This window comes from Bradyrhizobium sp. 17 (assembly GCF_023073515.1).
GTDB lineage: Bacteria > Pseudomonadota > Alphaproteobacteria > Rhizobiales > Xanthobacteraceae > Bradyrhizobium > Bradyrhizobium canariense_D.
Genome location: NZ_JADPJQ010000065.1, coordinates 1 through 113,888, shown reverse-complemented (window position 1 = coordinate 113,888; position 113,888 = coordinate 1). Strand labels below are relative to the sequence as shown.

Annotated in this window: 103 protein-coding genes and 1 pseudogene (1 of these 104 running past the window's edge); 63 read left to right on the top strand and 41 right to left on the bottom strand. The window is 64.2% G+C overall.

Annotated elements, in window-relative coordinates:
• On the top strand, positions 1–1,011 hold the 3' portion of the coding sequence (locus IVB13_RS10310; RefSeq protein WP_247488778.1) for an FAD-dependent oxidoreductase. Its footprint begins 210 nt before the window's first position; only the last 1,011 of its 1,221 coding nucleotides appear in the window; its start codon lies off the left edge, out of view; the stop codon is at positions 1,009–1,011.
• On the opposite strand, the gene IVB13_RS10305 is transcribed toward IVB13_RS10310, so the two are convergent.
• Positions 1,012–1,929, bottom strand: a complete 918-nt coding sequence (locus IVB13_RS10305) for a ribokinase (protein ID WP_247488776.1) — start codon at positions 1,927–1,929, stop codon at positions 1,012–1,014.
• A gap of 18 nt (positions 1,930–1,947) precedes the next feature.
• Positions 1,948–2,841: a sugar kinase gene (locus tag IVB13_RS10300; protein WP_007593904.1), complete on the bottom strand. Its 894-nt coding sequence runs from the start codon at positions 2,839–2,841 to the stop codon at positions 1,948–1,950.
• Between the two features lie 210 nt (positions 2,842–3,051).
• Between IVB13_RS10300 and IVB13_RS10295 the strand changes: the two genes are divergently transcribed.
• From IVB13_RS10295 to IVB13_RS10255, 9 genes are all read left to right on the top strand, one after another.
• Entirely contained in the window at positions 3,052–3,900 is an 849-nt protein-coding gene (locus tag IVB13_RS10295; RefSeq protein WP_247488774.1) for a VOC family protein, read from the top strand.
• Between the two features lie 221 nt (positions 3,901–4,121).
• On the top strand, positions 4,122–4,781 hold the full coding sequence (locus IVB13_RS10290; RefSeq protein ID WP_018457063.1) for a TetR/AcrR family transcriptional regulator: 660 nt from the start codon (positions 4,122–4,124) through the stop codon (positions 4,779–4,781).
• A gap of 290 nt (positions 4,782–5,071) precedes the next feature.
• Entirely contained in the window at positions 5,072–5,881 is an 810-nt protein-coding gene (locus tag IVB13_RS10285; protein WP_007593901.1) for an ABC transporter permease, read from the top strand.
• Between the two features lie 62 nt (positions 5,882–5,943).
• A complete protein-coding gene (locus tag IVB13_RS10280; RefSeq protein WP_204510597.1) occupies positions 5,944–6,936 on the top strand; it encodes an ABC transporter substrate-binding protein in 993 nt (330 codons plus the stop codon).
• Entirely contained in the window at positions 6,933–7,781 is an 849-nt protein-coding gene (locus IVB13_RS10275) for an ABC transporter ATP-binding protein (RefSeq protein ID WP_204510598.1), read from the top strand. The genes IVB13_RS10280 and IVB13_RS10275 overlap by 4 nt, the downstream gene beginning before the upstream one ends.
• A gap of 4 nt (positions 7,782–7,785) precedes the next feature.
• On the top strand, positions 7,786–9,183 hold the full coding sequence (locus IVB13_RS10270) for a hypothetical protein (protein WP_247300248.1): 1,398 nt from the start codon (positions 7,786–7,788) through the stop codon (positions 9,181–9,183).
• On the top strand, positions 9,180–10,331 hold the full coding sequence (locus tag IVB13_RS10265) for a Gfo/Idh/MocA family oxidoreductase (protein WP_204510600.1): 1,152 nt from the start codon (positions 9,180–9,182) through the stop codon (positions 10,329–10,331). The genes IVB13_RS10270 and IVB13_RS10265 overlap by 4 nt, the downstream gene beginning before the upstream one ends.
• Positions 10,332–10,341: 10 nt before the next feature.
• Entirely contained in the window at positions 10,342–11,547 is a 1,206-nt protein-coding gene (locus IVB13_RS10260) for a dihydrodipicolinate synthase family protein (protein WP_018457057.1), read from the top strand.
• Positions 11,547–12,410, top strand: coding sequence for a sugar phosphate isomerase/epimerase family protein (locus IVB13_RS10255; RefSeq protein WP_247488772.1), 864 nt, complete (start codon positions 11,547–11,549; stop codon positions 12,408–12,410). Before IVB13_RS10260 ends, IVB13_RS10255 begins: the two co-directional genes overlap by 1 nt.
• A gap of 136 nt (positions 12,411–12,546) precedes the next feature.
• Here IVB13_RS10255 and IVB13_RS10250 read toward each other — a convergent pair whose 3' ends face one another.
• Positions 12,547–13,767, bottom strand: coding sequence for a cytochrome P450 (locus tag IVB13_RS10250; protein ID WP_247488770.1), 1,221 nt, complete (start codon positions 13,765–13,767; stop codon positions 12,547–12,549).
• Positions 13,768–13,874: 107 nt separating this feature from the next.
• On the opposite strand from IVB13_RS10250, the gene IVB13_RS10245 reads away from it, so the two are divergent.
• The 9 genes from IVB13_RS10245 to IVB13_RS10205 all read left to right on the top strand — a co-directional run bounded on the left by IVB13_RS10245 (position 13,875) and on the right by IVB13_RS10205 (position 25,302).
• Complete coding sequence (locus IVB13_RS10245; RefSeq protein ID WP_204510602.1) at positions 13,875–14,429, top strand: phosphonopyruvate decarboxylase; 555 nt, start codon at positions 13,875–13,877, stop codon at positions 14,427–14,429.
• A complete protein-coding gene (locus IVB13_RS10240; protein WP_247488768.1) occupies positions 14,426–15,016 on the top strand; it encodes a thiamine pyrophosphate-dependent enzyme in 591 nt (196 codons plus the stop codon). The genes IVB13_RS10245 and IVB13_RS10240 overlap by 4 nt, the downstream gene beginning before the upstream one ends.
• An 89-nt stretch (positions 15,017–15,105) precedes the next feature.
• A complete protein-coding gene (locus IVB13_RS10235) occupies positions 15,106–15,807 on the top strand; it encodes a TetR/AcrR family transcriptional regulator (RefSeq protein ID WP_083926457.1) in 702 nt (233 codons plus the stop codon).
• A gap of 1 nt (position 15,808) precedes the next feature.
• Entirely contained in the window at positions 15,809–17,002 is a 1,194-nt protein-coding gene (locus IVB13_RS10230) for an efflux RND transporter periplasmic adaptor subunit (protein WP_247488767.1), read from the top strand.
• 76 nt (positions 17,003–17,078) lie between these two features.
• On the top strand, positions 17,079–20,174 hold the full coding sequence (locus IVB13_RS10225; RefSeq protein WP_247488764.1) for a MexW/MexI family multidrug efflux RND transporter permease subunit: 3,096 nt from the start codon (positions 17,079–17,081) through the stop codon (positions 20,172–20,174).
• Between the two features lie 141 nt (positions 20,175–20,315).
• The gene (locus IVB13_RS10220) at positions 20,316–22,913 is read left to right on the top strand and encodes an ATP-binding protein (RefSeq protein WP_026233288.1); all 2,598 of its coding nucleotides are present in this window, start codon (positions 20,316–20,318) and stop codon (positions 22,911–22,913) included.
• On the top strand, positions 22,910–23,299 hold the full coding sequence (locus IVB13_RS10215; RefSeq protein WP_018457048.1) for a response regulator: 390 nt from the start codon (positions 22,910–22,912) through the stop codon (positions 23,297–23,299). Before IVB13_RS10220 ends, IVB13_RS10215 begins: the two co-directional genes overlap by 4 nt.
• Complete coding sequence (locus tag IVB13_RS10210) at positions 23,296–24,546, top strand: adenylate/guanylate cyclase domain-containing protein (protein ID WP_247488762.1); 1,251 nt, start codon at positions 23,296–23,298, stop codon at positions 24,544–24,546. Before IVB13_RS10215 ends, IVB13_RS10210 begins: the two co-directional genes overlap by 4 nt.
• Positions 24,547–24,555: 9 nt before the next feature.
• On the top strand, positions 24,556–25,302 hold the full coding sequence (locus tag IVB13_RS10205; protein WP_247488760.1) for a hypothetical protein: 747 nt from the start codon (positions 24,556–24,558) through the stop codon (positions 25,300–25,302).
• On the opposite strand, the gene IVB13_RS10200 is transcribed toward IVB13_RS10205, so the two are convergent.
• The 12 genes from IVB13_RS10200 to IVB13_RS10145 all read right to left on the bottom strand — a co-directional run bounded on the left by IVB13_RS10200 (position 25,299) and on the right by IVB13_RS10145 (position 39,120).
• Positions 25,299–26,186 (bottom strand): ABC transporter permease, encoded by an 888-nt coding sequence (locus IVB13_RS10200; RefSeq protein WP_247488758.1) that lies wholly within the window; start codon positions 26,184–26,186, stop codon positions 25,299–25,301. The two genes, IVB13_RS10205 and IVB13_RS10200, sit on opposite strands and share 4 nt — an antisense overlap.
• Positions 26,187–26,190: 4 nt before the next feature.
• Positions 26,191–27,132: an ABC transporter permease gene (locus tag IVB13_RS10195; RefSeq protein WP_018457044.1), complete on the bottom strand. Its 942-nt coding sequence runs from the start codon at positions 27,130–27,132 to the stop codon at positions 26,191–26,193.
• Positions 27,133–27,163: 31 nt separating this feature from the next.
• On the bottom strand, positions 27,164–28,675 hold the full coding sequence (locus tag IVB13_RS10190) for an ABC transporter substrate-binding protein (protein ID WP_026233287.1): 1,512 nt from the start codon (positions 28,673–28,675) through the stop codon (positions 27,164–27,166).
• Positions 28,676–28,698: 23 nt separating this feature from the next.
• Positions 28,699–29,790, bottom strand: coding sequence for a dipeptide ABC transporter ATP-binding protein (locus IVB13_RS10185; RefSeq protein WP_247488756.1), 1,092 nt, complete (start codon positions 29,788–29,790; stop codon positions 28,699–28,701).
• Positions 29,790–30,779 carry an ABC transporter ATP-binding protein gene (locus tag IVB13_RS10180; RefSeq protein ID WP_247488755.1) on the bottom strand — a complete coding sequence of 330 codons (990 nt, stop codon included), beginning with the start codon at positions 30,777–30,779 and terminating at the stop codon, positions 29,790–29,792. Before IVB13_RS10180 ends, IVB13_RS10185 begins: the two co-directional genes overlap by 1 nt.
• Positions 30,776–31,486: a DUF1028 domain-containing protein gene (locus IVB13_RS10175; protein WP_247488753.1), complete on the bottom strand. Its 711-nt coding sequence runs from the start codon at positions 31,484–31,486 to the stop codon at positions 30,776–30,778. The genes IVB13_RS10180 and IVB13_RS10175 overlap by 4 nt, the downstream gene beginning before the upstream one ends.
• 8 nt (positions 31,487–31,494) lie before the next feature.
• On the bottom strand, positions 31,495–33,300 hold the full coding sequence (locus tag IVB13_RS10170; RefSeq protein ID WP_247488750.1) for a gamma-glutamyltransferase family protein: 1,806 nt from the start codon (positions 33,298–33,300) through the stop codon (positions 31,495–31,497).
• Positions 33,301–33,381: 81 nt separating this feature from the next.
• On the bottom strand, positions 33,382–34,371 hold the full coding sequence (locus IVB13_RS10165; protein ID WP_247363485.1) for an oligopeptide/dipeptide ABC transporter ATP-binding protein: 990 nt from the start codon (positions 34,369–34,371) through the stop codon (positions 33,382–33,384).
• Positions 34,368–35,354 carry an ABC transporter ATP-binding protein gene (locus IVB13_RS10160; RefSeq protein ID WP_247363484.1) on the bottom strand — a complete coding sequence of 329 codons (987 nt, stop codon included), beginning with the start codon at positions 35,352–35,354 and terminating at the stop codon, positions 34,368–34,370. The genes IVB13_RS10165 and IVB13_RS10160 overlap by 4 nt, the downstream gene beginning before the upstream one ends.
• Before the next feature lie 103 nt (positions 35,355–35,457).
• Positions 35,458–36,429: an ABC transporter permease gene (locus tag IVB13_RS10155; protein ID WP_018457036.1), complete on the bottom strand. Its 972-nt coding sequence runs from the start codon at positions 36,427–36,429 to the stop codon at positions 35,458–35,460.
• 10 nt (positions 36,430–36,439) lie between these two features.
• Complete coding sequence (locus IVB13_RS10150; protein ID WP_007607877.1) at positions 36,440–37,420, bottom strand: ABC transporter permease; 981 nt, start codon at positions 37,418–37,420, stop codon at positions 36,440–36,442.
• Between the two features lie 104 nt (positions 37,421–37,524).
• Positions 37,525–39,120: an ABC transporter substrate-binding protein gene (locus tag IVB13_RS10145; RefSeq protein ID WP_247488748.1), complete on the bottom strand. Its 1,596-nt coding sequence runs from the start codon at positions 39,118–39,120 to the stop codon at positions 37,525–37,527.
• A gap of 304 nt (positions 39,121–39,424) precedes the next feature.
• Between IVB13_RS10145 and IVB13_RS10140 the strand changes: the two genes are divergently transcribed.
• The 6 genes from IVB13_RS10140 to IVB13_RS10115 are packed head-to-tail and all read left to right on the top strand — an operon-like array spanning position 39,425 to position 47,069.
• Positions 39,425–39,682: a DUF6489 family protein gene (locus IVB13_RS10140; protein ID WP_007593837.1), complete on the top strand. Its 258-nt coding sequence runs from the start codon at positions 39,425–39,427 to the stop codon at positions 39,680–39,682.
• Positions 39,682–40,482, top strand: a complete 801-nt coding sequence (locus IVB13_RS10135; protein WP_018457034.1) for an alpha/beta hydrolase — start codon at positions 39,682–39,684, stop codon at positions 40,480–40,482. The genes IVB13_RS10140 and IVB13_RS10135 overlap by 1 nt, the downstream gene beginning before the upstream one ends.
• A gap of 46 nt (positions 40,483–40,528) precedes the next feature.
• Positions 40,529–42,079 carry a wax ester/triacylglycerol synthase family O-acyltransferase gene (locus tag IVB13_RS10130; RefSeq protein WP_247394401.1) on the top strand — a complete coding sequence of 517 codons (1,551 nt, stop codon included), beginning with the start codon at positions 40,529–40,531 and terminating at the stop codon, positions 42,077–42,079.
• 10 nt (positions 42,080–42,089) lie between these two features.
• On the top strand, positions 42,090–43,085 hold the full coding sequence (locus IVB13_RS10125) for an alpha/beta hydrolase (RefSeq protein WP_085385882.1): 996 nt from the start codon (positions 42,090–42,092) through the stop codon (positions 43,083–43,085).
• Between the two features lie 45 nt (positions 43,086–43,130).
• Positions 43,131–46,364, top strand: coding sequence for a cytochrome P450 (locus IVB13_RS10120; RefSeq protein WP_247488745.1), 3,234 nt, complete (start codon positions 43,131–43,133; stop codon positions 46,362–46,364).
• 30 nt (positions 46,365–46,394) lie between these two features.
• Positions 46,395–47,069 (top strand): spermidine synthase, encoded by a 675-nt coding sequence (locus tag IVB13_RS10115; protein ID WP_247488743.1) that lies wholly within the window; start codon positions 46,395–46,397, stop codon positions 47,067–47,069.
• 29 nt (positions 47,070–47,098) lie between these two features.
• Here the strand turns inward: IVB13_RS10115 and IVB13_RS10110 are convergent, their stop codons facing one another.
• Positions 47,099–47,563, bottom strand: a complete 465-nt coding sequence (locus IVB13_RS10110) for a nuclear transport factor 2 family protein (RefSeq protein WP_018457029.1) — start codon at positions 47,561–47,563, stop codon at positions 47,099–47,101.
• Positions 47,564–47,712: 149 nt separating this feature from the next.
• Positions 47,713–48,627, bottom strand: coding sequence for an alpha/beta hydrolase (locus IVB13_RS10105; RefSeq protein ID WP_247488741.1), 915 nt, complete (start codon positions 48,625–48,627; stop codon positions 47,713–47,715).
• Positions 48,628–48,797: 170 nt separating this feature from the next.
• On the opposite strand from IVB13_RS10105, the gene IVB13_RS10100 reads away from it, so the two are divergent.
• The 16 genes from IVB13_RS10100 (at position 48,798) to IVB13_RS10025 (ending at position 62,608) form a co-directional block, all read left to right on the top strand.
• Positions 48,798–49,181 (top strand): hypothetical protein, encoded by a 384-nt coding sequence (locus IVB13_RS10100; RefSeq protein WP_018457027.1) that lies wholly within the window; start codon positions 48,798–48,800, stop codon positions 49,179–49,181.
• Positions 49,178–50,260 (top strand): alpha/beta fold hydrolase, encoded by a 1,083-nt coding sequence (locus IVB13_RS10095; protein ID WP_247488739.1) that lies wholly within the window; start codon positions 49,178–49,180, stop codon positions 50,258–50,260. Before IVB13_RS10100 ends, IVB13_RS10095 begins: the two co-directional genes overlap by 4 nt.
• Positions 50,257–50,850 (top strand): GNAT family N-acetyltransferase, encoded by a 594-nt coding sequence (locus IVB13_RS10090; RefSeq protein WP_247488737.1) that lies wholly within the window; start codon positions 50,257–50,259, stop codon positions 50,848–50,850. The genes IVB13_RS10095 and IVB13_RS10090 overlap by 4 nt, the downstream gene beginning before the upstream one ends.
• Before the next feature lie 195 nt (positions 50,851–51,045).
• Positions 51,046–51,501, top strand: a complete 456-nt coding sequence (locus tag IVB13_RS10085; RefSeq protein WP_247488735.1) for a phasin — start codon at positions 51,046–51,048, stop codon at positions 51,499–51,501.
• Positions 51,502–51,666: 165 nt separating this feature from the next.
• Positions 51,667–52,953 carry a DUF445 domain-containing protein gene (locus IVB13_RS10080; protein WP_247488733.1) on the top strand — a complete coding sequence of 429 codons (1,287 nt, stop codon included), beginning with the start codon at positions 51,667–51,669 and terminating at the stop codon, positions 52,951–52,953.
• 201 nt (positions 52,954–53,154) lie between these two features.
• Positions 53,155–53,925 carry an alpha/beta hydrolase gene (locus tag IVB13_RS10075; RefSeq protein WP_018457022.1) on the top strand — a complete coding sequence of 257 codons (771 nt, stop codon included), beginning with the start codon at positions 53,155–53,157 and terminating at the stop codon, positions 53,923–53,925.
• An 87-nt stretch (positions 53,926–54,012) separates the two neighbouring features.
• Entirely contained in the window at positions 54,013–54,879 is an 867-nt protein-coding gene (gene paaX, locus IVB13_RS10070; protein ID WP_247488731.1) for a phenylacetic acid degradation operon negative regulatory protein PaaX, read from the top strand.
• 76 nt (positions 54,880–54,955) lie between these two features.
• Positions 54,956–55,948, top strand: a complete 993-nt coding sequence (gene paaA / locus IVB13_RS10065; RefSeq protein WP_085385947.1) for a 1,2-phenylacetyl-CoA epoxidase subunit PaaA — start codon at positions 54,956–54,958, stop codon at positions 55,946–55,948.
• Positions 55,949–55,958: 10 nt separating this feature from the next.
• The gene (gene paaB, locus IVB13_RS10060) at positions 55,959–56,246 is read left to right on the top strand and encodes a 1,2-phenylacetyl-CoA epoxidase subunit PaaB (protein WP_008136594.1); all 288 of its coding nucleotides are present in this window, start codon (positions 55,959–55,961) and stop codon (positions 56,244–56,246) included.
• Positions 56,246–57,016, top strand: coding sequence for a 1,2-phenylacetyl-CoA epoxidase subunit PaaC (paaC, locus tag IVB13_RS10055; RefSeq protein ID WP_247488729.1), 771 nt, complete (start codon positions 56,246–56,248; stop codon positions 57,014–57,016). The genes paaB and paaC overlap by 1 nt, the downstream gene beginning before the upstream one ends.
• Positions 57,010–57,513 carry a 1,2-phenylacetyl-CoA epoxidase subunit PaaD gene (gene paaD, locus IVB13_RS10050; RefSeq protein ID WP_018457018.1) on the top strand — a complete coding sequence of 168 codons (504 nt, stop codon included), beginning with the start codon at positions 57,010–57,012 and terminating at the stop codon, positions 57,511–57,513. Before paaC ends, paaD begins: the two co-directional genes overlap by 7 nt.
• 2 nt (positions 57,514–57,515) lie before the next feature.
• Positions 57,516–58,598, top strand: a complete 1,083-nt coding sequence (paaE, locus tag IVB13_RS10045; RefSeq protein ID WP_085352162.1) for a 1,2-phenylacetyl-CoA epoxidase subunit PaaE — start codon at positions 57,516–57,518, stop codon at positions 58,596–58,598.
• Positions 58,599–58,653: 55 nt separating this feature from the next.
• On the top strand, positions 58,654–59,103 hold the full coding sequence (gene paaI, locus IVB13_RS10040) for a hydroxyphenylacetyl-CoA thioesterase PaaI (protein ID WP_247488727.1): 450 nt from the start codon (positions 58,654–58,656) through the stop codon (positions 59,101–59,103).
• 28 nt (positions 59,104–59,131) lie between these two features.
• Positions 59,132–60,463 carry a phenylacetate--CoA ligase PaaK gene (gene paaK, locus IVB13_RS10035; protein ID WP_085352164.1) on the top strand — a complete coding sequence of 444 codons (1,332 nt, stop codon included), beginning with the start codon at positions 59,132–59,134 and terminating at the stop codon, positions 60,461–60,463.
• A 79-nt stretch (positions 60,464–60,542) separates the two neighbouring features.
• Positions 60,543–61,547, top strand: coding sequence for a zinc-binding alcohol dehydrogenase family protein (locus tag IVB13_RS10030; protein ID WP_247394622.1), 1,005 nt, complete (start codon positions 60,543–60,545; stop codon positions 61,545–61,547).
• A gap of 2 nt (positions 61,548–61,549) precedes the next feature.
• Entirely contained in the window at positions 61,550–62,608 is a 1,059-nt protein-coding gene (locus IVB13_RS10025) for a YeeE/YedE family protein (RefSeq protein WP_247394272.1), read from the top strand.
• Here IVB13_RS10025 and IVB13_RS10020 read toward each other — a convergent pair.
• Positions 62,587–63,501, bottom strand: coding sequence for a DMT family transporter (locus IVB13_RS10020; RefSeq protein WP_247488725.1), 915 nt, complete (start codon positions 63,499–63,501; stop codon positions 62,587–62,589). The genes IVB13_RS10025 and IVB13_RS10020 overlap by 22 nt on opposite strands.
• Before the next feature lie 101 nt (positions 63,502–63,602).
• Between IVB13_RS10020 and IVB13_RS10015 the strand changes: the two genes are divergently transcribed.
• Positions 63,603–65,033: a PLP-dependent aminotransferase family protein gene (locus IVB13_RS10015; protein ID WP_247488913.1), complete on the top strand. Its 1,431-nt coding sequence runs from the start codon at positions 63,603–63,605 to the stop codon at positions 65,031–65,033.
• Positions 65,034–65,043: 10 nt separating this feature from the next.
• Here the strand turns inward: IVB13_RS10015 and IVB13_RS10010 are convergent, their stop codons facing one another.
• The 5 genes and pseudogenes from IVB13_RS10010 to IVB13_RS09990 all read right to left on the bottom strand — a co-directional run bounded on the left by IVB13_RS10010 (position 65,044) and on the right by IVB13_RS09990 (position 68,766).
• Complete coding sequence (locus IVB13_RS10010) at positions 65,044–66,267, bottom strand: bifunctional alpha/beta hydrolase/OsmC family protein (protein ID WP_247488723.1); 1,224 nt, start codon at positions 66,265–66,267, stop codon at positions 65,044–65,046.
• Between the two features lie 25 nt (positions 66,268–66,292).
• Positions 66,293–66,955 carry a sulfite oxidase-like oxidoreductase gene (locus IVB13_RS10005; protein WP_247488721.1) on the bottom strand — a complete coding sequence of 221 codons (663 nt, stop codon included), beginning with the start codon at positions 66,953–66,955 and terminating at the stop codon, positions 66,293–66,295.
• 3 nt (positions 66,956–66,958) lie between these two features.
• Positions 66,959–67,190 (bottom strand): annotated as a pseudogene (locus tag IVB13_RS10000) (alpha-ketoglutarate permease); the annotation flags it as partial.
• Positions 67,191–67,279: 89 nt separating this feature from the next.
• A complete protein-coding gene (locus IVB13_RS09995; protein WP_247488719.1) occupies positions 67,280–68,500 on the bottom strand; it encodes a cytochrome P450 in 1,221 nt (406 codons plus the stop codon).
• Between the two features lie 56 nt (positions 68,501–68,556).
• Positions 68,557–68,766, bottom strand: a complete 210-nt coding sequence (locus tag IVB13_RS09990; RefSeq protein WP_007607931.1) for a ferredoxin — start codon at positions 68,764–68,766, stop codon at positions 68,557–68,559.
• A 135-nt stretch (positions 68,767–68,901) separates the two neighbouring features.
• Here IVB13_RS09990 and IVB13_RS09985 point away from each other — a divergent pair, with 135 nt between their 5' ends.
• A complete protein-coding gene (locus IVB13_RS09985) occupies positions 68,902–69,549 on the top strand; it encodes a TetR/AcrR family transcriptional regulator (protein ID WP_018457006.1) in 648 nt (215 codons plus the stop codon).
• Here the strand turns inward: IVB13_RS09985 and IVB13_RS09980 are convergent.
• From IVB13_RS09980 to IVB13_RS09965, 4 genes are all read right to left on the bottom strand, one after another.
• A complete protein-coding gene (locus IVB13_RS09980; protein ID WP_247488717.1) occupies positions 69,546–70,196 on the bottom strand; it encodes an aspartate/glutamate racemase family protein in 651 nt (216 codons plus the stop codon). The two genes, IVB13_RS09985 and IVB13_RS09980, sit on opposite strands and share 4 nt — an antisense overlap.
• Positions 70,197–70,259: 63 nt before the next feature.
• On the bottom strand, positions 70,260–71,273 hold the full coding sequence (locus IVB13_RS09975; protein WP_085352170.1) for an amino acid ABC transporter substrate-binding protein: 1,014 nt from the start codon (positions 71,271–71,273) through the stop codon (positions 70,260–70,262).
• A 12-nt stretch (positions 71,274–71,285) separates the two neighbouring features.
• Positions 71,286–72,635 (bottom strand): aspartate aminotransferase family protein, encoded by a 1,350-nt coding sequence (locus tag IVB13_RS09970; protein WP_247488715.1) that lies wholly within the window; start codon positions 72,633–72,635, stop codon positions 71,286–71,288.
• A gap of 3 nt (positions 72,636–72,638) precedes the next feature.
• Positions 72,639–73,511, bottom strand: coding sequence for an SIS domain-containing protein (locus IVB13_RS09965; RefSeq protein WP_247488713.1), 873 nt, complete (start codon positions 73,509–73,511; stop codon positions 72,639–72,641).
• 86 nt (positions 73,512–73,597) lie between these two features.
• Here IVB13_RS09965 and IVB13_RS09960 point away from each other — a divergent pair, with 86 nt between their 5' ends.
• A complete protein-coding gene (locus tag IVB13_RS09960; protein WP_018457001.1) occupies positions 73,598–74,785 on the top strand; it encodes an ABC transporter permease subunit in 1,188 nt (395 codons plus the stop codon).
• Between the two features lie 2 nt (positions 74,786–74,787).
• Positions 74,788–75,894: an amino acid ABC transporter permease gene (locus IVB13_RS09955; protein WP_018457000.1), complete on the top strand. Its 1,107-nt coding sequence runs from the start codon at positions 74,788–74,790 to the stop codon at positions 75,892–75,894.
• A 155-nt stretch (positions 75,895–76,049) separates the two neighbouring features.
• On the opposite strand, the gene IVB13_RS09950 is transcribed toward IVB13_RS09955, so the two are convergent.
• Positions 76,050–77,468: an amidase family protein gene (locus IVB13_RS09950; RefSeq protein WP_247488711.1), complete on the bottom strand. Its 1,419-nt coding sequence runs from the start codon at positions 77,466–77,468 to the stop codon at positions 76,050–76,052.
• 153 nt (positions 77,469–77,621) lie between these two features.
• Positions 77,622–78,398, bottom strand: a complete 777-nt coding sequence (locus IVB13_RS09945) for an SDR family oxidoreductase (protein WP_247488709.1) — start codon at positions 78,396–78,398, stop codon at positions 77,622–77,624.
• Positions 78,399–78,555: 157 nt separating this feature from the next.
• Here IVB13_RS09945 and IVB13_RS09940 point away from each other — a divergent pair, with 157 nt between their 5' ends.
• Positions 78,556–79,629 (top strand): tartrate dehydrogenase, encoded by a 1,074-nt coding sequence (locus tag IVB13_RS09940; RefSeq protein WP_085362309.1) that lies wholly within the window; start codon positions 78,556–78,558, stop codon positions 79,627–79,629.
• Positions 79,630–79,822: 193 nt separating this feature from the next.
• On the opposite strand, the gene IVB13_RS09935 is transcribed toward IVB13_RS09940, so the two are convergent.
• From IVB13_RS09935 to IVB13_RS09920, 4 genes are read right to left on the bottom strand one after another with little or no spacing between them, the layout of a single operon-like run.
• Positions 79,823–80,896, bottom strand: a complete 1,074-nt coding sequence (locus IVB13_RS09935) for a malate/lactate/ureidoglycolate dehydrogenase (protein ID WP_018456996.1) — start codon at positions 80,894–80,896, stop codon at positions 79,823–79,825.
• An 11-nt stretch (positions 80,897–80,907) separates the two neighbouring features.
• On the bottom strand, positions 80,908–81,819 hold the full coding sequence (locus IVB13_RS09930) for an NAD(P)-dependent oxidoreductase (RefSeq protein WP_247488707.1): 912 nt from the start codon (positions 81,817–81,819) through the stop codon (positions 80,908–80,910).
• 12 nt (positions 81,820–81,831) lie between these two features.
• The gene (locus IVB13_RS09925) at positions 81,832–83,082 is read right to left on the bottom strand and encodes a Zn-dependent hydrolase (protein WP_247488705.1); all 1,251 of its coding nucleotides are present in this window, start codon (positions 83,080–83,082) and stop codon (positions 81,832–81,834) included.
• Between the two features lie 32 nt (positions 83,083–83,114).
• Complete coding sequence (locus IVB13_RS09920) at positions 83,115–84,032, bottom strand: LysR family transcriptional regulator (protein ID WP_247488703.1); 918 nt, start codon at positions 84,030–84,032, stop codon at positions 83,115–83,117.
• Positions 84,033–84,152: 120 nt separating this feature from the next.
• Between IVB13_RS09920 and IVB13_RS09915 the strand changes: the two genes are divergently transcribed.
• From IVB13_RS09915 to IVB13_RS09890, 6 genes are all read left to right on the top strand, one after another.
• Positions 84,153–84,968, top strand: a complete 816-nt coding sequence (locus IVB13_RS09915; RefSeq protein ID WP_247488701.1) for a putative hydro-lyase — start codon at positions 84,153–84,155, stop codon at positions 84,966–84,968.
• Positions 84,969–85,057: 89 nt separating this feature from the next.
• Entirely contained in the window at positions 85,058–86,302 is a 1,245-nt protein-coding gene (locus IVB13_RS09910; protein ID WP_247488699.1) for an ABC transporter substrate-binding protein, read from the top strand.
• A 147-nt stretch (positions 86,303–86,449) separates the two neighbouring features.
• Positions 86,450–87,328, top strand: a complete 879-nt coding sequence (locus tag IVB13_RS09905; RefSeq protein ID WP_026233279.1) for a branched-chain amino acid ABC transporter permease — start codon at positions 86,450–86,452, stop codon at positions 87,326–87,328.
• On the top strand, positions 87,328–88,311 hold the full coding sequence (locus IVB13_RS09900) for a branched-chain amino acid ABC transporter permease (protein WP_247488697.1): 984 nt from the start codon (positions 87,328–87,330) through the stop codon (positions 88,309–88,311). Before IVB13_RS09905 ends, IVB13_RS09900 begins: the two co-directional genes overlap by 1 nt.
• Positions 88,308–89,039 (top strand): ABC transporter ATP-binding protein, encoded by a 732-nt coding sequence (locus IVB13_RS09895; RefSeq protein WP_018456988.1) that lies wholly within the window; start codon positions 88,308–88,310, stop codon positions 89,037–89,039. Before IVB13_RS09900 ends, IVB13_RS09895 begins: the two co-directional genes overlap by 4 nt.
• Entirely contained in the window at positions 89,023–89,727 is a 705-nt protein-coding gene (locus IVB13_RS09890; RefSeq protein ID WP_018456987.1) for an ABC transporter ATP-binding protein, read from the top strand. Before IVB13_RS09895 ends, IVB13_RS09890 begins: the two co-directional genes overlap by 17 nt.
• A gap of 182 nt (positions 89,728–89,909) precedes the next feature.
• Here IVB13_RS09890 and IVB13_RS09885 read toward each other — a convergent pair whose 3' ends face one another.
• The gene (locus IVB13_RS09885; RefSeq protein WP_247488695.1) at positions 89,910–90,584 is read right to left on the bottom strand and encodes an aldolase; all 675 of its coding nucleotides are present in this window, start codon (positions 90,582–90,584) and stop codon (positions 89,910–89,912) included.
• A gap of 103 nt (positions 90,585–90,687) precedes the next feature.
• Here IVB13_RS09885 and ltnD point away from each other — a divergent pair, with 103 nt between their 5' ends.
• The 6 genes from ltnD to IVB13_RS09855 all read left to right on the top strand — a co-directional run bounded on the left by ltnD (position 90,688) and on the right by IVB13_RS09855 (position 100,165).
• Positions 90,688–91,605: an L-threonate dehydrogenase gene (gene ltnD, locus IVB13_RS09880; protein WP_247488693.1), complete on the top strand. Its 918-nt coding sequence runs from the start codon at positions 90,688–90,690 to the stop codon at positions 91,603–91,605.
• Positions 91,606–91,622: 17 nt separating this feature from the next.
• The gene (gene otnI, locus IVB13_RS09875; RefSeq protein WP_247488691.1) at positions 91,623–92,405 is read left to right on the top strand and encodes a 2-oxo-tetronate isomerase; all 783 of its coding nucleotides are present in this window, start codon (positions 91,623–91,625) and stop codon (positions 92,403–92,405) included.
• On the top strand, positions 92,402–93,691 hold the full coding sequence (gene otnK, locus IVB13_RS09870; RefSeq protein ID WP_247488690.1) for a 3-oxo-tetronate kinase: 1,290 nt from the start codon (positions 92,402–92,404) through the stop codon (positions 93,689–93,691). The genes otnI and otnK overlap by 4 nt, the downstream gene beginning before the upstream one ends.
• 166 nt (positions 93,692–93,857) lie before the next feature.
• Entirely contained in the window at positions 93,858–95,549 is a 1,692-nt protein-coding gene (locus IVB13_RS09865) for a methyl-accepting chemotaxis protein (RefSeq protein WP_085362315.1), read from the top strand.
• A 247-nt stretch (positions 95,550–95,796) separates the two neighbouring features.
• Positions 95,797–98,976, top strand: coding sequence for an efflux RND transporter permease subunit (locus IVB13_RS09860; RefSeq protein WP_204510633.1), 3,180 nt, complete (start codon positions 95,797–95,799; stop codon positions 98,974–98,976).
• Positions 98,963–100,165 carry an efflux RND transporter periplasmic adaptor subunit gene (locus IVB13_RS09855; protein ID WP_247363463.1) on the top strand — a complete coding sequence of 401 codons (1,203 nt, stop codon included), beginning with the start codon at positions 98,963–98,965 and terminating at the stop codon, positions 100,163–100,165. Before IVB13_RS09860 ends, IVB13_RS09855 begins: the two co-directional genes overlap by 14 nt.
• Positions 100,166–100,273: 108 nt before the next feature.
• On the opposite strand, the gene IVB13_RS09850 is transcribed toward IVB13_RS09855, so the two are convergent.
• On the bottom strand, positions 100,274–101,791 hold the full coding sequence (locus tag IVB13_RS09850) for an acetyl-CoA acetyltransferase (RefSeq protein WP_247488688.1): 1,518 nt from the start codon (positions 101,789–101,791) through the stop codon (positions 100,274–100,276).
• 116 nt (positions 101,792–101,907) lie between these two features.
• The gene (locus IVB13_RS09845; protein ID WP_018456978.1) at positions 101,908–103,041 is read right to left on the bottom strand and encodes a nitronate monooxygenase; all 1,134 of its coding nucleotides are present in this window, start codon (positions 103,039–103,041) and stop codon (positions 101,908–101,910) included.
• A gap of 303 nt (positions 103,042–103,344) precedes the next feature.
• On the opposite strand from IVB13_RS09845, the gene yghU reads away from it, so the two are divergent.
• Positions 103,345–104,226, top strand: coding sequence for a glutathione-dependent disulfide-bond oxidoreductase (gene yghU / locus IVB13_RS09840; protein ID WP_085362319.1), 882 nt, complete (start codon positions 103,345–103,347; stop codon positions 104,224–104,226).
• Positions 104,227–104,275: 49 nt separating this feature from the next.
• On the opposite strand, the gene IVB13_RS09835 is transcribed toward yghU, so the two are convergent.
• The 3 genes from IVB13_RS09835 to IVB13_RS09825 form a co-directional block, all read right to left on the bottom strand.
• Complete coding sequence (locus IVB13_RS09835) at positions 104,276–105,553, bottom strand: acyl-CoA dehydrogenase family protein (RefSeq protein ID WP_027516797.1); 1,278 nt, start codon at positions 105,551–105,553, stop codon at positions 104,276–104,278.
• Positions 105,554–105,827: 274 nt separating this feature from the next.
• Entirely contained in the window at positions 105,828–106,208 is a 381-nt protein-coding gene (locus tag IVB13_RS09830; RefSeq protein WP_247488686.1) for a VOC family protein, read from the bottom strand.
• Positions 106,209–106,320: 112 nt separating this feature from the next.
• Positions 106,321–107,100 carry an SDR family oxidoreductase gene (locus IVB13_RS09825; RefSeq protein ID WP_204510639.1) on the bottom strand — a complete coding sequence of 260 codons (780 nt, stop codon included), beginning with the start codon at positions 107,098–107,100 and terminating at the stop codon, positions 106,321–106,323.
• A 165-nt stretch (positions 107,101–107,265) separates the two neighbouring features.
• On the opposite strand from IVB13_RS09825, the gene IVB13_RS09820 reads away from it, so the two are divergent.
• The 3 genes from IVB13_RS09820 to IVB13_RS09810 are packed head-to-tail and all read left to right on the top strand — an operon-like array spanning position 107,266 to position 109,417.
• The gene (locus IVB13_RS09820; RefSeq protein ID WP_247488684.1) at positions 107,266–108,054 is read left to right on the top strand and encodes an enoyl-CoA hydratase/isomerase; all 789 of its coding nucleotides are present in this window, start codon (positions 107,266–107,268) and stop codon (positions 108,052–108,054) included.
• Entirely contained in the window at positions 108,051–109,037 is a 987-nt protein-coding gene (locus IVB13_RS09815; protein ID WP_247488682.1) for a phosphotransferase family protein, read from the top strand. Before IVB13_RS09820 ends, IVB13_RS09815 begins: the two co-directional genes overlap by 4 nt.
• A gap of 2 nt (positions 109,038–109,039) precedes the next feature.
• Positions 109,040–109,417 (top strand): DUF6285 domain-containing protein, encoded by a 378-nt coding sequence (locus tag IVB13_RS09810; protein ID WP_026233275.1) that lies wholly within the window; start codon positions 109,040–109,042, stop codon positions 109,415–109,417.
• Positions 109,418–109,563: 146 nt separating this feature from the next.
• Here IVB13_RS09810 and IVB13_RS09805 read toward each other — a convergent pair whose 3' ends face one another.
• On the bottom strand, positions 109,564–110,343 hold the full coding sequence (locus IVB13_RS09805; RefSeq protein ID WP_247488681.1) for an enoyl-CoA hydratase-related protein: 780 nt from the start codon (positions 110,341–110,343) through the stop codon (positions 109,564–109,566).
• Between the two features lie 210 nt (positions 110,344–110,553).
• Here IVB13_RS09805 and IVB13_RS09800 point away from each other — a divergent pair, with 210 nt between their 5' ends.
• The gene (locus tag IVB13_RS09800) at positions 110,554–111,828 is read left to right on the top strand and encodes an acyl-CoA dehydrogenase family protein (protein WP_247488679.1); all 1,275 of its coding nucleotides are present in this window, start codon (positions 110,554–110,556) and stop codon (positions 111,826–111,828) included.
• A 168-nt stretch (positions 111,829–111,996) separates the two neighbouring features.
• On the opposite strand, the gene IVB13_RS09795 is transcribed toward IVB13_RS09800, so the two are convergent.
• Positions 111,997–113,577: a fatty acid--CoA ligase gene (locus IVB13_RS09795; protein WP_026233274.1), complete on the bottom strand. Its 1,581-nt coding sequence runs from the start codon at positions 113,575–113,577 to the stop codon at positions 111,997–111,999.
• Between the last annotated feature and the right edge of the window lie 311 nt (positions 113,578–113,888).

Below are 113,888 nucleotides of genomic sequence, written 5' to 3'. Positions count from 1 at the left end.
GACCAGAGCATCGAGCTGGTCGCGGGCCGCGCCGTGTCGATCGACCGCGCGGGGCGCAAGGTGCTGCTCGCCTCGGGCAGGCCGCTGCCCTACGGCCACCTCGTGCTGGCGACCGGCGCCCGCAACCGCCTGCTCGATCTGCCCAATGCGAACCTTCCCGACGTGAAATATCTGCGCATCCTCGACGACAGCGAGGCGCTGCGGCAGATCATGCCGTCAAAGACGCGGGTCGTGGTGATCGGCGCCGGCTTCATCGGCCTCGAATTCGCGGCCACCGCGCGCATCAAGGGGCTAGAGGTCGACGTGCTCGAACTCGCCCCGCGCGTGATGGCGCGCGCGGTGACGGCTGAGGTGTCGGAGTATTTTCAGGCGCGGCATCGCGAGGCCGGCATCCGCATCCACCTCGGCGTGCAAGCAACCGCGATCGAGGCGGAGGACGGCAAGGTCACCGGCGTCTCCTTGAGCGACGGAAGGCATTTGCCGGCGGATCTTGTCGTGGTCGGCGTCGGCGTGCTGCCGAACATCGAGCTTGCGGCGGAGGCGGGGCTGCCGGTCGCGGCCGGGATCATCGTCGACGAATATCTCTCGACGGCCGATCCTGATATCTCGGCGATCGGCGATTGCGCGCTGTTCAACAGCCCGCGCTTCGGCGGATCGCAGCGGCTGGAATCGGTGCAGAATGCCACCGATCACGCGCGCTGCCTCGCGGCGCGGCTGACTGGCGACCGCAAGGCCTATGACAGCCATCCCTGGTTCTGGAGCGACCAGGGCGAGGACAAGCTCCAGATCGCGGGCCTCACCACCGGCTACGACCGCGTCGTCCTGCGCGGCGATCCCACCAGGAAGGCATTCTCGGCGTTCTGCTACAAGGGCGACAATCTGCTCGGCATCGAATCGATCAACCGTGCCGGCGACCACATGTTCGGCCGCCGCCTGTTCGGCCTGGATCGCTCGATCACGCCGGAGCAGGCCGCCGACGAAAGTTTCGACCTGAAGGGCGCGCTGGCGTGATCAGTTCGCATTGAGGACGGCGGCGACTTCCGCGGCCGTCGGCATCGACGGCCCCGCGCCCATGCGCCGCACGGAGATCGAGGCGGCCGCATTGGCGAAGGCGAGTGCTGCGCGCAAGTCGAGGCCGTCGGCGAGTTGCGCCGCGAGTGCTCCCACAAAACAATCGCCTGCGCCCGTGGTGTCGACCGCCTTCACCACGCGGCCTTGCACCGAAATCTCCTCGCGTCCCGCGAGCGCCAGCACGCCGCGCTTGCCGAGGGTCACGCAGATGGTCTGGTCCTCGCGCGCCTGAAGTTTTCGTGCGACGTCGAGGATCCGCGCGGCCTCGTCACTGTCGGACAACTCCACGCCGGCGAGGAGGCCGAGCTCGGTCTCGTTCAGCACGAGGATGTCGATCAGCGCGAGCAATTCGCTCGACATGGTTTGTGCCGGAGCCGGATTGAGCAGCGTCGTGGCGCCAATGTCGCGAGCCCGCCGGAAGAACGCGGCGATCGTCGGCAGCGGGATCTCGAATTGGCTGACCGCGACGTCGCCCTTGGCCAGCGGGACGGCCGCGACGTCATCGACGCCGACAAGCGCATTGCTGCCGGGAATGACGACGATGGTGTTGTCGGCCTCCGCCACCGTGATGATGGCCGTGCCTGTGTGCGCCTCGGCCGTCTCTCGGATCGCGCCGAGATCGATGCCTTGCGCGCCGAGGAACGTCCTCAGCTCACCGCCGAACGAATCCTTGCCCAGCCGGCCGATCAGCGTGGTCCGCGCGCCAAGCCGCGACGCCGCCACCGCCTGGTTGGCGCCCTTGCCGCCCGGAAAATACAGCACCTGCTTGCCGGCGACGGTCTCGCCGACCCTGGGATGGCGATCGGCTGTCGCCACCACATCCATGTTGATGCTGCCGGCGACGAAGACGCGCCCCATGAGAGACCCCTGCGAGCGCTAGACCCTAACCTCGAACTCGTGCCTGACCTTGGCGATGTCGACAAGAGTCGGCAGGCCAGCTTCGTTGCCAAGACGCTGGATCTTGAAGGTCGAGGCTGCCCGGGCAAAATCGAAATGCTCGCGCCAGCTTTTGCCGGGATGGGCGAGATAGGAATAGACATAGGCGCCATGGAAGACGTCGCCGGCGCCGTTGGTGTCGATCACGCGCTCGCGCGGAATCGGCATCGCCGGCATCACCTGCACCGTTCCGGTCTCGTCGTACCAGAGCAGGCCCTTCTCGCCCATGGTGATGCCGCCGATCTTGCAGCCGCGGCTCTTGAGATAGTCCAGCATCTTTTCCGGCGTGAGATCCATCTGCTCGCACAGGCGCTCGGCGACGATCGCGACGTCGATGAATTCCAATAGCTCATGCGTGTTGGTGCGCAGGCCGCCACCGTCGAGCGAGGTCAAGATGCCGGCCTCGCGGCAGACTTTTGCGTAGTGGATCGCGGCATCGGGCTGATGGCCGTCGACATGCAGCGCGCGGCAGCCGCCGAGATTGAGCATCGGGAAGGGATGGATGTGGTCGTCGTCGCGGCAGCGGACGATGGCGCGCTTGCCGTCCTTGGGCATGATGAAGGACAGCGAGGACTGATTGACCTTCCGCCCATGGAGCGAAATCGCATATTTCGCGCACATGTCCATGAACATGCGGCCGAGCCAGTCATTGGCCGCGGTGGCGATCAGATCGGGCACGATGCCGAGCTTGGCGCAGCAGAACGCCGCGGTCACCGCATTGCCGCCGAAGGAAACCGCGTAGTCGGAGGCCACGTGCTTCTCGTCGCCGGTCGGCATGTGGTCGGTGATGAAGACGACGTCGATATAGGTCTGTCCGATGAAGAGAGCCTGCATTGCTTGTCCGTGATGCGCTTTGTGGTCCCGGCCGGCGTGCTTACTGTAACACCGGTTCCGTCGCGGGACCGCTGAAATTATTCGCAAAACCGCCGCTGGGAGTGCTTGAGGTCGGCATGCGGCCGGAATACGACCATCACCGGGCAATGCCAAGCCCGGACAAACGCCGTCTCTCGGTCCACGGTTCCGGGCCGCTCAACAGGGGGAAGCATGATCACCGGCCTCGATCACGTCGTCGCACTGGTCAGGGATATCGGTGCGGCCAAGGCGGCCTATCAGACGCTGCTCGGGCGCGCGCCGGCCTGGCAGAACTCGGGCGAGGGCGCTGACCGGGTGCTGTTCACTCTCGCGAACATGACGATCGAATTGATGGCGCCGAACGGCTTCAGCCTGACCGCCGACCGCATGCGCGCGCTGCTTGGCGACCAGGAAGGCGTGCTCGCCAGCCTGTGCTTTCGTGTCGCGGACATGAGCAAAACGCACCGGCGGCTGGAGCGGGTGGCGCTCAAGCCGGATCCGGTTGCCGAGGTCGAAAGCAGCGACGCGGAGAGCGGCGCGGTCCTGCACTGGAAGCGGACGCGCGCCGCCACGGAGCTCACGCGCGGCGTGCGCACGTTCTTCCTCGAACTGGCTGATGAGCGTCCGCTTTCACCGGCGACCGGTATCGCGCCGATCGATGCGCTCGACCACGTCGTGATCACCACCGAGGACTCCGATCGCGCCGCCGCGCTCTATGGCGCGCGGCTCGGGCTCGATCTGGCGCTCGACCGCTCGCACCAGGATTGGGGCCAGCTGATGTTCTTCCGCTGCGGCGATCTCGTCGTCGAGGTGGTGCGCCGCCCCGTTGCGGGCGGCGATTCCCTGCATGACCGCCTCTGGGGCCTGAGCTGGCGGGTGGCCGATATCGACGCCACGCGCGCCCGCCTGATTGCCGCCGGCCTCGACGTCAGCGACGTGCGCAACGGCCGCAAGCCGGGCACGCGGGTGATGACGGTGCGGACCGGCACCTGCGGCACCCAGACGGTCCTGCTGGAGCGCTCGTCGAAGCCGGTGGATTGAGGTTCAGTCCTCCCCTCGTCATTGCGAGGAGCTCTTGCGACGAAGCAACCCAGACTGCCTCCGTGGTGGCAGTCTGGATTGGGTCGCTACGCTCGCAATGACGAAACTATGCGGCGGGCCGAGCGCGTGTTACACGGCATCCTGATAGCACCCAGCGAGCAACCGGTTTGGCGAAAGCAGCGGCAAAGCGAACTCTGAAATGGCAGCGCGATCCCGAGGGGATGCGGCTGCGCATTCTCGAAGCCGCCAAGCAGGAATTCTCGGCGCACGGGCTTGCCGGTGCGCGCGTCGACCGCATCGCGGCCAACGCCGGCGCCAACAAGCGGATGCTGTATTATCACGTCGGCAACAAGGACGAGCTCTATCTCGCGGTGCTCGAAGGCGCCTATGACAAGATCCGCAGCGAGGAGCGCGGGCTCGATCTCGAACATCTCGATCCGCCCGAGGCCATCCGCCGCCTGATTGAGTTCACCTGGAATTATTTCCTGCGCAATCCCGAATTCCTGTCGCTGCTCCAGACCGAGAATCTCGCGCGCGCAAAGCATCTCAAGAAATCGACCAAGGTGAAGTCGATGCACTCGCCCTTCGTCGAGATGATCGGCACCGTGGTGCGGCGCGGTGTGTCCGGCGGCGACTTCAAGGTCGCGGTCGATCCTGTCCAGCTCTACATCTCGATCGCGGGACTCTGCTTCTTCTATCTGTCGAACTCGGCGACGCTTAGCGTGATCTTCGGTCGCGATTTGCTGGCCAAGGACGCCAAGGACGAGCGGCTGGACCACATGGTCGGCCTCGTGCTGGCAGCGCTGACGGGGCAGTCGGCCGCACTGTTAGCTATGACGAAGGCGCCGAAGTCGCGCGCCGCGGTGGCGCAGACGGTTTAGCGGTGTAACTCGCTACAGCTCGATGGATTATCGGCGCTTCTCCGAACTCAGCCGTCATCGTCCGGCTTGACCGGACGATCCAGTACTCCGAGACGGTTTTGGTTGAGCCGACGGGTCGCGGCGTACTGGATTCCCCGCCTTCGCGGGGAATGACACCGAAGACGTGGCGCTGCCGACGCGTCCCTCAAGCCACCCGGAACCCGCCCAAAACGTCGCAGGAAAACCGCTGGACAGTATTTACCCAACGGGTTAATTTCTCGCCCAACGAACAAGACTGCCGGGAGTGAGACGTGGCTGAGCTGAAGCCGCAGAGTGCGGTGTCCAAGATGCTGAATGCGGCCTGGATTCGGCCGTTTTTGTTCCTGGTGTTCATCGTCGTGGCCTGGGATCTCGCCATCCGGCTGTTCAAGATTCCCGCCTACCAGATCCCGTCGCCGGGCGATGTCATTGCGGTGCTGCGCACCGATTGGCCGGAACTGTTGCGCCAGTCCTGGCCGACGACTTATGCCACCGTCTGCGGTTTCGCGCTCTCGGCGTTGTTTGGCATCCCCATCGCGATGCTGATCGCGGGCTCCAAGACGGTGGAGAGCTACGTCTATCCGCTGCTGGTGTTCTCGCAATCCGTGCCGAAGATCGCGATCGCGCCGCTGTTCGTAGTCTGGTTTGGCTTCGGCATCATTCCGAAAGTGATTTCGGCGTTCCTGCTCGGCTTCTTTCCGGTGGTGGTCTCCGCCGTGCAGGGCTTCAAATCGGTCGATCCAGATATGGTCGATCTCGCCCGCGCCATGCAGGGCAGCCGCTTCCAGGTGTTTTGCGCGGTGAACCTGCCGCATGCGCTGCCCGCGATCTTCTCCGGCCTCAAAGTGTCAGTGACGCTCGCCGTGGTCGGCGCCGTCGTCGGCGAGTTCGTCGGCTCCAATTCCGGCATCGGCTATGTGATGCAGCGCTCGATCGGCACCTTCGACCTGCCCACGATGTTCGCAGCGCTCGTGATCCTCGCGCTGCTCGGCGTCATCCTGTTCTGGATCGTGGACCGGATCGAGAAGCTGGTCATTCCCTGGCATGTCAGCCAGCGCGAGGACGTGATTTTCGCCTCTTAAGAGCAACCAAAGCAACGAACGGCCGCCAAAGGCCGGCGCAACAACGATAAGGGAGAGTGACGATGAAGCGGTGGATAGGAGCTGTCTCGGCGGCGCTGATGGTGTTCGCAGCCATGCCGGCGCAAGCGGCCGACAAGGTCGTGCTGATGCTCAACTGGTACGTCTATGGCGAGCACGCGCCGTTTTATTACGGCAAGGCCAAGGGCATCTACGCCGCCGAAGGCATCGACCTCGAGATCCAGGAAGGCCGCGGCTCGGCTGCGACCACGCAGGCGGTGGCCGCCAAGACCGCCGATTTCGGCTATGTCGACGTGCCCACCATGATGCGCGCCGCGATCAAGGGCGCCCCGGTGGTCGCGACCGGCGTGCTGCTCCAGACCAGCCCGATGTCCGCGATGGGTTTCGTCGACAAGAACATCAGGAAGCCCGAGGACATCAAGGGCAAGACGGTGGCGATCACGCCGGCCGATTCCATGACGCAGATCTGGCCGCTGTTCCTGAAGAAGACCGGCCTGAAGGAAAGCGACTTCCAGACGGTGGCGGGCGATGGCCAGACCAAGCTCAACGCGGTCATCAACGGCCAGGCTGACCTCTTGCTCGGCTACGTCATGGACCAGTCGATGAAGATCAAGGACGCCACTGGCAAGGACGTCTATCCGATCAAGTTCGCCGACTACGGCATCAACATGGTCTCCTCGGGGATCATCGCCAACACTGACTATGTGAAAGCCAATGCCGACCTCGTCCGCCGCTTCATGTCGGCGACGACGAAAGCGGTCGAAGCCGCCGAGAAGGAGCCGAAGGCCGCGGCACAGTCGATCCTCGATGCCAACCCCAAGGGCGGCAAGATCGACACGCTGACGCAGGGTTTTGAGCTAACCATTCCGCTCTACCGGACTGCTGAGACCAAGAGCAAGCGGCCGTTCCAGGTCACCGACCAGAACATGACCGACAGCGTCAATCTGATGGTCGAATATGGCGGGCTCGATGCCAAGGCCAAGGAGAACCCGAAGGCGTTCTATACCAACGACTATCTGCCGAAGAGCGGTTCGTGAAACCCGCGACAGCCCTGAGTGAAACCCTGCAACCGGCCGCGCATCTGAGACTGGTGAGCGACCGGGCTGCGGGCGATGCGTCGGGCATCAAACTGTCCGGCGTGTCGAAGACCTATAGGACGCGCGACGGCGATGTGCCGTCGTTGCGGCCGCTCGACTTTCACATCAACGACGGCGAGTTCTTCGTCGTGGTCGGCCCATCCGGCTGCGGCAAGTCCACGCTGCTCAAGCTGATCTCGGGACTGCTGCCGCCGACGACGGGCGAGATCCTGGTCGAGGGTGAGAAGGTGACGACGCCGCACGGCAATGTCGGCATCGTGTTCCAGAACGCGCTGCTGCTGCCATGGCGCAACATCCTGTCCAACGTGATGCTGCCGATCGACATGAAGCGGCTGCCGCGGCAGACATATCTCGACCGCGCCAAGGCGCTGTTGAAGCTGGTCGGGCTCGAAGGCTTCGAGAAGAAGCTGCCGTGGCAGCTCTCCGGGGGCATGCAGCAGCGCGCCTCGATCTGCCGCGCGCTGGTGCATGATCCCAGGATCATGCTGATGGACGAGCCGTTCGGCGCCCTCGACGCGTTGACGCGCGAGCGCATGAATGTCGAGCTGATGCGGATCCAGCGCGAGACCAGAAAGACGGTGCTGCTGATCACGCATTCGATCCCCGAGGCCGTGTTCCTCGCCGATCGCGTGCTGGTCATGACCGAGCGGCCCGGCGCGGTCGCCGCGATCTACGACGTCCCGCTGCCGCGCCCGCGCTCGCTCGACGTGATGGCCGACCCTGTGTTCACCGAACTCGTACAGCGCATACGCAAGCATTTCTTCTCGCAAGGTTCGCTGGACTAAAGCCATGGCGCCGCGTCTGAAGCTGCGAGATATCGCGTTCTTCGAACGTCCCGTGCAGTTCGCGCGGCCGTTCCGCTTTGGCGCGATCACGATCAACGCGACGCCGCAGCTGTTCGTGCGGGTCGAGATCGAGGTGGAGGGCCGGGGAAGCGCGGTCGGTGCCAGCGCCGAGCTGCTGGTGCCGAAATGGTTCGACAAGCGGCCGGAACTGTCGCCGGCGCAGACTGTCGATGATTTGCGCCGCGCGCTGGAGATCGCGCGGGGGCTTTATCTCGCGCGAACCGGGTTTTTGACGGCATTCGATCTGCATGCCTCGTGCATCGGTGCCCAGGTCGCGACATGTGCGAAAAAGAACATTCCGGCGCTTGCGGCGGCTTACGGCCCCGCCGAAATCGACAAAGCGATCCTCGATGCGCTGCTCCGCGCTGCCGAGACCAATTTTTTCGACGGCATGGCCGGCAACATCGCCGGCATCGACGCGCGGCTTTCGCCCGACCTGAAGGAGACGGATCTCACGACGTTTCTATCCGGCCGGAAGCCGCTGCCGCGTGTTGCCATCAGGCATACCGTCGGCCTCGACGACACCGTTGAAGGCGAGGGCGGGGTGGCCGATGCCCGCGAGAACTCCGGGGCAAGATACTTCAAGCTGAAGCTATCGGGGGACCCCGTCGCCGATGCAGCGCGGCTGGCGCGCATCGGCAAGGAGCTCGATGCGCTGGACCGTGACTACAACCTGACGCTCGATGCCAACGAGCAATATGCCGATCTCGCAGCCTTGCATGAACTCATCGGCCGGCTCGACCATGACACTGCGCTGCGATCGATTTCATCCAGGCTGCTCTATATCGAGCAGCCAATGCCGCGCGATGTTACGAGGCTGTCGCCGCTCGGCTCTCTCGCTGCGCGCGGTTTCATCATCGACGAAGCCGACGATTCCTACGATACGTTTCCTGCGGCACGGGCGCTTGGCTATCACGGCATCTCGTCGAAATCGTGCAAAGGGCTTTACAAGTCCATCGTCAACGCGACGCGCGCGGCGAAATGGAGCGTGGCCGGCGAAAGATTCTTCGTGACGGGCGAGGACCTGACCTGCCAGGCGGGCGTCGCCGTGCAGCAGGACCTTGCGCTCGGTGCCTTCATCGGCATCACCCATGCCGAACGTAACGGCCACCATTACGTCGATGGCTTCGGTGATACGCCCGCCGCGGAGGCCCAGGTTTGCGCCGTCGCGCATCCCGATCTCTACGCGGATGCCGGGCAGGGCATCCGCCTCTCTATTCACAACGGCGATCTCCTCACGGGATCGCTCAATGCAACGGGATTTGCGACGTCGGTCCATCCGGACTGGTCGGCGCTACGCCCGCTCGAACAGCCCAAATCACTGCAGGAGCAATCGGCATGACCACCCAACGCCTCGGCCTCATCATGAACGGCGTTACCGGCCGCATGGGCCTCAACCAGCATCTGATCCGCTCGATCGTCGCGATCCGCGAGCAGGGCGGCGTCCGCTTGAAGAACGGCGACCGCGTGATGCCGGACCCGATCCTGGTCGGCCGCAGCGCCGAGAAGGTCGAGGCCCTTGCCAAGCGCTACAACGTCACGCGCTGGACCACCGATCTCGATGCCGCCCTCGCCGACAAGAACGACACCATGTTCTTCGATGCCGCGACCACACAGGCACGGCCGGGCCTTCTGACCCAGGCCATCAATGCCGGCAAGCACGTTTATTGCGAGAAGCCGATCGCGACGAACTTCGAGGCGGCGCTCGAGGTCGTCAAGCTCGCCAATTCCAAGGGCATCAAGCACGGCACGGTGCAGGACAAGCTGTTCCTGCCCGGCCTGAAGAAGATCGCCTTCCTGCGCGACTCCGGCTTCTTCGGCCGTATTCTCTCGGTGCGCGGCGAGTTCGGCTATTGGGTGTTCGAAGGCGGCTGGCAGGAGGCGCAGCGGCCGTCATGGAATTACCGCGACGAGGATGGCGGCGGCATCATCCTCGACATGGTTTGCCACTGGCGCTACGTGCTCGACAATCTCTTTGGCGAGGTCGAGAGCGTGAGCTGCATCGGCAACACCGACATCCCCGAGCGTTTCGACGAGCAGGGCAAGAAGTACAAGGCGACCGCCGACGACTCCGCCTATGCCACGTTCCAGCTCAAGGGCGGCGCCATCGCCCACATCAACATGTCCTGGGTGACGCGCGTCTATCGCGACGATCTCGTCACCTTCCAGGTCGACGGCACGCTGGGCTCGGCCGTCGCCGGCCTTTCCGACTGCATGATCCAGGCGCGGCAGGCGACGCCCCGGCCGGTATGGAATCCCGACGAGAAGCGGCTGCACGATTTCTACGGCGACTGGCAGAAGCTGCCTGACAACGTCACCTACGACAACGGCTTCAAGGAGCAGTGGGAGATGTTCATCCGCCACGTCTACGAGGATGCGCCCTACAAGTTCACGCTGCTCGAAGGCGTCAAGGGCGTGCAGCTCGCCGAATGCGCGCTGAAGAGCTGGAAGGAGCGGCGCTGGATCGACGTCGCGCCGATTAAGGTCTGAGGAGGGAATAATGAACAAGCCCGTCCAGCCCAAGCCCGTTCCGTCAACGTCGTCCCTGTCGCTCAAGCTGCCGAAAGCCGATCGCTCGATCGAGACCTACCGGCTCGCGGCCTCGCGAACGTTTCCGGCAAAGCTCGAGGGGCCGCTGAGCCGCATCGCGTTCTCGGCCGTCCATACCGTGACCGATCCCTTTGCCGACAACGACCCGTGGCTCTCCGCCGCTGTCGACTGGGACAAGACTATCGCCTTCCGCGAGCACGTCTGGGACCTCGGGCTTGGCGTTGCGGAAGCCATGGACACCGCGCAACGCGGCATGGGGCTGGACTGGCCGACCTCGCTGGAGCTGATCACGCGCTCGGTGTCTGCCGCCAAGCGTCGCAACGCGCTGGTGTTTTCCGGAGCGGGCACCGACCATCTCGCGGTGGAGGACGCCAGAAATATGGACGACGTGATCCGCGCCTATGAGGAGCAGACATCGGCGGTCGAGAAGGTCGGCGGCCGCATCATCTTGATGGCGTCGCGCGCGCTGGCGAAGCTTGGCCGTAATGCCGACGATTACGCAAAGGTCTATGATCGCGTGCTGTCGCAGGTTCGCGAGCCCGTGATCATCCACTGGCTCGGCGACATGTTCGATCCGGCGCTGACGGGATATTGGGGCACCAACGATCTCGACAAGGCGATGGATATTGCGGTCGCCATCATCAACGGCAACGCCGCCAAGGTCGACGGTGTCAAGGTATCGCTGCTCGACAAGCAGCGCGAGATCGACATGCGCCGTCGTCTCGACAAGCGCATCAAGATGTATACGGGCGACGATTTCAATTATGCGGAGCTGATCGCCGGCGACGTCGAAGGCTTTTCGCACGCGCTGCTCGGCATTTTTGACGCGATCGCGCCGGCGGCGTCCTACGCCTTGTCGCGCCTGGCAGCGGGTGACGAAGCCGGCTTCCACGACGTGCTGGGGCCGACGGTGCCGCTGTCGCGGCACATCTTCAAGGCGCCGACGCGGTTCTACAAGACCGGCGTGGTTTTCATGGCCTATCTCAACGGCCACCAGGACCACTTCACCATGGTCGGCGGGCAGGAGAGCACGCGCTCGACGCTGCATCTGGCCGAACTGTTCCGGCTGGCCGACAAGGCCGGACTGCTCGCCGATCCGGAGCTGGCGACGCGGCGGATGCAGGCGGTGCTCTCAACGCACGGAATCGAATCCTGATGCGTGATTTCTCGTCCGACCATCGTTGGCTGTCGCTCAACACGGCGACAATCCGGAAACAGGGTGATCTCGTCGAGATCATCGACGCCTGTGCCAGGCACGGTATCCGCGCCATCGACCCCTGGCGCGACCAGGTCGCAACCGTCGGCCTCGATCGTGCCGCGCGTGCGGTGCGCGATGCCGGTCTCGACCTATCGGGCTATTGCCGTGGCGGCATGTTCACCTCCGACGCAGCGCGCCGCGGCGAGGTGCGAGACGACAACCGGCGCTGCGTCGATGAAGCCAAGGCACTGGGCGCCCCCTGCGTCGTGCTCGTCGTCGGCGGCCTGCCGCAATATTCGCGGCCGGGCAGCGAGGCGTCGAAGGACATCGCCGGCGCGCGGACGCAGGTCGAGGAAGCGCTCGCCGATATGCTCGATTACGCCAGACAGGCGCAGCTGCCGCTGGCGATCGAGCCGCTGCATCCGGCTTATGCGGCCGACCGCGCCTGCGTCAACACGACGAAGCAGGCGCTCGACATCTGCGACCGGCTCGACCCTGATCGCAGCGGCATGCTCGGCGTCGCGCTCGACGTCTATCACATCTGGTGGGATCCGGAGCTGATGGGGCAGATCGCCCGCGCCGGCCAAGATCGCCTGCTCGCCTTCCATGTCTGCGACTGGCTGGTGCCGACCAGGGACATTCTCAACGACCGCGGCATGATGGGCGACGGCGTGATCGACATCAAATCGGTGCGCGAAGCGGTCGAAGCGCAGGGCTTTGCCGGCTATTCGGAGATCGAAATCTTCTCCAACGACTGGTGGGGTAAACCGTTGGACGAGGTGCTGCAAACCTGCATCGCGCGGCACAAGACGGTGGTTTAGGCCTTCCGGCAATTGTTGCGCGCGGCGGCGCTGATGGCCTGAGATGTCAAATGGTTGCGCGGAATCGCTGGCCCATCCCGCGCCGGTAACCTTCTACTGTGCATGGGGTTGTTTTCGCGTTTTTTCGTTTGAGGCCTCAGCCGATCGCGCAGGGCACGCTCAAAAAGCCGCGGAACCGCACCCGTCCACCCCTGACCGGCCGTCCGCTCACGGCATAGTTCGGGAAGCGCGCCAAGAAGCGTGAGACCGCGATGGCGCCTTCCAATCGTGCCAGCGCCATGCCGGCGCATTGATGCGCGCCGGTGGCGAAGGCGAGATGCCGGTTCGGCGTGCGCGCGATGTCGAATCTCTCGGGGTCCGGAAACTGCGCCGGATCGCGGTTGGCAGCGCCGATGCACAGCGTGATCGACGTGCCCGCTTCGAGCATGACGCCGCCGAGCTCGACCCGCTCCGTGGTCATGCGGTTGCCGAGCTGGTTCGAGGTCTCGTAGCGCAGCATCTCTTCGACCGCAGTCTTGATCAGCTCGGGATGGTCGATCAGCCGCCGCTTCTGATCCGGGTTCCGGTCGAGCGCCACGAGGCCGTTGCCGATCAGGTTGGTGGTGGTCTCGTGGCCGGCATTGAGCAGGAAGATGCAGTTGTGCAGCAGCTCCTTCTCGGTCAGCCGCTCGCCGTTGTCTTCACCCTGTATCAGGCGCGTCAGCACGTCGCGCTCGGAGTTGCCGGGCCTTTCGCGCCGGCGCGCGACCAGCGTTCGGAGGTAGGCGAGGAAGTCCGTCACCGCCTTGTTGCCGCGGGCAGCCACTTCAGGCGACACCACCGGTTCGAGGGCGCCCAGGATCGCCAGCGACCAGTCGCGCAGCGGCGCGCGCTCGTCATGGGGCACGTCAAGCAGATTGCCGATCACCTCGATCGGGATCGAGGCGGCGAAGTCCTCGATCAGTTCGCAATCACCTTTGGCGGCAATGGCGTCAAGCAAGCTGTCGACCAGCTTGATGATGTCAGGCTCCATCCCCGCGATCGCGCGCGGCGACAGCGCGCCCATGATCAGACGCCGCACGCGGGTATGCGCCGGCGGATCGTTGAAGACGAGGCTCGTGGTGTGGTGCTCGTAGAGCGGGGTGTCGCCGTATTTCGGCGCGAACTCGCGCTTCTTGTCCGAGCTGAACGATTTTGTGTTCTTGTAGGTCGTAACGAGGTCGTCATAGCGGGTCAGGAACACGGTGCCGTTGCGCAGGCGCTTGACCGGCTCGTTCTCCCGCAGTGCACGATAGGTCGGGTAGGGATTGTCGTAGAATTCCGCCGTCAGCTGTTCCAGATCGAAACTGGCCGCCAGTTCATTCGCACTTGCGTTCATGCCGCCATACTCGCCGGTTGAGTCCGATATGCTGTATTCGCTCTTTTGAGCGGCTCGGTTCACCGTCTACAGTCGAGCCGCGATTTGCAAGCCGACCGGACAGGAAAATGCACGCCCGCGCTGACGCTGCCGACACGGCCGCCGAGTCCAGCACTCATTGGCCCGACGATATTTTCGCGACCTTGCAACGCTTCGACGTTCGGCAGGTGCCCTACGTGCCCGACGCCGGCCATTCAAAGCTGATCCAGCGCGTGCTGGCATCGTCCACGATGCGCGGCATTCCGCTCACGACGGAGGAGGAGGGCGTGGCGCTTCTCGCCGGCGCATGGACGGGGGGCCAGCGCGGCGTGCTGTTGATGCAGTCGAGCGGGGTCGGCAATTGCATTAACATGCTCTCGCTGATCCCGATCCTGCGCTTTCCCTTCCTCACGCTGGTGACGATGCGTGGCGAGTGGGGCGAGTTCAATCCATGGCAGGTGCCGATGGGATCGACCACGCAGGGCGTGTTCGAACTCTCGGGTGTCAAGGTGCTGCGGGCTTCGACCGCAGCAGAGGTGCCGGCCGTGCTCGAGGCGGCGGCCGCGCAGGCCTACAACGCGCTCACACCCACCGCCGTCCTGCTGTCGCAGCGCCTGATCGGCGCCAAGGTTTTCACCAAATGAGCAAGGCCAATCTCCTCGACCGCCGTCAGGTGGTGTCCACGCTTCTCGCGGACCGCAAGGACGTGGTTGCGATCGGCGGCCTCGGCGCCTCCACCAACGACATGTGCGCAGCCGGCGACCATGCGCGCAATTTCTACCTCTGGGGCGGCATGGGCGGGGCGGCGATGATCGGGTTGGGCCTCGCTCTGGCGCAGCCAAAATTGCCGGTGCTGGTCATCACCGGCGACGGCGAGATGCTGATGGGCATGGGCAGCCTTGCCACTATCGGTCTGCAAAAGCCGTCCAATCTCTCGATCGCGGTGCTCGACAACGAGGCCTATGGTGAGACCGGCGGTCAGACCAGCCACACGGCCGCGGCCGCCGACCTGGTCGGCGTCGCCCGGGCCTGCGGCATCGGGGATAGCCGGTCTGTGACGACCATGGCCGAGGTCGAGGCCTTCGCCAAAGCCGTCCACGACGTCACGGCCGGGCCGCGCTTTGCCAATGTGAAGATCGACAGCGCCAATCTGAAGCGGATTTTGCCCAGCCGGGATGGGACTTACATTCTCAACCGGATCCGCGGCGACCTCGGCTTCCGCCCGATTTAGAACTTGGGATACCTCTAAGAGACGATTCTTGTAGGTTGCATCGCACCATTCGGCTTGACTTTTGCGTGGGTGAGTGCTTACTCACTAGCATGAGCTCATTGCGTATGACGAGCGACCTGAGGCGTCAATTGATCCTCGGCGCCGCAAAGCGTTGCTTTGCCCGACACGGCTATACCGGCACCACGACCAAGAGCGTGGCGGCCGCCGCTGCCATTTCCGAAGCGCTGCTGTTCAAGCATTTCCCGTCCAAGGCCGCGCTTTACGCCGAAATTCTCAGCGATGAATGCGAGGCGGACCCGGCGCTCATGGAGCTGCTCGAACGTGAGCCGTCGACCGCTACGTTGGTCGAAGTGATCCGCGGCATGGTCGGGCATTTCATGCACATCGCCGATGGCCCTGACCAGGAAGAGGCCCAGCGCCTGCGACTGATGACCACGAGTCATTTGGAGGATGGCGAATTTGCCCGGTTGCTATATGCCAAGATCGAGGCGCTGATCGGGGCGGCCTTCGTCGCCTCGCTCGAGCGTGCGGTTGCCGCGGGGGACGCGCGGCCATACAACGGCGAACCGCTCAACCTGTTCTGGTTTGCGCATCACACCGTGATGACGGCTGCGCTGACCAGGCTGCCGGCCACGCCGTGTCTCGCTTACGGCAAGGCGAACGACCTCGAGCGGCAGCTCTGTGAGTTTCTCCTGAGGGGTATCGGACTTAACGACGCCGCAATTGTTTCGCATTTGGGCCGCGATCAGGCCGGTTGTGCGGGCAAGACGGCGATTGCAGAAAGTGCATGACATGAACATCGTGACCGAACACAAGATTTCGGGCGAACCGATCGACAACAAGGCTCCCAAGCGTCCGGTCCGGCCGGTGCTCTGGTTCATCGTCGTCGGCACGCTTCTGGCCGTGCTCGTCGGTGGCCTCGTCTGGTTCAATTATTTCCGCGGCCAGATGATCAAGCAGTTCTTCGCCAACAACAAGCCGCCGCCGGTCGCGGTCAGCGCCGCCGAGGCGAAGTCCGAGGTGGTGCCGAACCTGTTGACCGCCGTCGGTGGTCTCGCCGCCGTGCACCAGGTCGACGTCAGCGCCGACGTCAACGGCCGTGTCACCGAGATCAAGTTCGAGCCGGGCACGCATGTCGAGGCCGGCACACCGCTCGTGCAGATGTTCGACGCGCCGGAGCAGGGCGACCTCGCCAATTACAAGGCGCAGGCCACCGTCGCACAGCTGTCGCTCGATCGCGCCAAGCAACTGGCGTCGCGCCAGTTCGGGCCGCAGGCAACCGTCGACACCGCGCAGGCCGCGTACGATCAGGCGCAGGCGGGTATCGCCAAGACCGAAGCGTTGATCTCGCAGAAGCTGGTCCGCGCGCCGTTCTCCGGCGATCTCGGCGTCCGCAAGGTCGAGGTCGGCCAGTATCTGACCGCCGGCACGGCCATCGTTTCGCTGACGGATCTGTCGGAGCTGTGGGCCAACTTCACGGTGACGGAAAAGGACTCGGGCAGCCTCAAGGTCGGTCAACCGGTCCGGTTGAAGGTCGACGCCTATCCGGGCCGCACCTTCGACGCCAAGATCACCACGATCGAGCCGCAGATCTCGGCCGACACCCGCAACATCCGCGTGCAGGCGACCATCTCCAATCCGGAGAAGATCCTGAAGCCCGGTATGTTCGTGACCACCACGGTGGTGCTGCCGGACAAGCCGGCCGTGGTCACCGTGCCGGAGACGGCGGTCGACTACACTCTGTACGGCGACTCGGTGTTCGTGATCACCGAGAAGAAGGAAGCCGACGGCAAGACCAGCCTGAGCGCGGTGCGCACTTTCGTGCAGACCGGCAACCGGGTCGAAGGCCGCGTCGAAATCGTCAAGGGCGTGAAGCCGGGCGACAAGGTCGTCGCCGTCGGCCAGCTCAAGCTGCAATCGGGCGCGGCGGTGTCGATTTCGACCGACCCGGCTCCGCAGATCCCGGCGCAGCCGCCGCGCTACTGACATCGTACACGTTGCAGCATGATCCGGCACGGCCGGGTCATGCGCTTTGCAAGTCAAAGAAATCGAGATCGCCGCGATGCGCTTTACTGATATTTTCATCAAACGCCCGGTCCTGTCGGTCGTCGTCAGCCTGCTGATCCTGCTGATCGGCCTGCGGGCGGCGACGACGCTGCCGATCCGGCAATATCCGAAGCTGTCGAACACGGTCATCAACATCACGACCGTCTATCCGGGCGCGTCCGCGGACCTGATCCAGGGCTTCATCACCACGCCGATCGAGCAGGCGGTCGCCTCCGCCGAAGGTGTCGACTACATCACCTCGTCCTCGGTGCTCGGCACCTCGACGATCCAGGTCTACATCAAGCTGAACTTCGATCCGAACCAGGCGCTGACCGAGGTTCTGGCCAAGACGAACTCGGTCAAATACCTGATTCCGAAAGAATCCAACGACCCGATCGTCACCAAGACCACGGGCCAGACCACGGCCGTGATGTATCTCGGATTCTCGTCCGAAGAGCTGTCGGGCTCGGCGATCTCGGACTACCTGACGCGCGTTGTGCAACCGGTGCTGTCGACCGTCGACGGCGTCGCCTCCGCCGACATTCTCGGCGGCCAGACCTTTGCGATGCGGCTGTGGCTTGATCCCCTGAAGATGGCCGGCCGCAACGTGTCGCCTGCGGATGTCGCGACCGCGATCACCGCCAACAACTTCCAGTCTGCGGCGGGGCAGACCAAGGGCTATCTCATCGTCTCGAACGTATCGACCAATACGGGCCTGACCGACGTCAACCAGTTCAAGAAGATGATCGTCAAGGCCAAGGACGGCGGCTTCGTGCGGATGGAGGACATCGCCACCGTCGAACTTGCGGCCCAAAGCACGGACGCGAGCGTCGCCTTCAACGGCGAGCACGCCATCTTCATCGGTGTGCAGGCGACGCCGCAGGGCAACCCGCTGACGCTGGTCAAGGGCGTGCGGGCGCTATTCCCCGAGCTGGAGCGCAATCTGCCACCGTCGATGAAGATGAAGGTCGCCTACGATTCGACCAAGTTCATCCAATCCTCGATCGACGAGGTCGAGAAGACACTGGGTGAAGCCGTGATCATCGTGATCGTGGTGATCTTCCTGTTCCTGGCGTCGTTCCGTTCGGTCATCATTCCCGTTGTCACCATCCCGTTATCGATGATCGGCGTCTGCACGCTGATGCTGGCGCTGGGCTTCAGCTTCAACCTGTTGACCCTGCTCGCGATGGTGCTGGCGATCGGCCTCGTGGTCGACGACGCCATCGTCGTGGTGGAAAACATCCATCGTCATCTGGAGGAAGGGAAAACGCCGGTCCAGGCGTCGCTGGAAGGCGCGCGCGAAATCGTGGGCCCCGTCGTCTCGATGACCATCACGCTCGCAGCCGTGTACGCGCCGATCGGTTTCCTCGGCGGCCTGACCGGCTCGCTGTTTCGCGAATTCGCCTTCACGCTTGCGGGCTCGGTGATCGTGTCCGGCGTGATCGCGCTGACGCTGTCGCCGATGATGTGCTCGGTGCTGCTGAAGAACACCGAAGAGGGGCGCTTTGCGAAGCTCGTCAACAGGGTGTTTGGCGCGCTGACGCGGTGGTACGGGCGCAGGCTCGACCGGTCGCTCGACTACAAGGCCATCACCGGCCTGTTTGCGGTGACCATCCTCGGGCTCGTCGGCTTCCTCTACATGCACACGTCGAAGGAGCTGGCGCCTGAGGAAGACCAGGGCATCGTGTTTGCGGTGACCAAGGCGCCGAAATACGCCAACATCGACTACGTCGACTTTTATGGCGAGAAGCTCGACACGGAATTCCAGAAATTCCCCGAGACCGATCTGCGCTTCGTGCTGAACGGGATCAACGGCCCGCAGGGCGGTATCGCCGGCATGCTGCTCAAGCCCTGGGAGGAGCGCAAGCGCTCGTCGATCCAGCTGAAGTCGTTGGTGCAGGCCGAGCTTTCCAAGATCGAGGGCGTGCAGGCGTTCGCGTTCAACCTGCCGCCGCTGCCGGGCGGCCCGGGCGGCCTCCCGGTGCAGATGGTGATCAACTCCACCGCCAGTTTCCAGACTGTCTACGAACAGATGGAGAAGCTGAAGGCCGCCGCCCGCAAGAGCGGAATGTTCATCGTCTCCGACAGTGATCTTGCCTACAACCAGCCGAACGTGAAGGTGACGATCAACCGCACCAAGGCGCAGGATCTCGGCGTCAACATGCAGAACCTCGGCAGCACGCTCGCGGTGCTGCTCGGCGGCAACTACATCAACCGGTTCAACCTCGAGGGCCGTTCCTATCAGGTCATCCCGCAGGTGCCGCGCGGCCAGCGGCTCTCGCCGGAATCGCTTGCCGGCTACTATGTGACCACCAACACCGGCCAGCAGCTTCCGCTCTCGACGGTTGTGTCGATCGAGACCAAGACCGAGCCGAATTCGCTGACACATTATAATCAGCTCAATTCGGCGACCTTCTCGGCCGTGCCGATGCCGGGCGTGACCGTCGGTGCGGCGGTCGACTTCCTCGAGAGCGAGGCCAAAAACCTGCCGCAAGGCTTCAGCCATGCTTATCTGGCTGACAGCAGACAGTATGTGCAGGAAGGCAACCAGCTTGCGATCACCTTCGGCTTCGCGCTGATCATCATCTTCCTGGTGCTGGCGGCGCAGTTTGAGAGCTTGCGCGATCCGCTGGTCATCATGATCTCGGTGCCAATGGCGATCGTTGGCGCACTGATCCCGCTGTTCTTCGGCGTGGCGACCATGAACATCTACACCCAGGTCGGCCTGCTGACCTTGGTGGGCCTGATCACCAAGCACGGCATCCTGATGGTGGAGTTCGCCAACGAGCTCCAGATCAACGAGCGGCTCGATCGCCGCTCCGCCATCGAAATGTCGGCCCGTATTCGTCTGCGGCCGATCCTCATGACCACGGCCGCGATGGTGACGGGCCTGATCCCGCTCCTGACCGCGACCGGCGCAGGGGCCGCCAGCCGCTTCTCGATCGGTCTGGTGGTCGTGGCCGGCATGTCGATCGGCACGTTGTTCACGCTGTTCGTGTTGCCGGCGGTCTACGTGGTGCTGGCGACCGACCATCGCGCGGCGGCCGATTCCGAGCGGAACAAGCAGGTCAACGACCTCGACCTCAACGCCAAGGCGCTGCGGCCGACCTGAGGCCACCGATAAAGCGAACCCGAGGGCGGCAGCGGCCAATCCGCTGCCGCCCTTTTCTATTTGCCTCGGGGGCCCGGCTGCCATCAGGCTTTCCCGCGCTCGCGAGAGACAAGGTCCGGTCTTCTTGCTAGGTTCAGCGGGATGAGCCTTCCCCTCCATCCCGACACCCCGCAAGCACGGACGCTGCCGAGCGCCGCGGGGGATGGCGTCGCGTCCGGTACGATGCCGGGGCAGGGAATCAGGACGCGGCTGTTCACCAAATATGTCGCGTTGTTCGTGGCCGTCGTCGCGATCGCGCTGCTGGCCAACGGCCTGTTCGAGGTCGTCTTTTATTATCGCGAGCACAAGGCCGCGCTGATCCGCGTTCAGCATGAACAGGCCGAGGCGGCCGCTGCCAAGATCGGTCAGTTCGTCAAGGAGATCGAGAGCCAGCTCGGCTGGACCACGCAGCTGCCCTGGTCGGCGGGCTCGCTCGAGCAGCGCCGCTTCGATGCGCTGCGGCTGCTGCGCCAGGTCCCTGCGGTCACCGAGCTCGCGCAGGTCGATGCGACCGGCAAGGAGCGGCTGCGGGTCTCGCGGCTTGCCATGGACGCGACCGACAGCGGGATCGACCTGTCGGAGGATCCGAAGTTTACCGAGGCGGTCGCGCACAAGGTCTATTACGGTCCGGTCTATTTCCGCAGGGAGTCCGAGCCGTATATGACCCTGGCGCAGGCTGGGTCGCGCAAGGATGCCGGCGTCAGTATCGCGGAGGTCAATCTCAAGCTGATCTGGGACGTCGTCTCCCAGATCAAGGTCGGCGAGCACGGACACGCCTACGTGGTGGGTCCGGAGGGACGCCTGATCGCGCACCCCGATATCAGCCTGGTCCTGCGCAACACCGACATGTCTGGTCTCACCCAGGTGCGCGCCGCGCTTGCCGGAGGCAGCGCCGCGTTCGACCCGCTTTCCGAAGCGCGCAATCTCCAGGGACAGACGGTGCTGACCGCGTCGGCCCCGATCGCGCCGCTGCACTGGACCATGTTCGTCGAGCTCCCGGTCGAGGAGGCCTATGCGACGCTCTATGCCGCGTTGGAACGGCTTGCATTCGTGCTGCTCGCGGCGTCGATCTTCGCGGTGCTTGCCGGGATATTCCTCGCGCGCCGCATGGTCGGGCCGATCCAGGCGCTGCGCAGCGGTGCCGAGCGCATCGGCAGTGGCGATTTCTCCCAGCGCATCTCGATCCGAACCGGAGACGAACTGGAGGGGCTCGCGGACCAGTTCAATGACATGGGCGAGCGCCTGCAGGAATCCTATGCGGACCTGGAGAAGAAGGTCGAGGTGAGAACCGCCGAGTTGACCGAGTCGCTCGAGCAGCAGACGGCGACGTCGGAAGTGTTGCAGGTCATCAGTTCGTCTCCGGGCGAACTCGCACCGGTGTTCCACAAGATGCTCGAGAATGCCACACGAGTCTGTGGCGCGAGTTTCGGCGTCATGAATTTGTGGGATGGAGAGAATTTCACAATTGCTGCGGACTACAATGTGCCGCCTGCGTTCGCGGCTTCGCGGAAAGATATGGCGATCCGTCCCCATCCGGAGAGCGCGCTTGCCGTGGTCGTCAGAACACGTCAAGTCGTCCACGTTCACGATGTGCAACAAACTCCGGCCTATCTTGCCGGAGGTCCGACCATTCGTGGAATCTCAGACGTCGCCGGCGCCCGTACGATCGTAATCGTGCCCATGATGAGGGAAAGCGAGCTGATCGGAACCGTCGCGGTTTATCGCAAGGAGGTCCGGCCGTTCACCGACAAGCAAATCGCGTTGGTTGAGAACTTCACGAAGCAAGCCGTCATCGCCATCGAGAATACGCGACTGCTGAACGAATTGCGCAAGCGCACGACGGAGCTGTCGCAATCCCTCGACGATCTTCGCACCGCGCAGGACCGCCTGGTCCAGACCGAGAAGCTCGCGTCGCTCGGCCAGCTCACGGCGGGAATCGCGCACGAGATCAAGAACCCACTCAATTTCGTCAACAATTTCTCGGCGGTGTCGACCGAGTTGATCGACGAGCTCAACGAGGCGCTGCAGGCGGCCTCGCTCGACGGCAAGACGAAGGCGGAGGTCGACGAGCTGACTGGCATGCTCAGGAGCAACCTCGAAAAGGTGGTGCAGCACGGCAAGCGCGCCGATTCCATCGTCAGGAACATGCTCCTGCATTCGCGCGAGGGCTCCGGAGAGCGCCGTCCGGCGGACATCAATGCCATCGTCGAGGAAAGCCTCAACCTCGCCTATCACGGCGCGCGAGCCGAGAAGCCTGGCTTCAACGTCACGATAGAGCGCGGCTTCGACCCCGCCGCAGGCATGGTCGATATCTATCCGCAGGAAATTACGCGAGTCGTCCTCAATCTGATCTCGAATGGCTTCTACGCCACTGCCCAGCGCAAGGAGAGCGCCGCAGACGCCTTCGAGCCCACCCTGCGCGCAGCAACCAGAACGCTCGGCGACAGGGTCGAAATCCGCATTCGCGACAACGGCACCGGGATCCCGTCCGAGGTGAAGGAGAAGATGTTCAATCCCTTCTTCACCACCAAGCCGGCCGGCGAGGGCACCGGGCTCGGCCTTTCCATGAGCCATGACATCGTGGTGAAACAGCACGGCGGCACGATCGACGTGAACACCGCACCAGGCGTATTCACCGAATTCATCATCACCCTGCCGCGCGTAATGGCGGCGGACGGCACTTCCGGAGGCAAGACTTGAACGTTTACATCCTGGTCGTCGATGACGAGCCCGACGTCGAGGCGCTGTTCCGGCAGCAGTTTCGGCGCGATTTGCGCGCCGGCCGCTTCCAGATGGAATTCGCGTCGTCGGCACCCGATGCGCTGAAGCTCGCCGCCGAGGTGCGCGATCCCTCGTTGATCCTGATTTTGTCCGACATCAACATGCCCGGCATGAGCGGGCTCGACATGCTGCCGAAGGTGCGTCTTGCGCATCCGGACGTTCCCGTCATTATGATCACCGCCTATGGCGACGCCGAGACGCGCCGGAAGGCGATCGAGCGCGGCGCGGTCGCACTCCTCACCAAGCCGATCGATTTCGCGCTGCTGCGGCAGGAAATCGACACAAGGCTCGAGAAAGCCGCATGACCGCGACCATCCTCTTCGTCGACGACGAGCCGGATCTCGAGGCGTTGGTCCTGCAAAAATTCCGCAAGCAGATTCGCGATGGGTCGGTGACCATCATGTTCGCGCGAGACGGCGTCGAGGCGTTGCAATCGCTCGAGCAGAATCCGCATGTCGACGTGGTGGTCTCCGACATCAACATGCCAAGGATGGATGGGTTGTCACTGCTGGCGAAGCTCCAGGAAGCGGACGACAAGAAGTCCACCATCATCTTGTCGGCCTATGGCGATATGAGCAACATTCGCACTGCGATGAACCGCGGCGCGTTCGACTTTCTGACCAAACCGATCGATTTCGCCGACCTGGAGATGACGATCGAGAAGACCATCCGCCATATCGAGATGCTGCGGGAGGTGCGGCGCCGCCAGACGGAAGCCGAGCGCGCTCACGCCGCGCTCTCGCGTCATTTCTCGCCCGAGCTCGCCAAGCGTCTGGCGGCCGGCGGTGAGAGCGAGGGAATCGAAGTGCAGTGGCGCGATATCGCGACCATCTTCACGGATATAACGGGCTTCACCTCGCTGGTCGAGAGTGCGCCGCCGGAGACGCTGGGCGCGCTTCTCAACGAATATGTCGGCGGCATGACCGAAATCGTCTTCACGCATGAGGGGACGGTTGCCAAGATCATCGGCGATGCAATCCAGGTGCTCTTCAATGCGCCCGGAGATCAGCCCGATTATGCGACGCGTGCGGTTGCCTGCGCGCACGATCTCGACGCCTGGGCGGAGGATTTTTCCGCGCGCTGGAAGCCGAGAGGGGTGAATTTCGGCACCACCCGCATCGGCATTCACGCCGGGCCGGCACTGGTCGGAAATTTCGGCGGCAACCGGTTTTTCGACTACACCGCGTATGGCGACTCCATCAACATCGCGGCGCGACTGGAAGCCGCGAACAAGCATCTGGGCACGCGGATTTGCGTCAGTGCCGGCATCGCCGAGGCGGCTGAGAATTTTCGAGGTCGTCCCGTCGGGGAGCTGATGCTGCGCGGACGCAGCGAAGCGTTGCGCGCGTTCGAGCCGCTGACGCCGGCCCAATTCGCTGCGCCGGAAACGGCGCTGTATTCCGAAGCTTTTGCCAAGATGGAAGCCGGTGATGCCGCCGCCATGCCGGCTTTCGCGGCGCTGGTCGGCATGCATGCCGGCGATTCCCTGGCCGGCTTTCACCTGAAGCGCCTGCTTAACGGCGACAAGGGCATTCGCATGCAACTGGAATAGGAGTCCGACATGATTGGTGAATTCTCCGCCGGCAACTACCGTTTCATTCCGTCCGTATTCCAGTATTCGGCCGGTGCGGCCGCAGACGATGGCTATGAGATCGAGCGCGTCCGCTTCGACCGGCTGGTGCCGCTCGCCGAAGGCTTTGCGCTTGCCGCGAAGTATATTCAGGAGGCGGGGCGGCCGCTGACGGCCTTCTGCGCTTGCGAACTGCGCTCGCCCGCGGCCTTCAGCGAAGAAGGTTTTCGCGCGTTCAACCTGCACTATGTGAAGACGTTGTCCGAATGGGGCATCTTCGACGGCACCACCAATCCGGTGGCGCGCAGCAATGTCTGTCCAGAGATCGATCCACCGGCCGAGCCGTCGTTCTACGCGTTCTCCTTCACGCGGCCGACAAGCTCGAAGACGCCGAGCTTCGTGATTTCCGGCGGCGCCGAGGCGCGCGAGGGCGGCGGGACCTATGTCGAGCGCACCGTGCGCTACCGCGACCTCAGCCCGGAAGGCCTTCGCGAGAAGGTGCGCTTCACGACGACGTCCCAGATGGAGAACAGGATGACGGCCTTCGGCTTCGGCTGGAAGGACACGACGGGCGTGCAGGCCTATTCCGTGCACGACTTCCACCACGCGCTGGTCGACGAACTCGTCCGCCGCGGGGCGTTGCGGTCCGGCCTGACCTGGCACTATGCCCGGCCGCCGGTGGTCGATCTCGAATACGAGATGGATTGCCGCCGCGTGATGCGCGAGGTCGTGATCTAGCGCTGGCGTGGATCGAGCGCGTCGCGCAGGCCGTCGCCGAGTAGGTTCAGCGACAGCACCACGAGGAAGATCGCAAGCCCCGGCCAGATCGCCATCCACGGCGCCTGGGTCAGGAAGCGCTGCGCTGCGTTGAGCATGCTGCCCCAGGATGGCGCCGGCGGCTGCTGGCCGAGGCCAAGGAAGGACAGCGCGGCTTCGGCGATAATGGCGGCCGCAATCGACAGCGTCGCCTGCACTAGCAGCGCCGGCAGGATGTTCGGCAGGATGTGCGAGAACGCAATCCGCCACGGCGGATTGCCGAGCGCGCGCGCCGCCTCGACATAGTCCTCAGCCTTGACAACCAGCACCTGGCCGCGGGTCAGGCGGATGAAAATCGGGGTTGCCGAGATGCCGATCGCGATCATGGCGTTGCCAAGGCTCGGACCGAGGAATGCGGCGAGTGCGATCGCCAGGATCAGGAATGGGCAGGCCAGCATCGCGTCAGTCATCCGGCTGATCAGTGCATCGACGAAGCCGCCGCGATAGCCGGCAAGCAGGCCGAGCGGAACGCCGACGCCCAGAGCGATCGCCACCGAGGTGAGGCCGGCGAGCAGCGAGGCGCGGGCGCCGTAGACCACGCGGCTCAGGATGTCGCGACCGAGCTCGTCGGTGCCGAACCAGTGCGCCGCCGTGGGCGGCTTGCGAACCAGGCTCCAGCTCGTCGCGATGGGATCGTAGGGAACGACGAGCGGCGCGAGAGCCGCGAAGCCGACGAACAAACTGATCATGACAAGTCCGAACACTGCGGCCTTGCGTTTGAACAGGCGCCGCCGGGCGCGACGCGCCGGGCTGTCCAGCTCGTCAGCTTGCGCGATGGGAGCAGCGGGCAGGGCGGCATCGGTCATGAGTCTAGCCCCGTAGCCGCGGATTGACGAGGATGTAGGCGACATCGGCAACCAGGTTCAGTGTGATGTAGACCGTCGCCGTCACCAGCACGACGCCCTGTACCACCGCGTAGTCGCGGTTGAACACGGCGTCCACGATCAGTTTGCCGAAGCCCGGAATGGAGAAGATCTGCTCAGTCAGAACCGCGCCCGACAAGAGCGTGCCGAGCTCGAGCGCGCCGAGCGTAATGATTGGCGTGAGTGCGTTGCGCATGGCGTGCTTGAGGATGACCGAGCGTTCGGACAATCCCTTGGCGCGCGCGGTGCGGACATAGTCGCTTTCCAGCACCTGCAGCATGGCGCTCCGGGTGTGCCGCATTAGGACCGCGGAAATTGCGTTGCCGAGCACGAAGGCCGGCATGATGGTGGCGGCGAGGCTCGCGCGCCAGTTCTCAGTCAACGGCACGTAGCCGGACGCCGGCAGCCAGCCGAGTTCGATCGAGAACAGGAAGATCAGCATGATGCCGAGCCAGAAATTCGGCGTCGAGATGCCCCACAGCGCGAACAAATTGGCACCATAATCCCAGACGGTGCCCCTTTTCACGGCGGAGACGATGCCGGCGGGAATGCCGATCAAGAGCGCGATCAACATTGCCATCGAGCCGAGCTGGAGCGTCACCGGCAGCTTCTGCGCGATCAGCTCGCGCACCGGCATCTTGTTGCGCAGCGATTCACCGAAATTGCCTGATAGAACGCCCTTGAGCCAATAAACGTACTGCACGGGGATCGGCTGATCGAGCCGGTATTGCTGGCGGATCTGCTCGATCACGGCGGGATCGCGCTCCTCACCGGCCATCACCAGCGCTGGATCACCTGGCAACAATTGCTGGAGCGAGAAGATCAGCACCGACACGAAGAACAGTGTCGGCACGATCTGCGCGATGCGGCGGGCGAGGAAGTTCAGCATGGCGCCAGCCGCGTGTCAGGCGAGGCCACGCTCACTTGAACTTCAGCCCGACCACGCGCACGAGGCCATCCGGCATCTGCTTATAGCCCTGGAGTTTAGTCGTATGCGCAATCAGAAGCGTGCGGTGGTAGATGTAGATGATCGGCAAATCGTTGAGCACGATCCCGGTCAGCTTTTCGTAGATCGCCTTGCGCTCATCGAATTTGGCGGTCAGCCGGCCGTCTTCCATCAGCTTGTCGGCTTCCGGGTTCGAATAGACGCCATCGTTCTGCGGTGCCTTGCTGCGCATGAAGATGTAGGAGTTGCCGTCGGGATCGATGCGGCCGCTCCAGTTGATCTGGAAGATCTGGAACTCGCCGGCCTGGGCCTGCTTGAAGGTGGTCGCGAATTCGACCGCGCGGATCTTGATGTCGAAGCCCGCTTCCGCCGCCATCGACTGGATCACCTGGGCAACCGCTTCGTTCTCCGCGCCCTTGGGGATCATGTAGTCGACGGTCACCGGCGAGGTGATGCCCGCTTCCTTCAGCAGCGCCTTGGCCTTCGCGACGTCGCGGCCGTGGACCGGGAACGCCTTCTGGTAATAGGGATGTGTCGGGCTGACCCATTGATTGCCTGGGGTGAACTCGCCGTTAAAGACAACTTGGTTGAGAGCTTCGCGATCGATCGACAGATCGAGCGCTTGGCGTACTTTCGCCGACTGGCTGAGCGGCCCCTTTGCTTTGTCGTTGCCGATATTGACGGTCAGGCCGTAATAGCCGAGCTCCGGTGCCGTCGACAGCACGAGCCGCGAATCCGCACGCACGTCCTTGATGTCGGTGGCGAGCACGCGCTCGATTAGATCGAGTCCGCCGGACTTCAGGTTGGCAAGGCGCACCGTGGCGTCAACGATCGGCAGGAAGACCACCCGGTCGATATGGATGTTGTCCTTGTTCCAATAGTCGGCGAATTTTTCGAAGACCATGCGGTCCTGCTGCACGCGCTCGACGAACTTGTAGGGACCGGCGCAGACCGGATGCAGGCCGAACTTGTCGCCGGCCTCCTTGGCAGCCTTCGGCGACACCATCATGCCGGAGCGGTCGGTCAGCTGGGCGATCAGCGGGGAGTAAGGTGTCTTAAGCACCAGCTTGATGGTCAGAGGGTCTACGATTTCGACATGGTCGACGCTGGCGAGCTCGGACTTGCGGAACGAGGTCGGCAGCGTCATGTGACGCTCGATCGAGAACTTTGCGGCTTCCGCGTCGAGCGGCTCGCCGTCGTGGAATTTCACGTTGGGCCGGAGCTTGATCGTCATCTCCTTGCCGTCGGGCGAGGTCTCATGCGACAGCGCGAGCTGCGGCACGATGTTGAGCTTCTCGTCGATGTCGAACAGCTTGTCGCAGAAGGCGGAGAACACGATGCGGCCGACATAGGTGCGGCCGATGCTGGGATCGAGGATGTCAGGATCCTCGGCGATGCCGATGCGAAGTGTGGTCTGGGCTTGGGCCGCGCCTACGAGCGACGTCAGCAATGCCGACGCCAGGAGTGCCAAACGCATAGGACTCATCGCTCTCAACCTCTGTTTTACGGCTATGCCGGGTTCGTCCCCAATGAACTAACCCCGCTGCCGCGGGCTGCTTCCGGGCCGCCGCTGAAGGCGGCGACCAATTTTTCGAGAACCGGGGAGAAGCCGCCGTCCGTTGGGACGATCGCTTCGGACGACGGCAGTTCCGACGTTCGGTGGCAGGCCGTTGCATGTCCGATGCCATAAGGCACGAGCTGAGGCATTTCGTTGCGGCAACGGTCGACCACGTAGGGGCAGCGGGTGTGGAAGCGGCATCCCGGCGGCGGACTGAGCGCGCTGGGGATTTCGCCCTGCAGCACAATGTGGCTGCGCTTTGCCCGCGGTTTAGGCACGGGAATCGCGGACAATAAAGCCCGGCTGTAGGGATGACGTGGTGCGGCAAACAGCGCGTCCGCCGCCGCCGTCTCGACGATCTGGCCGAGATTCATCACCGCCACGTGGTCGGCGATGTGCTTGACCACCGCGAGGTCGTGCGAGACGAAAATGTAGGCCAGCCCGAGCCGGTCCTGCAGCTCGCGCAGCAGATTGAGGATCTGCGAGCGGATCGAGACGTCGAGCGCCGAGACCGGCTCATCGCAGATGATCAGTTTCGGCTCGACCGCGAGCGCGCGGGCGATGGCGATACGCTGGCGCTGGCCGCCGGAAAACTCGTGCGGGTAACGACGCGCCAGCCGCGGCTCCAGCCCGACCAGCCGCAGGATCTCCTCGACGCGTTCGCGCCGCCGGGCGGGCGGCACCAGATTGTGCAGCGCCAGCGGCTCGGTCAGGATCTGGCCGACGGTCATGCGCGGATTGAGCGAGGCGTAGGGGTCCTGGAAGATGATCTGCGCCTCGCGGCGAAAGGCGCGCGCGTCGAGCGAGAGCAGATCGCGGCCTTCGAAACGGATCGTGCCTGCATCCGGCTCGATCAGCCGCAGCACCAGGCGGCTAACGGTGGATTTGCCGCAGCCGGATTCACCGACCAGCGCTAGCGTCTTGCCGGCATCGAGCGAGAAGGAAACGCCATCGACGGCTTTGACATGCGCCAGCGCCCGGCCGAACAGCGAACGCTCGGCGACGAAATGCTTGAGCAGACCCTGAACCTCGAGCAGAGCCATCACGACACCAGACGTTCGAGCGGGGCGCGCAGGCAGCGCGAGAGGTGGCCGGGGCTGACTTCGAGCAGCGGGGGCGGCGCCTTGGTGCAGGCGTCCAGCACGAAGGGGCAGCGTGCGGCGAAGCGGCATCCCGCGGGCGGCTGCATCATGTTCGGGACCATGCCCTCGATCGTGGCGAGCTGGTCGGCGCGATGGTCAAGCCGCGGGATCGAGCCGAGCAGGCCGACGGTGTAGGGATGCTGCGGCGCTGAGAACAGCTCGTCCACCGGCGCGCGCTCGACGATCTCGCCGGCATACATCACCGCGACCTCGTCGCAGACTTCGGCGACGACGCCGAGATCGTGGGTGATCAGGATGATGGCCGCGCCGCTCGCCGCCTTCAATTCGCGCATCAGCTCCAGGATCTGCGCCTGCAGCGTGACATCGAGCGCGGTGGTCGGCTCGTCCGCGATCAGCAGCCGCGGGTCGCAGGCGAGCGCCATCGCGATCATGACGCGCTGGCGCATGCCGCCGGAGAGCTTGTGCGGATATTCGTCGATCCGCCGCTCGGGCGAGGGGATGTGGACGCGGCGCAGCAGATCGATCGCCCGCTCGCGCGCACTCCTGCGCGAACCGCCGCGGTGGCGCAAAATCGTCTCGATGATCTGGTCGCCGATGGTGAAGCTCGGATTGAGCGAGGTCATCGGCTCCTGAAAGATCATCGCGAGCCGGTTGCCGCGAAGGTCGCGCAGCGTCTGGTCCGACGTCTTAAGCAGGTCGAAACCGTCGAAGCTGATCGCGCCGGAGATCTCCGCACTCTGCTTTGGCAGCAGGCCCATGATCGCCAGCGACGTCACGCTCTTGCCGCAGCCGGATTCGCCGACGAGGCCGAGCGTCGCGCCATTGGCGACGCTGAGATCGACGCTGTCGACCGCATGGGTGACGCGGCCGTCGTCGCCGTGAAAATGAATGCGCAGATCGCTGATCTCGATGAGAGGGCTCGGGTTCATGAGCGTTTTGCGCGCGCTGCGGCGATGCTGGCGTCGATGACGCTGCGATCGGTGTTGCCGGCAGGGTTCTGCCGGGTTGGCATGGAAGCGCGGAAGTGGACCCAGAGCTCGTGGCTGACGCGCTCGAGCCGCTCGAGCTCGCCGAGCGGATCGGGATGATCGTCGGCGCGCAGGTCCAGCGCCGGCCATTCCTCCTCGCCGTGGATCAGGAGCGCGGCGGACTGCTTGCCGCGCTTGTCGCCGCCAGCGGCCTCGCCTGCGTGCATCGCGGCGAGCAGGCGGCGCGGGAAGGGCAGGCTGTCATTGGCGATATAGGTTTTTGCGGTCTCGTCGAGCACATCGGCGCCCGCGAGCATGTTGCCGGCGATCGAGAAGCCGCTGCCCGCGATGTGTCCGCACCAATCGACGCAGTCGCCCCCGGTATGCGCGGCAATCGCGCCGCTGGCGTCCATGATGTGGATCTGGCGACTCTCGCGGCCGTCGTCGGTCGCGAGCAGGGCGGCCAGCACGTCGTGCGCGTTGAGGCCCTCACGCAGCAGCTTGACGCCATCGATGCCGTAGTAGGGATTGACGAAAGCCTGCGTCGCGATGGCGCCAAGGCCCGCCGCGACGTAGGGGACACGCGCGCCGACGGCGAAGAAGCGCGTGGCAACGGCGATGCCAAACTGGCCGGTAGCGGAATCGCGCGCGATGATCGACCAGGTCATGTGCTGCCTTAGCGCCCTGCGGCGTAGCCCTGCATGCCGCGCGGATTGGCGGCGGCGCGGCGGCGCGGACCGACGCGCGAGGCCGCGGTGAGGCGGCCTTCCGACCAGTCCGGTCCGACCTCGACGATATGTCCGCGTTCGCGAAGATTCGCGATCGTCGCCTTCGGCACGCGGTTCTCGACCACGAGCACGCCGGGGCGCGCGGTGCGGGGCCAGAACGAGATCGGGAAATGCTCGGAATGCCAGGCCGGCGCGTCGATCGACTCCTGGAGATTGAGATTGCAGTGGACGTGTCGAAGGAAAAACTGCGTGATCCACTGGTCCTGCTGGTCGCCGCCGGGCGAGCCCCAGGCGAGATAAGGCTCGCCGTCGCGCAGTGCCATGGTCGGCGACAGCGTGGTGCGGGGCCGTTTGCCCGGCGCGAGCGAGCTCGGTTGGTTCTCCTCCAAATCGAACATTTGTGCGCGACTGCCGAGGCAGAAACCCAGCTCGGGAATGACAGGCGAGGATTGCAGCCAGCCTCCCGACGGCGTCGAGGACACCATGTTGCCGACCTTGTCAATGATGTCGAAATGCACGGTGTCGCCGCGCACCTCGCCGAAGCGCCCCACGGTTGGCTCGCCGGCGCCGAGCGCGCCGACGGCCTCGCGCTGGCCCTCGGCTCGGCGCAGCTTGACCACGCCGCCAAGGCCCTCGACCGTGCCGGGCCGGAGATCGAGCGAAGCTTTCTCGGTAACCAACTTACGACGTTCGTCGTTATAGGCATTAGACAGCAGCGTTGCGATCGGGATTTCGCTGAACTTGGGGTCGCCGTAGAATTTTTCGCGATCGGCAAAGGCGAGTTTTGCGCATTCGATCTGGAGATGGATGAACTCCGGTCCGGTCGGATCGAGCCCATCGAGGGCAAAGCCCTTCAGCAGCGCGAGTTGCTGCAGCGTCACGGGACCCTGGCTCCAGACCCCGGCCTTGCAGACCGTGTAGCGGCCATAATCGTAGGTGAGCGGAGCCTCGACCGTCGGCTGCCAGCGCGCCATGTCGTCGGCCGACAGCACACCGCGATGCGGCGAGCCGCTGACGTCCATCACGTCCTGCGTCCGGCAGAATTTGTCGATGGCTTCCGCGACGAAGCCCTGCGACCAGGCCTTGCGTGCGCGCTCGATCTCGGCATCGCGGCCGCCGCCGCCGCTTTCGGCCTCGCTCAGGATTCGCGCATAGGTCGCCGCAAGTGTCTTGTTGGTGAAGAGCGTGCCGGGCTTTGGCACTTCGCCGTTCGGGAGATAGACGGCGGCCGATGTCGGCCAGTGCGTGCGGAATAATTGCTCGACGGTCTGGATTGTGGCGCAGGCGCGCTCGACCAGCGGATAGCCGTCGCGCGCATAGGAGATCGCGGGCTCCAGCACGTCGCGTACGCGCATCGTGCCGTAGTCACGCAGCAGCATCATCCAGGATTCGAAGGTGCCGGGGACGCAGGCCGCGAGCAGGCCGGTGCCGGGCACCATGTCGAGGCCTTCGCTCTTGTAATGCGCGATGGTGGCGCGGGCCGGTGCCGGGCCCTGGCCGCAGATCACCTCGGTGCGGCCGCGCTTCACGTCGTGCACGATGATCGGAACGTCGCCGCCGGGGCCGTTCAGATGCGGCTCGACCACCTGGAGCGTGAAAGCGGTGGCGACGCCGGCGTCAAAGGCATTGCCGCCCTTTTCCAGGATGGCCATCCCGATAGCGGTCGCGATCCAGTGCGTGGTCGCAACGACCCCGAAGGTGCCTTCGATCTCGGGGCGTGTCGTGAAGGGATCGGGATTGACGATGCTGGCCATGGACTACCTCATTTGCGGCGCGCGCAATTGATCACAGGGCCAGGCCGCCGCCAAATGCGCAGGCTGCATGGCACGCGCGCGTCACGCCGGTACCGGCGCGGTGTTGACCGCGTGGCAGGCGACGCCGTCGATCAATTCAGGTGCTTCCCTGCGGCAGAGATCGAACGCCAGCGGGCAGCGCGGATTAAAGGCGCACCCGGACGGCGGGTTGATCGGGTTCGGGATCTCGCCCTTCACGGGGATGCGCTGGCGGCCGCTCATGGCAAGATCAGGCACGGCGCCAAGCAGCATCTTGGTATAGGGCATGCGCGGATGGGCAAACAGCTCGCGCCCTTCCGCGATCTCGACGATGCGGCCGAGATACATCACACCGACGCGGCTCGCCATGTGGCGGACGACGGCGAGGTTGTGGCTGATGAACATGTAGGTCAAGCCGAACTTGTCCTGGAGGTCGCGCATCAGGTTCAGGATCTGCGCCTGCACGGAGACGTCAAGCGCGGAGGTCGGCTCGTCGCAGACGATGAATTCGGCGTCGGAGGCGAGCGCGCGCGCGATCGCGATGCGCTGGCGCTGGCCGCCCGAGAATTCGTGCGGAAATTTCAACCTGTCGTCGGGATGCAGCCCGACGAGGGTGAGAAGCTCTCCGACCCGCGCCTGGATGTCGCGCTCGCCCTCGATCAGGTCGAACGCGCGGATTGGCTCGGAGATGATGGCGTCGACTCGGAAGCGTGGGTTCAGGCTCGCATAGGGATCCTGAAAGATCATCTGGATGCGGCGGCGCAGTTTCCGCCGCGCCTGGGCCTGCCGCGGATCGGTCATTGAGATGCCGTCGATCAAGACGTTGCCGGAGCTTGGCGGCAGCAAGCCGACGACCATCCGCGCCACCGTGGTCTTGCCCGAGCCGGATTCGCCGACCAGTGCAAAGGTCTCGCCCTTCCTGATATCGAAGGTGACGCCATCGACGGCCTTGAGATATTCGAGCTGCCCGCCTTCGAGCATGCGGTTGAGCCAGGGTTTCGAGACGTCGAAGACGCGGCGCAGATTCGTGGCCTGGACGAAGGGAGTGCTCATGCCGCGCTCTCGGCCGGCACGCCGTCATAGAGATGGCAGGCGACGGATTGCGTGCCGCGCGGCAGCGGCTCCGGCCTCTCCACGCGGCATCGGTCGAATGCGAATGCGCAGCGCGGATTGAACGAACAGCCGCGCGGGATCGCCGACAGGCGCGGCATGGAGCCGGGGATCTGCACCAGACGCTTGTCGTCGCCGGCAAGGGTCGGGATCGCGCCCATCAGGCCCTTGGCGTAGGGGTGCAGCGGGTTTCTGACCACGTCCTGCACCGGACCGATCTCGGCGACGCGGCCGGCATACATCACCGCGACCCGGTCGGAGGTCTCGGCGATCACGCCCATGTCGTGGGTCACCAGCATCACCGCAGTGCCATGATCGCGGCCGAGACGCTTGATCAGCGAGATGATCTGCGCCTGCACGGAAACGTCGAGCGCGGTGGTCGGCTCGTCGGCGATGATCAGCTCCGGTTCGGCGCAGATCGCGAGCGCAATCACAACGCGCTGGCGCATGCCGCCGGAGAATTCGTGCGGATAGCCGTCGATGCGCTTTTCCGGAGCCGGGATTCCAACTTCGGCGAGCAGGTCGATGGCTCGGCGGCGGGCGGCGGTCTCGGACAGGTTCAGATGCGTTCTGATCGTCTCGATGAGCTGGTCGCCGACGCGGTAGAGCGGATTGAGCGAGGTGAGGGGGTCCTGGAAGATCATGCCGATCCGTTTTCCCCGGATACGGCGCAGCTCCTCCGCCGGCAAATTGTCGATGCGCAGGCCCGCAAGGCGAATCTCGCCGCCGGCGATGCGGCCCGGCGGATCGATCAGGCCGATCACAGCCAAGCCCGTCACGGACTTGCCGGCGCCGGATTCGCCGACCACGCCGAGTACCTCGCCCTTGGCGATGTCGAAGGAGACGCCATCGATGGCGCGTAGCGTGCCGCGGCGGGAGGCGAACTCGACCTGAAGATTACGCACGGAGAGGATGGGGTCGGTCATGAGCGAGACGCTCTCATCCAGGTTTTGCTCATCCGAATCATGCTTGTCCAGGTCTTGCTCATCCAAGTCTTGCTCATCCGAGTCTTGCCCATCGAAATGTTGCTCATCGGAGCTTCGGGTTGAGCGCGTCGCGCAGCCAGTCGCCGAGCAGGTTGATCGACAGGATCAAGGCAGCGAGCGCGATACCAGGAAAGGCCACGATCCACCATTCGCCCGCGAACAGGTAGTTGTTGCCGATGCGGATCAACGTGCCGAGCGAGGGCATTGTGTCGGGCAGGCCGACGCCAAGGAAGGACAGCGTTGCCTCGGTGATGATGGCGAGCGCAAGGTTGATCGTGGCGATGACCAGGATCGGACCCATCGTGTTTGGCAGCACATGGCGGAACATGATCTTTGGTGCGGGAAGGCCGATCAATTGCGCGGCCGCCACGTAATCCTTGTTCTTCTCGACCATCACGGAACCGCGCACCGTGCGGGCATACCCGACCCAGAAACTCAGGCCAATCGAGATCACCAGCACCACCAGCATGCTGGTTGCATCCAGCCGGTTGCCGAGGATCGATTTGGCGATGCCGTTGACCAGCAGCGCGATCAGGATGGCGGGGAAAGTGAGTTGCACGTCGGCGATCCGCATGATCACGCCGTCCACCGCGCCCCCGAAATAGCCGGCGACCAGGCCAAGCGCGATGCCGAGCGCGCCGGCGAAGATCACGCCGGCCACGCCGACGGCGAGCGAGATGCGCAGCCCGTAGAGAATGGCGGAGAACACGTCGCGGCCCTGCTCGTCGGTGCCGAGCAGGAACGGGCTCTGCCCCTCGGCGGTCCAGAGCGGTGAGATCCGGGAATTCATCAATTGGAGCTGTGCCGGATCGAACGGGTCCTGCACCGCGAGCGCGGAGGCAAAGATCGCGAGCAGGAAGAACAGCACGGTAATGACTGCCGCCACCATGGTCAGCTTGGATCGGCGAAACGAATAGAAGATGTCGCTGTTGAGTGCGCGACTGAACCAGCTGCGGGCGGCATGCGTCGGCAGCGTGCTCGGCTTGTCGGGATGAGAGGCGACCACTTCGGACATACAGGCTGCCTTATGTGGCGCGGCCGACGGTCGCGCGCAGGCGCGGATCGACGACGGTGTAGAGGATGTCGACCACCAGATTGATGGTGACGAAAATCAGTGAGACCATCAACAAGTAGGCGGCCATAATCGGGATATCGACGTTTTGCACGGCCTGTACGAACAGAAGTCCCATGCCGGGCCATTGGAACACGGTTTCGGTGATGATCGAAAATGCAATAACCGAGCCAAACTGCAGGCCGGCTACCGTGATCACCGGAATCAGCGTGTTCTTCAGCGCGTGGCCGAAATGAATGGCACGGGTTGTCAGCCCGCGGGCGCGGGCAAAGCGGATATAATCTGTCCGAAGCACTTCCAGCATCTCCGCGCGCACCAGCCGCATGATCAGGGTCATCTGGAACAGGCCGAGCGTGATCGAGGGCATGATCAGCGCCTTCAGGCCCGACAATGTGAGCAGGCCCGTGGTCCACCAACCCAGCTTGACGACTTCGCCCCGGCCGAACGAGGGCAACCAGCCCAACGTCACCGCGAACAGGTAAATCAGAAGGATGCCGATCAGGAAAGTCGGCAGCGAGATGCCGATCAGCGAAACCGCCTGGAATAATTTGGCGAGCAGGGTGTCGCGCCTGAGCGCCGAATAGACGCCCATCAGGATGCCGGAGACCATTGCAAATACGGTCGCGCAGATCGCAAGTTCCAGCGTTGCCGGCATACGCTCCATCAACAGCGTCGAGACCGGCTGGCGGAACTGATAGGAGACGCCGAACTTGAATTGCGCCGCATCGGCGAAATAGCGCACGAACTGCACCGGCACGGGATCATCGAGGCCCAGCGACTTGCGCACGGCGGCGCGTTCGGCCGCCGGCGTATCAAGCGAGACGATCTGGTTGATGGGGTCGCCGGCGAAGCGGAACATCGAGAACGCGATGATGCCGACGGCGAACATGACGCCGATGGCCTGAACGGCCCGGCGAAGCGTGAAAGCGAGCATGCCTTCCACTTTCCTTGAGTGTGCGTCTGGCCGACGTCTTTGTCAGCCGAAAAAGGAAAGGTCCCGGTAGCCTGACGCTGCCGGGACCTTGTGTTCAACTGACGCTATTCCTTCTTGGTCGCCCAGTGGAACATGACCAGATTGTCGGCGCGCTGCGGCAGGTTGACCTTTTTCGATACGCCCCAGGCCAGCGCCTGCTGGTGCAGCGGAATATAAGCCCAGTCCTTGATGCTGATCTCATACGCTTGCTTGATCAGCTGGTTGCGCTTGGTGGTGTCGGTTTCGACCAGCACCTTGTCGGTGATGGCGTCGAATTCCTTGTTGCAATAGCCGCCGAGATTGGCCTCGCCGCGCGATGATTTCGCATCGTCGCGACAGCCCATGATGTCGTAGAGCACGTTATGGGAGTCCATCGTGCTCGGCGTCCAGCCCAGCATGTAGAACGAGGTCTGATAGCCGCCCTGCTTCAACACCTTGGCGAAGTATTGCGCCTTGGGCTGCGCCAGCAGATTGATCTTGACGCCGATGCGGGCAAGCATGCCCACGACGGCCTGGCAGATCGCCGCGTCGTTGACGTACCGATCGTTCGGGCAATCCATGGTGACCTCGAAGCCTTCGGGGTACCCGGCCTCGGCCAGGAGCTTCTTGGCACCATCTGGATCGAACTTCGGCCGGGTGAACTCCTTGGACAGCACGAACAATTCCGGAGCGATCATCAGCGCCGAGGGCGTGGACAGCCCGCGCATCACCCGCGTCTTGATCAGCTCGATGTCGATGGCTTTGTAGAAGGCTTCGCGGACCTTGACATCCTTGAACGGGTTCTTGCCCTTGATGTTGGAGTAGAGCAGCTCGTCACGCGTCTGATCGAATCCGATGAAGATGGTGCGCAACTCAGGGGCCTTCAGCACCTGGGCATTCGGGCTCGCATCGACGCGGGAGATGTCCTGGATCGGCACCGGCTCGATCACGTCCACTTCACCCGAGAGCAGCGCGGCGACGCGGGTGGCATCGGACGAGATCGGGGTGAAGATAATCTCCTTCAGGTTACCTTCCATCTTGCCCCAGTAGTTGGGATTGGCCTTGAACACGGTCTTCACACCGGGCTGATGGCTTTCGATGATGAAGGAACCGGTGCCGTTCTCGTGAAGCGAGGCATAGCTCGGAGAGGTCGCGGACACCGGCGTCGGCTCGACCGCTTTGTTCTCCTCAGCCCATTTCTTGTCCATGATGTACCAGACATCCCACGACGAATTTAGGATGGGATTGGGCGAGGGCAGGACGAAATCGACTGTGTAGTCGTCGACCTTGACGACCTTGACGTTGGGCGCCAGCCGGGTCTGCATGTTCGAGTTCTTGTTGCGGACGCGATCGGCGGAGAACAGCACGTCGTCGGCGGTGAAGGGGTCGCCGTTATGAAATTTGACGCCCTTGCGCAAATGGAAGCGCCAGCGGGTCGGCTCCGGTGTCTCCCAGCTCTCAGCCAGCGCCGGGATGATCTTCAGGTCCTTGTCGCGCGCGGTGAGGCCTTGATAGACGTGACCGAGATGAGCGTGCGTGGTGGACTCGTTCAGCGAATACGGATCAAGCGACTTGAGATCGCCCTGGTTGGCGTAGCGCAGCGTCTGGCTCGACGCCGGCGAGACCGCCAACGCAAGCATACTGGCGAGCGTCGCCGCAAACAGACTTCGTCCGACTGACATTCTTGACCTCTCCACTCGCCCGCACCGTCATTTTTGATTGTTCGGCGGGGCTGATCGAACCATGTTGCCCAGAGTTCTCGACCCGTGCAAGCGCCATTCCAGCAAGGAACGCGCCAAGTTGCACCGCTGTGCAGCAATGCTGACCGGCATGACGGGAGGACGGGCGCGGCCGCGGCCGATTTTGATTGACCATATCCGCCGATCGGGGAAGCCGGAGCGCCGCCACCGGCTTCAGGTCGCTTGCGTTGTACACCGCCTCGCGGCGATACTGCAGTAGGCCGCTCGAATCTCATCTGGAGGGGACATGAAAGTTAACATCGAAATCGACTGTACCCCCCTCGAAGCCCGTCAGTTCATCGGATTGCCCGACCTGGCACCAATGCAGACGGCGGTCATGGACAAGCTGCAGCAGCAGGTTCTGAGCAACATCGACAAGGTCTCGCCGGAATCGCTGATCCAGAGCTGGTTCACCTTCGATCCAAAGCTTGCCGAGCGATTTCAGGACATGTTCGTCACCATGGCCGGCCTCGGCGGCACGCGCAGCGGCGATAAGAAGAAATAATGCCGCCCGGTCCGGACGGGCCGCAGACCTCAGGCCGGCTTCGTCCGCCGGGCCTTGCTTTGCTGCTCGCCGAAGCCCGTGGGTTGCTCGAACTCAACGCCAGCCTGCTGCTGTCGCCGGTCCTGATGCGGGCGCCAAAAGGCGACGGCCATCCGGTGCTGGCGCTGCCTGGCTTCCTCGCCAGCGATCTCTCGATGGCGCCGATGCGGCGCTATCTCAGCGAGCTTGGCTATGAGGCACATGCCTGGCGGATGGGCCGAAATTTCGGCGGGTTCGGACGGATGCGGGACTCGTTGCGCGCCCGTCTAGCCGAAATCCATGCTGCGAGCGGCCGCAAGGTCAGCCTGGTCGGATGGAGTCTCGGCGGCGTCTATGCGCGCGATCTCGCGCTACAGGCGCCCGACATGGTCCGCAATGCCATCACGCTCGGCAGCCCTTTTGCCAATGACATACGGGCGACCAATGCGACGCGGCTCTACGAGATGATGTCCGGCGAGCGTGTCGAGGATTTCGCCGAGCTGCGCGTGGCGATCGCCGGCGATCTTCCGGTGCCGGCGACGTCGATCTATTCGCGCGCCGACGGGATTGTGAACTGGCGGACCTGCCTGCTGCGTCCCTCCGACCGTGCCGAGAACATCGAGGTGCACCTGGCGAGCCATATCGGGCTTGGGGTGAATCCCGCGGCGCTGTGGGCCGTGGCGGACCGCCTTGCGCAACCGGAGGGAGAGTTCTGGCCATTTGACAGGGCAGGGCCGTTTGCCATTGCATATGCCCCGCCGGAACAGGCAGTATCGGCCTGACGAGAAGCGCCGCCTAAGGCGCCCGTCAAATACTCGGGAGGGAACTATGGCTGACGGTAAGAAGCTGTCGTCGCTGGACGCGTCGTTTCTCTATCTGGAAACGCCGGAAATGCCGATGCATGTCGGGAGCATGGCGATCTTTCGTCTGCCGGACGACTACAAGGGCGACTTCTTCGAAGATTTCAAGGCGATGATCGTCTCGCGCCTGCACATCGCGCCGATCCTCAAAGCGCGGCTGGAGAAGGCGCCGCTCGATATCGATCATCCCTCCTGGATCGAGGACGATCAGTTCGACATTGACCGTCACATCTTCCGCGCCAGCCTGCCGCAGCCGCGCGACCGCGCTACGCTCGAACGCATCGTGGGCTGGATGCACGCCAAGCTCTTGAACCGTGCCCGCCCGCTCTGGGAGTTCTACGTGTTCGAGGGCATGAAGGACAACGAGGTCGGGCTCTATTCCAAGATGCATCATGCCGCCATCGACGGCGGCGCCGGTGCGGCGCTGACCAACATGATCTACGACATCTCGCCGATCCCGCGGAAGGTCGATCCGCCGACCGCGGGAGCGAAGCCCGGGCAGGAGCCGCGCGACATCGCAGCGAACCTGGTCGATTCCTACCAGCAGCTTTTCACCCAGCCGCTCGATGCATCGGCGGCCGCGAAGAATCTGCAGCTGCCACGCACCGGCAAGAGCGATATCGGTTCGATCCTGTTCGACAATGCGATGTACCAGATCGAGAGTGCGGTGCGCTTTGCCGGCAACATCCCAACCATGGTCAAGAGCGTCTCGGACGTGCTCGGCAAGATATCCGATCCAAAATCGCGCGAGAGCCTCGCCAGCATGGTCTCGCCGCCGACCATGCTCAACAAATCGATCTCGTCCGAGCGCAGCTTCGCCGGTGTCTCGATTTCGCTGTCGCGATCCAAGGCGCTGGCCAAGCAGGCCGGCGGCAAACTCAACGACGTCGTGCTGGCGCTCGCTTCCGGGGTGGTCCGGCGCTACCTGCAGCAACATGGAACGCTGCCGGCGAAGTCCTTGACCGCTGCCGTACCGATCTCGCTGCGCGAGGAGGGCAACACCGACGCCAACAACCAGGTGTTCGGCATGATCTGCTCGATCGCAACCAACATCGACGATCCCAAGGCACGCCTGGAAGCCATTATCGCGCAATCGACCAAGTCCAAGGAGATGTCGCATCCACTACGGGCTCTGATGCCGCAGATCTCCAATATCTCGATGCTGGGCGCGCCGATTGTCGTGCAGATCATGGCGCTGCTCTACAGCCGCTCCGACTTGTCGAATGTGTTGCCGCCGGCTGCGAACATTACGGTGTCCAACGTGCCGGGGCCGCGGCAGACGCTCTACGCCGCGGGCGCGGAGCTGTTGCACATCTTCCCGGTATCGATCTCGACGCACGGACAGGCGCTCAACATCACCGTGCAGAGCTATCGCGACCAGCTCGATTTCGGCTTCATCGTCGGCGCCAACATCATTCCGCACGTGGAGGTGATGTGCGACATGCTGCCGGAAGAATTCGCCGCGCTCGAGGCTGCCTATGCTTCGCCCGCGGCGGACATCAAGGGCGCCGCTGAGTAGGAATGTTCCGATGATTGAAATGCCACCGCTCAAGTTCGTACAGACGAACGGAATCCGCATGGGCTATTACGAGGCGGGCCCGGTTACAGACAAGCCGCCGATGGTGCTGTGCCATGGCTGGCCCGAACTCGCATTTTCCTGGCGCCACCAGATCAAGGCGCTGAGCGAGGCCGGCATCCGCGTGATCGCGCCGGACCAGCGCGGCTACGGCGCGACCGACCGGCCAGAGCCGGTCGAGGACTACGACATCGAGCACCTGACCGGCGATCTGATCGGCCTGCTCGACCATCTTCAGATCGACAAGGCGATCTTCGTCGGCCATGACTGGGGCGGTTTTATCGTCTGGCAGATGCCACTCCGGCACATCGACCGGGTCGCCGGCGTGGTCGGCATCAATACGCCTCATACCAACCGCGCCTGGGCCGATCCGATCGAGCTCCTGCGCGCGCGCTTCGGCGAAAAGATGTATATCGTGCAGTTCCAGGATCCCGCGCGTGAGCCCGACAAGATCTTTGGCAGTCGCGTCGAGCAGACCTTCGATGCCTTCATGCGCAAGCCCGTAGCGCGCCCGGCAGATGCTCCGGCGGAGGAAGTCGTCGCGGGTGTCGGTGCCTCCCCGCGACTGAACCTGGCATTTCCGCAGATGATCGCGGGCTACGATGCGAAGCACGATCCTCGCACGCCGATCCTGTCGCCGGAAGAGAAAAAGGTGTTCGTGGACAATTTCACCAGGACGGGCTTCACCGGCGGCATCAACTGGTACCGCAATATGTCCCGCAACTGGATGCGCGCCGAAGGGCTCGATCATACGGTGCGCGTGCCGTCGCTGATGATCATGGCCGAGAACGACGCGGTGTTGCCGCCGTCTTCCGCCGATGGCATGGACAAGCTGATCCCCGATCTGGAAAAATATCTGGTCCGCGACAGCGGCCATTGGACGCAGCAGGAGAAGCCGGAGGAAGTCAGCGCCAAGCTGATCGAATGGCGTAGAAGGCGGTTTGGCTAGCTCGCAACGACGGCGTTGAATACCGAGGCAGGGGAAGCACTTTTAATGTCATCGAAGAACCGTCTGGACCCGATCCCGCAGCCGCCGACCAAGCCGGTGGTCGGCAACATGCTGTCGCTGGATTCGGCCGCACCGGTGCAGCATCTGACCCGGCTTGCCAAGGAGCTGGGGCCGATCTTCTGGCTCGACATGATGGGCTCGCCGATCGTGGTCGTCTCCGGCCACGATCTCGTCGACGAGCTCTCCGACGAGAAGCGTTTCGACAAGACGGTGCGCGGTGCCCTGCGGCGGGTGCGCGCGGTCGGCGGCGACGGCTTGTTCACGGCCGACACCAGGGAGCCGAACTGGAGCAAGGCGCACAACATCCTGCTCCAGCCTTTCGGCAACCGCGCCATGCAGTCCTATCACCCGAGCATGGTCGACATCGCGGAGCAGCTCGTGGGCAAATGGGAACGGCTCAACGCCGACGACGAGATCGACGTCGTCCACGACATGACGGCGCTGACGCTGGATACGATCGGCCTGTGCGGCTTCGACTACCGCTTCAATTCGTTCTACCGGCGCGATTACCACCCCTTCGTCGAGTCGCTGGTGCGCTCGCTCGAAACCATCATGATGACGCGCGGCCTGCCGTTCGAGCAGCTCTGGATGCAGAAGCGGCGCAAGACCATGGCTGAAGATGTCGACTTCATGAACAGGATGGTCGACGAGATCATTGCGGAGCGCCGCAAGGGAGGCGAGGCGACCGACGACAAGAAGGATATGCTTGCGGCGATGATGACGGGCGTCGATCGCTCGACCGGCGAGCAGCTCGACGACGTCAACATCCGCTACCAGATCAACACGTTCCTGATCGCAGGCCACGAGACCACCAGCGGCCTGTTGTCCTGCGCGCTCTATGCGTTGCTCAAGCACCCCGACATTCTAAAAAAAGCCTATGACGAGGTCGACCGCGTCCTCGGTCCCAATGTCGACGTGCGTCCGACCTATCAACAGGTCACGCAGCTCACTTACATCACGCAGATCCTCAAGGAGGCGCTGCGGCTATGGCCGCCGGCGCCGGCCTATGGCATCTCCCCACTGAACGACGAGGCTATCGGCGGCGGCAAGTACAAGCTCAGGAAGGGCACGTTCACCACCATCCTGGTGACCGCGCTGCATCGCGATCCCTCTGTCTGGGGTCCCAACCCGGATGCGTTCGATCCGGAGAATTTCAGCCGGGAGGCGGAAGCCAAACGGCCGATCAATGCCTGGAAGCCGTTCGGCAACGGCCAGCGCGCCTGCATCGGCCGCGGCTTCGCCATGCACGAGGCCGCGCTCGCGCTCGGCATGATCCTCCAGCGCTTCAAGCTGGTCGACCACCAGCGCTACCAGATGCATCTGAAGGAAACGCTCACGATGAAGCCGGAAGGCTTCAAGATCAAGGTCCGTCCGCGCGCCGATCGCGAGCGCGGCGCTTATGGTGGACCTGTAGCGGTGTCGTCGGCGCCGAAGGCACCGCGCCAGCCCACCGCGCGTCCCGGCCACAACACGCCGATGCTCGTACTTTACGGCTCCAATCTCGGCACCGCCGAAGAGCTGGCGACGCGGATGGCCGACCTTGCCGAGATCAACGGCTTTGCCGTGCATTTGGGGCCGCTCGACGATTACGTCGGCAAGCTGCCGCGGGAGGGCGGCGTCCTGATCATCTGCGCCTCCTATAACGGCGCGCCGCCGGACAATGCGACACAATTTGTCAAATGGCTCGGCGACGAGCTGCCGAAGGATGCGTTTGCCGATGTGCGCTACGCCGTGTTCGGCTGCGGCAACAGCGACTGGGCCGCGACCTATCAATCGGTACCGCGCTTCATCGATGAACAATTATCGGCGCATGGTGCGCGCGCGGTCTATCCGCGTGGCGAAGGCGATGCGCGCAGCGATCTCGACGGCCAGTTTCAGAAATGGTTCCCGGCGGCCGCCCAGGTCGCGACCAAGGAATTCGGCATCGACTGGAATTTCACCCGTACCGCGGAGGATGATCCGCTCTACGCGATCGAGCCGGTCGCGGTGACCGCCGTCAACACCATCGTCGCCCAGGGCGGCGCGGTGGCCATGAAGGTGGTGGTCAATGACGAGCTTCAGAACAAGGCCGGTTCCAATCCGTCGGAGCGCTCGACGCGCCACATCGAGGTGCAGCTGCCGTCCAACATCACGTACCGCGTCGGCGATCATCTGAGTGTGGTCCCGCGCAACGATCCGACGCTGGTGGATTCGGTTGCCCGTCGCTTCGGCTTCCTGCCGGCCGACCAAATCAGGCTTCAGGTCGCCGAAGGCCGCCGCGCGCAATTGCCGGTCGGCGATGCCGTGTCAGTGGGCCGCCTGCTCAGCGAGTTCGTCGAGCTCCAGCAAGTGGCGACACGGAAGCAGATTCAGATCATGACCGAGCATACGCGTTGTCCGGTCACGAAACCAAAACTGCTGGCCTTCGTTGGCGAGGAGGCTGAAACACTCGAGCGTTATCGCAGCGAGATTCTGGCCAGGCGAAAATCGGTGTTCGATCTGCTGCTCGAATATCCGGCCTGCGAATTGCCGTTCCACGTCTATCTGGAAATGCTCTCGCTGCTGGCGCCGCGCTATTACTCGATCTCGTCTTCGCCGTCGGTCGACCCGGTTCGTTGCAGCGTCACGGTCGGGGTGGTTGAAGGACCGGCCGCCTCCGGCCGCGGCACCTACAAGGGTATCTGCTCGAACTATCTCGCCAATCGACGCGCGGGCGACGTGATCCATGCAACCGTGCGTGAGACCAAGGCCGGCTTCCGGCTCCCGGACGATCCATCCGTGCCGATCGTCATGATCGGCCCGGGCACGGGACTGGCGCCGTTCCGCGGCTTCCTCCAGGAGCGCGCCGCGCGCAAGGTCAAGGGCGACGCGCTCGGTCCGGCCATGCTGTTTTTCGGCTGCCGTCATCCCGATCAGGATTTTCTCTACGCGGACGAGCTGAAGGCGCTGGGGGCGAGCGGCATCACCGAGCTGTTCACGGCGTTCTCGCGCGCGGAGGGGCCAAAGACCTATGTGCAGCACGTCCTCGCTGCGCAGAAGGACAAGGTCTGGCCGCTGATCGAGCAGGGCGCGATCGTCTATGTCTGTGGCGACGGCAGCAAGATGGAGCCCGACGTGAAGGCGGCGCTGGTCGCGATCCATCGCGAGAAGAGCGGCAGCGATGCCGCCACGGCTGCCCGCTGGATCGAGGAGATGGGTGCAAAGAACCGGTATGTGCTGGACGTATGGGCGGGTGGATAACCCGGCAGCCGGACGTGCTAAAGCTCTCGCATGATTCCCTGGGAAAAGATCGACACCGCCAAAATCCCCGGCTCCGATGAAGAGCTTCGCCTGATGCGGCGAGGCAAGGAGTTCTCCATCAAGCTCGGCACCAACGAGCTGATGAACAACCGCCTGTCGGGCTCCGAGGCCGCGCTCGCCACGCTCGCGGCGAAGCAGATCGAGACGGTCGCAAAACCTGTCGTCCTCATCGGGGGCCTGGGCATGGGTTTTACGCTGCGTGCTGCGCTGACCGTGCTCGGAAGCAAGGCGAAGATCGTTGTCTCCGAGCTCGTGCCGGCGGTGGTCGCCTGGGCGCGGGGTCCGATGGCGCAGGTGTTCGGCGACAGCCTCGATGACTCCAGGGTGAGCATTCGGGAAACCGACGTTGGCGAAATCATCCGGGCGCAGCGGTCGGCATTCGATGCCATCCTCCTCGACGTCGATAACGGGCCGGAAGGGCTGACCCGGAAGGGCAATGATGCGCTCTACAATGCGAGCGGGTTGAAGGCGGCGAAGACGGCGCTGCGGACGGGCGGCGTGCTCGCGGTCTGGTCCTCGGGGCCCAACCCGGCCTTCACCAAGCGGCTCGGGAGCGCCGGATTCGACGTCAACGAAGTCAATATCCGCGCCACCGGAAGAGGCGGTGGCGCACGTCACGTGATCTGGATGGCGAGGAAGAGCTAGGCCGCCTGCCCAGCAACCGGTTCGATCCGTCAGAACATCGTGTTGTTGTTCGCCGGATTTTCCGGGATCGGTTGCACGACGTCCCAGTGTTCGACAACCTTGCCGTTCTCCAGCTTGAAGATGTCGACGATCGCATTGCCCCTGCTGCCGGGCTCGCGAACCGCGTGAACGTGCAGGATGACGTAGTCGCCATCCACGAAGCTGCGCTTGATCTCGCTGTGCGAGTTCGGGAATTTATCCCGGAGGAAGCCGATGAACTTTCGGAATCCGTCCGGACCATCGGCCGCGTTTGGATTGTGCTGGACGTAGCGGTCGCCGACATAGGCGAGGGCTGCATCGGCGTCCTTTTGGTTGAGCCCCTTCTCGTAGAACGCAAGGACAGTTTTGCGATTGGCTTCTTCTTGCGCGCCACCCGCCATCGCGGCGCCGCTGGCGAGGGACAGCGTGAGGACTGAAGCAGCGACGATTGCGGCCGACCGGACGATGAGATGCATGTGAACTCCGAGAGGCCGCGGCCTCTTTGTTGGCGATTGAGGTTCTCGGCGATTGAAGGAGGCCTGTATAGCTTTCGCACCGGCACGCGTTAAGAGAGTAACCGGCAGCTCACATGGTCACCGTGAGGAGACTGTCTGCGTCGGTCAATCTACGCCGCCTGCACCGCCGCGCCATGGGCGTGCTTGGCGATGGCGTCGATGATGTCCGGCCAGAATCGCATCGGCAGCGCGTGGCCCATGCCGTCGATCATCAGCAGCTTGGCCCCCGAAATTGACTCTGCCGTGTCCCTGCCGCCCTCGGGACGGACCAGCGGATCGACGGTGCCGTGGATGACGAGTGTCGGCGTCTTGACGCCATGCAGCCGCTCCTTGCGGCTACCCGAGGCGAGCACCGCGCGGAGCTGCCGGCCGACACCGGCCGGATTGAGCCCGCGCGCGAACACGCGCTCGGCACGACCGGGATCGAGCGCCTCTTCCTCCGGGAAGGACCCGGCCCGCAACACCTTCCAAGTCTGGCCGTAGCGGACGATGAACTCCTCCTTGCTGCGCGGCGGCGGCGCCATCAGCATCGCGGCGGCCTCGCGAGTCGGGGGCGGCAGGCGCGGATTGCCGGTCGTCGACATGATCGAGGTGAGCGAGCGCACCCGCTCGGGAAACGACAACGTCACTTCCTGCGCAATCATTCCGCCCATGGACGCCCCGACCAGGTGCGCCGACTTGATGCCGAGCGCATCCATCAGCCCGACAGTGTCTTTTGCCATGTCGATCAGCTTGTAGGTTGCGGCCACGGGAATCCTGAGGAATCGGAGCTTCAACAGCTCGAGCGGCGTCAGACGCTTGCCGCCTGTGAGATGGCTCGACTTGCCGATGTCGCGATTGTCGAACCGGATGACGCGAAAGCCGTGCGCGGCGAGCTGCTCACAGAACGCATCGTCCCAGTGGATCATCTGGGCGCCTAACCCCATGATCAGAAGCAGCGGCTCGGCACTGTCGTTGCCGAAAGTCTCGTAACAGATGTCGATGCCGTTGGCGTGGACGGTTTGCGGCGGATGATAGGCGTTCACGGGTGCGTTCCCTCGGCTTTTGATTAATGCTGTATCGCACGGTTTCCCCTCGCAATGAAGCCGCGTTCGCGACACCGGACCCGCTGCTTGCCGGTTGACCGGCACCGCGCAACGGTGTGGTATGGCGAAAAAGGAAGGGCATCGAAGCTCTCGCTTTCAGGAGGACGCCGATGACCGACAAAAGCAACGACCCCATTGCCATGTGGCAGAAGATGGTTGGCGAGATGGAGAAGGGGTTCAACTCCTTCGCCAATCAGGCCATGTCGTCGCCCGAGTTTTCGCAAGCCGTGAACCGAGCCGGCGGCGTTGCTGCAGGTGCTCAGAAGCAGCTCGGCGACCTCATGGAGAAATATCTGGTTTCCATGAATCTGCCGAGCCGGGACCAGGTCACCGGCCTTGCGGAACGGCTACAGTCCATCGAAGGACAGATCGGTGAGATCAAGTCGATGCTGAGCCAGATGGCGGCAAGTTCCGGCATTTCTCAGGGCTCCGATACTGCATTGCGCCCGCCGCGCACCAAGCGCCCGCCGTCTGAAGGCGGAGAGAAGACATGAATGCACCCGCCGGATTAGACTTCGCAGGGATCCCGGAGCGCATCCAGTCCGAGGTGCAACGCGCCATCCAGCGAAGCATCAAGGGCGTCGAATATTTCTCGACGTCCGGCCCCACGCTCGGCTCGACGCCGAAGGACGTGCTGCATTCACGCGGCACGATGAGCCTCTATCACTATCGACCGATGTCCGACGAGATCTATCGAATTCCGATCTTGATCGTGATGGCGACCACCAATCGCGGTTACATTCTCGACCTCGTGCCCGGCCAGAGTTTCATCGAGTTCCTGTTGAAGCGCGGCTACGACGTCTACATGCTCGACTGGAGCGCGCCACGGCCGGAGGAGAAGAGCCTCCGCATGGAGGACTATGTCCTCGACTTCATCCCGGACTGCATCCGCCGCGTGCAGCAGGATTCCGGCGAACAGGACGTCTCCGTCATCGGCTATTGCTTCGGCGGCGTGCTGTCGCTGCTCTACGGCTCGATCCACAAGGACGGGCCGATGAAGAATTTGATCTGCTTCACCACGCCGATCGACTTTCGCGAGATGAAGCTGTTCTCGAACTTCTCCGACCGTCGCTATTTCGACGTCGATCGCCTCGTCGACAGCGTCGGCAACGTGCCGCCCGAGATGATCCTGTCGTCGTTCGAGATGCTGCGCCCGGCCTCCCGCACCGTCAGCCAGATCCAGCTCTGGGAAAACATCTGGAACGACGAGTTCGTCAAATCCTACCGGATGTTCGACCGCTGGGCGACCGACACGCTGCCGCTGGCCGGCGAATATTTCCGCACCATCACCAAGGACCTGATGTGGGACAACAAGCTGTTCAACGACACCATGTCGGTCGGCGGCCGTGCTGCGAAGCTCGAGGACATCAAGGTGCCGTTCCTGCATGCGGTCGCCGAGCATGACCACATCGTGCCTTATGAGGCTGCAAAGCACCTGATCGCCAAGATCGGATCGGCGGACAAGGAGGAGGTGATGCTGAAGGGCGGTCACGTCTCGCTCGTCGCCGGCGCCAATGCGGTGAAGCGGCTATGGCCGAAACTGGATTCCTGGCTGGGGAAGAGATCGACATGAGTGAGCAGCGTTCCTATCCGCGCCATGTGAAGACGGACGCGGGCGATATCGAGATCCGCCTGATGTCCCCGGCGGACGAAGCCGCGGTGCTCGCCTTCGGCAAGGGCCTGCCGACCCACGACCTGTTGTTCCTGCCGCGCAACATCAGTGAGCCGAAAGTGCTCTCCGCCTGGGTCAAGGAGATCGCGCGCGGCGCGATCACGAGCCTGCTCGCGGTCAGGGACGGCACGGTGGTCGGCTGCGGCACGCTGGTGCGCGATCCGCACTCCTGGTCGCCTCATGTCGGCGAGATCCGGATGGTGGTTTCGCTCGACGTGCGCGGGAAGGGGGTAGGAAGGACGCTGTCGCAGGAGACCTTCGCCCTCGCGCTCGGGGCCGGCCTCGAGAAGCTCTCGGTCCAAATGACGGTCGATCAGCAGGCGGCGATCACGCTGTTCGAGAGCCTCGGCTTCAAGGCCGAGGCACTGCTGCGCGACCATGTTCGCGACGTCGACGGCAAGACCCACGATGTCGTCGTGCTCGGGCACAACATCGCGCAGGTCCAGGCCCAGATGGAGGCCTATGGGCTGCCTGGCGCCGTCCAGCATTGAGAACCGCTGGACGGATGTTCGGGAACCCGGATGGTCGGGGAGGCGCCAGTTGCCTATGGCTATTCACGGTTTCGTGATATCGCACTGCAATATGGATATTGCATCGCACAATTAACTATAGCATATAAGCCGTGCCCCGGGCCAAACCGGACGGGGTGAGCCCATAGCTCAACCAATGAGGATGGAGAGACCCCAATGACCACCGAAACCAACACCGCTTTCGCAGGCTTCAAGGACGCGTTCAAGAACATCCAGAACCTGGAAGTTCCCGAGGCCGCCCGCGAGTTCGTCAAGAAGTCCGCCAACACTGCCAAGGACCGTGCTGCCGAGGTGTTCGCTGGCTCCGAGCGCGTGACCGCCGCCGTCGAAAACGCGGTGACCGAGTCCGTCACCGAAGCCGGCAAGATCAGCCGCAACATCCAGCAGGCGATCTACGAGGACGCCGAGGCATTCTTCGCGGGCATCGACAAGCTCGCGTCCGCCAAGTCGTTCAGCGAAGCTGTCGAGATCCAGTCCGGCCTGCTCCGCGCCCGCGGCGAAGCGTTCGTCTCGCGCGCCAAGGCGACTACCGACTATTTCGGCAAGCTCGCCGCTAACGGTGCGAAGTCCGCTCAGGACAATTTTGCCAAGGTCTACAACAAGACCGCCTGATACGGCCCCCTGAGTAAAAACTGAATTTGAGGCCCGCTTCGGCGGGCCTTTTGTTATTCCGCCGTAGCTGTCATTGCGAGCGAAGCGAAGCAATCCAGTCTGCCTCCTTGGAAAGACTCTGGATTGCTTCGCTTCGTTCGCAATGACGGATAGGGTGATGCTGTGATGACTCCATCAGGCGCCTTCTCTTTCGACACTCCCGGCGACGCCGAACGCGCAGCCGAATTGCGCCGCGTGAAAGCGCTGGCGACGCTGGTGTTGGGCTCGACGCTTGTCCTGTTCGTCGTCGCGAAATGGCTGCTGCCCGTGCATCCCGTGTTCGGATTCATCGCTGCCTTCGCGGAAGCCGCGACCATCGGCGGGCTCGCCGATTGGTATGCGGTGGTGGCGCTGTTCAAGCGTCCACTCGGCCTGCCGATCCCGCACACCGCGATCATCCAGAGCAACCAGGCCCGTATCGCCGACAAGCTCGGCGAATTCATCCAGGTGCATTTCCTCGAGGCTGCTCCCGTCGAGGCCAAGCTGAAGGAGATCGATTTCGGCTCCTTCGTCGCCGACTGGCTGCGCGATCGCAAGCGCAGCGATGACCTCGCGCGCTTTGCGCTGCGCCTGCTGCCGGAGGCTGTCTCCGCGACCGAGAGCTCCGGTCTGATGACCTTCATCATCCGCCGCATGTCCTCGCAGCTCCAGGCCGTCGATCTGGCGCCGCTCGCGGCCGGCACGTTGCGCGGCTTCGTCGCGGAAGGGCGGCACCAGATCCTGTTCGACGATCTTCTGCGCGTGATGCACGAGACGCTGAACCAGACCGAGACGATGGCGATCATCCGCGAGAAGGTGCGCGCGGAATTGCCGACCTTGCTCAGGCTCTATCGCGCCGACAAGTTTCTGGTGAACAAGATCGTGGCCTCCGCCACCGCGTTCTTCAATGAAGTGCGCAGCGATCCCAAACATCCTTTTCGCGGCGAGTTCGATCGCATGGTGCTGAGCTTCGTCGACCGGCTCGGCACCGACCAGGCCTATATCGACCGCATCGACGGCTTGAAGCGCGATCTGCTCGCGCGTCCCGAGCTTGCCGATCTCGCCCGCACCGTCTGGGCCAATACGCGGTCCTTCATCCAACGTAGTGCAAGCGGCGAGACGCAGGTGCTGCAGCATCATCTCGCGGGCATGTGTGTCGCGGCGGGCGAAGCGCTTGCGGGCGATGCCGAGCTGCGCGGCGAGATCAACAAGGGGCTGGTCGCGGTGCTGCGCAGTTTCGTCGCGGACCAGAAGAGCGGCGTCTCGACCTTCATCTCCGACCAGGTCAAATCGTGGGATATGGCGCAGCTGATTTCGCTGATCGAAATCAACATTGGCCGCGACCTGCAATACATCCGCTTCAACGGCTCGCTGATCGGCGGGCTGGCGGGTCTTGCGCTTTACTCCGTAGAATTCCTGCTTCGATTGTTGTGACTTTTGCGTCACGGACGTCAGCATTAACGCGCGGGCCTATTGTGGCCCGGGGTGTCTCCCGCTTGAATGTCGGGAACCCGCTGCCTAGCTGATTCATGTTGTGTTGCGGAACGATCAAGAAGCCGGCGTGTTGGAATCCCATACCCATTTGCCGGCAAACAACCGGTGGCCTTTTCAGCAATTTTCCCAAGGGGACCATTGATGACCGCTACTGCCCAGACGCTGAGCCCGCCGTCTCGCACCCTGATGTTCCTGGAAGGGCGAGCGATCCACGAGTTCGGCGCCTTCCTCGGCGCGCTTCCGCTGCTCAGCCTCGCGCCGCGCGGCGATGGGCATCCGGTGCTGGTTCTGCCGGGCCTCGTGGCCTCCGACGGGTCCACGCGTGCACTGCGCACCTTTCTGTCCGGCAAGGGCTATGCGGTGAGCGGCTGGCGCCAAGGCCGCAACTATGGCCTGCGCGAGGGCGTGCAGCACGCGATGGTGGATCTGGTTCAGGAGCTCAGCGACAGGCACGGCCGCAAGATCAGCCTGGTCGGCTGGAGCCTCGGCGGTCTCTATGCGCGCCAGCTCGCCAAGATGATGCCCGACCGCGTACGCCAGGTGATCACGCTCGGCAGCCCCTTTGCCGGCGATCCGCATTCGACGAATGCCTGGCGCGTCTATGAATGGGCGAGCGGGCGGAAGTCCAATGAGGTCGATCCGCAGTTCGGCGGCGATCTCGCCGTTCCGCCGCCGGTGCCGACCACGGCGATCTTCAGCCGCACCGACGGCGTCTGCGCTTGGCAGGGCTGCATGGAGAAGACGGGCGCGCAGACCGAGAGCATCGAGATCGAGAGCAGCCATTGCGGCATGGGCCATCATCCCGCCGCTGTCTTCGCGGTGGCTGATCGCCTTGCGCAGAAGGAAGGCAGCTGGCGGCCCTTCGACCGCAGCGGCTGGCGCAGCGTGGTCTATCCCGATCCGCATCGGTAATTCTTTGCCTCCGTAAGACGGGGCAAGGGAGAAGAGCGTCGCACCCGTCCATTGTCGTGCCCGCACCAAACGCGCTATGCCTCGCGCATGGCGCATCCGTTGTCCCGCATCATCGATCAGCTCAAGCGCGAGCCGTCGCGCACCGGCTCTATCGTCATCACGGTATTCGGTGATGCCATCGTGCCGCGTGGCGGTTCGGTATGGCTCGGCACGCTGCTGGAATTCTTCGAGACCCTGGACATCGACAGCGGCGTGGTGCGTACCGCGATGTCGCGGCTTGCTGCCGATGGCTGGCTGACGCGCGAAAAGGTCGGCCGCAATAGTTTTTACCGCTTGGCCGACAAGGGCCGCCAGATCTTCGAGGCCGCGACACGCCATATCTACGATCCGCCGCCATCCGACTGGACCGGGCGCTTCGAGCTGCTTCTGATCGGCAATGGCGAGGATCGCGATGCCTCGCGCGAGGCGCTCCGCAACGCCGGCTTCGGTAGCCCGCTGCCGGGCGTGTGGGTCGCCCCGTCAGGCGTGCCAGTGCCCGGCGAGGCCGCGGGCGCCATCCGTCTGGAGGTCTCGGCCGAGGATGACAGTGGTCGCCGGCTGCTCAGTGCGAGCTGGCCGCTGGAGCGCACCGCGGACGCCTATCTCAAGTTCATGAAGACGTTCGAGCCGCTGCGCGCCGCGATCGCGCGCGGCAGCGACTTGTCCGAGGCCGACGCCTTCACGGCGCGCATCCTCCTGATCCACCATTATCGCCGAGTCGTGCTGCGCGATCCGCTGCTGCCCGAAAGCCTGCTTCCGGCGAACTGGCCAGGCAAGGCCGCCCGTGCGTTGTGCGGCGACATCTATCGCGCGCTGCTTGTCCCATCGGAACAATGGCTTGATGGTCATGGGACCAATGAAAAGAGGCCATTGCCGCCGGCGCGGAAACTCCTGGAGAGGAGATTCGAGACTTGATTGTTATGTTACAGAAATATCTTGCGTGATCTGATTCTTGTTATATATTGCCCCTCGATAAAATGGGAGGATGCGCATGTATACCCAGGCGCTGAACACGGCCGAGACCGATGATCGCGGCCTCGAGGATGCGGCCAACGCTGCGCAGTTCCAGACGCGCATCGATGCCGAGGAGCGCATCGAGCCGAACGACTGGATGCCGGCGGCTTATCGCAAGACGCTGACCCGCCAGATCTCCCAGCACGCTCATTCCGAAATCGTCGGCATGCTGCCCGAAGGCAACTGGATCACGCGAGCGCCGTCCTTGCGCCGCAAGGCCGCGCTGCTCGCCAAGGTGCAGGACGAGTGCGGCCACGGGCTTTACCTCTATGCCGCGGCCGAGACGCTCGGCACTTCGCGCGAAGAGCTGGTCGACGCCATGCTCGCGGGCAAGGCAAAATATTCCTCGATCTTCAATTATCCGACGCTGACCTGGGCCGACATCGGCACCATCGGCTGGCTGGTCGACGGCGCCGCGATCATGAACCAGATCCCGCTGTGCCGCTGCTCCTACGGTCCCTATGCCCGCGCGATGATCCGCGTCTGCAAGGAGGAGTCGTTCCACCAGCGCCAGGGCTACGAGATCATGCTGACGCTGTGCCGTGGCTCGGACGAGCAGAAGGCGATGGCGCAGGATGCCTTGAATAGGTGGTGGTGGCCGGTGCTGATGATGTTTGGCCCGCCCGATGCCACCAGCCAGCACAGCGACACCTCGACGAAGTGGAAGATCAAGCGCTTCTCCAATGACGAGCTGCGGCAGAAGTTCGTCGACGCCACCGTGCCGCAGGCGCAATATCTCGGCCTGACCATTCCCGATCCCGGCATGATTCAGGACGCCGACGGGCACTGGCGCTACAGCGAGATCGACTGGACCGAGTTCAAGCAGGTGCTCGCCGGCAACGGCCCATGCAACCGGGATCGCATCGCGGCACGCCGCAAGGCGCACGATGAGGGCGCCTGGGTGCGCGAGGCGGCAGCTAGCTATGCCGCAAAGCGCACGCAGCGTCGAACTGCACAAGCGGCAGAGTAGGGAGATCGCGATGGCCACGCCGAACACGCCGCTGTGGGAAGTCTTCATTCGCAGCCGCAACGGGCTCGCGCACAAGCATGTCGGCTCGCTGCATGCGAGCGACGCCACGATGGCTTTGCAAGCCGCCCGCGATATCTACACGCGTCGCGGTGAGGGCCTTTCGATCTGGGTGGTGCCGTCGACGGCGATCACCGCAAGCGATCCCGCCGAGAAGGGCATGATGTTCGAGCCGGCGGAATCAAAGATCTACCGCCACCCGACGTTTTACGAGGTGCCTGAGGAAGTAGGACACATGTGATGGCGAACATCGAGGTCTCCGAAACACCGCTGGTGCTCTACGCATTACGCCGCGCCGACGACGCGCTGATCCTCGGCCACCGCCTGTCGGAATGGTGCGGGCATGCGCCGATGATGGAAGAGGACATGGCGCTCTCCAACATCGCGCTCGACCTTATCGGCCAGGCCCGGGAGCTCTACACCTACGCAGCCAAAGCCGAAGGCAAGGACAACGACGAAGACAAGCTCGCCTACCTTCGCGATGTCAGGCAGTATCGCAATCTGCTGCTCCTCGAGCAGCCGAACGGCGACTTTGGCCAGACGCTGGTGCGGCAGTTCTTCTATTCCGCCTTCGCCGATCTCTACTGGCGCGCCATGATGACCTCGCGCGATACGACGCTCGCTGCGATTGCCGCGAAGTCGGAGAAGGAGAGCGCCTATCACTTGCGGCATTCCTCGGAGTGGATGATCCGGCTCGGCGACGGCACCGACGAGAGCCATGCCCGCGCGCAGGCTGCGATCGATCATCTCTGGGCTTTCACCGGCGAGATGTTTGCCGTCGACGACGGCCAGCACGCCTTGATCCATGCCGGTATCGCCGTAGACCCAGGCACCTTGCGGGGTCGTTGGCTGACGACACTTTCGGATGTGATCGGCGAAGCAACGCTCAAGCTGCCGCAGAACGACTGGATGCAGCAGGGCGGCCGCGTGGGCCGGCACAGCGAGCATCTCGGCCATCTCCTCTCAGAGCTGCAATCGATACAGCGTACCTTCCCGGGGCAGACATGGTGACGGTGCTGGAGCCCCATAGCGACCTGCGCCGACGGGCCTGGGATGCCGCGGCGAGCGTGGTCGATCCCGAAATCCCGGTTTTGACCATCGCCGATCTCGGCGTGCTCCGTGATGTCGTCCTCGACGGCGATCAGGTCGAGGTCGCGATCACCCCGACCTATTCGGGCTGTCCGGCCATGAACATGATCGCGCTGGAAATCGAGGTCGCGCTGGAGCGCGCCGGTTTCCGCAGTCCAAAGGTCCGCACCGTGCTGTCGCCGGCCTGGACCACCGACTGGATGAGCGAAGAGGGCCGCCGGAAGCTTCATGCCTACGGCATCGCACCGCCGCAGGCCTCGAATTCACGCCGCGCGCTGTTCGGCGAGCAAGCCGTTGTGTGCCCGCAATGCGGCTCGGCGAATACCGAGCTGCTGTCCGAATTCGGCTCCACCTCCTGCAAGGCACTCTGGCGCTGCAGGGCGTGCCGCGAACCCTTCGATTATTTCAAGTGTCATTGACTATGTCAGCAGTCGCACCACGCTTTCATCGCCTGGCCGTCAACGACCTCCGCCGCGAGGCGTCGGACGCCATATCGCTGACATTCGCCATCCCGACGGAGCTTGCGACCGACTACGCTTTCACGCCCGGCCAATACCTCACACTCCGCACCATGCTGGATGGCGAGGAAGTGCGCCGCTCCTATTCGATCTGCTCCGGCCCCGACGACGGCGAGATACGGATCGCCGTCAAGAAGGTTGATGGAGGCGCGTTTTCGAGCTGGGCAGCGGACGATTTGAAGTGTGGCGACGCGCTGGACGTGATGACGCCCACGGGACGCTTCGGCGTGATCCCGCCGGCCGGCGGCGGCCGCATCCATGTCGGCTTTGCCGCTGGGTCCGGCATCACGCCGATCCTGTCGATCGTCAAGGGCGTCCTCGCGCGCGAAGCCGACAGCCGCTTCTTCCTGTTCTACGGCAATCGCACGACCGACAACATCATGTTCCTCGAGGCGCTCGAAGAGCTCAAGGATCGCTTCATCGACCGCCTCTCGATCTTCCACGTCATCTCGGGCGAGGAACAGGACATTCCGATCCTGCACGGCCGGCTCGACGGCGACAAGGTGAGGGTGCTGCTGCGCTCGCTGGTACCGGCGGAAAGCGTCGATCACGTCTTCATCTGCGGTCCGTCCGGCATGAGCGAGGACATCGAAGCGACCTGTCGCGATCTCGGCATCGCGGAGGAGCGTATCCATGTCGAGCGGTTTGTCTCGGAGTTCGGTGGCAAGCCGCGGCCGAAGAAGATCGTTGCGCCGGACGCGCCGCCGAAAGCGATCGCGTCGCTGATCATCGACGGCAAGCGCCGCGACGTGCCGGTGGCAGAGGACGAGGCGATCCTCGATGCCGCGCTACGCGCCGGTGTCGATCTGCCCTTCGCCTGTAAGGGCGGCATGTGCTCGACCTGCCGTGCCAAACTGGTGGAGGGCGAGGCGCCGATGGACATCAACTACTCGCTGGAACCCTGGGAGCTGAAGGCCGGCTTTGTCCTGACCTGTCAGGCCAAGCCATCGTCGGAGCGGGTCGTGGTCGACTACGACCACGTTTGACAGTTTTAGCCAGGCAGCAGAACATCGTGTCCAAACAATCGGACGGGAGAAGCGCGTGAACGTCAAAGCCGCCTTGTCGCCCGAGGATATTGCCCGCGCCTGCGCCGATGCGATGTGGGCGGAGGACGATGCCTCCAAAGGACTCGGCATGGAGATCGTCGAGATCGGCCCGGGGTTCGCGACGCTGGCGATGAATGTGCGGCCGGATATGGTCAACGGTCAGCGCATCGTCCATGGCGGCTTCATCTTCACGCTGGCCGATTCCGCCTTCGCTTTCGCGTGCAACTCGCACAACGACCGCGTCGTGGCGGCGCAGGGACAGATCACCTTCATCAAGCCGGGCAAGCTCGGCGATCGCCTCGTCGCAAAGGCCCGCGAGGTTACGCGCGGCGGCCGCTCCGGCATCTATGACGTGCGCGTCTCCGCCGGCGATACAGTCATCGCCGAATTTCGCGGGCATTCGCGGGCGATTCGCGGAAATTGGCTGCCGGCGCAGGATCAATAAAGAAAAGCAATGATACGGGGAAACGAGGATGGCTCTGACGAGGCTCAAGGAAGGTGGCAACACCTATAAGGCCGAGCTGGATGCGCACGAGCGTGCATCGCGCGACGAGATCATGGCGCTGCAGGTGCAGCGGCTGGCTTGGTCGCTGAAGCACGCCTACGACAACGTGGCGCACTATCGCAAGGCTTTCGACGCGGCCGGCGTGCGCCCGTCCGACTTTCGCGAACTCTCGGATCTTGCGAAATTTCCGTTCACCGTAAAAACGGACCTGCGCGACAACTATCCCTTCAACATGTTTGCCGTGCCCCGTGAGAAACTGGTGCGCGTGCATGCGTCCTCCGGCACGACGGGCAAGCCGATCGTGGTGGGCTATACGCAACGCGACATCGACACCTGGTCGGACGTGATGGCACGCTCGATCCGCGCCGCGGGCGGCCGCACCGGCATGATCATCCACAATGCTTATGGCTACGGTCTTTTCACGGGCGGGCTTGGCGTGCACTACGGCGCCGAAAAACTCGGCTGCACTGTGGTGCCGATCTCCGGGGGCATGACCGAGCGGCAGGTGCAGCTCATCAACGATTTTCGGCCCGACATCATTACGGTGACGCCGAGCTATATGCTGGCGATCCTTGACGAGTTCAAGCGTCAGAAGCTCGATCCGCGCCAATGCTCGCTCAAGGTCGGCATCTTCGGCGCGGAGCCGTGGACCAATGCGATGCGCGGCGAGATCGAAGATGCCTTCGACATGGACGCGACCGACATCTACGGTCTCTCCGAGGTGATCGGCCCCGGCGTCGCGCAGGAATGCATCGAGACCAAGGACGGCCTGCATATCTGGGAGGATCATTTCTATCCCGAAGTGATCGATCCCGACACCGGTGCGGTGCTGCCCGACGGGGAGAAGGGCGAACTGGTGTTTACATCGCTCACCAAGGAAGCCTTTCCGGTGATCCGCTATCGCACCCGCGACCTGACGCGGCTTCTGCCGGGCACGGCGCGGCCCGGCATGCGGCGGATGGAGAAGGTCACGGGGCGCTCGGACGACATGATCATCCTGCGCGGCGTCAACCTGTTCCCGACCCAGATCGAGGAGGTTCTGCTCGCCACCGACTGGTGCGGCGGGCATTTCATTCTGGAATTGACTCGGGAAGGACGCATGGACGAGTTGACCATCATTGCCGAGGCGCGGCCGGAGAGTTGGGATGGCCGTGGTCTCCTCGACCATGCCGATCGGATCTCAACCCATATCAAGAACACGATCGGGATCAGCTCCAACGTGCGGGTGGTTGCGCCTGCGACGCTGGAACGCTCGCTCGGCAAGGCGAAGCGGCTCTACGACAAGCGGCCGAAGGATTAAGTTGACGGGATTGACTTGACGGATTGACTTGACTGCCCTCAGAGGCGACAAGGCCCGCGAGAAATCGCGGATCTTTTCCATGTCATCAGCCAATCCCAAAGCCGTCGAGGCGCGCTGCGTCCGCGTCCATGCCAAGGCCGAGAACGCCGCTGGGATTGCACCTCGCGTCGAGCCTCATACGCTCGCGCGCGGTCCGAACGATCTCCTGATCGAGGTCAAGGCCGCCGCCGTCAATCCGTCCGACGTCAAGGCCGCGACGGGGCTAATGCCCTATGCCATCTTCCCGCGCACGCCGGGGCGCGATTACGCCGGCGTGGTGATCGACGGGCCGGCCGGTACGATGGGCCGCGAGGTGTTCGGCTCCTCCGGCGATCTCGGCATCCGCCGCGACGGCACTCACGCCAGCCATCTCGTCGTTGAATCCGACGCGGTGGTGGAGAAGCCGAAGACCGTGTCTTGGGAGGAGGCCGCCGGCATCGGCGTGCCCTTTGTCACCGCCATGGAGGGTTTTCGCCGCGCCGGCATTCCAAAGCCCGGGGAAACGGTGCTGGTGTTCGGCGCCAACGGCAAGGTTGGTCAAGCGGCGGTGCAGATCGCGACCTGGCAGGGCGCGCGTGTCATCGGCGTGGTGCGCAAGGCGGAACCTTATGAGGGCCACACCAACGCATCCATCGAGGTGATCGACGCTTCCGCGACCGACGTCGCCACACGCGTGCGCGAGTTGACCGATGGCAAAGGCGCCGACATCGTCTTCAACACGGTCGGCGATCCCTATTTCCAGGCGGCGCACAAGTCGCTCGCGCTTCGCGGCCGCCAGATCCTGATCGCCGCCATCGACCGCATCGTGCAGTTCAACATTCTCGAATTCTACCGCGGGCAACACACCTATGTCGGCATCGACACGCTCGGCCTGTCGTCGATCGCGACAGGCGCTGTGCTGCGTGACCTCGGCCCGGGCTTCGCGAGCGGGCACCTGAAACCGTTTCCGATCAACGCGAACGCCGTCTATCCGCTCGAACGCGCGAAGGAGGCCTATGTCGCCGTTGCAGGCTCCTCGCGGGATCGCGTGATCCTGAAACCTTGATCATGGATTCGTCTCCCCAACTCATCATCCTCGCCGGCCTCGTCATCGGCCTGGTCTACGGCGCTGTCGGCCTGCTCAGCGGCTTCTGCCTGATGAGCAGCATGCGCGGCTGGTTGTCGGAGGGGGATGGGCGGTTGGTCCGAACCTATGCGCTGGCGATCGCGGTTGCGACCACAGCGAGCCAGTTCCTCGCCGGCACCGGCATGGTCAATCTCGGCAAGTCGATTTACCTGCAACAGTCCTTCTCGATGCCGGTGCTGTTTCTCGGCGGACTTCTGTTCGGATACGGCATGGTACTGTCCAACGGCTGCGGTTCGCGCGCGCTGGTGCTGCTCGGTCGTGGCAATCTCCGCTCCTTCGTCGTGGTGGTCGTGCTCGCCATCGCCGCGCAGATGACGCTCAAGGGCCTGATCGCGCCGGCGCGCATCGCCCTTGTCCAGGCCTCGCAAACCACGGTCAACGTGAATTCGCTGCCGTCATTGTTGGCCATGTTCGGTCCGGCTGAAGCGCTTTCGCGCGCAATGGCTGCTGCTGTCGTTGTCGTCACGCTGATCCTGTTTGCTTTCGCGCACCCAGCGTTCCGACGTTCGCCCGGCCAGATTGCAGCCGGTGTCGTCGTCGGTCTCCTCGTCGCCGGCGGCTGGTTCGTCACCGGCTATCTCGGCGCGGATGATTTCAACCCCGTCCCCGTGACCTCGCTTACCTTCGTCGCGCCGATCGCGGACAGCCTGCAATATGTCATGCTCTCGACGGGCCTGACGCTGAATTTCGGCATCGCGACGGTTGCAGGTGTCTTCGCCGGCAGTCTGGTCACCGCGCTTGCGACGGGCCGTTTCCATCTCGAAGGCTATTCCTCGCCACGCCATATGCTGCGATCGGCGGCTGGCGCCGCACTGATGGGCATCGGCGGCGTGATGGCGTTCGGCTGTTCGATCGGCCAAGGGCTCACCGGCGTGTCGACGCTCGCGCTCGGCTCATTCGTCGCCGTCGCCGGTATCCTGCTCGGCACGACGGCGGGATTGCGCGGGATGCTGCGCGTTCAGCCGTTCGCGGTAGCCTGACCACGCACTAGGCGATCGCCGAGCGTCGCGAGACCGATGCCGGTGATGATCAGCGCGGCCGCTATCACCAGACTCATGTCGATCGGCTCGCCCAGCAGGATCGCGGCGCTGGCGATGCCGACGAGCGGCGTTGCGGTGGTGCCGAGCGAGGTCGTCAGGGCCGAGATGCTCTTATTCACCATCGACATCGCCCAATAGGCGAGCACCGTCCCGATCAGCCCGGAATACAGGAACAGCAAAACGAGTCTCCACGACCACTCCACATGCGGCAGGCCATCCGCGATGGTCGCGCTCACCGATAGCACGATGGTTGCCACGAGCACTTGCCAGATCAGAAGCTGGAGCGGCGAGGCAATCCAGCGATGGGCGCGGATATAGATAATGTTCGCGGCCCATGAGATCGCGGCCAGGATCACCATGCCGGCGCCGAGCACGACATTGGTGTTGGTCCAATCGATCGAGGCCGGGTTCAGGATGACGATCAGGCCGATCAGGCCCAGCAGCGCGCCGGCGAGCTTCGGCGCCGTCAAAGTGTCCTTCCCGAGTAGCGGCGCGGCGATCGCGACCCAGAGTGGCGTGGTGTAGCCGAGCACAACGGCCTTGCTCGCGGGTAGGAAGCGCACACCGGCCGCAACCAGGACCGAGAACACGGTCATGTGCAGCAGTGCAACACTCAGGACCACCGGGATGTCGCGACGCTCCGGAATCATCAGATTGTTGCTGAGCCCGAGAATCACGAACAATCCAGCCAGCGCGATCCAACTCCGGATCGCTGAAGCCCACAGTGGTGGAAGGAATTGGACGAGTTGCTTCGTCACCGACCAGTTTATGCCCCAACCCAGCACGACGATGAGAAACAGGCCAACGGCTGCGCGGGGGGATAGGGAGTTCATTTCGGAGGTCCTTGAAGCAGTCCAATCCAGCGGATAGCATCTCGTCTGGCACCTGAAACAGTGCCAGATAGGAAAGGAATAGGGTGCCAGTTCCGGACAGCATGATCTCCGCCCTGATCGACCTGAACCGGGCCGACGACGAGGGGCTGGTGGCTCAACTGACGAGCCAGCTCCGAAGCTTGATCGCGACCGGGCGTCTCGTCAAAGGCCGCACGCTGCCGTCGAGCCGTGGGCTTGCGAGCGATCTCGGCGTCTCGCGCAACACCGTCAGCTATGCGTTCGAGCAGCTCGCCGCCGAGGGATATCTCGAAGCCTCGCACGGCCGCCGTCCGATGGTTGCGGTCGACGGCGGCGAGCGCGTCACAGAGGCTGGCGCCGTCGCATCTCGCATACGCCCTGGCAAGCCGCGGCTTTCGCCCTGGGCGTCGAGCCTCACGCAGACCGACTGGCCGATGTCTTATCAGGCGCGACTGAGACCCTTGCGTCCCGGACATGGCGATTTCAGGGAGTTTCCCAACGAGGTCTGGGCGCGCTGCCTGCGCCGCAGCGCTGTGCGCGCGGCGAGGCGCGAGGTCGGACCGGTCAATCGGCCGCGCCTGCGCGAGGCACTGGCGCATTATCTTGCGACCAGCAGGGGCGTGCGCGCGACGGCGGATCAGATCCTGATTCTGCCGAGCGCGCAGGCTGCGCTGACTTTGATCGCGGCCGCCGTCATCACCCCCGGCGACGATGTCTGGGTCGAGGATCCCGGCTATCCCGGCGCCGCGGCCGCCTTCCGCGCATCCGGTGCGCGCGTGATCGGGATGAGTTTGGACGAGCAGGGCATGCAGCGGATTCGTGGCTTGGCGGCCCCGACCTTGATCTTCATGACGCCGTCGCATCAGCACCCGACCGGTCGCCTGATGTCGCTCTCGCGCCGCACGGAGTTTCTTGGCCTGAGCAGGCCCGGCAAGACCTGGATCGTGGAGGACGATTACGACGGCGAATTCCACTATGATAGCCGGCCGGTGCCGGCCCTGCAGGGACTCGATGCCCACGGCCGCGTGTTCTATGTCGGCACGTTCTCCAAGGTCATGACCTCGGATATCCGGCTCGGCTACCTCGTCATACCGCGGGCCATGGTCGGTACTCTCGAGATCGTACAGCGGCACATCGGACTGATCGCCGCGAGCCACATCCAGGAGGCGCTGGCCGAGTTCATTGCCGACGCGCATTTCCTGGCGCATCTGCGCCGGGTGCGCAGGATCTATCACGCCCGCCGCGATCACCTCGTGGAGGGATTGGAGCGCCATTTGGGCGATGTGCTCTCTGCCGAAGTGTCCCCCGGTGGCATTCAGCTCGTCGCGCGTCTCAAGCGCGGTCGCGCTGATCAGGTGGCGGTCAAGCGGCTGGTCGAAGCGGGCGTTGAAACGCGTGCCCTGTCCGGCTTGGCACTGGGCAGGCCGCTCGACCACGGCCTGCTGCTCGGCTTCGCGGCCTGGCGCGAGAGCGAGATCACCGCGGCGGTGCGAACAATGGCGTCGTGCTTCTAGCGCAGTCGCGCTAATCCACGGCCTTGGTCACGATGCGGATTTCCGACGTCAGCGTCCGGTGCACCGGGCACTTGTCGGCGATCTCCATCAATTTCTTGCGCTGCTCGGGATCGAGCGCGCCGTCCATCGCGATGTCGCGCTCGATCTGGTCGAGCATGCCATCGCGCGTCTCGCATTCCGCGCAGTCTTTTGCATAGATCTTGGAATGCTTCAGTGAGACGGTGACACGATCGAGCGGCAGCGACTTGCGGTCGGCATAGAGGCGCATGGTCATCGAGGTACAGGCCCCGAGGCCAGCGAGCAGGAGATCGTAAGGACCAGGGCCGGCATCCTCGCCGCCGGCGGCGACCGGCTCGTCCGCGACGAGCTGATGCGGACCGACGGAGATGGTCTGGTTGAACTTGCTCTTGCGGGTCTCCTGCACCACGACCCGGCGCGGCGCCTCGGGGAGATCCATCGCCTTCGCAGGTTTGGCCGCGTCGATGTACCGGCTCGCCCAGGCCGCGATCACGTCGGCTGCATAGAGCGCGTCGGCCGGCTTGGTCAGGAGATGATCGGCATGGTCGAGCGAGACGAAGCTCTTGGGATGCCTGGCGGAGACGAAGAGCTTCGTCGCATTGTCGATACCGACGGTATCGTCGACCGGAGAATGCATCACCAACAGCGCCTTGTGCAGGCCGGCGACGTCTTTCATCAGCTCGTGCTCGGCGATGTCGTCGAGGAATTCGCGCTTGATCCGGAACGGGCGTCCCGCAAGCGAGACTTCGACCTCACCTTGCGTGCGAATGTCGCCGAGATGCTCTTTGAAAAGGCCGGTGACGTGGGCGGGATCGGATGGTGCCGCAATGGTCACAACCGCCTTGGCTTCCGGGATTCGTCCTGCTGCCGCAAGGATCGCGGCGCCGCCGAGGCTGTGACCGATCAGAATCGACGGCGCCTTGCGGACGCTACGCAGATGATCGGCGGCGCGCACGAGATCGGCAACGTTGGAGGAAAACGTCGAATTGGCAAAATCCCCCTCGCTGGAGCCGAGCCCGGTGAAGTCGAAGCGCAGCACCGCGATGCCCATGGCGGCCAGCGCGACCGAGATGCGTTTGGCGGCCAGCGTGTCCTTGCCGCAGGTGAAGCAATGCGCGAACAGCGCGAAGGCCCCGGGCTCGCCGTCGGGTAGCTCCAGCGCGGCCGAAAGCTGATGGCCGCCTTCGCCGGTGAATTGAAAGCGCTCTGTCGGCATGGGTTTCCCCCGTTCCTTGCTGAACCTAGTCGCCCGAATAGCGTTGCTCTGCCCAGGGATCGCCGCGGTTATGGTAGCCACGGACTTCCCAGAAGCCCGGCGCGTCCTCGGTCAGGAATTCGATCGACTGAACCCATTTGGCGCTCTTCCAGAAATACAGATGCGGCACGACCAGCCGTACCGGGCCGCCATGTTCGGCCGACAATGGCTCACCGGACCAGCTATGGGCGAGCAATGCGTCCTCGGCGGCAAAGTCGTCCAGCGCGAGGTTGGTGGTGTAGCCATCATGGGAATGCAACACGACGAAGCGCGCGTCCGGGCGCGGCTGGCAGGCCGCGAGCAGCTCGCGCGTGGCGAGCCCCTCCCACTCATTGTCGTAGCGCGACCAGGTGGTGACGCAGTGGATGTCGGAGATGAACTGCGCCTGCTTCTGGGCGGCGAACTCGGCAAAGGTCCAGAACACGGGGTTCTCGATCGCGCCGTAGACGTCGAGCCGCCAGCGCTCGCGCGAAATCGGCGGTACGACTCCGAGATCGAGCACTGGCCAGTCCTTTGTCTGGTGCTGGCCGGGCGGCAGGCGCTGATCTTCCGGGCGCGTGATCTTGCCTGTCAAAAAGCGGCCCTCGCGCGCCCATTTTTCCTTGGTGCGCGTCAGCTTGCTGTCGGGCGGCTCGTTATCTTCGGCCATCGGCTACTCGTGGCGGTGCATCGCGGAGGCATGCTTGGTGTCGCGCATGGTAGATGCTCAGCGACAGGCAGATGATACCAGCGAGATAATAGTAGAACCACTCCTCATGCCCGATGGTCTTGAAATAGAGCGCGATCGCCGGCGCCGTGCCGCCGAACATCGAGACGGTGATCGCACAGGGCAGCCCGACGCAGAGGTTGCCGATCGAGCCGATGAAGATCGCCTTGATCCGCGCTGGGCGCTGGCGATATCAAAATGCTCAGAGGCCGGTTTGATTGCTTGCTCAGTCAAGTCCGGCCTCTCCGTATCACTGTTTGGAGAGGTCTACATCGCCTTTCCAAGCAAAAATGGCAACTGGCGGGGGCCTCTGACGGTTCCTTGGGACCAGGTCACCGTGCCTGCCGGATCGAGGGCGAAGTCCGGAATGCGCTTCAGCCATTCCTCCAGCGCAACCTGCATCTCCATGCGCGCAAGGTTCGAGCCGACGCAGCGGTGGATGCCGAGGCCGAAGGCGGCGTGGCGGTTCTCGCGGCGGTCAATCACGACCTTATCATCCGGAAACATTTTCGGATCCCGGTTGGCGGCCGGGAAGGACAGCAGCACCATGTTGCCTGCCTTGACCGGGCAGCCTGACACCGTGGTCTCCTTGACCACTTCGCGCGCCATCGTCACCGGCGAATAGGCGCGCAGCAGCTCCTCCACCGCGGTCGGGATCAGCTCGGGCTCGGCAACCAGGCGCTCGCGGTCGGCGGGCGTCCGGGCAAGGTGCCAGAGCGAGGAGCCGATCGCGCTCCAGGTGGTGTCGATGCCGGCGATCAGGAGCAGGCGCAACGAGCCCAGCACATGCGAATCCTCGAGCGGATTGCCGTCCTTGTCCCTGGCATTCATCAGGTAGGAAATCAGATCGTCGGTTGGCTTGTTCTTGCGCGCTTCGATATGGGCGCTGAAATAGGCGCTCATCTCGTGCACCGCCTGGAGCAACGTGTTTTCGTCCTTGATGCCAAGTTCCAGGATCATGTGGATCCATCGGATGAAGAGATCGCTGTCCGTCTCGGGGATGCCGAGCATGTGTGCGATCGCGCGAACCGGAATGTGCTTGGTGTAGCGCTCTGCCGCGTCAAGTCGGCCTTCGGTGATGAAGCCGTCGATCAACTCGTTGCAGATCGCGCGCACCCGCGGCTCCAGCTTCTTCATCGCGTCCGGCGTGAACGGCGGCAGCAGCAATTGCTTGGCTGGCTTGTGCACCGGCGGATCGGACGTGATCGGCGGGGCGGAGTTTCTGCTGGTGATCTCCGGCCGAACGTCCCGGACGATGATGCGGCGCGAGGAGAAATGCTCGCTGTCGTTGGCGATCTCGCGCACTGCCTCATAGGTCGTCGGCATGTAACAGCCGAGGAAGCGTTCGGTATGCACGACCGGGCTTGCGGCGCGCAGCTCGTCCCAAATCGGGAAGGGATCTTCCGTCCATTGCGGATCGGTGTGGTCGAAATCATGGACCCAGTCGGTCACGGGCGGATGGGCGGTGGGCTGGCTGATGTCGGACATCTCGAAATCCCTCGAAATCCCTTGGGGGCTCGTGGTCGCGGGCAGAAGCGGGCGCGTTACTCCTCGATCACGTCGATCGCGATTTCCGGGCAATTGGACTTGGCGAGCCAGGCCTTGTCTTCGAGGCCGGGCGGGACCGTGCCGTCGCCGGCTTCGTGGGCGTTGCCGTATTCGTCCAGCTCGAACAGCTCCGGCGCCAGCGCCTTGCAGCGCGCGTGCCCCTGGCATTTGTCGGGATCAACGTGAACCCTCAGTCGCTCTGTCATGGCGGCTTCCTCGATCGTGTGCACTCCGGCCCGAAGGCGGCGCGCGCTCCCATTTGAGTTTTTGTTCAAGTTATAGGCTATTACATTCGCGGCAGGCTTCCCCTGTCAAGCGCAAACTTATAGGCTCTGCGCAACATGCGTTCACAACTTGCCCGCAAGCCCGAGAATACCTACCACCACGGCGATCTCCGCGACGCCTTGATCAAGGCCGCGCTGCGCGAAGCCGAGCAGGGCGGGACGGAGGCGATCAGCATCAAGGCGCTGGCAAAGCAGCTGGGTGTTTCGCAGCCGGCGCCCTACCGGCATTTCGCCGATCGCGAGGCGCTGCTTGCGGCGGTGACGGCGGAGGCGTTCCGGCAGCTCAACGGGATATTGCGGGCGGCGATGGCAAAGCCGTCGAAGCGGTCGAAGCTGTCGCTGCTGGCGCAGGCGACGCTGGATTTCGGCTTACGCCGCAATGGCATCTACCGCTTGATGTTCGCCTCGCGCACGGTGTCGTGTGCGGCGAAAGGCAGCGAGCTGCACGAAGCGACCCGCGAAACCTTTGCGCTCGTGGTCGACGCATTGGAAGCCCCGGCCGTTGATTATCTGCGCGAGCGGCAGGCGCTCAAGATCTGGGCGGCGGTGCACGGCGTGGTGATGCTGGCTGAGCAGGGACTGTTCACCGGCGAGGCGGCCCATGCCACGCGCGAAGACCTGGTCGAGGATTTTGTCAGTGAAACCAAGGCCGCGCTTGCGGCGGCGATCAAAGGCGCGCGGCGCCGGAAACAGGCTGGCGCTTAAGCCCTCGCCGCCAACAGCTTCATCAGCTTCTCGACGGCGCTGTCGGGCGTGGTCACGACAGGGCGGCCGGTGGCTTCTGCCACGAGAGGCGCGGTTGCCGCGATGCTGAACTGCGCGAGCGCGACGACGTCGCAATCGCGCAAATCGCGTGCGGCTTCCACGATCAGCCGGTCATGCGTAGCGCGGTCGCCACGGTCGAGCGCGGCCAGCGCGCCTTCGGCGAGTTTCGGCACGATCTGGACGGAGGCCGGAAATTCCGGCGGCATCGAAGCCAGCGTCGGCGGGAAGGTCGAGAGCAGGCCGATCCGCCGCCCCATCGTCATCGCGCGCTCGATCATGGCTTCGTTCGGCTTGAGCACCGGCATCGGCGCATGTGCGCGCGCAACCGCCTCGATGCAGGAACCGAAGGCCGAGCAGGTGAACAGGATCGCGTCCGCGCCTGTCGCCGCGGCGTAGTGGCCGAGCGCAAGAAAGCGTTCGGTCATGGCATCATTGAGCTTGCCGTCACGCGCCAGATCCGACGACAGGCTGTCGTCGAGCAGGTTCATCAGCCGCGCTTCCGGCCACACCTTCGCGAACGCAGCTTCGATCGGGGCGATGGAATGCTTGAGGGCGTGGATCAGCGCGACGCGAGGAGACTTCGTCATTGAACGTTACCTGATGGAAGGTCGCGAGCCCCGGACGCAACGCGTCCGGGACACGCAAAACGTTTACTTGAACGGCACCGCGTACATCAAGCCGCCCTTGCTCCAGAGACCGTTGAGGCCGCGCTCGAGCTTGAGCGGGCTCGCCTTGCCGACATTGCGCTCGTAGATCTCGCCGTAATTGCCGGTGGCCTTGATGGCCGTGACCAGCCATTTGTTGTCGAGCCCGAGCCGCGAGCCGAGATCGCCGGAGGCACCGAGCAGGCGTTGGATCGCGGGCGTCTGCGACTTCGCCATCTCATCGACATTGCCTTGTGTGACGCCGAGCTCTTCGGCCTCGATCAAGCCGTAGTGCAGCCAGGTGATGATGTCGCTCCAGACCTCGTCGCCATTGCGGGTGAAGGGGCCGAGCGGCTCCTTGCTGATGGTCTGCGGCAGCACGACGTAGTCGGCCGCGTTCGGCGCCGCGGTCGTCACGGCGCCAGCAAGCGCGGAAGCGTCCTGGGTCATGGCATCGCAGCGGCCGCCGAAGAAGGTCTGGTACATGGTGTCGACGCGGTCGAACACCAACGGCTTCCAATCGATGCCGTTGGCGCGGCCGTAATCGCCGAGCGTGACCTCATGCGTGGTACCCTGCGCGACGCAGACGGTGGCGCCCTTGAGGTCCTTGATCTCCTTCACGCCGAGGTCTTTCTTCACGACAAAGCCCTGACCGTCGTAGAAGTTGATTGGACCTTGCCGCAGGCCCAGCGTGACACCGCGCAGATAGGTCTGCGTCGAGTTGCGGTAGAGCACGTCGATCTCGCCGGACTGGAGCGCGGTGAAGCGGTTCTGCGCGGTCAGCGAGACGTAACGCACCTTGCTGGCATCGCCGAGCACGCCGGCGGCGAGCGCGCGGCAATAATCGACGTCGAGACCCTTGTAGTTGCCTTGCGAATCCGGTGCGGAGAAGCCGGCGAAACCGGCGCTGACGCCGCATATCAGCGTGCCGCGGCTCTTCACCGTGTCGAGCGTTGCCGCCGACGCCACCACCGTCGACGCCGCGAGCACGCCGGCTATGATAACCACTTTCCTCATCATGCTTTTCTCCCCTCAGTGATTGACACGACGCAATACGCTGTCGACGGCCGTGCCGAGCTTGTCGACGATCAGATCGATCTCCTCCGCGGAGGTGATATAGGGCGGCGCCAGCAGCACGTGGTCGCCACGGATGCCGTCTGCGGTGCCGCCGCCGGGATAGCAGCCGAGGCCGTTGGCGAAGGCCTCCGCCTTGATCTTCTGATTCAGCTTCAGCGCGGGATCAAACGAGGTTCGGCTGGCGCGATCGGCGAGGAGCTCGATCGCCCAGAACAGGCCGCGGCCCCTGATGTCGCCGATATGGCGGTGATTGCCGAAGCGCTCGGTGAGCCGCTGCTCGAGCTGCTTGCCGCGCTCCTTGACCCGGTCGAGCAGGCCGTCCTCGCGGATCACGTCCTGCACCGCGAGCGCGGCGGCGCAAGCGAGAGGGTGCGCCAGATACGTGTGGCCGTGCAGGAAGGCGCCCGAACCTGAGCGGATTGTGTCGATGATCCTGCCGCTCGCGAGCATTGCACCGATCGGCTGGTAGCCGCCGCCGAGACCCTTGGCGATCGCCTGGATGTCGGGTGCCACGCCTTCCTGCTCCCAGGCGTGCGTGGTGCCGGTGCGGCCCATGCCGCTCATGACCTCGTCGAGAATGAGCAGCGCGCCGTGTCGGTCGCAGATCTCGCGCACCGCCCTGAAGTAGCCGTCCGGCGCCGTGACGGCACCTGCGGTGGCCCCGACGACGGGCTCTGCGAGGAACGCGGCGACGGTGTCGGGGCCAAGCCGCTGAAACTCGGCTTCGAGTTCGGCGGCGAGCCGCGCCACGAACTGCGCATCCGATTCACCTTCGTGCTTCTCGTGATAAGCGAAGGCCGGGGTCACATGGCTGAAGGCGTTGGAGAGCAGCGGCGCGTAGGGCGCGCGGCGCCAGGCATTGCCGCCCGCCGCGAGCGCGCCGAGCGTATTGCCGTGGTAGCTCTGCCGCCGCGCAATGAAGTGCTGCCGCTGCGGCTCGCCGCGCTCGATGAAATATTGCCGCGCGAGCTTGATGCTGGCTTCAACCGCTTCCGATCCGCCGCTGACGAAATAGGCGTAGGCGAGGCCACCGGGCTCGTGGCCGACCAGCGTCTCGGCAAGCGCCTCCGCCGGCTCCGACGAGAAGAAGGCTGTGTGGGCATAAGCGAGGGTCGAGGCCTGCTTCGTCAGCGCCGCGATGACGCGTGGATGCTGGTGGCCGAGGCAAGAGACCGCCGCGCCGCCGGAGGCGTCGATCACGCGGCGTCCGTCCTCGGCAAAGAGATAGACGCCTTCGCCGCCGATTGCCTTGGGCGGCGTTTCGCGCAGCGAGCGATGCAGCACGCGGCTGGTGCGGGCGGCCATGGGTCAACCTTTCTCTGATACGTAAGTTGAAGCCGCGGCCAGCCGGGCCTCGGTATTCTCCAGGCGCTTTTTCGCGGCCGTGCCGCCGAGCGAAAACGTCACGGCGGCGAGCGATTGCGCGATCGCGATGGCGCCGGTGAGGCTCGGGAAAAAGCCGGGAGAGGAGGCCGCCTCGAACAGCAGCACGTGGTCGGCACCTTCAGCCATCGGCGCCGATGGGCTATCGGCGATCGCGATCAGGGCCGCGCCGGCACGATAGGCGGCCTGCGCGACCCGGACGCTCGCGTGGGTGTAGGGCATGAAGCCGATGACGATGACGGCCTCGCCGGGCCGGAACGCGCCCATATCGAGATCGTCGGGGCCGGACGCGCCGACGAGCTGCACCTGTTCGGGACGAAACAGCCGGAGCTCGTAGTTCAGCAATTCCGCGACGCTGCGGCAGCTTCGGTAGCCGGTGATCCAGATCCGCTTGGCGTGGTGGAGTGCGCGCGCCGCCTCCGCGATCGGCCGAGCCGGGATGCGCGGAAGGCCGGCGGCCTCGGCCTCCAGCTTGTCGGTGATGAGCGCGACATCGGCGTTCGGGCCGTGGCAGCGGCCCTTGGCGCGGCCGGAGAAAGGCGCTAGCTGCGAGGGCCGCCGCGCCTCCGTCAACGCCGCGCGCAATTCATCCCAACCCGAATAGCCGATCGCCTTGGCAAGCCGCGTGAACGCGGCGGGATCGGCGCCGGCAACCGCTGCGAGATCGCGCATCGAACGCGTGGTGGCGTCGTAATCGTTGGCTGCGACGAAACGCCCGACCTCCTGCAACCGCATCGGAAGCGATGGCAATGCAATGCGCAGTTCGCTCAGTGGCGAGGATTTCGCGGGCTCGGTCATGAAACATTTGTTGCACGAAGCTGAGTTTGGTGCAACAGTTGACGTGCGCTGCCGGAAATCGCCGTCTTGAGAAGGATTTTTGTGCTGTGACGTCAGACGGTCCGAGACCGCCGCCGCGCCGTCGCTTCTTCGGCGCCTTCGGGCAGCGCGAGCTGAAAGGCCTGTTCTGGCAGGTTCTGGTGGTGGGGATCGTAGTCGCGGTCATCGTGTTCCTCTGGTCCAACACGGTCACCAATCTCTCCGTGCGCCGCATCACGACCGGTTTTGCCTTCCTCGGCCGTGAGGCCGGCATGCCCATCGCCGACAGCCTGCTCGCCTACAATCCGAGGGACTCATATCTCTGGGCCTTTGTCGTCGGCATCGCCAATACCCTGCGCGTCGCCGTGATCGGAATCGTGCTTGCAACGATCCTGGGCACGGTGATCGGCATCTCGCGGCTGTCGGCCAATTGGCTGCTGTCGCGGCTCGCCGCGGTGTACGTCGAGACGCTCCGCGACATCCCGCTGCTGCTCCAGCTCCTGTTCTGGTACGTGCTGATGCAGGCGCTCCCGGCCGCGCGCGCGGCATGGCGTCCGATTGAGGGCGTGTTCCTGTCCAATCGCGGGTTGATCCTGCCGGCGATTCCCATCGGGACGCCGCAGCTTTGGGTGCTCGGCACCGCAGTGCTCGGACTTGTCGTGTTCTATGTGATCCGGCGGCGGCTCATCGCGCAGCAAATGCGCGACGGCAAGCCGCGGCCGGCCTGGCCTTTTGCACTCGGCTTGCTCGTTGTGCTGCCTGCGGCGGTGTCCGTGCTGCTGGGCGTGGCCTGGACGATCGAATGGCCTGAGTTGCGCGGCTTCAACTTCGTCGGCGGACTGACGCTCGCGCCGGAATATTTCGCGCTGCTGATCGCGCTCGTCACCTACACCTCGGCCTTCATCGCCGAGATTGTGCGCAGCGGCATCCAGTCGGTGCCGCGCGGCCAGTGGGATGCCGCCAACGCGCTGGGACTGCGCCGCAGCTTCATGCTGCGGCAGATCATCCTGCCACAGGCGCTACGCGTCATCGTGCCGCCAATGACGAGCCAGTACCTCAACCTGACCAAGAACTCTTCGCTCGCGGTGGCGATCGGCTATCAGGACGTGGTCTCGATCGCCAACACGACATTGAACCAGACCGGGCAGGCGATCGAGGCCATTGCCTTGATCATGGCGGTGTTTCTCACCATCAGCCTCGGCATCAGCTTTTTCATGAACTGGTACAATTCGCGCATCGCGCTGGTGGAGCGCTGACCATGACGGCGATCGCCGACATTCCGGAAGCACCGCGCGCCGCCCGCCGCCCGCAGATTGGTAACCCGGTGCTGCGCTGGCTGCGCACCAATCTGTTCTCGTCGATCCCGAACGGCATCCTCTCGGTCGTGTTGCTGGCGGTGCTTGCAAAGGGCCTCTTCAGCTTCGTGCAATGGGGTATCGCCAATGCGGTCTGGGTCACCCCGGCGAACGATTCCAGCGCCTGCCGCGCGGTACGCGGCCTCGGTGCATGCTGGGCAATCATCCCCGAAAAATACCGCTTCATCCTGTTTGGCACCTATCCGTTCGACGAGCAGTGGCGGCCGGCACTGGCGGTGCTGCTGTTCATCGCCCTGTTCTATCTCTCCAGCCGCCGCGCCTTATGGCGGCGCGAACTGGCCTATCTCTGGATCGGAGCGCTCGCGCTGATCAGTATGCTGATGTGGGGTGGCATACTCGGTCTGTCGTTCGTCTCGCAGGACCGTTGGGGTGGTTTGCCGGTGACGCTGATCCTGGCGACCTTTGGTCTGGCCTTCGGCTTCCCGCTCGGCATCCTCGTCGCACTAGGCCGGCGCTCAAAACTGCCGGCGATCCGCTCGCTCAGCGTGCTCTATGTCGAGCTGATCCGCGGCGTGCCGCTGGTCAGTCTGCTGTTCATGGCGAGCGTGATGTTTCCGCTGTTCATGCCGAACGGATTCAACATCGACAAGCTCTTGCGCGCGCAGGTCGCGATCATCCTGTTCGCGGGTGCCTATCTTGCCGAAGTCATCCGCGGCGGCCTCCAGGCCGTGCCCCGCGGGCAATACGAGGCCGCCGAGGCGCTCGGCCTGTCCTACTGGCGCAAGAACCGGCTGATCGTCCTGCCGCAGGCGATCCGTCACGTCATCCCGCCGCTGGTCAACACCTTCATCGCCTTCTTCAAGGACACCAGCCTCGTTCTGATCATCGGTATCTTCGACCTGCTCACCACGGCCAAGACCGCGATCATCGATCCGGCGTGGCAGCAATTCTCCGTCGAAGTCTACATCTTCGTCGCCGTGATCTATTTTGTCTTCTGCTTCGCGATGTCGCGGTATAGCCGGAGCCTGGAGGCGACGAGCGGAAGGTGAAGGCCGCGCGTGTTCCGGACAAGGTGCGGCGCAAAGCGCTGCACCGCAGAGCCGGGACCCAGGGATACACGGGAAGTCCTGGAGACTTGGGCCCCGGCTCTGCAGCGCACCGCCGAAGAGGCGCTGCGCCGCGTGCGGGGCACGAGAGCGGGAACCTAGTTCTTCACCCGCGGATCAATCGGCGTCGTGCCACGCACGCCCAAAATATCCTCCAGCGTCTTCGCGCCGGCGATCACCTGCGCATCCGCGCGCGGAGCCCCGACGACCTGCAGGCCGACCGGAAGTCCCGATGCGGTGAAGCCGCACGGCAACGACAGCGCGGGACAGCAGGCGAGCGTGATGGCATAGACGATGCCGAGCCACTCGACGTAATTGTCGAACTTCTTGCCGGCGCATTCGGCGACATAACGGTGCTCGATCGGGAAGGGCGGCACGATCGTGGTCGGTACCAGCAGCAGATCGTAGCGCTTGAAGAACTCGATCGCACGCGCTGTCATGCCGACGCGCTGCGCCTCGGCGCGTTCGAGCTGCTCGATCGTGAGCTTGAGGCCTTCCTCGATGTTCCAGATCACCTCGGGCTTGAGCAGGTCGCGCTTGGTGCGCAGCAGCTGCGCCTTGCTGATCGCGAAGTCGAACGCGCGCAGCACGTGGAAGCACTCATGCGCATCGCGCCAATCCGGATGCGCCTCCTCGACGATGGCGCCGGCTTCGGCAAAGCGTTCCGCCGCTTTCCGCGTGATCGCTTTGACTTCGGGATCGACCGGTGTGATGCCGAGATCCGCCGAATAGGCGATGCGCTTCGGTTTGCTGCCTGGCTGCGCCGCCGAGAGAAACGACGTCAAGGGCGTCGGCAGCGACAGCGGGTCGGCGGCATAGTCGCCGCTCATGGCGTCGAGCAGCAGCGCGAGATCCTCGACGTTGCGTGCCATCGGACCGACGACGCCGAGGTTACGATCGATGGCCGCTTTCGGCGTGTGCGCGACGCGGCCGATGCTCGGCCGCATGCCCACGACGCCGCAGAAAGCTGCCGGACTGCGCAGACTGCCGCCCATGTCGGAGCCTTGCGCGAGCCAGGCCATGCCGGTGGCGAGCGCAACGGCCGCGCCGCCTGACGAGCCGGCTGCCGATTTGGACGTATCCCAGGGATTGAGGGTTGCACCGAACACCTCGTTGAAGGTGTTGGCGCCCGCACCGAATTCCGGCGTGTTCGACTTGGCATAGACGACCGCGCCGTTGGCCTCGAGATTTTCGACCAGGATGTCGGACGTCGCCGGGATGTTGTCCTTGAAGATCGGCGAGCCCTGTGTGTTCAGCACACCTGCAACATCGGTCAGATCCTTGATCGGCACCGGCAGGCCTGCGAGCAATCCGCGCGCACCGGCCGGCTTCCGCATCAGCGCCTTTGCGCTATCCCGCGCGCGATCGAAGCACAGCGTCGGCAGCGCGTTGACCTTGCCATCGACTTCGGTGATGCGCTTCTCCAGCACATCCAAGAGCTCCAGCGGCGAGACGTCGCCGGAGCGCAGCTTGTCGACGACGGCGCAAGCGGATTCGCGGATCAGGTCCTGAGACAACTATTCTACTCCTGTGCATATTTTAGGCGTTATTGCGAGGAGCGAAGCGACGAAACAATCCAGACTTTTGCCGCAGATACATTCCTGGATTGCTTCCGCCTTCGCTAAAGCTTCGGCGGACAAGTCGCTGCGCTCGCAATGACGAGGATAAAGTTAACCCCATCCTGCGCTGATTCCGCCATCCACCGTATAGATGACCCCCGACGTATAGCCTGCGCGATCCGACGCCAGGAACGCCATGAGATCGCCGATCTCGTGCGCATGCGCAGGCCTGCCGAGCGGCAGGCTCTTCTGGAATTCCTTGTAGCGGCTCTCGTCGCCGAACTGGTGGTTTGCCCGCGTCTTCAGCAGGGTGACGTGACGGTCAGTGCCAACCGGGCCGGGATTGATGCCGACCACACGGATGTTGTCGGCGAGGCTCTTGCCCGCGAGCGCGCGGGTGAAGGCCATCAGCGCGGCATTGCCGGCGCTGCCGCAGATGTAGTTGGCGTCGAATTTCTCGCCGGCGGCGCCGATGTCGTTGACGATCACGCCGCCGCCCTTCGCCTTCATCTGCGCATAGATCATGCGCGTGAGGTTGATGTAGCCGAACACTTTCAATTCCCAGGCGTGCCGCCAGGTGGCCTCGTCGATCTTGTCAATGGAGCCGCCGGGAATGTCGCCGGCATTGTTGACGAGCACGTCGATGTCGGCGGCTTCCTTGGCGAGCCGCGTCAAATCCTCGCTCCTGCGCAAATCCACAATGCTCGTGGCGGCATCGATCTGGTGCGCCGAGCGCAAGCGCTCGGCCAAAGCCTTGAGCTGATCGCCATTGCGGGCCGCGAGGAGGAGATGGCAGCCTTCCTCGGCAAAGGCCTCGGCGGCGGCTGCGCCGATACCCTTGGACGCGCCCGTGATCAGGACGCGCTTGCCACGCAGGTGCAGATCCATGGGAGTTACTCGCAGGAGAGGAACGGGAATAAAATCAGTAGGCGGTCGGCCGCGCCATGGTCAACATTGCAGTGCAGCGTTGCACTGCCGTCGCGTTTGGTCCATTGCAGTGCGGTCAAAAAGACGGCGGCTGCCGGACCAATCAAGGACGTTCTCGATGAGCAAGAAACAATACCGGATCGCGGTCATTCCCGGCGACGGAATCGGCAAGGAAGTGATGCCCGAGGGCCTGCGCGTTCTGGAGACCGCGGCGAAGAAGCACGGCGTGTCCCTTCATTTCGATCATTTCGACTTCTCGTCGTGGGACTATTACGAGAAGCACGGCCAGATGATGCCGGACGATTGGAAGGATCAGATCGGCAAGCACGATGCGATCTATTTCGGCGCGGTCGGCTGGCCGGCCAAGATTCCGGATCACGTCTCGCTCTGGGGATCGCTGATCAAATTCCGCCGCGAGTTCGATCAGTACGTGAATTTGCGCCCGGTGCGGCTGATGCCGGGCGTGCCGTCGCCGCTGGCCAACCGCAAGCCCGGCGACATTGATTTCTGGGTCGTGCGCGAGAACACCGAAGGCGAATATTCCTCCGTCGGCGGCCGCATGTTCCCGGACACCGACCGTGAATTCGTGACGCAGCAGACGGTGATGACCCGCATCGGCGTCGATCGCATCCTGAAGTTCGCATTCGAGCTCGCGCAGTCGCGGCCGAAGAAGCACCTGACCTCGGCGACCAAGTCGAACGGCATCTCCATCACCATGCCCTATTGGGACGAGCGCGTGGAGGCGATGGCGAAGAAGTATCCAAGCGTGAAGTGGGACAAGTATCACATCGACATCCTGACCGCGAACTTCGTGCTGCATCCGGATTGGTTCGACGTCGTGGTCGGCTCCAATTTGTTCGGTGACATCCTGTCGGATCTCGGCCCGGCCTGCACCGGCACCATCGGCATCGCGCCGTCCGGCAACATCAACCCCGACGGCAATTTCCCGTCGGTGTTCGAGCCGGTGCACGGCTCGGCGCCCGACATCGCGGGGCAGGGCATCGCCAATCCGATCGGCGCAATCTGGTCCGGCGCGATGATGCTCGAGCATCTCGGCGAGAAGAAAGCCGGCAAGTCGATCGTCGATGCGATCGAGCGCACGCTGGCAGAGCGCACGCTCCGCACCAAGGATCTCGGCGGCAATGCCGACACTACGGCTTGCGGCAAGGCGGTCGCGGATATGGTGGATTAGAGCGCTGCTTTCCCTCCCCCCTTGTGGGGGAGGGTGGCTTCGATGCGAAGCATCGAAGACGGGTGAGGGGTTGTCTCCGCGGAGACAGACCTCTCAATTGTGCATTTCCCTTCGCGGACAGAACCCCTCATCCGGCGCTTCGCGCCACCTTCTCCCACAAGGGGAGAAGGGAAGAGCACCGTGCTCCGCCTCACTACCCCGCGATCTTCTCGATCGCCGCCTGATCCAGCCCGAACTTCTTTCCGGCCTCCAGAATCTCCTGCCAGGTGGTCGGATCGACAGGGATGCCTTCCGCGAGCCGCTTCTTCTTCGTCGCGCGCTCGGGCTCACCCGCGATCTTCACCTTGTCGACGCCTGGGGCCGGAGGTGAGCCGGTGTGCCAGGCGACGAAGCTCTCGACTTCGCGCGCGAGATTCTCCGCGGTGCCGAGCTTGCCGGGGTCGATGATGATCGAGAGCATGCCGTTGAGGACGTTGTGCTTGCCATCGGACGGACCCTTGACCACCTGCCCGCCGGAGAGCGCGCCGCCGAGGATTTCGCAAACCAGCGCGAGCCCTGAACCCTTGTGCTCGCCGAACGGCAGGATGGCGCCGTATGGCGGGATCACGGTGTAGCGCGGGTTGGTGGTCGGCTTGCCCTCATTGTCGATGATCGTGCCGGGTTCCAGCTCGACGCCCTTGTTGTGGGCGACGCGGGTCTTGCCCTGCGCGATCCTGCTGGTGGCGAAGTCGAGCACGATGGGGTCCTTGCCCGCGCGCGGGATGCCGACGCAGAACGGGTTGGTGCCGTGGCGCGCATCGCTGCCGCCCCAGGGCGCCACGATGGGACGCGAGATCACGTTGACGAAGTGGATCGAGACCAGCCCATGGTCGATGCACTGCTCGGCCCAGTGGCCGATGCGGCCGATATGGTGCGAGTTTGAGAGGCCGACGAGACACACGCCGTTGCGCTTGGCGCGCTCGGCTGCCAGCTCCATCGCTTCATGGCCGATCACTTGGCCGTAGCCGGTGAGCCCGTCGAGGGTGAGAAGCGGACCGGTGTCGAGCACGACCTTGACGTGCTGGTTCACGGCGAGGCCGCCCGTGGTGACGCTCTGGACATAGCGCGGGATCATGCCGACGCCGTGCGAATCGTGTCCCTTGAGGTTGGCCTCGACCAGATTGGTGGACACGAGCTCGGCCTCGCGGTCCGTAGACCCGCCGGCCTTGACGATGGCGCTGATAGCTTCGATGAGCGGCTGTGCCTTGATGGTGCGATAGTCGGCCATTGTTGGTGCTCTTATCCCTTCACGATCCGTCGGCAGTGCTCCCACGCCGCGCCAATCAGATTCTCGCTCGCCTCCGGGGTTCGGAACGCCGAATGCGCCGACAACGTCACGTTCGGCAGTTTTGTCAGCGGATGATCGCCGGGCAATGGCTCGATATTGAACACGTCGAGGCCGGCATGGCGGATGTGGCCCGACTTCAGCGCGTCGATCATGGCGGGCTCGTCGACCACGGCGGCGCGGGCGGTGTTGATGAGGATGACGCCCGGCTTCATCTTCGCGATCATCTCGCGGGTGATCATGCCGCGTGTCTCGTCGTTGAGCAGCAGATGCAGCGATACGACGTCTGCTCTCGCCAACACCGTGTCGAGATCGGCGAATTCCACGCCCGGATAGCTCTTCGGCGAGCGGTTCCAGGCGATCACCTTCATGCCGCTGCCCAAGGCAATGCGCGCGACCTCCGCGGCAATACCGCCGAAGCCGATCAGGCCGAGCGTCTTGCCAGTGAGCTGCATGCCGTCTTCGCGGAGCCAGTTTCCGCCGCGCATCTCGCGGTCCATCATCGCGATGACGCGGGCCGAAGCCCACATCAGCGCGATCGCGCATTCCGCGACCGCCGTGTCGCCATAGCCCTTGATCAGGTGCACGGAGATGCCGAGCTCAGCGAGCTCCTCCGGGTTCATGTAGCTGCGCGCGCCGGTGCCGAGGAACACGACATGCTTCAACCCTGTGCACTTCTTTGCGACGTCGGTAGGCAGCGCGGTGTGGTCGACGATCGCGATCTCGGCGCCGTCGAGGATTTCAGGATATTGTTCGGGTTTGATGTCGGGATCCCTGTGGATCCGCACCTTGGGATCGCCGGGCTGCTCCAGCCGCTCCATGATCACGGCGAGAGCTTCATTGGCGTCGACGAAAACTCCGCGCATGGTTCTCTCCGGTCAGGATGCGACGCCGGCGATCGCCAGCACCGTGTGCATGAGGACGTTGGTGCCCGCGGCGCAATCGGGCTGCGTGGCGTCTTCCAGCTCGTTGTGGCTGATGCCGTCCTTGCAGGGCACGAACACCATTGCGGCCGGCATGATTGTGTTGAGATTGCAGGCGTCGTGGCCGGCGCCGGAGGTGATGCGGCGAGAGGAGTAGCCGAGCGTCTTCGCCGCGTTCTCGACTGCGGCAATCAATTTGGGATCGAAATGCGTCGGCGGCTTGCGCCAGACCAGGTCGATCTTCACCTCGACCTTGCGGCGTGCGGCGATCTCGGCAATCGCGCTGCGCAGATCGCGATCGAGCGCATCCATGATCGCGCCATCCGCACTGCGGCAATCCATCGTGAAGGCGATCTCGCCGGGAATGACGTTGCGCGAGGGGTTTGCGATCACGGCCTCGCCGATGGTACCGACGGCCTTCGGCCCGTGCTTCCTCGCAATGGCCTCCATCGCCAGCACGATCTCGGACAGCGTCGCCAACGCGTCGCGCCGCAGCGGCATCGGCGTCGATCCGGCATGGCTCTCGAAGCCGGAAACCTTGCCGTCGTACCAAAGCACGCCCTGGCCGGAATCGACGACGCCGATGGTCTTGCCTTCGGCCTCCAGGATCGGGCCCTGCTCGATGTGCAATTCGACGAAGCAACCGAGCTTCTGGAACCCGACCGGCTTGTCGCCGCGATAACCGATGCCATCGAGCGCCTGGCCGACGGTGGTGCCATCAGCGTCCTTGCGCGACAAGATGTCATCGGTGGTGAAGTCGCCGACATAGGCAGCGGAGGCCATCATCGCGGGAGCGAAGCGCGAACCCTCTTCGTTGGTCCAGTTGACGACGCAGATCGGCGCCTCGGTTTCGATCCCGGCGTCGTTCAGCGTGCGGATCACTTCGAGCGCACCGAGCGTTCCCAGAATGCCGTCATACTTGCCGCCGGTCGGTTGCGTGTCGAGATGCGAGCCGATGCCGACGGGCGGCTTCGACATGTCGCGTCCCTTGCGCAGCCCGAACTGCGAGCCGAGCGCATCGGTGTGCACCTCCAAGCCGGCGTCCTCGCAGGCCTTGCGGAACCAGTCGCGTACCAGCTTGTCCTCCGCGCTCAGCGTCAGCCGCCGCACGCCGCCCTTGGCCGTCGCGCCGAACTGCGCGGTCTCGTGGATGGAGCCCCAGAGGCGGGCGGAATCGATTTGCAAATTGGTGGCGGCTCGGCTCATGCGGTCAGTCTCTCAATTGTCCGGCGCCTGTTTCAATGACGCGCCGGCGCGGGCGCGTCAACTGCGAGGCTGCTCTGCGCAATCTGACATGCAAGCTCTGCGACCCGCTCCACCGCCACGACATCGGGCGAGGCGAGCCAGCTCGCGGTGAATGTCAGCGGCGCGATTTTGAGATCGGTGTCGAGCAGTTGCAACCGCCCGTCTGCGAGCTCGTTCTCGACGATGGCGTCGGGGATCACGGCGATGCCGAGGCCCTCGACCGCCATGTGGATGACGGTCGCAAGCGAGGCGGAGGCGTGCAGCCGGATCGGAGGCAGCTCCGGCCGGTCGAACACTTCGCGCACGACCTCGTAGGGACGCGTCTTCCGCGGGAAGGTAATGATCGGAAACCGCGCGAGCTCAGCCCGCGTCACCGGTCCATCGCCGAGGCGGAGCGAGGGGCTGGCGAGAAAACCGATCGGATAGTCGGCGAGGACGCGATTGTGCACCCCGGAGGCCGAGAGCGGACCGACGACGAAGGCAAGCTCGATCTCCTGCGCAAGCAGGCGCGCGGTCAGGTTCGGCGTGATGTCGACCTCGATCTCCAGCGACAGGTTTGGGTAGACCTCGTTCATGCTCTTCACCAGCCGCGGCAGCCAAGTGTGCACGATGGTTTCGGCGACGCCGAGTCGCATCACGCCGCGCATCGCCGAGCGGTCGCCGATCTCGGCGATCATCGCGGCGCGCAGGCCGATCAGCTTCTCCGCATAGACCATCATCTGTCGGCCGCTCGGTGTCGGCGAGGCCACGCGGTGGTCGCGATTTAGGAGCTTCACCCCCATCTCGCGCTCGAGCTGGGCGATGCGCTGGGAGATCGCCGGCTGAGTCGTGTTGAGGCGTGCTGCGGCGCCGCGAAAGCTGCCGAGCTTCACAACCCAAAGGAACGTCTCGATCGATCTGAAGTCCAGCATTGGAAGGATTTCCCAGGCCGATAAATGAAATTTATCGATATTGATTAGAAAGGAAGATTAGACTTTATAGCATGCGTGGTGTTGGCTTGTCTTTGTCGAGTTTATAGGCAGGTCGATCTCATGACTGTTTTGGTGGCAGTGCAGCAAACTGAAACGCCCGACACGCTCCCGAGCCGCAAGGCGCGGCTTGCCTATCGGGAGGGGCTGGTTGCCTCCACTGCCGGCGTCGCCCCCGGCTTCGTCCAGGGCAATCTGGCGATCCTGCCGGCGGAATATGCCGGCGCCTTTCACCGCTTCTGCCAGCTCAACCCCAAGCCTTGCCCGATCATCGGCATGTCCGATGTCGGCAGTCCGCACATCCCCGCGCTTGGCGCCGATCTCGACATCCGCACCGACGTGCCGCGCTACCGCCTCTGGCGCGACGGCGAGGTCGTGGACGAGCCGACCGATGTGACAAGGTATTGGCGCGACGATCTCGTGACCTTCGTGCTCGGCTGCTCGTTCTCGTTCGAAGAGGCGCTGCTCGACGAGGGCATGCCGATCCGCCACATCGAGCACAATGTGCGCGTGCCGATGTATCGCACCAACATCGCCTGCGGCGAGTCCGGTCCCTTCGCCGGCCCCATGGTGGTGTCGATGCGTCCGTTCAAGCCGGCGGATGCGATCCGTGCGGTGCAGATCACCTCGCGCTATCCGGCCGTGCACGGTGCGCCCGTGCATCTCGGCCATCCGCATCTGATCGGTATCAGGGACATCGCCAAGCCCGACTACGGCGATCCGGTGCCGGTCGCCGACGACGAGATCCCGGTGTTCTGGGCCTGCGGCGTGACACCGCAATCCGTCATCAACGCCGCAAAGCTGCCGTTCGCGATCACGCATTCGCCGGGCCTGATGCTGGTGACGGATCTCAAGAACAGGACCATGGCCGTGATTTAGTGGGCAGCGTTTGCTGCTTCTTCGAGCTTTACCGCATCCATCAATCGCTTCATTCGATCAGCCGAAATTCAGTAACAGGGGACTTTGCCATGACGATCACTCGCCGCGACATATTGTTGGGAGCCACCGCTACGGCCGCGCTGGTGCCGCTGGCAGCGCGCGCACAGACTTCGGAAGTCGTGATCGGCGTGATCTATCCGTTCTCCGGCGGCAGCGCGCAGCAGGGCGTCGATGCGCAGAAGGCCTATGAGACCGCGCTCGAGGTCATCAACAAGGACACCGATTTCGACCTGCCGCTGGCGAAGGGCGAAGGCCTGCCGGGTCTCGGCGGCGCCAAGGTCCGCCTCGTTTTCGCCGACCACCAGGCGGATCCGCAAAAGGGCCGCGCCGAAGCGGAGCGCCTGATCACGCAGGAGAAGGTCTGCGCCATTATCGGCACCTATCAGAGCGCAGTCGCCGTTACCGTCAGCCAGATCTGCGAGCGCTATCAGATCCCGTTCGTCTCCGCCGACAACTCCTCGCCGAGCCTGCATCGCCGTGGCCTGAAATATTACTTCCGCGCCGCGCCGCATGACGAGATGTACTCGGCCGCGATGTTTGACTTCTTCGATGCCTTGAAGAAGAAGGGGACCAAGATCGAGACGCTGTCGCTGTTCCACGAGGACACCATCTTCGGCACCGATTCCGGCAACGCCCAGGCCAAGATCGCCGGCGAGCGCGGCTACAAGATCGTCTCCGACATCAAGTATCGCGCCAACTCGCCCTCGCTCTCGGCCGAGGTGCAGCAGCTCAAGAGCGCCAACGCCGACGTGCTGATGCCCTCGAGCTACACCACCGACGGCATCCTGCTGGTCAAGACCATGGGCGAGCTCGGCTACAAGCCGAACGCGATCGTGGCGCAGGACGCCGGCTTCTCCGAGAAGGCGCTCTACGACGCCGTGGGCGACAAGCTCGAAGGCGTGATCTCGCGCGGCACCTTCTCGCTCGACCTCGCGCAGAAGCGCCCGATGGTCGGCAAGATCAACGAGATGTTCAAGACGCGGTCGGGCAAGGATTTCAACGATCTCACCTCGCGTCAGTTCATGGGCCTGATCATCCTCGCCGATGCCATCAGCCGCGCCAAGTCGACCGACGGCGAGAAGATCCGCGACGCGCTGGCCGCCACCGACATCCCGGGCGAGCAGACCATCATGCCCTGGAAGCGCGTCAAGTTCGACGAGATGGGCCAGAACAACGACGCCGACCCGGTGCTGCTGCAATATGTCGGCGGCAAGTTCGTCACCATCTTCCCGCCGCAGGCCGCGATTGCCGAGGCGATCTGGCCGATGAAGTGAGCGCTGCGGGAGCACAGATCGTAGCTCCCGCCCTCATCCTGAGGAGCGGGCGCAACCCGCGTCTCGAAGGACGAGGGCTGGGCCATCCTTCGAGGCGCGCGCGGTGCGCGCTCCTCAGGATGAGGACGTAGTTCGGGGGACAGACTTTTGACAGCCCAAACCATTATCCAAAGTCTCGCGAGCGGCCTCCTCATGGGCCTGCTCTACGGACTGATCGCCGTCGGCCTCGCGCTGATCTTCGGCCTGATGGACGTCGTGAACTTCGCTCACGGGGAGTTCCTGATGATCGCGATGTATGTGAGCTTCTTCCTGTTCACGTTCTTCGCCATCGACCCCTTGCTGTCGGCGCCGCTCGTGGCCGCCGCGCTGTTCGTATTCGGAGCGGTCGTCTATCTGTTGATCGTGCGCTTCGCCATGCGGGCCAAGGCCAACGCGGGCATGGTGCAGATCTTCTCCACCTTTGGCCTCGCCATCGTGATGCGCGGCCTCGCGCAGTTCTTCTTCACGCCTGACTATCGCAGCGTTCCGCAGTCCTGGCTCGGCGGCAAGACGATCTCGATCGCCGGCGTCTTCCTGCCGGAGCCGCAGCTCATGGGTGCGCTGGTTTCGATCCTGGCCTTTGCTGGCCTCTACTTCTTCATCCATCGCACCGATTTCGGTCGCGCGCTGGAGGCCACCCGTGAAGATCCCGGCGCGGTGGCCCTCGTCGGCATCGACAAGAACCGCGTGTTCGCGCTCGGCTGGGGGCTTGGTGCCGCGCTGGTCGGCCTCGCCGGAGCGATCATGGCAAGCTTCTTCTATATCTATCCCGACGTCGGCGCGTCCTTTGCGCTGATCGCCTACGTCACGGTCGCGCTCGGCGGCTTCGGCAGCGTGTTCGGCGCGTTCGCCGGCGGGATCATCGTGGGCCTCGTCGAGGCCACCACCGCGCTGGTGCTGCCGCCGTCGCTGAAATCGGTCGGCATCTACGCCGTCTACCTGCTGGTCGTCTTCATCCGGCCGCGTGGCCTGTTCGGATCGATGTGATGGACAAGGATTTTGCCGCGCGGCGCCGCCGCGACCTCATCATCGCCGCGGTGCTGACCGCCCTGGCGGCGCTCGCTCCGCTGTTCATCAAGGACGTCTACGTCCAGAACATCCTGATCCTGACCTTGATGTATGCGGCGCTGTCGCAGAGCTGGAACATTCTCTCTGGCTATTGCGGGCAGATCTCGCTGGGACATGCGCTCTATTTCGGCATCGGCGCCTACACCACCGAACTCCTGTTCACCAAGTTCGGCGTGCTGCCATGGTTCGGCATGCTCGCCGGCGGCGCGGTCGCGGCCGCGATTGCGATGGCGCTCGGCTATCCCTTCTTTCGGTTGCGCGGCCATTACTTCGTGATCGCGACCATCGTTATCGCCGAGATCGGGCTGCTGTTGTTCCAGAATTGGGAATGGGCGGGGGCTGCGATGGGAATCACCATTCCGGTGCGCGGCGACAGCTGGCTGAAGTTCCAGTTCATGCGCAGCAAGCTGCCTTACTTTTATTTCGCGCTGGTGCTGTGCAGCCTCGCCTGGTTCGTCACCTGGTGGCTGGAGGACTCCAAATGGGGCTTCTGGTGGCGCGCGGTAAAGGACAATCCGGAAGCGGCCGAGAGCCTCGGTGTCGTCGTGTTCAACTCCAAGATGGGCGCGGCCGCCGTCTCCGCTTTCCTCGTCGCCATCGGCGGCGCCTTCTATGCCCAGTTTCTCGCCTATATCGATCCTGAAAGCGTGATGGGCTTCCAGTTCTCGCTGCTGATGGCGTTGCCCGCCGTGCTTGGCGGCATCGGCACCCTCTGGGGACCCGTGTTAGGGGCGGCCATCCTGATCCCGATGACGGAGCTGACGCGCTCCTTTATCGGCGGCTCCGGCCGCGGCGTCGACCTCATTGTCTACGGCACGCTGATCGTGCTGATTTCGCTCGCCCTGCCGCAGGGTCTGGTGAGCCTGTTCTCTCGTGCGAAGCGGAAGGGAGCCACGCGATGACCCCGCTGCTTGAAACCCGCGGCGTCTGGCAGCGTTTCGGCGGCCTCGTCGCCAACAGCGACGTCTCGATCTCTGTGGGTCGCGGCGAGATCGTCGGCCTGATCGGCCCGAATGGTGCCGGCAAGTCGACGCTGTTCAATCTCATCGCCGGCGTGCTGCCGCCGACGCAAGGCTCGATCTGGTTCGACGGCGAGGATGTCACCAGCATGCCGGCCGCCGAGCGCTGCCAGCGCGGCATCGGGCGCACCTTCCAGGTCGTCAAGAGCTTCGAGACCATGACGGTGATCGACAACGTCATCGTCGGTGCGCTGGTGCGCAACACCGTGATGCGCGAGGCACGCCGCAAGGCGCATGAGGTGCTCGAATTCACCGGCCTTGCTGCGCGCGCCAACGTGCTCGCGAGCGACCTCGTGCCGGCCGAAAAGCGCCGCCTCGAAGTCGCGCGCGCGCTTGCGACTGAACCAAAGCTGCTGCTGCTCGACGAAGTCCTCACTGGTCTTACGCCGACCGAGGCGCAGACCGGTGTCGCGCTGGTGCGCAAGGTGCGTGACGCCGGCATCACCGTGCTGATGGTCGAGCACGTCATGGAGATCGTGATGCCGCTGGTCGATCGTGCCATCGTGCTCGACCTCGGCAAGGTGCTGGTCGAGGGCAAGCCCACTGAAATCGTCCGCGATCCCAAGGTGATCAGCGCATATCTGGGAGATCGTCATGCTGTCGGTGCGTGAAGTCACGACCGCCTATCAGGGCCTGGTCGCGATCTTCGCGGTCAGCATCGAAGTCGCCAAGGGCGAGATCGTCTGCGTCGCCGGCGCCAACGGCGCGGGCAAGTCGACGCTGCTGAAATCTATCGCCGGCGCCGAGCGCCCGCGCTCGGGCACGGTGACGTTCGACGGCAAGCGCCTCGACGGCATGGCGCAGCACCACATCACGGCGACCGGCATCGCCTATGTGCCGGAGAACCGCCGCTTGTTTCCGCGCCTCTCCGTGCGCGACAATCTGCGCCTCGGCAGCTATCTCTACCGCGGCGAGGCCGACCGCGAGAGCCCGCTCGATCTCGTGTTCCAGCTATTTCCGCGCCTCTCCGAACGCCTCGAGCAGCGCGCCGAGACGCTAAGCGGCGGCGAGCAGCAGATGCTCGCGATCGGCCGTGCGCTGATGACGCGCCCGCGGCTGTTGATGCTGGACGAGCCCTCGCAGGGCATCATGCCGAAGCTCGTCGACGAGATCTTCCAGGCCGTCAAGCGCATCCGCGACGCCGGCATGACCGTGCTGATCGTGGAGCAACGCATGGCGGAGTGCCTGGAGATCGCCGACCGCGCCTACATCCTGCAAACCGGCCGCGTGCTGATGCAGGGCGCCGCAAGCGAGATCAAGGGCAATCCGGACGTGCGCAAGGCGTATTTGGGGCTGTAGTTGCGAAGCGTTGGGCACGACTCGCGCAACACACTCGGCGTCATCGCCCGCAAAGGCGGGCGATCCAGTATTCCAGAGGCCGTTGTGATTGAGCCGAGAAGCCGCGGCGTACTGGATTCCCCGCCTTCGCGGGGAATGACAGCGGAGTAGGGGGGGTTAGTTCGCCCGCGGCTGCACGAGGCTCATTCCTCGTGCCGGTGCGCCGGAAGTGTCACCCCGAACACCTTCACCAGATCCGCCACCTGCTCCGGCGACAAATACCGTGGGTTCAGCCCGCGTAACAGCAGGTACAGCTTCGCCGTCTCTTCCAGCTCCTCGGTTGCGAACACGGCTGCTTCCAGCGTGTCGCCCGCGACGACCGGACCGTGATTGGCGAGCAGCACGGACGAATATTCCCCCGCCAGACCCCTGATCGCATCGGCGACCGCGGGATCGCCAGGGCGGTAATAAGGCACGAGCGCGGTGTTGCCGCATTTCATCAGATAATAAGCGGTCATCGGCGGCAGCGCGGCGCGCGGGTCGATCTCCGGCAGCATCGACAGCGCGACCGAATGGGTGGAATGCAGATGCACGATCGCCCTTGCGCTCCCGCGCGTGGCGTAGAGTGCATTGTGCAGCGGAACTTCCTTGGTCGGCGCATCGCCCGAAACCAGTCGGCCCTGATCGTCCAGCCGCGACAGTTTTGCGGGATCGAGGAAGCCGAACGAGGCATTGGTCGGCGTCACCAGCCAGCCGCCGCCGTCCAGCCTGGCGCTGATATTGCCGGAGGAGCCGGGCGTCAGCCCACGCTCGAACAGGGACCGTCCGAAGCGGCAAATGTCTTCGCGCAGCAATGTCTCGTTGCTCATGGCCGTCATGTCCGTTTGTCTCACGCTTTGGCAGCGCGGCCAAGCCGTGTTATTCGGTTGCCAAGCTGCCGCAAAAGGCGGCCGTCCGGGAAACGTTGCAAGGATCAGTTGTATGTCCGCCTCCACGTCACAGAATCAGCGCATCGCCGTCATCGGGCTCGGCTCGATGGGGGTCGGCATGGCGAGCTCGCTGAAGCGCGCCGGTCATGTCGTCACCGGCTGCGACGTCTCGGCTGATGCGGTCGCGCGCTTCGTGACGGAGGGCGGCGCCGGCGCCAAGACGCCGGCCGAAGCTGCCAAGGGCGCCGACATCGTCGTCAGCGTCGTCGTCAATGCCGCGCAGACCGAGACGATCCTGTTCGGCAAGGATGGCGTCGCCGAAACCATGGCGAAGGACAGCGTCTTCCTGTCGTCGGCGACTATGGATCCCGACGTGGCTCGGCGTCTCGCCAAGCAGCTGGAGGCGACCGGCCGGCACTATCTGGATGCACCGATCTCCGGCGGGGCGCAGCGCGCAGCGCAGGGCGAGCTGACGATCCTTGCCTCCGGCAGTCCGGCTGCGTTTGAGAAAGCGCGGCCCGCGCTCGATGCCATGGCCGCGAAGCTCTACGAGCTTGGCGATGCCGCAGGCCAGGGCGCCGCCTTCAAGATGATCAACCAGCTGCTCGCCGGCGTGCATATCGCCGCTGCCAGCGAGGCGATCGCGTTCGCGGCCAAGCAGGGTCTCGACATCCGCAAGGTCTATGAGGTGATCACGGCGTCCGCCGGAAACTCCTGGATGTTCGAGAACCGCATGCCGCACGTGCTCGACGGCGATTACACGCCGCGCAGTGCGGTCGAGATCTTCGTCAAGGATCTCGGCATCATCCAGGATATGGCGCGCAGTGCCAGATTCCCGGTTCCGGTCTCCGCCGCAGCACTTCAGATGTTCTTGATGACGGCAGCCTCCGGCATGGGCCGCGACGATGATGCGTCGGTGGCGCGGATGTATGCGCGGGTCACCGGCGTGAAACTGCCCGGCGACAAGTAAAGGATAAGAGGATTCCGATGCCCCGTTTTGCCGCCAATCTCTCGATGATGTTCACCGAGGTGCCGTTCCTCGACCGCTTCGACGCCGCTGCCGCAGCCGGCTTCACCGCAGTCGAGTTTCTCTTTCCCTATGAGCATTCGGCCGAGGCGGTCGGCGAGCGGCTCAAGCGCAACGGCTTGACTCAGGCGCTGTTCAACCTGCCACCGGGCGACTGGAATGCCGGCGAGAAGGGCTTTGCGGCGCTCCCGTCGCGATTCCCCGAGCTGAAGGCGAGCCTGGAAACTGCGCTGCCCTACGCCAAGGCGACCGGCGTCAAGCGGCTGCATTTGATGGCGGGCATCGCCAACCGTGGCGAGCGCGTCGCGATCGAGGCGTTCTACAAATCAGTGGCGTGGGCCGCCGAGTTCTTTGCGCCGCACGGCATCGACATCGTGCTCGAGCCGATCAATGCGCGCAACGTGCCCGGCTATTTCCTCAATGATTTCGGCTTCGCGCGCGACCTGATGCAGGAGCTGCGGCTTCCGAACCTGAAACTCCAGTTCGACATTTATCACTGCCAGATCATCCATGGCGACGTTACGATGCGGCTGCGCGAGATGATGCCGGTGATCGGTCACATCCAGATCGCCAGCATTCCCTCGCGCAACGAGCCTGACGGCGAGGAGCTGAACTATCCGTTCCTGTTCGACGAACTCGACCGGCTCGGTTATGCCGGCTTCGTCGGCTGCGAATATAATCCGCGAGGCAAGACCACCGACGGCCTCGCCTGGTTCAGGCCTTATGCGGGAGTGAAGCCGTGACATTTGCAGCGAAAATATCTCTTGGCTGCATTGCCGACGACTACACCGGCGCCTCCGACCTCGCCAACACGCTGACGCGCGCCGGCCTGCGCACGGTGCAGACCATCGGCGTGCCCGCGGACGATCTCGCGCTGCCCGAGGTCGACGCCGTCGTGGTGTCCTTGAAGAGCCGTTCAATCGAAGCCGGTCTTGCCGTATCGCGCTCGCGCGCGGCGGACAAATGGCTGCGCAGCCGTGGCGCCGGCCACGTGCTGTTCAAGATCTGCTCGACCTTCGATTCCACCGATGCCGGCAATATCGGCCCGGTGATGGACGCGCTGCGCGCCGATTGCGACGAGACGGCCGTGCTGGTGACGCCGGCCTTTCCGGAGACCGGCCGCACCGTCTACCAGGGCAATCTGTTCGTCGGCGCCGTGCCGCTGAACGAGAGCCCGCTGAAGGACCATCCGCTCAACCCGATGCACGATTCCAACCTGGTCCGCGTGCTGGCGCGCCAGAGCAAGGCGCAAATCGGCCTGGTCGACCTCGCCATCGTCACGTGCGGCGCGGATGCCGTGCGGGCGCGGCTGGCCGAACTCGCGGGCAAGGGCATTGGCGCGGCGATCATCGACGCCGTGTTCGATCGCGACCTCGAGACCATCGGCCTCGTCGCTGCCCAGCATCGGCTGTCGGTCGGCGCTTCCGGCATGGGTCTTGGGCTGGCGCGGGCGCTGATGTCCACAGGCAAGGTCACATCGACCGCGGCGAGCAGCGCCGCGGGAGCCGCCGTCGGCGGACCGGCGGCGTGCCTTGCCGGAAGCTGCTCGCAGGCGACGCTTCAGCAGATCGCCAATGCCGAGCGCGTCATGCCGGTGCTGCATCTCGACCCGGACCGTATTACTACGGGCGAGGACGAGGCGCAGCGCGCGCTGGCCTGGGCAAAGCCGCGGCTGGCGGACGGTCCGGTCCTGATCGCATCGAGCTCGACGCCCGATCAGGTCGCCGCCCTCCAGGCGCGCCATGGTCGCGACGCGGCCGGTCACGCCATCGAGCAGGCGATGGCCGACATCGCCGAGGGTCTGGTGCGGGCCGGCGTGAAGCGCCTGGTCGTCGCCGGCGGGGAGACATCCGGCGCCGTGGTCGACCGGTTGAAGATTCCCGGATTTCTCGTGGGAGCAGAGATCGCCGCGGGCGTTCCAGTGCTGCGCGCGGTCGGTGCTGAAAAAGGCGACATGTTGCTCGCCTTGAAGTCCGGAAATTTCGGCGGCGCGGAGTTTTTCTCCGACGCGCTTGGGCTCATGCGCTGAGCGCAGGGCATTTTTAGCGCCCTGTTCATTTGTTTCGGGCTTCGTACTCGTACGGAGTCGTCGTTAACATCTGCTCAGGTGCTCTCGTGTTGGATGTCGGTTCTGCTACCTTAGGTTGATTCGTAAAAGTTCCGGACGCCGCCGCGCCAACGCAAAGAGACCGATTATGCTCGCCACCATTTCCATTCGTGCCAAGATCATCAGTGTCGTGGCGTTCCTGCTGGTCGCGATGGCCGGCATGGGCCTGCTCGCCGTCATGAAGATGCGGTCGATGAATGCCAACACCGTCGACATCACCACGAGCTGGATGCCCAGCGTGCGCGTGCTCGGCGACCTGCGTGCCGGCGTGATCACTTACCGCAACGTCATTCGAGAGCACATGCTGTCGGAAACGCTGGACGAGAAGCTCGCGATGGAAAAGACGCTCGCGACCGTGATCGAGGCCAATGCCAAATTCCGCAAAACTTACGAGGACATGATCACCTCGCCTGAAGAACGGGCACTCTACGGTGAATGGTCGAAGCTCTGGGAGGAGTACAAGAAGGGCACCCAGGAGGTCATGGCGCTGTCGCGCAAGGAGGCCGGCAAGGTCCCGCACGAGGCGCATGAGCTGAACACCAAGACGGTCAACAAGATCGGGCTTCAGGCCGACGAGGTCCTGCGCAAGGACATCGAGCTCAACACCAAAGGTGGCGACCAGGCCGCGCAGGATGCCGCCAACAGCTACTATTATGCCTTCATGCTGGTCGCGATCATTCTCGGCGCCGCCGTCCTTGTCGGCTCCGGCGTTGGCTTCTACCTGGTCCAGGACGTCTCGAACGGCATCAACTCGATTACCGAGCCGATGCAGGCGCTGGGCAAGGGCGACCTTTCCGCCGAAGTCCCTCATCGCGGTGAGAAGACGGAGATCGGCGCCATGGCCGACGTGCTCCAGATCTTCAAGGAAGCGCTGATCGCCAAGAAGGCTGCGGACGAGGCTGCCGCTGCCGATGCAGAAGCCAAGATCGAGCGCGGCCGCCGCGTCGACAACATCACTCGCGAATTCGAGACGATGATTGGCGAGATCGTCCAGACCGTGTCGTCGGCCTCGACCCAGTTGGAGGCCTCGGCCTCGACGCTGACCTCGACCGCCGACCGCTCGCAGCGGCTGGCGACCACCGTTGCCGGAGCGTCGGAGGAAGCCTCGACCAACGTGCAGTCGGTGGCCTCGGCGACCGAGGAGATGGCCTCGTCCGTCGGCGAGATCAGCCGTCAGGTGCAGGAATCTGCGCGGATGGCGGGCGATGCCGTCGGCCAGGCCCGCGCCACCACCGAACGCGTCAGCGAACTCTCGAAGGCAGCCTCACGCATCGGCGACGTCGTCGAGCTCATCAACACCATCGCCGGCCAGACCAACCTTCTGGCGCTGAACGCGACCATCGAAGCCGCACGTGCCGGCGAAGCCGGCCGCGGCTTTGCGGTCGTCGCCTCCGAGGTGAAGGCGCTCGCCGAGCAGACCGCGAAGGCGACCGGTGAGATCGGCCAGCAGATCTCCGGCATCCAGGCGGCGACCAACGACTCGGTCGGCGCCATCAAGGAGATCTCCTCGACCATCGAGCGTCTGTCGGAGATCTCGTCGGCGATCGCCGCGGCCGTGGAAGAGCAGGGCGCGGCAACCCAGGAGATCGCCCGCAATGTCCAGCAGGCGGCGCAGGGCACCCAGCAGGTCTCCTCCAACATCACCGACGTGCAGCGCGGCGCAACCGAGACCGGCACGGCCTCCTCGCAGGTGCTGTCGGCGGCACAGATGCTCTCCAACGACTCCGGCCGGCTCAAGACCGAGGTCAGCAAGTTCCTGACCAACGTTCGCGCGGCTTAGGCCGGGCAGGCACGGAGTTGCTGAAAGCGGCGTCCTCGGGCGCCGCTTTTTTTTATGGATGGACCGCGGCATCTGTCATCTTTCGGGGCGCGAGGTGCATATCTGGAATGCTATTTCGCAGTGCGATAGCAGGGAATTGACCGCTCGTGACGCAGTGCCGTTGGCCATTTGGGCGGTCTTCAGGTAAATCAACCGAGAAACCCGCGGGGGCGGTGTTTCCTGTCCCTGATCTGGAATTGCCCAACGAATGATTGCTCTGGTCCGTATTGCCCTGAGCCGGCCCTACACATTTGTCGTGCTCGCGCTCCTGCTCCTGATCATCGGACCGCTGGCGGCGCTGCGGACGCCGACCGACATCTTCCCGGACATCCGCATCCCTGTGATCGGCGTGGTCTGGCAATACACCGGCCTGCCGCCCGATCAGATGTCGGGCCGCATCACCACGCCGTTCCAGCGCGCGCTGACGACAACGGTCAACGACATCGAGCACATCACCGCCAATTCCTATAATGGCTTTGGCATCATCAAGATCTTCTTCCAGCCGAACGTCGACATCCGCACCGCCAACGCGCAGGTCACCGCGATCTCGCAGACGCTGATCAAGCAGATGCCGCCGGGCGCGACGCCGCCTCTGATCCTGAACTACTCCGCCTCAACCGTGCCGATCGTCCAGGTGGCGCTGTCGGGTGACGGGCTGACCGAGCAGAACCTCGCCGATATCGGCATCAACCAGCTCCGTACGCCGCTGGTCACCGTGCCTGGCGCCGCGATCCCGTACCCATTCGGCGGCAAGCAGCGCCAGGTCCAGATCGATCTCGACCCGACCGCGCTCCAGGCCCGCGGCCTGTCCGGCCAGGACGTCGCCAACGCGCTCGCGGCCCAGAACCTGATCACGCCGGTCGGCACCCAGAAGATCGGGCAGTTCGAATACATCATCCAGCTCAACAACTCGCCGCTGAAGATCGAGGAGCTCGGCAATCTGCCGATCAAGACCGTCAACGGCGCGATGGTCTATGTGCGCGACGTCGCGACCGTCAGGGACGGCAACCCGCCGCAGACCAACATCGTCCATGTCGACGGCAACCGCTCGGTGCTGATGATGGTGCTGAAGGCGGGCGCGACCTCGACGCTCGACATCATCGCGGGCATCAAGCAGAAGGTGATCGACGTCAAGGACCAGCTGCCGGACGCGCTCAAGATCGGCTTCATCGGCGATCAGTCGGTGTTCGTCCGCGGCGCCATCGAAGGCGTCGCGTTCGAGGGCGTGATCGCGGCGCTGCTCACCAGCGTCATGATCCTGCTGTTCCTCGGCAGCTGGCGCTCGACTGTGATCATTGCGGTCTCGATCCCGCTCTCGGTGCTCGGCGCCATCATTATGCTGTCGGCGATCGGGGAGACGCTGAACATCATGACGCTCGGCGGCCTGGCGCTCGCGGTCGGCATCCTCGTCGACGATGCCACGGTCACGATCGAGAACATCAACTACCATCTGGAGCAGGGCAAGCCGGTCGAGCAGTCGATCCTCGACGGCGCCAACCAGATCGTGACGCCGGCCTTCGTCTCGCTGCTCTGCATCTGCATCGTGTTCGTGCCAATGTTCTTCCTCACCGGCGTGGCGCGCTTCCTGTTCGTGCCGATGGCGGAAGCGGTAATGTTCGCGATGATCTGGTCGTTCCTGCTGTCGCGCACGCTGGTGCCGACCATGGCGAACTATTTATTGCAGGCGCATGTCCATCACGAGAACGGTCCGCCGAAGTCGCGCAATCCACTGGTCTGGTTCCAGCGCGGTTTCGAGGCTCGCTTCGAGCGCATTCGCGGCGGCTACCACAATTTCCTCGGGCTCGCGCTCGCGCACCGTCCGGTGTTCGTGATCGGCTTCCTCTGCGTGGTCGGCGCGTCCTTCGCGCTGGTCCCGTTCCTCGGACGCAACTTCTTCCCCGCGGTCGATGCCGGCAACATCCTGATGCACGTCCGCACCCAGGTCGGCACCCGCGTCGAGGAGACAGCGAACCAGCTCGCCGACGTGCAGAAGGCGATCCGCAAGCTGATCCCGGGTGAGATCGAAACGCTGACCGACAACATCGGCATGCCGATCTCCGGCATCAACATGACCTACAACAACACCGGCGTGATCGGCCCGCAGGATGGCGACATCCAGATCAAGCTGAAGGAAGGCCACAAGCCGACCGAAGAGCATGTGCGCGTGCTGCGTGAGCAATTGCCGCGGCTGTTCCCCGGCGTCAGCTTTGCCTTCCTGCCGGCCGACATCGTCAGCCAGATCCTGAACTTCGGCGCGCCGGCGCCGATCGACCTGCAGATCCGCGGCGCCAATATCAGCGCCAACTTCGTTTATGCCAACAATCTGCTGGCCAAGGTTCGCAGGATTCCCGGCGTCGCCGATGCGCGCATCCAGCAGTCACCGAACAATCCGACCTTCAATATCGATGTCGACCGCACCCGCGCGCAGTATGTCGGGCTGACCGAGCGTGACGTCACCAACAGTCTCGTGGTCAACCTTGCCGGCTCCTCGCAGGTGGCGCCGACCTACTACCTCAATCCGGACAACGGCGTATCCTATTCGATCGTGATGCAGACGCCGCAATACCAGATGGATTCGCTCAGCGCGCTTCAGACGTTGCCGATCACGGCGGCCGGCAATTCGCAGTCGCCGATCCTCGGCGGCATCGCCGATATCAAGCGATCGACTTCGAGCGCGGTGGTCTCGCAATACGACATCCAGTCGATGGTGCAGATCTTCGCCACGACCTCGGGCCGCGATCTCGGTGCGGTCGCGACCGACATCCGCCAGGTGATCGCCGACACCGCCAAGGAGGTGCCGAAAGGCTCTTCCGTGGTGCTGCTCGGCCAGGTGCAGACCATGAACAGCGCCTTCACCGGCTTGTTGTTCGGCCTGCTCGGCGCGGTCGTCCTGATCTATTTCCTGATCGTCGTGAACTTCCAGTCCTGGTCCGATCCCTTCGTGATCATCACGGCGTTGCCCGCAGCACTCGCCGGCATCGTCTGGATGCTGTTCGCCACCGAGACGACGCTGTCGGTGCCGGCGCTGACCGGCGCGATCATGTGCATGGGCGTTGCCACCGCCAACAGCGTGCTCGTGATCTCGTTCGCCCGCGAGCGCTACGAAGAGCTCGGCGATCCCATCGCCGCGGCGCTCGAAGCCGGCTTCGTCCGGTTCCGCCCGGTGCTGATGACCGCGCTCGCCATGATCATCGGCATGGCGCCCATGGCGCTGGGGCTCGGCGAGGGCGGCGAGCAGAATGCGCCGCTCGGCCGTGCCGTGATCGGCGGCCTGATCTTTGCAACCTTCGCCACGCTGATGTTCGTTCCCGTGGTGTTCAGTATGGTACACAAGAAGCAAGGCGCCAAAGGCGCCGCCTCCCTGGAGCCCCCGCATGTCGCCCACTGAACCCCGCTCCCCGGTGTCGCACCGGAAACTGGGCATTTTCGGCGTGGTGGCGCTAATCGCGGCCGGCTTGGTCGTGGGCACCGGCATCCGCGCCCGCGAGGAGCAGGGCTCCAAATTGAAGGCATGGACCGATGATCAGGCTGTTCCCAGCGTCGCGGTGACGCTGCCTAATGCCAAGGCTCTCAATGCGACCATCGACTTGCCGGGCCGTCTCGAAGCCTATTATCGCGCGCCGATCTTTGCCCGTGTTCCCGGCTATCTCAAAAGCTGGAGCGCTGACATCGGTGCGCGGGTGAAGGCCGGTCAGGTGATCGCCGAGATCGAGGCGCCCGACCTCGACCAGCAACTGCTTCAGGCCCGCGCCGACCTCGCCAGCCAGCAGTCCAGCGCCAGGCTGTCGGAAGCCACCCTCAACCGCCGCAAGACGCTGGTCGCCTCCAACTTCGTCTCCGCGCAGGAGATCGACGAGCGTACCGCCGATCTCTCCAACAAGAACGCGGCGGTTCGCTCGGGCCAGGCCAACGTCGAGCGCCTCGAAGCGCTGGCCGGTTACAAGAAGATCACCGCTCCGTTTGACGGTGTGGTCACGGCGCGCGACACCGACGTCGGTGCGCTGATCAATTCAGGCGGCGGCTCGGGCCCGGCAATGTTCGTGGTCTCCGACATCACCAAGCTGCGCGTCTACATCAACGTGCCCCAGAACTACGTGCCCGCGATCAAGATCGGCGCCAAGGCCGCCATCGTGCTGCCGGAGTATCCGAACCGGACCTTCCAGGCGACGGTGGAGGCCTCCTCGCAGGCGGTTGACGTCGCCTCCGGCACGACGCGCATGCAGCTCGGTCTCGACAATTCCTCAGGCGAGCTGATGCCCGGCGGCTATGCTAGCGTGAAGCTCAGCCTGCAGCGCGACGCCGCGCCGCTCAGCATTCCCGCCAGTGCGCTGATCTTCAACGGCAGCGGCCTGCGCGTCGCAACCGTCGGTCCGGACGACAAGGTCCTGTTCAAGCCCGTGACCATCGCCCGCGATCTTGGCAAGGAGATCGAGCTCGCCTCGGGAATTGCAGCGGATGACCGCGTCATCACGGCACCACCGGACGGCCTCTCCGACGGCGACCAGGTCCGCGTGACCGGCGCCGGCGCCAAGGGCAAGCCCGCGACGGCGTCGGAGAAGCAGGCGCCGAAGGGGTAGCCTCGGTTTCGTAGGGTGGGCAAAGCGAAGCGTGCCCACCATCTCTCTGCGATCCTAAAAAAGATTGGTGGGCACGGCGCAAGAGCGCCTTTGCCCACCCTACGAGAGCTACGCCACCCTCCATTCCGGCACGCCATCTACCGTCATCGTGATCTCGCCGCGCGAACCCACCGGCGTGCGATCCATGTCGAGCAGATGCGCCAGCGTTGCCGCATCGCTCGCGGGAATCCGCGCCAGCGTGCGCCTATCGTTTTCCGTCCGCAGCATCACCACGCCATGCTCGACCTCGCCGCCGCGGCCGTAGAGCACCGTAAAGCTCTCCACCTTGCCCTTGCCTGAGACATCCGTGACGAACTCCGGCACCGCGCGCTTGTTGCTGTCCGCCGCCGCCTGCACGCTCGTCTCCTGTGCCAATGCTTCGCGCGGCGGCACCTTCGACACCACCAGCGCATGATGCTTGGTGACGAAACCGCCCTGGCCGTAGAGCAGGCCGAGCTTTGCGCCGTCGCGCACGCGCCGGACCGTCGCGCAGGCCGCGTGCGTCATGTAGGTGTTGAGCGGCGCGCCGAAGAAGGTGAGGCCGCCAGTCACGGTCGGCTGCACGTCCGCACCTAGACCCAGCGTCCGCCGCGCCATCTTGGGCACGCACGGAAAGCAGCTATAGAGCTCGATCGCGTCGAACTTCCTGCCGTCGCCGCCGGCGAGATCCATCACGGCCTTCAAAACGGCGTTCTGCGGATGGCTCTCGTAAAACTGGTCGCGCAAGAGATAGTCGCGCGGCTCCTCGGCCGAGGCGCCGCCGAGCGGATAGACCAGTCTGTCATCGGCGATGCCGGCCGCACGCGCTTTGGCGAGGCTGGTCAGCAGCAGCGCGCCGCCCATGTTGACGCTCGGGTTGGCAACCATGAGCTTGTTGTAAGGCCACGCGATGAGACGGTTGTCCGCGGTGGGCGTCGTGATTTCGTCAGGCGTATAGCGCCGCTTCAGCCAGGCGTTGGGATTCTGCGCGGCGGCCTCGGAATAGCGTGACCATAGTGTACCCGACTCTGCCATCGCCTCGCGCGGCGTCTGTCCCCAATGGGCGGACGATGCCGCTTCGTAGAACGGATAGACGGTGACGGGGCGGAACACGCCGAGCTTCACGGCCAGCGGCTTCTGGAATGCCGCGCCGCGCTTCGGCTCCTCGACGTCATGGGCGAACGGGGTCCATGGCAGCTTTGCCCCGGCGCGCTCCGCCTTGGTCGCCGTCGACTGTGCCTCCGCGCCGCAAACCGCGGCGACGCTGCATTCGCCGCGCGCAATGCGCTTTGCTGCCTCGTGGATGTAGCGGATCGGGCTCTCGCCGCCGACCGGGCCGTAATAGCAATGCGAAGGCGTGATGCCGAGCCGTTGCGCCAGCAGCTGCTCCGGATCGCGATAGCGCCAGCTCAGGAAGTTGACGATATCGAGCGATTGCACCTCGTCGAGCAGCTTTGCGCCGGCATCTGCTTCCGCGCGCCGCAGCGCCTGTTCGAGCAGGTCGAGCGGCTCGAGGCCATCGGTGACCTCCTTGGGACGGTCGACGATCTCGCCGACGCCGACGATGACGGGGATGCGGTCTTCGGGGGTATGCTTCTTATCTGTCATGCTTCAATTCACGATGTCAGTTTTTTGTCATTGCGCGCGTAGCGAAGCAATCCAGGGTCTTTCCGCGATGGTAGTCTGGATTGCTTCGCTGCGCTCGCAATGACGGTGTGTGGCAATCACTCCGCCACCAGCGCATTCATGTGCTCGACGGCTTCGGCAAACTCTTCCTTGAACTCCTGCACCACCGCACCGGCCGACTTCACGCTGTCGATCAGCCCGACGCCCTGGCCGACGAAGTAACTCACGAGATCGCGCGCCTTGGCGTTGCCGCCCGCCGCGGCGCGGTCGATCGAGTTGAAGGCGTCGCGGCTGACGATACTTTGCAGCGGCATCGGCAATGCGCCGGGGCTCTCGGCTGCGCGGTCCCAGGCGTCGGTCCAGACCGAACGAAGTTGCCGTGCCGGCTTTCCAGTGCGGCCCTTAGAGCGCACCGCATCGCGCGACGATGCCGCGATCATCTTCTCGCGAAAGATCTCCGTGGTCTCGGACTCGACGGTCGCAAGCCACACCGAGCCGGTCCAGGCGCCCGCGGCACCCATCGCCATGCAGGCCGCCATCTGTCGTCCCGTCATGATACCGCCGGCCGCCAGCACCGGCACGTCGCGGATATTCTTGATCGCCTTGATCACCTCGGGCACCAGCACCATGGTCGAGACCTCGCCGCAATGGCCGCCAGCTTCGGTGCCCTGGACCACGAGGATATCGACGCCGGCCGCGACCTGGCGCAGCGCGTGCTCCTTGGCGCCGACCAGGGCCGCGACCGGCACGCCGTGCTTCCTGCCCATCTCGATCATGGCCTTCGGCGGCACGCCGAGCGCATTGGCGATCAGGCGGATCGGGTGGTTGAACGAGACCTCCAGCAGCTCCAGCGCGGTCCTGCCATCGAACGGCTGCGGCTGGTTGTCGGCGACCTCGGTGGTCGTGAGTTCGATGTCGTATTTCTTCAGGAGATTGCGCGTGTAGTTGCGGTGCTCCTGTGGCACGCGCGCCTCAAGGCTCTTCCAGGTGACGTCCTTCTCGCCCGCAGTCGAGATGTTTTCGGGGATCAGCACGTCGACGCCGTAAGGCTTGCCGTCAACGTGCTTGTCGATCCATCTCAGCTCGCGTTCGAGCGTATCCGGCGTGTGCACGGTCGCACCTAACACGCCAAACCCACCGGCGCGGCTGACAGCCGCGACGACATCGCGGCAATGGCTGAAGGCGAGCAGCGGGAAATCGATGCCCAGCATGTCGCAGATCGGCGATTTCATCGTTCTCTCCCGGCGGCCTCGCGTTGCTGTTGTCGCAATCTTGAGCGAAGGCTCATCGACGCTAGACCATCGTCTTGCGCTATGCCAATCCGGATTTGGCGGCGCATCTTGCGTGCACACGCCGTGTTGCGCGAAGCCGTACGCCCGGCTCGACAGATGCGGCTTCTCGTGATGGCCGTCCTCGGCAACGTCGGACGCATGACGCGGTCGCGAGGCCCGCGCCGGACGCAGGGCCGGCAGGGCTTGCCATCCGCCGTCCGCGGGCTAATTAATGCAGACGCATCTTTTTGCCGGAGCCCTCGCATGACCGACACCCCCGCCTACGTGCCGCCCAAGGTCTGGACCTGGAACAAGGAGAACGGCGGACAGTTCGCCAGCATCAACCGCCCGATCGCCGGTCCCACCCATGACAAGGAGCTGCCGGTCGGCAAGCATCCCTTCCAGCTCTATTCGCTGGCGACGCCGAACGGCGTCAAGGTCACCGTGATGCTGGAGGAGCTTCTGGCGCTCGGCCACAAGGGCGCGGAATACGACGCTTGGCTGATCAGAATCGGTAACGGCGACCAGTTCGGCAGCGGCTTTGTCGACATCAATCCGAATTCCAAGATCCCGGCGCTGATGGACCGCTCCGGCCCGGAGCCGATCCGGGTGTTCGAGTCCGGCTCTATCCTGTTCTACCTCGCCGAAAAGTTCGGCGCCTTCCTGCCGAAGGACATCAAGAGCCGCACTGAAGCGATGTCGTGGCTGTTCTGGCAGATGGGCAGCGCGCCCTATCTCGGCGGCGGCTTCGGCCATTTCTACGCTTACGCGCCGACCAAGATCGAATATGCCATCGACCGTTTCGCGATGGAAACCAAGCGCCAGCTCGACGTGCTCGACCGCCGGCTCGCCGACAACGAATATCTCGCCGGCAGCGAATACACCATCGCCGACATGGCGGTGTGGCCCTGGTACGGCGCGCTCGCCAAGGGGCTGGTCTACGGCGCCGGCGAATTCCTGTCCGTGCAGGACTACAAGCACGTGCAGCGCTGGACCGACCAGATCGCCAAGCGCCCGGCCGTCAAGCGCGGCCGCATGGTCAACCGTGTCTCCGGAGATCCCGCCAGCCAGCTTCACGAGCGGCATGACGCTAGCGATTTCGAGACCAAGACGCAGGACAAGATCGGCGAGGTGGCCGCGTCGTAGCCCCTTCGCCTCTCCCCGCGTGCGGGGAGAGGGGAAGAGAGGCAGTTGTTCACGCCATGCTCAGCTCGTGGCGTCCCACCACCATCCAGTGCACCTCGTCCGGACCATCCGCGAAGCGGAGATGGCGCACGTCCTGATACATCTCCGCGAGCGGGGTCCAGTGCGAGATGCCCGTGGCGCCGTGCATCTGGATCGACTGGTCGATGATCTTGCAGGCTCGCTCCGGCACCATGGCCTTGACCATGGAGACCCAGACGCGGGCCTCCTTGTTGCCGAGCACGTCCATGGCCTTGGCGGCCTTCAGCACCATCAGCCGCATCGCCTCGATCTCGCAGCGCGCCTGCGCGATGATCTGCATGTTGCCGCCGAGATGGGCGATCTTCTTGCCGAAGGCTTCACGGGTGAGGCCACGCTGCACCATCAAATCGAGCGCCTTCTCGGCCTTGCCGATAGTGCGCATGCAGTGATGGATGCGGCCCGGGCCTAGCCGAAGCTGCGAGATCTCGAAGCCGCGGCCTTCGCCGAGCAGAATGTTCTCCTTGGGCACGCGCACGTTGTTGAAGCGCATGTGCATGTGGCCGCGCGGCGCGTGGTCCTGGCCGAACACGTACATGGGACCGAGCACCTCGACGCCGGGCGTGTCGCGCGGCACCAGAATCTGCGACTGCTGCTTGCTCGGCGCCGCATCCGGGTTGGTCTTCACCATCACGATGAGGATCTTGCAGCGGGGATCGCCTACACCGGAGATGTAATACTTCTCGCCGTTGATGACCCATTCGTCGCCAACGAGCTTTGCGCTCGTCGAGATGTTCTTGGCATCGGAGGAGGCGACGTTCGGCTCGGTCATGACATAGGCGGAGCGGATCTCGCCGTTCATCAGCGGCTTCAGCCACTTCTCCTTCTGCTCCTTGGTGCCGACGCGCTCCAGCACCTCCATGTTGCCGGTATCAGGCGCCGAGCAGTTCATGCTCTCCGATGCCAGTGGGCTCTTGCCGAGCTCGGATGCGATATAGGCGTAGTCGAGATTCTTCAGGCCCTGGCCGGTCTCGTCGTCGGGCAGGAAGAAGTTCCAGAGGCCTTCCTGCTTGGCCTTGTTCTTGGCCTTCTCCAGCACCTCGAGCTGCTTCGGCGTGAAGCTCCAGCGATCCTCTTTGCCTTCGCCGGCCTTGGCGAATTCGATCGACATCGGCTCGACGGTGTCGCGGATGAACTTCCTGACGTGATCGTAGAGCGGCCGGACCTGGTCCGACATCCTGAGGTCGTTGAGCTCGTCGCCGGGATTGAGGGTGTAGTTGGTGGTGCGGGGAATATAGGTGTGTTTTGTCATTGTTCCTCCCGGGGTCGCTGAGATCGCGTTGCGCCGGAGAATAGTCGCAGCGTCGCCAAAGTGCGAGCGCGCATTTTTTCCAACGCGAGCCATGCCATGCGATGGAATATCGCGGACGTTTGAAATGTTGTTTGAATGGGCGGCATTCTCGCTGTCATCGCCCGACTTGATCGGGCGATCCAGTACTCCGAGGCGTATGTGATCTATCGAGAAGCTGCGGCGTACTGGATGCCCCCGGTCAAGCCGGGGCATGACAGCGGTGCTTGCGGCCGGCCTAGCTTGCCATCCGGTGCATCGCGCAGATCTTGTTGCCGTCGAGGTCACGCAAATAGGCAATATAGAGGTTGACGCCCGGGCCTTGACGGATACCAGGAGGATCTTCGCAAGGAACGCCGCCGGCGGCGATGCCGGCCGTATGCCATGCATTGACCTGTTCCGGCGAGTTGGCGGCAAAGCCGATGGTGCCGCCATTCGCAGGCGTCGCCGCTTCGCCGTTGATCGGCTTCGTCACCGAGAACACGCCGGTCTTGGTAATGTAGAAGATGCGATGGCCGTCGACCCGCGCCGGCCGCACCTCGAGCGTTCCGAGCAGGCTGTCGTAGAACGCCTTGGCCTTGTCAAGGTCGTTGGTGCCGATCATGACGTGTGAAAACATGTGTCCGTTCCCCTCATTATGATTTGTAGCCCGGATGGAGCGAAGCGTAATCCGGGTCTTGTTTGCTTTTGGCGGTCCCGGATTGCGCTGCGCTCCATCCGGGCTACGAGAATCAGAACGCCGTATAACCGCCGTCGATCACGAACGTATCCGCCGTGTGATACGACGACGCCTTGCTCATCAGATACACCGCGATACCGCCGAAATCGCTGGCCTCTCCGAAGCGCCGCACCGGAATTCGCGGCATCACGTTGGCGACGAATTTCTCGTTGGCCATCAGGCCCGAGGTCATGTCGCTCTTGATCCAGCCCGGCAGGATCGCGTTCGCGGTGACGCCGTGACGCGCCAGCTCGACGCCGAGCGCACGCACCAGCGCGTTGATCGCGGCCTTGGTCGCGGCATAGTGCTCGTTGCGCGCGGTGCCGAAGATCGAGGCGAGGCTCGAAGTCGCCACCAGCCGGCCGAAGCGATCGCCGGCCTCGGCGCGCGCGGTCATGTGTTTTGCGGCAGCCTGGAACGCGTGGAACACGCCGTCGAGATTGGTCGCAAACATCGTGCGCCATTCTTCCTCGGTGCGTTCGATAAAGGAGCGCCGGCCGCCGCCGCCGATGCCGGCATTGGCGAAGCAGCCGTCGACCCGGCCGAATGTGTCGAGCGTGGCCTTCATCGCGGCGTTGACCGAGGTCGGGTCGGTGACGTCGCAGACCCGCGTGTCGACCTTGCCTGATAGCCCGGCCAGGCTCGCGGCAGCGGCCTTGTTCTTGTCAGCATTCCGGCCCCAGATCGAGACGTTGCAGCCCTGGCCGGCGAGCGCCTGCGCGATGCCCAGCCCGATACCGCCATTGCCGCCGGTGATCACGGCGACGCGTCCCGAAAGGTCGAAAAGGTTCATGGCGCGTTTCCTGTTTTTGCTTCGTGCGCATCAGCCGCTGCGCGCAAGATTGCTTGCTATGCTCCGATCACCATGGACAAGACCGCGCCAAAAATCAAATATGCGCCCCGGCAAAATCAATTCCGGTCTGCGAAACTGGCACAGGCCGCAACTCACGAGGAAACCATGCAGTTCAAACACGTCACGCTCGATCTCGATGGTTCGGTCGCGATCCTCAAGCTCGACCATCAGGAGGTGATGAACGCGGTCTCCGTGGACATGCTGGGCGGTCTTTCAGAAGCGCTCGACACGATCGAGGAGAAGAAGGACGAGGTGCGCTGCGTGGTGCTGACGGGCGCGGGGCGGGCGTTCTGCACCGGCGCAAATCTGCAGGGCCGCAACAGCCAGTCGAAGAAGACCAAGGCCGGCCTGACGCTCGAGACCGGCTTCCATCCCTTCCTGCGCCGCATCCGCAATCTGCATTGCCCGATCGTGACCGCGGTCAACGGCCCGGCGGCCGGCGCCGGCATGAGCTTCGCGCTGCTCGGCGACATGATCCTGTGCGCGCGCTCGTCCTATTTCCTGCAAGCGTTCCGCCGCATCGGTCTGGTGCCGGATTGCGGCTCGACTTGGCTCTTGCCGCGGCTGATCGGCAAGGCACGTTCGATCGAATTGTCGCTGATGGGCGAGCGGCTCCCGGCCGAGAAGGCGCTGGAATGGGGTCTCGTCAACCGCGTCTATGATGACGGCGTGCTGATGGAGGAGGCGATGAGGCTTGCGCGCGACCTCGCCAGCGGCCCGACGATCGCGCTGTCGCTAATCCGCAAGCTCTATTGGGACAGCCCGGAGAATTCCTTCGAGGATCAGCTCAATCTCGAATTCCAGTGCCAGCTCCGTGCTGGCGACACGGATGATTTCCGCGAAGGTGTTGGTGCCTTCCTGGAGAAGCGTCCGGCGCAGTTCAAGGGCAAATGATCGAGGCGGAGCTTTCCCGCGGCGTTGCGCGCTGGTGCGAGGGGGCGACTGGCGTGACCGGCGCGGCCAAGCTGTCCGGCGGCGCCAGCCAGGAGACCTGGCGCTTCGACATCGCGCATCCCGATGGCGTGATCGGGGCAATCCTGCGCCGCTCGCCGAAAGGCTATGGCGCAGCGCCGACGCGCGCGGCAGGTCTCGGCGCGGAAGCGCAGCTGATGCAGCTTGCCTATGAGGCAGGCGTACCGTCGCCACGCGTGATGCATGTGCTGACGCCGGACGACGATCTCGGCACCGGCTTCATCATGCAGCGGGTCGAGGGCGAGACCATCGCGCGCAAGATTCTGCGCGACGATGAGTTCGCGGCGGCGCGGCCGCGTCTCGCGCGGCAAATCGGCGGCGTGCTCGCGAAGCTGCACAGGCTGCCGCTGGACAAATTGCCCGAGCTGCGCAGCCGGTCCGCGACGGAGGAGATCTCTGAGTTCGAACGCGATTATCGCAGCCTGGACTGGCCCAAACCCGTCTTCGAGCTGGCGCTGCGCTGGCTCCGCGACCACGATCCGGGCCCTTCGGCCGAGACGACGCTGGTGCATGGCGATTTCCGCAACGGCAATCTCATCGTTGGCGCCGACGGCGTGCGCGCGGTGCTGGACTGGGAGCTCGCCCATCTCGGCGATCCCATGGAGGATCTCGGCTGGGTCTGCGTCAACTCCTGGCGCTTTGGCGAGATCGACAAGCCGGTCGGCGGCTTTGGCTCGCGTCAGGAGCTGTTTGCCGGCTATGAGGCGGCTGGGCGCAAGGTCGATCCATCGCGTGTCAAATTCTGGGAAGTGATGGGCACGCTGCGCTGGGGCATCATGTGCGGCGGCATGATGCAGCGTTTTCGCGAGGGCCCGGACCATTCGATGGAACGCGCCATGATCGGCCGCCGCGCTTCCGAGACCGAGATCGATCTGTTGCGGCTGCTGGCGCCGCGGGGGAGTTGACCATGCAGGACGAGCCGACCCCGATCGAGCTGACGAAGTCAGTCGCCGATTTCCTCCGCAACGACATCGCGCCGCTGATCTCCGGCCACCAGGCCTTCAAGCTGCGCGTCGCCATCAACATCCTCGACCTCGTGACGCGGCAATTGACGCTGGAGGAAGGGAGCGACGCCGCTGAGGCGGAGCGGCTGCGTGCTCTGCTCGGCATGGACGGCTCGGTGACCGATCTCAACCGCACGCTGGCCGAGCGCATCGCCAAGGGCGAGGTCGATCTAGCGACGCCCGGCCTTGCCGAGCATCTGTGGCAAACGACCATGGACAAGCTTGCGGTGGACCAGCCGAATTACGCGTCGTACAAACGCGAACTCTCGCGAAGCGGGTAGGCGGTACTACACTCTCTGCTGTCATCGCCCGCGAAGGCGGGCGATCCAGTATTCCAGAGGCGGCATTGATTGAGCCGAGAAGCCGCGGCGTACTGGATGCCCCGGTCCAGCCGGGGCATGACGGCGGTGATGAGCCGAGCGACCCTTCACTTCCCCACCCATTTCGGCGGCCGCTTCTCCGCAAACGCCTTCGGACCCTCGATGTAGTCCTGGGACGCAACCATCGCCTTCACGGCCGGATATTCCCGCTGCTCCTCGATCGCCTCCTCCAGCGACACGCCGAGGCCCTTCTGGATCGCCTGCTTTGACGCGCGGATCGACATCGGAGAATTCTTGGTGATCATCTCGGCCCAGCGCAGCGCGGCCGTGAGCGCTTCGCCCTGCGGCACCACCTCGTTGACGAATCCGAGTTCGAGACCCTCCTTGGCGCTGACATGACGCGCGGTGAGGATCATGCCCATGGCGCGCTTCAGCCCGATCTGGCGCGGCAGCCGGTGCAGGCCTCCGGCGAGTGCGGCCAGCCCGACGCGCGGCTCGGGCAAGGCGAAGGTCGCGTTCTCCGAGGCGATGATCAGGTCGCAGGCCAGCGCAATCTCGAAACCGCCGCCCATCGCCACGCCATTGACCGCGGCGATGATCGGCTTGTCGCAGTCGAAGCGCGCGGTGAGGCCGGCGAAGCCGCCCTTGTCCCAGCCCCGCTTGCCGCCGGCGGCCTGCCATTTCAGATCGTTGCCGGCGCAGAACGCCTTGTCGCTGCTACCGGTGACGATCGCGATCCACTGCTCGGGATCGGCGGAGAAATCGTCAAACACCTTGTTGAGCTCGAAATGCGCGTCGGTGTGCAGCGCGTTGTAGACCTCGGGCCGCGACAGCGTGACGATCGTGATCGGCCCCTTGCGTTCCACCTTGGAAAATTTCAGCTCCATCGCGCGCTCCCGCAGTTTCTCGTGAAGGAATATTGCCGGAATACTACCGCGCCTCCGCGCTGGAGCACCATCGAATTGCGCAATGCGCCTTGCGCATCTCACACGCCTCCCATTGCTTGACTTGGCGGCGCTCTTCTCACCTTAATCGTGCGAAGCAAAGCTGCGCCCAGCGCCTTAACGCAAAACGAAAAAATCATCCGGGAGAGAGCCGTGGATTTCTCGCTGCCTGCCGATCTCGTCGCCTATCTCGCAAAGCTCGACCTTTTCATCGAACAAGAGATCAAGCCGCTGGAGGCGGCCGACGATAACATCCGCTTCTTCGATCACCGCCGCGAATGGGCGCGCACCGATTTCGAGAATGGCGGCCTGCCGCGCCACGAATGGGAGGCGCTGCTGCGCAAGGCCAAGGATCTCGCAGACGCCGCCGGTCATTTGCGTTTTGCGGTGCCGAAGCAATATGGCGGCAAGAATGGCTCCAACCTCTGGATGGCGGTCATCCGCGAGCACTTTGCCGCCAAGGGGCTCGGCCTGCACAACGACCTCCAGAACGAGCATTCCATCGTCGGCAACTTCCCCGTCGCCACCATGCTCGATCGCTACGGACGCGACGACCAGAAGGCGATGATCGACGGCTCGATCAAGGGCAAGTACCGCATCACCTTCGGCCTGACCGAGCCAAATCACGGCTCCGACGCCACCCATATGGAAGCGCGCGCGGTGCCCGCGACCCGTGACAACGTCAAGGGCTGGATCATCAACGGCGAGAAGATGTGGACGACCGGCATGCACGTCGCCACGCATTGCGCGCTGTTCGCGCGCACGTCAGGCAATGACGGCGATGCCCGCGGCATCACCTGCTTCCTGGTGCCGGCCACGAGCCATGGCGTGAAGATCGAAGAGTATATGTGGACCTTCAACATGCCGACCGATCATCCCCGCGTCAGCTTTACGGACGTGTTCGTGCCGGAGGATGCGCTGTTCGGCGAGGACGGTCGCGGCCTGTCGCTGGCGCAATGTTTTGTCCATCAAAACCGCATCCGGCAGGCAGCGAGTTCGTTGGGGGCAGCGGTCTACTGCATCAACGAGAGCGTGAAGTATGCGCGCGAGCGAAAACCGTTCGGCAAGGCGCTGGCCGAGAACCAGGCGATCCAATTCCCGCTGGTCGAGCTTGCGACGCAGGCCGAGATGCTGCGCCTGTTGATCCGCAAGACCGCCTGGGAAATGGACAAGCTCACCGAGGAGCAGATCGAGCGGACGCTCTCCGACCGCGTCTCGATGTGCAACTACTGGGCAAACCGCCTGTGTTGCGAGTCTGCCGACCGCGCCATGCAGGTTCACGGCGGCATGGGCTATTCACGCCACAAGCCGTTCGAGCACATTTACCGCCATCACCGCCGCTATCGCATCACCGAGGGCAGCGAGGAGATCCAGATCCGCAAGGTAGCGGGATTTTTGTTCGGCTATATGGGGCCGGGGAAGCATTGAGGGATTGTTGCGCGCAGTCTCTCCCCGGAGTCGTCCCGGCGAAGGCCGGGACCCATTACCCCACGGAGAAGTCGTTGCGCCAGACGGCAACTCCGAGTTTTCGCAAAACCCAATCCTGTGGCTATGGGTCCCGGCCTTCGCCGGGACGACGATGTGGCTGGAGTGGTGCTAATTCACCCTTCTATCCTTCCCCGCCCAATACGGCTCCCGCAACTGCCGTCGCAAAATCTTGCCTGAGGGATTGCGCGGCAGCGCCGGCAAAAACTCCACGCTCTTCGGCGTCTTGAAGCCGGCGATGCGCTCGCGCGTGAAGTTGATGATGTCGGTGGCGGTCGCCTGCTTGCCGGGCTTCATCACCACCACGGCCTTCACCGCCTCGCCCCATTTGTCGTCGGGGATACCGATCACGGCAGCTTCCGCGACGTCGGGATGATCGCACAGCGCGCTCTCGACCTCGGCCGGGTAGATGTTTTCGCCCCCGGAGATGATCATGTCCTTGATGCGGTCGTGGATGTAGAGATAACCGTCTTCGTCCATGTAGCCGGCATCACCCGTGCGCAGCCAGCCGTCGCCGCGCAGCGTCGCGGCGGTCGCTTCCGGCAGGTTCCAGTAGCCGGCCATGTTGGAGCCCGAGCGCGTCGCGATCTCGCCGACCTCGCGCGGCGGCAGCGGCTTGCCGTCAACGTCTAGGATCGCGATCTCGACGCCCGGCAGCGCCTTGCCGGCCGAGCGCATCCGCTCCAAGCCCTCGATATGATCCTCCGGCGGCAGCGCGACGATGGTGCCGGTGGTCTCGGTCATGCCGTACATTTGCACGAACCCGCATTTGAAGATCTCGATGCATTCTTTCAGCAGCGCCGCCGGTATCGGCGAGGCGCCGTACAGCATGTATTTCAACCGGGAGAAATCGATTGTCTTCGCGCGCGGCTGCCGCACCACGAACTGCATCGCCGCCGGCACCATGAACAGCTTTGTGATGCCGGACTGCTCGAAGAAATCCAGCACCTTGGTCGGATCGAACTCGCGCGCGATCACGCCGCGGGCGCCGTGGTAGAGCCCCATCACGCCCCAGCCGGAGCCGCCGATATGGAAGATCGGCATCGCGACCAGCGACACGTCGTCGGTCGACCATCGGTTCCACTCCGGCTTGTCCTCGGCATTGCCTGTTTGCACCAGGTTGAGGAAGTTCGCATGCGACAGCATCGCGCCCTTCGGCTTGCCTGTCGTACCCGAGGTATAGAGCTGGATCGCGATGTCCTTAGTGTCGATCGGCACCTTGGGATCGTCGCCACTCTGTGCATCGCGCCAAGCTGTAAAATCCTGCCATTCCGGCGCGCCGCCTTCGGTGGTGATGACGCTGCGCACGCCCGGCAACTGGTCCTTGATCTGGCGGACCTGGGTGATGAACTCAGGTCCCACGAACAGCACCGGCGCTTTGCAGTCGCTCACGATGAAGGCGACCTCGGGGCCCGCGAGCCGCCAGTTCACCGGCGCCATCACCACGCCGGCCTTCATGGCACCCATCAGCAGCTCGAAATAGTTGTCGCTGTTCTTGCCGAGATAGGCGATGCGCTCGCCCTTGTTCACACCCATCGCGATCAGCGCATTGGCGACGCGATTCGTCTTGATGTCGAACTCGGCGAAGCTGGTGACACGACCTTCGAACTCGAAGGCGATGGCATTGCCGCGGCTCTTGGCGCGCTCGCGCACCATGTCGGCGAGGTCAGCCAATGGCTGTGTGGTGGACATGTCTCTCCCGTGACGTCTTGTTCTTATGCCGCGGAGTGTGGCGTCATCCGCGGGCGAAGACAAGATGGGAGAGGGTACGCCTGGCTTCAGCGTCGTCGTCTTGGCGAAAGCCAGGACCCATAGCCACAAAACGCAATTCGGCGAAGACTGGCCATGGCCAATCTTCGCCAAAGAACATTCGGTGATAATGGGTCCCCTGAGTTCACAAACGAAGTGCAACACTTCCATCTGGAGGTGTTGCCATGGGGCGGACTTACAAACAGCTCTCCCTTGACGATCGATGCGAGATTGCCCGCCTTTCGGCCAATGGC

What these genes read in the sequence shown, in the direction of transcription:
- IVB13_RS10305 (WP_247488776.1), bottom strand. Translation starts at nt 1,929, where the DNA reads ATGGGGCGCGTCTTCGTCGCCGGCAGCATCAACATGGATGTGGTGGCG.
- IVB13_RS10300 (WP_007593904.1), bottom strand. Translation starts at nt 2,841, where the DNA reads ATGCAGGCTCTCTTCATCGGACAGACCTATATCGACGTCGTCTTCATC.
- IVB13_RS10295 (WP_247488774.1), top strand. Translation starts at nt 3,052, where the DNA reads ATGATCACCGGCCTCGATCACGTCGTCGCACTGGTCAGGGATATCGGT.
- IVB13_RS10290 (WP_018457063.1), top strand. Translation starts at nt 4,122, where the DNA reads ATGCGGCTGCGCATTCTCGAAGCCGCCAAGCAGGAATTCTCGGCGCAC.
- IVB13_RS10280 (WP_204510597.1), top strand. Translation starts at nt 5,944, where the DNA reads ATGAAGCGGTGGATAGGAGCTGTCTCGGCGGCGCTGATGGTGTTCGCA.
- IVB13_RS10270 (WP_247300248.1), top strand. Translation starts at nt 7,786, where the DNA reads ATGGCGCCGCGTCTGAAGCTGCGAGATATCGCGTTCTTCGAACGTCCC.
- IVB13_RS10265 (WP_204510600.1), top strand. Translation starts at nt 9,180, where the DNA reads ATGACCACCCAACGCCTCGGCCTCATCATGAACGGCGTTACCGGCCGC.
- IVB13_RS10260 (WP_018457057.1), top strand. Translation starts at nt 10,342, where the DNA reads ATGAACAAGCCCGTCCAGCCCAAGCCCGTTCCGTCAACGTCGTCCCTG.
- IVB13_RS10255 (WP_247488772.1), top strand. Translation starts at nt 11,547, where the DNA reads ATGCGTGATTTCTCGTCCGACCATCGTTGGCTGTCGCTCAACACGGCG.
- IVB13_RS10250 (WP_247488770.1), bottom strand. Translation starts at nt 13,767, where the DNA reads ATGAACGCAAGTGCGAATGAACTGGCGGCCAGTTTCGATCTGGAACAG.
- IVB13_RS10245 (WP_204510602.1), top strand. Translation starts at nt 13,875, where the DNA reads ATGCACGCCCGCGCTGACGCTGCCGACACGGCCGCCGAGTCCAGCACT.
- IVB13_RS10240 (WP_247488768.1), top strand. Translation starts at nt 14,426, where the DNA reads ATGAGCAAGGCCAATCTCCTCGACCGCCGTCAGGTGGTGTCCACGCTT.
- IVB13_RS10235 (WP_083926457.1), top strand. Translation starts at nt 15,106, where the DNA reads ATGAGCTCATTGCGTATGACGAGCGACCTGAGGCGTCAATTGATCCTC.
- IVB13_RS10230 (WP_247488767.1), top strand. Translation starts at nt 15,809, where the DNA reads ATGAACATCGTGACCGAACACAAGATTTCGGGCGAACCGATCGACAAC.
- IVB13_RS10225 (WP_247488764.1), top strand. Translation starts at nt 17,079, where the DNA reads ATGCGCTTTACTGATATTTTCATCAAACGCCCGGTCCTGTCGGTCGTC.
- IVB13_RS10220 (WP_026233288.1), top strand. Translation starts at nt 20,316, where the DNA reads ATGAGCCTTCCCCTCCATCCCGACACCCCGCAAGCACGGACGCTGCCG.
- IVB13_RS10210 (WP_247488762.1), top strand. Translation starts at nt 23,296, where the DNA reads ATGACCGCGACCATCCTCTTCGTCGACGACGAGCCGGATCTCGAGGCG.
- IVB13_RS10205 (WP_247488760.1), top strand. Translation starts at nt 24,556, where the DNA reads ATGATTGGTGAATTCTCCGCCGGCAACTACCGTTTCATTCCGTCCGTA.
- IVB13_RS10200 (WP_247488758.1), bottom strand. Translation starts at nt 26,186, where the DNA reads ATGACCGATGCCGCCCTGCCCGCTGCTCCCATCGCGCAAGCTGACGAG.
- IVB13_RS10195 (WP_018457044.1), bottom strand. Translation starts at nt 27,132, where the DNA reads ATGCTGAACTTCCTCGCCCGCCGCATCGCGCAGATCGTGCCGACACTG.
- IVB13_RS10190 (WP_026233287.1), bottom strand. Translation starts at nt 28,675, where the DNA reads ATGAGTCCTATGCGTTTGGCACTCCTGGCGTCGGCATTGCTGACGTCG.
- IVB13_RS10185 (WP_247488756.1), bottom strand. Translation starts at nt 29,790, where the DNA reads ATGGCTCTGCTCGAGGTTCAGGGTCTGCTCAAGCATTTCGTCGCCGAG.
- IVB13_RS10180 (WP_247488755.1), bottom strand. Translation starts at nt 30,779, where the DNA reads ATGAACCCGAGCCCTCTCATCGAGATCAGCGATCTGCGCATTCATTTT.
- IVB13_RS10175 (WP_247488753.1), bottom strand. Translation starts at nt 31,486, where the DNA reads ATGACCTGGTCGATCATCGCGCGCGATTCCGCTACCGGCCAGTTTGGC.
- IVB13_RS10170 (WP_247488750.1), bottom strand. Translation starts at nt 33,300, where the DNA reads ATGGCCAGCATCGTCAATCCCGATCCCTTCACGACACGCCCCGAGATC.
- IVB13_RS10165 (WP_247363485.1), bottom strand. Translation starts at nt 34,371, where the DNA reads ATGAGCACTCCCTTCGTCCAGGCCACGAATCTGCGCCGCGTCTTCGAC.
- IVB13_RS10160 (WP_247363484.1), bottom strand. Translation starts at nt 35,354, where the DNA reads ATGACCGACCCCATCCTCTCCGTGCGTAATCTTCAGGTCGAGTTCGCC.
- IVB13_RS10155 (WP_018457036.1), bottom strand. Translation starts at nt 36,429, where the DNA reads ATGTCCGAAGTGGTCGCCTCTCATCCCGACAAGCCGAGCACGCTGCCG.
- IVB13_RS10150 (WP_007607877.1), bottom strand. Translation starts at nt 37,420, where the DNA reads ATGCTCGCTTTCACGCTTCGCCGGGCCGTTCAGGCCATCGGCGTCATG.
- IVB13_RS10145 (WP_247488748.1), bottom strand. Translation starts at nt 39,120, where the DNA reads ATGTCAGTCGGACGAAGTCTGTTTGCGGCGACGCTCGCCAGTATGCTT.
- IVB13_RS10140 (WP_007593837.1), top strand. Translation starts at nt 39,425, where the DNA reads ATGAAAGTTAACATCGAAATCGACTGTACCCCCCTCGAAGCCCGTCAG.
- IVB13_RS10135 (WP_018457034.1), top strand. Translation starts at nt 39,682, where the DNA reads ATGCCGCCCGGTCCGGACGGGCCGCAGACCTCAGGCCGGCTTCGTCCG.
- IVB13_RS10130 (WP_247394401.1), top strand. Translation starts at nt 40,529, where the DNA reads ATGGCTGACGGTAAGAAGCTGTCGTCGCTGGACGCGTCGTTTCTCTAT.
- IVB13_RS10125 (WP_085385882.1), top strand. Translation starts at nt 42,090, where the DNA reads ATGATTGAAATGCCACCGCTCAAGTTCGTACAGACGAACGGAATCCGC.
- IVB13_RS10120 (WP_247488745.1), top strand. Translation starts at nt 43,131, where the DNA reads ATGTCATCGAAGAACCGTCTGGACCCGATCCCGCAGCCGCCGACCAAG.
- IVB13_RS10115 (WP_247488743.1), top strand. Translation starts at nt 46,395, where the DNA reads ATGATTCCCTGGGAAAAGATCGACACCGCCAAAATCCCCGGCTCCGAT.
- IVB13_RS10110 (WP_018457029.1), bottom strand. Translation starts at nt 47,563, where the DNA reads ATGCATCTCATCGTCCGGTCGGCCGCAATCGTCGCTGCTTCAGTCCTC.
- IVB13_RS10100 (WP_018457027.1), top strand. Translation starts at nt 48,798, where the DNA reads ATGACCGACAAAAGCAACGACCCCATTGCCATGTGGCAGAAGATGGTT.
- IVB13_RS10095 (WP_247488739.1), top strand. Translation starts at nt 49,178, where the DNA reads ATGAATGCACCCGCCGGATTAGACTTCGCAGGGATCCCGGAGCGCATC.
- IVB13_RS10090 (WP_247488737.1), top strand. Translation starts at nt 50,257, where the DNA reads ATGAGTGAGCAGCGTTCCTATCCGCGCCATGTGAAGACGGACGCGGGC.
- IVB13_RS10085 (WP_247488735.1), top strand. Translation starts at nt 51,046, where the DNA reads ATGACCACCGAAACCAACACCGCTTTCGCAGGCTTCAAGGACGCGTTC.
- IVB13_RS10080 (WP_247488733.1), top strand. Translation starts at nt 51,667, where the DNA reads ATGACTCCATCAGGCGCCTTCTCTTTCGACACTCCCGGCGACGCCGAA.
- IVB13_RS10075 (WP_018457022.1), top strand. Translation starts at nt 53,155, where the DNA reads ATGACCGCTACTGCCCAGACGCTGAGCCCGCCGTCTCGCACCCTGATG.
- paaX (WP_247488731.1), top strand. Translation starts at nt 54,013, where the DNA reads ATGGCGCATCCGTTGTCCCGCATCATCGATCAGCTCAAGCGCGAGCCG.
- paaA (WP_085385947.1), top strand. Translation starts at nt 54,956, where the DNA reads ATGTATACCCAGGCGCTGAACACGGCCGAGACCGATGATCGCGGCCTC.
- paaB (WP_008136594.1), top strand. Translation starts at nt 55,959, where the DNA reads ATGGCCACGCCGAACACGCCGCTGTGGGAAGTCTTCATTCGCAGCCGC.
- paaC (WP_247488729.1), top strand. Translation starts at nt 56,246, where the DNA reads ATGGCGAACATCGAGGTCTCCGAAACACCGCTGGTGCTCTACGCATTA.
- paaD (WP_018457018.1), top strand. Translation starts at nt 57,010, where the DNA reads ATGGTGACGGTGCTGGAGCCCCATAGCGACCTGCGCCGACGGGCCTGG.
- paaE (WP_085352162.1), top strand. Translation starts at nt 57,516, where the DNA reads ATGTCAGCAGTCGCACCACGCTTTCATCGCCTGGCCGTCAACGACCTC.
- paaK (WP_085352164.1), top strand. Translation starts at nt 59,132, where the DNA reads ATGGCTCTGACGAGGCTCAAGGAAGGTGGCAACACCTATAAGGCCGAG.
- IVB13_RS10030 (WP_247394622.1), top strand. Translation starts at nt 60,543, where the DNA reads ATGTCATCAGCCAATCCCAAAGCCGTCGAGGCGCGCTGCGTCCGCGTC.
- IVB13_RS10025 (WP_247394272.1), top strand. Translation starts at nt 61,550, where the DNA reads ATGGATTCGTCTCCCCAACTCATCATCCTCGCCGGCCTCGTCATCGGC.
- IVB13_RS10020 (WP_247488725.1), bottom strand. Translation starts at nt 63,501, where the DNA reads ATGAACTCCCTATCCCCCCGCGCAGCCGTTGGCCTGTTTCTCATCGTC.
- IVB13_RS10015 (WP_247488913.1), top strand. Translation starts at nt 63,603, where the DNA reads ATGATCTCCGCCCTGATCGACCTGAACCGGGCCGACGACGAGGGGCTG.
- IVB13_RS10010 (WP_247488723.1), bottom strand. Translation starts at nt 66,267, where the DNA reads ATGCCGACAGAGCGCTTTCAATTCACCGGCGAAGGCGGCCATCAGCTT.
- IVB13_RS10005 (WP_247488721.1), bottom strand. Translation starts at nt 66,955, where the DNA reads ATGGCCGAAGATAACGAGCCGCCCGACAGCAAGCTGACGCGCACCAAG.
- IVB13_RS09995 (WP_247488719.1), bottom strand. Translation starts at nt 68,500, where the DNA reads ATGTCCGACATCAGCCAGCCCACCGCCCATCCGCCCGTGACCGACTGG.
- IVB13_RS09990 (WP_007607931.1), bottom strand. Translation starts at nt 68,766, where the DNA reads ATGACAGAGCGACTGAGGGTTCACGTTGATCCCGACAAATGCCAGGGG.
- IVB13_RS09985 (WP_018457006.1), top strand. Translation starts at nt 68,902, where the DNA reads ATGCGTTCACAACTTGCCCGCAAGCCCGAGAATACCTACCACCACGGC.
- IVB13_RS09980 (WP_247488717.1), bottom strand. Translation starts at nt 70,196, where the DNA reads ATGACGAAGTCTCCTCGCGTCGCGCTGATCCACGCCCTCAAGCATTCC.
- IVB13_RS09975 (WP_085352170.1), bottom strand. Translation starts at nt 71,273, where the DNA reads ATGATGAGGAAAGTGGTTATCATAGCCGGCGTGCTCGCGGCGTCGACG.
- IVB13_RS09970 (WP_247488715.1), bottom strand. Translation starts at nt 72,635, where the DNA reads ATGGCCGCCCGCACCAGCCGCGTGCTGCATCGCTCGCTGCGCGAAACG.
- IVB13_RS09965 (WP_247488713.1), bottom strand. Translation starts at nt 73,511, where the DNA reads ATGACCGAGCCCGCGAAATCCTCGCCACTGAGCGAACTGCGCATTGCA.
- IVB13_RS09955 (WP_018457000.1), top strand. Translation starts at nt 74,788, where the DNA reads ATGACGGCGATCGCCGACATTCCGGAAGCACCGCGCGCCGCCCGCCGC.
- IVB13_RS09945 (WP_247488709.1), bottom strand. Translation starts at nt 78,398, where the DNA reads ATGGATCTGCACCTGCGTGGCAAGCGCGTCCTGATCACGGGCGCGTCC.
- IVB13_RS09940 (WP_085362309.1), top strand. Translation starts at nt 78,556, where the DNA reads ATGAGCAAGAAACAATACCGGATCGCGGTCATTCCCGGCGACGGAATC.
- IVB13_RS09935 (WP_018456996.1), bottom strand. Translation starts at nt 80,896, where the DNA reads ATGGCCGACTATCGCACCATCAAGGCACAGCCGCTCATCGAAGCTATC.
- IVB13_RS09930 (WP_247488707.1), bottom strand. Translation starts at nt 81,819, where the DNA reads ATGCGCGGAGTTTTCGTCGACGCCAATGAAGCTCTCGCCGTGATCATG.
- IVB13_RS09925 (WP_247488705.1), bottom strand. Translation starts at nt 83,082, where the DNA reads ATGAGCCGAGCCGCCACCAATTTGCAAATCGATTCCGCCCGCCTCTGG.
- IVB13_RS09920 (WP_247488703.1), bottom strand. Translation starts at nt 84,032, where the DNA reads ATGCTGGACTTCAGATCGATCGAGACGTTCCTTTGGGTTGTGAAGCTC.
- IVB13_RS09915 (WP_247488701.1), top strand. Translation starts at nt 84,153, where the DNA reads ATGACTGTTTTGGTGGCAGTGCAGCAAACTGAAACGCCCGACACGCTC.
- IVB13_RS09910 (WP_247488699.1), top strand. Translation starts at nt 85,058, where the DNA reads ATGACGATCACTCGCCGCGACATATTGTTGGGAGCCACCGCTACGGCC.
- IVB13_RS09900 (WP_247488697.1), top strand. Translation starts at nt 87,328, where the DNA reads ATGGACAAGGATTTTGCCGCGCGGCGCCGCCGCGACCTCATCATCGCC.
- IVB13_RS09895 (WP_018456988.1), top strand. Translation starts at nt 88,308, where the DNA reads ATGACCCCGCTGCTTGAAACCCGCGGCGTCTGGCAGCGTTTCGGCGGC.
- IVB13_RS09890 (WP_018456987.1), top strand. Translation starts at nt 89,023, where the DNA reads ATGCTGTCGGTGCGTGAAGTCACGACCGCCTATCAGGGCCTGGTCGCG.
- IVB13_RS09885 (WP_247488695.1), bottom strand. Translation starts at nt 90,584, where the DNA reads ATGACGGCCATGAGCAACGAGACATTGCTGCGCGAAGACATTTGCCGC.
- ltnD (WP_247488693.1), top strand. Translation starts at nt 90,688, where the DNA reads ATGTCCGCCTCCACGTCACAGAATCAGCGCATCGCCGTCATCGGGCTC.
- otnI (WP_247488691.1), top strand. Translation starts at nt 91,623, where the DNA reads ATGCCCCGTTTTGCCGCCAATCTCTCGATGATGTTCACCGAGGTGCCG.
- IVB13_RS09865 (WP_085362315.1), top strand. Translation starts at nt 93,858, where the DNA reads ATGCTCGCCACCATTTCCATTCGTGCCAAGATCATCAGTGTCGTGGCG.
- IVB13_RS09860 (WP_204510633.1), top strand. Translation starts at nt 95,797, where the DNA reads ATGATTGCTCTGGTCCGTATTGCCCTGAGCCGGCCCTACACATTTGTC.
- IVB13_RS09855 (WP_247363463.1), top strand. Translation starts at nt 98,963, where the DNA reads ATGTCGCCCACTGAACCCCGCTCCCCGGTGTCGCACCGGAAACTGGGC.
- IVB13_RS09850 (WP_247488688.1), bottom strand. Translation starts at nt 101,791, where the DNA reads ATGACAGATAAGAAGCATACCCCCGAAGACCGCATCCCCGTCATCGTC.
- IVB13_RS09845 (WP_018456978.1), bottom strand. Translation starts at nt 103,041, where the DNA reads ATGAAATCGCCGATCTGCGACATGCTGGGCATCGATTTCCCGCTGCTC.
- yghU (WP_085362319.1), top strand. Translation starts at nt 103,345, where the DNA reads ATGACCGACACCCCCGCCTACGTGCCGCCCAAGGTCTGGACCTGGAAC.
- IVB13_RS09835 (WP_027516797.1), bottom strand. Translation starts at nt 105,553, where the DNA reads ATGACAAAACACACCTATATTCCCCGCACCACCAACTACACCCTCAAT.
- IVB13_RS09830 (WP_247488686.1), bottom strand. Translation starts at nt 106,208, where the DNA reads ATGTTTTCACACGTCATGATCGGCACCAACGACCTTGACAAGGCCAAG.
- IVB13_RS09825 (WP_204510639.1), bottom strand. Translation starts at nt 107,100, where the DNA reads ATGAACCTTTTCGACCTTTCGGGACGCGTCGCCGTGATCACCGGCGGC.
- IVB13_RS09820 (WP_247488684.1), top strand. Translation starts at nt 107,266, where the DNA reads ATGCAGTTCAAACACGTCACGCTCGATCTCGATGGTTCGGTCGCGATC.
- IVB13_RS09815 (WP_247488682.1), top strand. Translation starts at nt 108,051, where the DNA reads ATGATCGAGGCGGAGCTTTCCCGCGGCGTTGCGCGCTGGTGCGAGGGG.
- IVB13_RS09810 (WP_026233275.1), top strand. Translation starts at nt 109,040, where the DNA reads ATGCAGGACGAGCCGACCCCGATCGAGCTGACGAAGTCAGTCGCCGAT.
- IVB13_RS09805 (WP_247488681.1), bottom strand. Translation starts at nt 110,343, where the DNA reads ATGGAGCTGAAATTTTCCAAGGTGGAACGCAAGGGGCCGATCACGATC.
- IVB13_RS09795 (WP_026233274.1), bottom strand. Translation starts at nt 113,577, where the DNA reads ATGTCCACCACACAGCCATTGGCTGACCTCGCCGACATGGTGCGCGAG.